Genomic DNA, 85,694 nt, shown 5'->3' with positions numbered 1-85,694 from the left:
ATGGATAACAATCAAATGCCGAATATGATGCCGATAATGGATAACAATCAACCACCGAATATGATGCCATATCAAATGCCGTATCAACAGCCCATGATGCCGCCGAATCCGTATTATCAACAACCAAATCCATATCAAATGCCATATCAGCAAGGAGCGCCGTTTGGACCACAATATACGTCTATGCCAAATCCGAATATGATGCCAATGGATAATAATATGCCGCCGCTTGTGCAGGGTGAGGAAGATTGTGGATGCGGAGGAGAAAGTAGACTATATAGTCCACAACCAGGTGGTCCGCAATATGCGAATCCTTTATATTATCAACCAACTCAGTCTGCATATGCACCACAGCCAGGAACGATGTATTATCAACCAGATCCACCAAATGTATTTGGAGAGCCCGTTTCAGAAGAAGAGGACGAAGAAGTTTAAAAAGGCGGGAGTATTCCCGCCTTTTTTGCATGCGTGTTAATTAAGAAAATGTAGTTTTTTTATGAGGTGCTAGAAAATTCCCAGTGAAATATTAACAGTGTAAAAACCTTCTCTGTTACTCATCATAAGAGGGAGCTTTTCAGTAGAGAAGCTCATTCTAACAGAGGGGGTTTTTGTATTGAATACGAAAGTAAAAGTGATTGCTGCTTCTTTGTTAGTTACCAGTGCATTAGCTGCATGTGGTACACCAAAAGATAACAATGCAATGGATGGACGTAACTACAATTACGAACGTACATCTTATAATGATACACACCAGTATCGTGATAATGTGACACGTAATGATCGTTATACAGATTATGTAACATATAGAAATGGTCGTAACGATACAGGATACAATTATTATCGAGATGTAAATTACAATGGACAAATTGCTAATCCGCATCCAACTCGTAATATTACAATGAACAATTCATACATTAACAATGATGGTAAAACAGCTGAAAGAATAACAAATCGTGTGAAACGTATGAATAACGTAGACCGTGTGTCTACAGTTGTATATGGAAACGATGTAGCGATTGCGGTAAAGCCACGTAACACAGTGACAAATGAAACGGCGATGGCGAACGAAATTCGTCAAGCGGTTTCAAATGAAGTTGGAAACAGAAACGTATATGTTTCTGTAAGAAATGATATGTTTACTCGTGTCGATGCAATGAGTACGCGTCTACGTAACGGTACAGTTACAAACGATTTTAATCGTGACATAGTGAATATGTTCCGAGACATTCGTTACGGTTTAACTGGTACAGTGCGATAACAAAACAAAAGAGGAAGGGTGAGCCCTTCCTCTTTATTCATCGTTGTCTTGTAAACGACGTTTTTTAATAAAATAACTAACGGAGTAAGAAACTAAAAAGCATATGAAAAGAATACTACCTGTTAAAATAGCTTCAAACAGTGGTCTTTCTGGACTGAAAATAATATAAATAATAGCCATAACGATTCCTACAATAAGGGAGCGGAAGACAAGTTTATAATAAGGAGTTAACTTTATTTCCTTTTCACTTTCTTCTACATCGATTGAAACACTTAACTGTAAATAACTAAGGACGATACTTGTAAGAATAAATAATAGCCATAATGGAGATTTCGTAATTTGATCCATTCCTTCAGTGAATCCGATATAGCCTAAAATGCCAATTATACCAAGCGATTGAAAAAGAAAGGCAATACGTATGTTTTTTAATGTTTTCAGAATGAGACGTTCATCCTTTATTTTTTTCACAATATCCATCTCCTGTTTATTATGATTTCGCTGTTATATTAATTGTAACATATATGTTACTTTTATCAATTTATAATTTGCATATTATTCAGTTGGATAAAAGAGGGAATAAAATATTTTTATAAACATGTTGCACTTATAATTTATTAATGTTATATTAACAAAGCGATGAGCTAATTTACGTAAGACGAGAGATATGCTTAAGTGCTAAACACGCGAATGTGGTCGCCTGGTCTCTCGCCGTAAACGCATCAAGACGCCTGCTTTGCAGGCGTCTTTCATTTTATATAAAAGTAAATGATACATGCAGATGAGGTAAACCCTTATCTGCATTTTTTATTTTTCGAAAGAAATGTAATATGGATAAAACCCCCATTTCCGGAAAAACTACTAATGAAAGTATGATCTTGCCTAAAAGAGGTGAACGGAAATGAAATGGATACTGATTGCGATGCAAGCTTTCGTTATGATGTTTTGTTTCGTTTATGAAACGAATGTGAAGGCGGAAGGGCCAGTACCAGAAGTAACGGAAAAAGAACCTGAGGTTACAATTTTATTAGAGCGTATGTATGTTGATGGAGAAGTAAGTGAGGAAATACTTACAGAAAAAGTAGCGGATTTAGAAAAGTTTTTACAGCAATATAAAGAATGGCAACTTGTTGATCGTGATGATGTACAAATCGTATTACAAAAGAAAGTTGATGATATTTCTCCGTTATTGAAAACGAGCGGATATTTTGGTGTTTCAGAGGAAGGGATATTACAAATTTTCAAAGGTGTGCCAAAAAGTGATAATGCGATCCATTCTTTCTTTCAAATTGATATGAAAAAGCTTGAGAGTTATGAGCGTGCGAAATTGAAGCGTGGTATTCGGATTAAATCAAAAGAAGGTTTTGTAAAGACGATTGAAAAAATGAAACAATACGCAGTGCAAAATAAGAAAAAAAGCAGCTCATGGTGAGCTGCTTTTTCTTACTTATTTTTAGCTAAAATTTCTTTTGCGATTTCATCAATTAGCATATCTTTTCCAATTGGATTGAATGCTTTCGTATTGAAGACTTCATTTGATACTTCATATACGTGATTATTTTTAACTGCTTTATTGTCTTTCCAAACGGCACTGTTTTTGTAGTCTTCGTACACTTTATCAGCTTCGCCGCCGAAGTTTACAATAAACATTTGATCAGGCTGGAATACAACTAGACCTTCTAGTGATACTTGCGCCATCGTTTGTTTTAAATCTGTACCTTTTGTTGCAGGAAGTTTTAAGTCGTTAAAGATGATGTCACCGTATCCGAAGCTGCCGTATACACGGAAGTTTTGAGGTGTAACTGCAACGAACATAAAGTTCTCATCTTTTGTTTTCTCTTTAATTTTTTTAGATAAAGAGTCTGCTTTCTTATCGTAGTCTGCAATCCATTTGTCTGCTTTCTTCTCTTCGTCAAATAGCTTACCTACTTCTTTAAACTTACCACGCCAGTCTTCTAAGTTTGTTTCTAGAACAACTGTAGGTGCAACCTTTTCTAGTTGATCATAAATTTTTAATTGACGGTTGTTTAAAATTATTAAGTCTGGTTTTAAAGCAGTAACAGCTTCTAAATCAACTTTAGGTGCCCAGTACCAACCAACTGCTTTTACTCCATCTAATTTGTCTGTTAAGTGATTTTGGATTTTATCTTTATATGTATTTGCTGTACCAACAGGTTTGTGTCCAAGAAGTAATAGTTCTTCTGTTGATCCAGATAAGTCAACAATTCTCTTTGGATTTACTGGAATTGTAGCTTCACCTTTAGCATGTTTTACAACTTTTGTTTTCGGTTGTTCTTTTGCTTTTGATTCTTCTTTTTGAGAAGAACAGCCAACGATAGAAAGAACAACAAGCATAATAGTAAATAAAATAAATAGCTTACGTTTCATCCTGATGTAACCCCTTTAATTAATATTGATAATCATTATCGACCTCTGTATATTAAGGTGCTTTAACCTTTCTGTCAATGGAAAATAACAGAAGTTTCAAGTGGAGAACATTTGTTGGGGCAGTCTCGCTTTTCTATCATTAAATATGTTAAAATGGAATACATGATTTAAGAGGGAGAGATCGTATTTTGTTTGAATATGTTACAGGTTACGTGGAGTATGTAGGGCCGGAATATGTCGTAATTGACCATAATGGAATTGGTTATCAAATTTTCACACCGAATCCGTATGTATTTCAAAGAAGTAAGCAAGAAATCCGTGTCTATACATATCATTATGTGAGAGAAGATATTATGGCACTTTACGGGTTTAAAACACGTGAAGAGCGTTTATTATTTACAAAGTTGTTAGGCGTGTCTGGCATTGGGCCAAAAGGCGCTCTTGCAATTTTAGCTTCTGGTCAAACAGGACAGGTCGTTCAAGCGATTGAGCATGAAGATGAGAAGTTTTTAGTGAAATTCCCAGGCGTCGGAAAGAAAACAGCACGCCAAATGATTTTAGATTTAAAAGGAAAACTAGCAGATGTCGTACCAGATGCATTTGTGGATTTATTCTCAGACACAGAACGTTTTGATGAGAAGAAAGGTTCATCAGCTGAGCTTGATGAGGCACTGGAAGCTCTGCGCGCACTTGGATACGCAGAACGCGAAGTTTCTCGCGTTGTACCAGAGTTATTAAAAGAATCATTAACGACGGATCAGTATATTAAAAAGGCACTTAGTCTTTTACTAAATGGTAAGAGGTGAGTATAATGGACGAACGTCTCCTTTCAGGGGAATCTGCATATGAAGATGCGGATTTAGAATATTCATTACGGCCACAGACGCTCCGTCAGTATATTGGCCAAGATAAAGCGAAACATAATTTAGAAGTATTTATTGAAGCAGCGAAAATGCGTGAAGAAACGTTAGATCACGTGCTTTTATATGGACCGCCAGGTCTTGGTAAAACGACGCTTGCGAATATTATTGCAAATGAAATGGGCGTTAATGTTAGAACAACTTCAGGTCCCGCGATTGAAAGACCAGGAGATTTAGCTGCTGTATTAACAGCGCTTCAGCCAGGGGATGTATTATTTATTGATGAAATTCATCGTTTGCATAGATCAATTGAAGAAGTATTGTATCCTGCGATGGAAGACTTTTGCCTTGATATCGTAATTGGAAAAGGGCCTTCAGCACGTTCTGTACGCCTAGATTTACCGCCATTTACATTAGTTGGAGCAACGACACGCGCCGGAGCATTATCGGCACCGCTTCGTGACCGCTTCGGTGTACTTTCAAGGTTAGAGTACTACACAGTAGATCAGCTTTCTGCGATTGTTGAACGTACAGCAGAAGTGTTTGAAGTTGAAATCGATTCGTTAGCTGCATTAGAAATTGCAAGACGTTCTCGTGGTACACCTCGTATTGCGAATCGTCTTTTAAGACGTGTACGTGATTTCGCGCAAGTTCGTGGTAACGGAACGGTTACGATGGAAATTACGCAAATGGCATTAGAGCTACTGCAAGTAGATAAATTAGGTCTAGATCATATTGATCATAAATTACTGCTTGGTATTATTGAGAAATTCCGTGGTGGTCCAGTTGGATTAGAAACGGTTTCAGCAACAATTGGAGAAGAATCTCATACGATTGAAGATGTGTATGAGCCGTATTTATTACAAATTGGCTTTTTACAACGAACGCCAAGGGGCCGAATTGTAACGCCGCTTGCGTATGAACATTTCGGAATGGAGATGCCAAAAGTATGATGGAGATGCCCAAAATGCTTATTACAGCGGGAATCTTACTCATCGTTGTTGGATTAGCTTGGAAGTTCATTGGCAGGCTTCCAGGCGATATTTTTGTGAAAAAAGGAAACGTTACCTTTTATTTTCCTATCATTACATGTATTGTGTTAAGTATTGTACTATCTTTTATTATGTATATAATAAATCGATTTAAATAAGAAATAGGTGGATATAGCTATGGATATAAATCTGTTTGATTTTCATTTACCAGAAGAACTTATTGCACAAGTCCCGTTAGAAGATCGTGAAACATCAAGATTAATGGTGTTAGACCGTGAAACAGGTGATATTGAGCATAAACATTTTACGGACATTCTTTCTTACTTACATGAGGGGGATTGCTTAGTTTTAAATGAAACGAAAGTTATGCCTGCTCGTTTGCACGGTGTGAAAGAAGATACAGGCGCGCACATTGAAGTACTTCTTTTAAAACAAGAAGAAGGCGATAAGTGGGAAACGCTTGTAAAGCCAGCGAAACGTGTAAAAGAAGGAACTGTTATCTCTTTTGGCGAAGGGAAATTAAAAGCAACTTGCACAGGAACTGCAGATCAAGGTGGACGTCAGCTTGAATTTTCATATGACGGCATCTTCTATGAAATTTTAGATGAACTTGGGGAAATGCCACTTCCTCCATATATTAAAGAGACGCTAGAAGATCGCGATCGCTATCAAACAGTATATGCGAAAGAAATCGGTTCAGCAGCAGCGCCGACTGCGGGACTTCACTTTACAGAAGAGTTACTTGAGAAGTTAAAGCAAAAAGGCGTTCAGTTGGCATTCATTACACTTCACGTAGGGCTTGGAACATTTAGACCAGTTTCTGCAGACACGATTGAAGAACACCATATGCACGCAGAATATTACCATATGTCTGAAGAGACAGCGGCATTATTAAATCGTGTGAAAGAGAATGGTGGACGTATTATTACTGTAGGTACGACATCAACTCGTACGTTAGAAACAATTGCAACAGATCATGACGGTAAGCTTTGCGCCGCTTCTGGATGGACAGATATTTTCATGTATCCGGGATATGAATTTAAAGCAATTGATGGTTTAATTACAAACTTCCACTTGCCGAAATCAACATTAATCATGCTTGTAAGTGCATTTGCAAATAGAGATAATGTACTTCATGCTTATAATGAAGCAGTAAAAGAAAAATATCGTTTCTTTAGCTTCGGTGATGCAATGTTCGTTGCATCTCACGCTAAAATGAGAAACAAATAAAAGGAGTAAGTTATGACAGCAATTCGTTATGAATTTATTAAGACATGTAAACAAACGGGTGCCCGTTTAGGTCGTGTGCATACACCGCACGGTTCATTTGATACACCAACATTTATGCCAGTTGGTACACTTGCGACAGTTAAGACAATGTCACCGGAAGAATTAAAAGCAATGGATTCTGGCATTATTTTAAGTAATACGTATCATTTATGGCTACGTCCAGGTCATGAAATTATTCGTGAAGCAGGCGGCTTGCATAAATTTATGAACTGGGATCGTGCAATCTTAACAGACTCTGGTGGTTTCCAAGTATTCAGTTTAAGTGACTTCCGTCGTATTGAAGAGGAAGGCGTTCACTTCCGTAATCACTTAAATGGAGATAAATTATTCTTATCACCAGAAAAAGCGATGGAAATCCAAAATGCATTAGGTTCGGATATTATGATGGCATTTGATGAGTGTCCGCCGTTCCCGGCTACTTTTGAATATATGAAGAAATCTGTAGAGCGTACGAGCCGCTGGGCAGAACGTTGCTTAAAAGCGCATGAACGTCCGCAAGATCAAGGTTTATTCGGTATTGTACAGGGCGGGGAGTACGAAGAGCTTCGTCGTCAAAGTGCGAAAGACCTTGTTTCAATGGACTTCCCTGGTTACGCTGTAGGTGGTTTATCTGTTGGTGAACCGAAAGATATTATGAACCGTGTACTTGAGTTTACAACACCACTTCTTCCAGATAATAAGCCTCGTTACTTAATGGGTGTAGGTTCTCCTGACTCATTAATCGATGGTGCAATTCGTGGTATTGATATGTTTGACTGCGTACTTCCAACTCGTATCGCTCGAAATGGTACATGTATGACAAGTGAAGGTCGACTCGTTGTAAAAAATGCGAAATTCGCAAGAGACTTCGGTCCGCTTGATCCAAACTGTGATTGCTACACATGTAAAAACTACTCACGTGCGTATATTCGTCACTTAATGAAATGTGATGAAACGTTCGGAATTCGTTTAACGTCTTATCACAACCTTCATTTTCTGTTAAACTTAATGGAGCAGGTGAGACAAGCTATTCGTGAAGACCGTCTTGGCGATTTCCGCGAAGAGTTCTTTGAACAGTATGGCTTTAATAAACCGAATGCTAAAAACTTCTAATACATAATTTAAAAGGAGGAACAAAAGATGAATGCAGGTATGATGAATATCGTTATGATCGTTGCGATGTTTGCGATTTTCTATTTCTTATTAATTCGCCCGCAACAAAAACGTCAAAAAGCAGTTGCTCAAATGCAAAGTGAGTTAGCAAAAGGTGATGCTATCGTAACAATCGGTGGTTTACACGGTACAATCGAATCAGTAGATGAGACGAAAATCGTTATTAAATCTGGTGGTTCACACTTAACTTTCGATCGCAATGCGATTCGTGAAGTTGTGAAAAACTAATGTGGAAGGCCCTGCATGAAATGTGCAGGGCCTTTTTTAGTTACTTTGCTTTGACATATTTACACCGAAAATACCACCGAGTGTACTCGCCCCCATTAATGCTAATTGATAAAGTAATTGTGAGTTCGATAAGGTTTGAGAAAAGCCTAAATAGTTAACTAAAAAGACGAGTATAGTGAATGTGAGCCCTGTTGTGAAACCTACTAGCCAACCTTTTCCTTGAGCCTTTTTGCCGGCAGTAAATCCAGACATAAGCATAGATAAAAGAGCGAGTATAAAAATAGTAACGGTTAATGTCCCTTCATTTATATTTGTAAACTTTAATAAAAGAGCCATAATCATACTAGTAATAGATGCGAGAATTAGTAGTGTAACAATACCGAAGCCAATTGCAGTTGATAATTTTTTCGTTCCATCCATTTATGCATTCCCCCTTTTTAATACAAGCATATTTTCCTTTTGCCCAAGTTAGACTAGTTTCTTTTTTATAGGGGAGTCTATACGTAAAAAAGGAGATGTAGAAATGGAATGGATATCAATAATTGGACGGACAATGCTTTTGTATATCATCATCTTAATTATTTTTCGTCTTATGGGTAAACGTGAGATAGGAGAGCTAAGTGTATTAGATTTAGTCGTATTTATTATGCTTGGAGAAATGGCTGTAGTGGCAATTGAAAATACCGATAAATCACTTTGGCATCAATTAGTTCCGATGACTTTTCTTATGTGCATCCAAATTATTTTGTCAGTCATTTCCCTAAAGTATCAACGCTTTCGGCATTTAATAGAAGGTGAGCCAGCTATTCTTGTAAACGCGGGGAAGATTGATGAAAAGAAGATGAGAAAGCAACGGTATAATATAGATGATTTAATGATGCAATTAAGGGAACAAGGAGTTGGAGATATTCGGGATGTAGAATATGCTATTTTGGAACCGTCTGGGAAGTTATCTGTCTTTCAAAAACAAAAAAATAAACAAGATACATTACAGTTTACGCTTCCTCTTATTATTGATGGAGAAATTCAATCTAGTCATTTACAAATGATTGAGCATACAGATGAATGGCTTATTGAGAAATTAAAAAACTTAGGTTATAACGATGTAACACAAATTTTATACTGTAGTTTTCAAAACGGACAATTTTTTGTTGATGTAAAAGAAAATTAGAGATTTATCCTTTGAAAGAGTAAGAATGATTGGTTTAACTAATAATCAGTGGAGATTACCCCACTGATTAAAGTTTCATCTTATTTCAAAAATGAAAGTTTACGAATGATAGGGAGACGACTTAACTCTTCTTTTCGAATGAGTTTGAAAGTGAAGAGAAGTACGATATAAACAATTGTTGTTAAAGTGATTTCCCATAATGTTTGTATGCCAAGGGAATGAGAGAAAATAATATATTTATGGAGATAAAAACCGAAGGCGCCTGCGATACCGATGGCAAGTCCGCCGAAAATATAGTCTTTTGCGTAAATGGTAAATGTAATCTTTTTTAAAACAGTAGCGTAGTGAAGAAATGTTACTGTTACAATATTTGCAGCGATAGCAAGTGCAACCCCCATCATTTGAAATTCTGGCCTTGATGCTAGTACAAAAATAACGATTAATTTCACGATGGCACCAATAAATGTATTCATCATTGCAGCCCTTGCTAAGTTTAAAGCTTGCAAAACAGAGGTAAGTGGACTTTGGAAATAATGAAATAAAAAGCAAGGCGCAAGAAGTTGAATGAATGCTGTTGCGCTGTCTGATCCATACATAAGAGTTAAAACAGGAGAAGCGAATACGTATAATATAACGACAGACCATCCGCCGGTAATTAATGAAATTCGAAGTGCTTGTTGTAAACGGTGCTCCACTAATTTATGTTGTCTTTTTGCCATTGCTTCACTAATAGAAGGGACGAGCGCTGTAGAAAGAGCGTATGTAATAAAGGCGGGTAGTGATAGAAGCGGGAATGCATAACCGTTTAATATACCGTATTGCTGGGTTGCAACAGAAGCAGCGACACCAGCGATTGCTAAGCTTTGCATAACGACAATAGGTTCAAAAAAATATGAAACGGAGCCGATTAAACGACTTCCTGTAGTTGGAAGGGCAATATCCATCAGAGAATAAAATGTCCCTTTGCTTTCCTTTACAGTAGTGAAAAATCCAGAGCGTATTGATAAATGTTTTTCTCGCTGAAATAACGTGAGTAAAAATAATAAGGATGCAACTTCACCGAGAACAGCTGATAACATAGCGCCTGCTGCAGCGTATTCTATGCCGTAAGGTAAAAATAATTGAATGCATATAGCGATAATGGTAATGCGGACGACTTGTTCTAGAACTTGCGCATAAGCGCTAGGTTTCATGTTTTGTGTCCCTTGAAAGTAACCACGCAAAACAGAAGAAACAGCAATAACCGGGACAACGGGCAAAATGGCCATTAATGGATAGTACGTTCTTTCGTCGGTTAATAATGTTTTTGCTAAAATAGGCGTGAGGAACATAATTCCGATTGTTAAAATGATACTAATAACGGATGTAACAGCTAGTGATACGGTTAATATTTTTTTAACTCTTTGTTTATCGTTTACAGGTTCCGCTTCTGCTACAAACTTTGCGATTGCGACAGGAAGACCAATTTGTGTCAATGTAATTGCTAAAATGAATGTAGGAACGGCCATCATATAAAGACCAACGCCTTCTTCTCCTAAAATACGTGCCATTACTATGCGGTTGATAAAGCCAAGTATTTTTGTAATAAAGCCGGCTATCATTAAAATAAATGCGCCTTTTAAAAAGCTTTGTCTCGTCATGTTCTTCTCCTACCTTCTCAAAATCAATGGAATGATTTACAATAATTTATATGCACGTACGAGACAAGAATGACAAGCATTTAAGAGAGTGAAGTATGATAGTGCTCTTGAAAGTAGTTATTGCTGTCCATTAGAGCGGGATTAAAGCGACTTTTTCGTGCTGAAATAAGAAGGAGATGTTATAAATGTTAGATAGAGAGGCTTTGGTAGAATCATACCGCGGACAGTTACAAGTCGTTTTAGAAAGTAAAGTAGAAGAGTTTCAAATGTTCGGTTACGACCGAGTAACAGATGATGACATTTGGAAGTTTCTCAAAGTGAAAAAGTGGAAGAAGATAGACAGCGATGTTAGATTGTATGAATTAGTTAATGATGTATTAACAGTAAGTACTAATGAATATATGACATATTTAACTGTTGAAGCTTACCAAGCACCGCTTTGGTCATTTGATGAGTACGAAAATAAATAACCGACTGCAATTGGTTTGTTCTTCCTTTTGCAGTATAATGATATGTATTGATAAAGAGGAAATAATTGTGTCTAAGATTATATATAAAGGAGGTAGTGAAGAGGAAAATAAATGATGAAAGTGTAGGGAGTGTAAAAGCTTACCTATACAGCTAGTGATGAGCTAGCAAAAATTATAGAAAGGAAGTCTACTAACTAGGCGTATGCACACGTATAGCAGTGAATCGTAAAAGATTTATTGAAAGTGTTAGTAGCAGAAAGAGGGTACATATGGCAAAGCGTGGTACGAGAATTGCCGCCTTTTTCCTCATCGTCTTATTAATCGGTGGAGTAATTGGTGCGGCAGGAAAAGACATAGCAAAAGGAATTAGTCTAGGACTAGACCTTCGCGGTGGTTTTGAAATTCTGTATGAAGTAAAACCAGCCAAAAAAGGTGATAAAATCGATCGAGACGTACTTGTAAGTACAGTAGGTGCTCTTGAAAATCGTGTCAATGTTCTCGGTGTAAGTGAGCCGAACATTCAAATCGAAGGGCAAGATCGAATTCGTGTACAGCTTGCTGGTGTACAAGATCAGCAAAAAGCACGTGAAATGTTATCAACACAAGCGAAATTAACATTCCGTGATGTGGATGATAACCTTCTTATGGATGGAACGGATTTAAAAGGCGGCGGAGCGAAGCAAACATTTGATGAGCAAGGCCGTGCGAGCGTAGGTCTTACACTAAAAAGCGCTGAAAAATTCCGTGAAGTAACTGAAAAAATTTCTAAAATGCCACCACCAACGAATTTAATGGTAATTTGGCTTGATTTTGAAGAAGGAAAAGATTCGTATAAAGCAGAATCTGCAAAACCGAATCCAAAGTTCTTATCAGCAGCAACAGTAAACCAAGTATTTAACCAAGCTGAAGTATCTATCGTAGGTGGAAACTTCACAGTTGAAAGTGCGAAACAACTTTCATCTTTATTAAATGCAGGTGCACTGCCTGTTGATTTAAAAGAAATGTATTCAACATCTGTTGGAGCGAAATTTGGTCAACAAGCATTAGACCAAACAATTTTCGCTAGTGCGATTGGTATCGCTCTTATTTTCTTATTTATGCTTGTGTATTACCGTTTACCAGGACTTGTAGCGGTTATTATGTTAGGTCTATACATTTTTGTTACATTACTTGTCTTTAACTGGATGCATGCGGTTCTGACATTACCAGGTATTGCCGCATTAGTGCTCGGGGTAGGTATCGCAGTTGATGCGAATATTATTACGTACGAGAGACTGAAAGAAGAGCTGAAAATTGGTAAGTCCATGATGTCAGCATTCCGAGCTGGTAACCATCGTTCATTAGCAACAATTTTAGATGCGAACGTTACGACTCTTGCAGCTGCAGGTGTGTTATTTGTATATGGTACAAGCTCAGTACAAGGGTTCGCAACAAGTTTAATCGTAAGTATTTTAGTCGGTTTCATTACGAACGTATTCGGTACTCGTTTCTTACTAGGTTTACTTGTAAAGAGCCGTTACTTCGATAAAAAACCATCATATTTTGGTGTGAAACAAAAGGATATTATTCCGTTAACAAAAGGTGTAGTACATCCACCAACGAAATTTGATCGTATTAACTTCGTGAATATCGGTCATAAATTCCTTATCTTCTCAATTGTAGTTGTAATTGCAGGTGCAATTATCCTGCCAATTTTCAAATTGAATCTTGGTATTGACTTTGCAAGTGGTACACGTATGGACTTGCAATCAAAACAAGCACTTACTGTAGCTGATGTTCATAAAGATTTTAAAGAGTTGAACATTGATGTGAAGGAAGAAAATATTGTACCGACTGGGGATGACAATAAAGGTTTCGCAGTTCGTACATTAGGTGTTTTATCAAAAGATGAAATTGCGAAAACAAAAACATTCTTCCATGATAAATATGGTACGGATCCAAACATAAGTACAGTTTCACCGACAATCGGTAAAGAAATTGCACGAAATGCATTTATCGCTGTACTGATTGCTTCTGCAGTTATCATTTTATACGTAAGTATTCGATTCCGATTTACGTATGCGTTATCTGCAGTACTTGCATTATTACATGACGCATTCGTTATGGTTGTTATGTTTAGTATTTTCCAATTAGAGGTAGACTTAACGTTTATCGCTGCAGTACTAACAATCATCGGTTATTCTATTAATGACTCGATTGTTACATTTGATAGAAACCGTGAATTATACAAACAGAAAAAACGAGTGCGCGATATAAAAGACCTAGAGGAAATTGTAAATGCAAGTATTCGCCAAACGCTTGGTCGTTCGATTAACACCGTATTAACAGTGTTACTCCCAGTAATTGCACTACTTATCTTTGGTAGTGAGTCACTACGTAACTTCTCGTTTGCGTTACTTGTTGGATTAATAGTAGGTACGTACTCTTCTGTTTTCGTTGCCTCTCAAATTTGGTTAATGCTTGAAAACCGTCGTTTGAAAAAGGGGAAAAACAAGAAGAAGGTTGAGAAAGTAGAATCTGAACCGCAAGTATAGAAAAGATGATGCCTTATTATGAGGCATCTCTTTTTTCGTTTGTGGATACAATAAGATAGCAACTTTTTGATGGGAAGAAGATGGAAGAAAGTGGTGGTGTTATCGCTGTTTTTGTTAAAATAAAAAGATAGGTTAAGAAAAGAAGGGATTTTAATTATGGAAAAAGATGAACGTTTTAAACAGGCCGAGTTTGGTGCTATTGTCGGGATCGTTGGTAATATTATATTAGCAATTGTAAAGGCGGTAATTGGTTATATTGGGAACAGTAAAGCACTGCTAGCAGATGCGGTGCATTCTGCATCAGATGTAATTGGTTCGCTAGCTGTACTTTTTGGATTGCGAGCGGCAAAGCAGCCACCTGATGAAGATCATCCGTATGGTCATGGTAAAGCGGAATCGATTTCAGCGATTATTGTTGCGGTATTATTATTTATTGTGGGACTTGAAATCGCGATTTCATCTATAAAAGCTTTTTCGCAAGAACTAGAACCGCCGAAAGGAATTACGATTTTTGCTGTTGTTCTTTCAATCGTCGTGAAAGAAGGAATGTTTCAATATAAATTCCGATTAGGGAAAAGGGTAAATAGTGATGCAATTATTGCAAATGCATATGAGCACCGTTCAGATGTATTTTCTTCAATTGCAGCTTTAATCGGTATTTGTGCAGCTATACTCGGTGGTAAGCTTGGTATAGACTGGCTTGTATATGCTGATCCGATTGCAGGATTAGTTGTTTCGCTTCTTGTTGTAAAAATGGCATGGAGCATTGGAGCGGAAGCAATTCATGCAACGCTTGACCATGTTCTTCATGAGGAGGATGTTATTCCGCTTAGAGAAGCAGTTCTTCAAGTAGATGGTGTGAAAAAAATTGGTTCTTTATATGCACGGGAGCATGGTCATTATGTTATTGTCGATATTAAAGTGTCTGTAGATCCATACATTACTGTAGAAGAAGGACACCGTATTGGAAAACATGTGAAAGAAATACTTATGAAACAAGATAATGTACAAAATGTATTCGTACATATAAATCCGTATTCTCCAAATTAAACATCATTAACATTTTAGTATATAGATATTGCATCGTAGTTTGCATTATATTGTCACCCCTTAATCTGTCTTGTATAATGAACAGGTTAAGGGGTGATTTCGTGTTACAACCGAAGACGCGTTGGAAAGAAAAAGAATATAATGACGAACGAGTGAGTGAATTAGCAAGTAAATTACAGTTATCGCCACTTGTCGTTTCATTATTCCTCGGTAGAGGACTAGATACAGAAGATAAGATTTTAGATTTTTTAAATACAGAAAATCAAGAATTTCATGATCCATTTTTATTAGAAGGAATGGATAGAACGGTAGAACGTGTAAATAAGGCGATTCAAAATGGAGAACAAATATTAATATTTGGTGATTACGATGCAGACGGAGTAAGTAGTACAACTGTGTTATATCTTGCTCTTCAAGAATTAGGTGCAGAAGTAGAATTTTATATTCCAAATCGTTTTACAGAAGGGTATGGGCCGAACGAAGAAGCGTTTCGTTGGGCGCATAGCGCAGGGTTCTCACTGATTATTACTGTCGACACTGGCATCGCAGCAGTACATGAAGCGAATGTAGCGAAAGAGCTTGGAATAGATCTAATTATTACAGATCACCATGAGCCACCGCCAGAATTGCCAGAAGCACTTGCGATTATACATCCGAAATTAGATGGCGGTGTATATCCGTTTCACTATTTAGCTGGTGTAGGTGTTGCGTTTAAAGTTGCACATGCACTATTAGGCCGTGTACCAGAACATTTATTAGAGATTGCAGTAATCGGTACAGTAGCCGATTTAGTGTCACTTCATGGTGAAAATAGGTTGCTAGTGAAACGCGGTTTAAAACATATGCGTATGACGAAAAATATTGGTTTAAAGGCATTGTTTAAAGTTGCTAACGTTTCGCAAAGTGAAATTACAGAAGAGAGTATTGGCTTCTCAATTGCACCGCGTATTAATGCGGTCGGGCGTTTAGAAGATGCAACGCCGGCTGTACACCTTTTATTATCAGATGATCCTGAGGAAGCAAAAGAGTTAGCCGAAGAAATTGATGAGCTGAACAAACTGCGAAAAGATATTGTAAAGCAAATTACAGAAGAGGCTATCGCTGAAGTTGAAAATAACTTCCCGCCAGAAGAAAACAAAGTGTTAGTACTTGCAAAAGAAGGTTGGAATCCGGGTGTAATTGGGATTGTCGCTTCTAAATTAGTTGAACGTTTTTATCGTCCGACTATTGTATTATGCATTGATCCTATAAAAGAAACAGCAAAAGGCTCAGCGCGTAGTATTGCAGGATTTGATTTGTTTGCAAATTTATCAGATTGTAGAGAGTTATTGCCACACTTCGGAGGGCATCCGATGGCAGCGGGAATGACGCTACATATGAATGATGTAGATGAATTACGTCGCCGCTTAAATGAACAAGCAGATGCAATTTTAACAGAAGAAGATTTTATTCCAATTACAGCAGTTGATGTTTTTTGCAAAGTAGAGGATGTAACACTAGCGGCAATTGAAGATATGCAGAAGTTAGCACCATTTGGTGTTGGAAATCCGAAACCACGTATTGCAGTGAAAGATGCAGAGTTAGAAAGTATTCGCGCAATCGGATCAGATGGCTCTCATTTAAAAATGGCTCTTCGTGATGGACAAGCAACACTGGATACAATTGGATTTGGTTTTGGTGCATATGCGAAAGAAATCTCTCCAGTTGCAAAAGTATCTGTAATAGGAGAAGCATCCATCAATGAATGGAATAATTTTAAGAAGCCACAATTAATGGTACAAGATATTGCTGTAGAGGCGTGGCAATTATTTGATTGGCGTAGTATGCGTAATGCAGAAGCAAATTTAGCAGAACTTCCGAAAGAAAAAATAACAATGGTGTATTTTTCTGAAGAGGTATTGAATAAATTTTCTTTAGAGAGCTATAAAGAGAAGCTCATGCATGCTTCAGAAGTAACGCATTTAGATGATCAATATATCGTGTTACTTGATTTACCAAAAGGAACAGATGAATTAAGTGAGCTATTTAAAGTAGGATTCCCAGCGCGAATTTATACGCTATTTTATCAAGAAAATAACCATCTATTTAGTACAGTTCCTACGAGAGAACACTTTAAATGGTACTATTCTTTCTTAAGCCAAAAAACACCATTTTCTTTAAGACAATATGGAGAACAACTATGTCGCCATAAAGGTTGGTCAAAAGATACAGTAAATTTCATGACACAGGTGTTTTTTGAGTTAGAATTTGTTACAATAAAAGATGGCGTCATTTTTATGGCAGACAAAAAACAAAAGCGTGATTTAATTGAATCGAACACATATCGTGAGAAAATGAACCACTTACAATTAGAAAAAGAATTGGTTTATAGCACATATCAGCAACTATATACATGGTTTGAAACGATTCGTAATCATAAAGAAGTAGAACAGTTAGGGTAAAGGATTTGTATTTACAAACCTTTTAGATCTGAGGAGGATTCAGAAATATGGATTTCAAGCAACATATCGCAATTGTACCGGATTATCCGAAAGAAGGTATTGTGTTTAAAGACATTACACCTTTAATGAATGACGGTAAAGCATACAAAGCAGCAACAGATGCAATCGTTGAGTACGCAAAAGAAAGAGATATCGATGTTGTAGTAGGACCAGAAGCTCGTGGTTTCATTATCGGTTGCCCAGTTTCTTATGCGTTAGAAGTAGGATTTGCGCCAGTTCGTAAATTAGGAAAATTACCACGTGAAGTAATTACAGTTGACTACGGTAAAGAATATGGTAAAGATGTTTTAACAATCCATAAAGATGCAATTAAGCCAGGTCAACGCGTATTAATTACAGATGATCTATTAGCTACAGGTGGAACAATCGAAGCGACAATTAAGTTAGTTGAAGAGCTAGGCGGAGTTGTAGCAGGGATTGCATTCTTAGTAGAGCTTACTTACTTAGATGGTCGTAAAATGTTAGATGGTTACGATGTATTAGTATTAGAAAAATACTAATCACTATATAGGTAAAACTACGGTGATAAAAAGTACCCGTGAATCTCTTGGAGAGGAGCGGGTACTTTTGTATAATTGAACAAAAAATCATGGTGAAATGTCAGTAAAATCTTTTCCTTTTCACAATTCACAATCATTGGGTTATAATGATAGAATATAATTTATTCTATTAAATAAAGATAAAGTCAATTTTCAATAAAAGGTGATTCGATGGCAAATGAGCAGGTACTAACAGCTGAACAGGTACTCGAGAAAGCAAGTCAATATTTAGCGGATGAAGATATTGAGCTAGTGGCACGTGCCTATGAATATGCACGAGATGCGCATAGCGAACAATATAGAAAATCGGGTGAACCGTATATTATTCATCCGATTCAAGTTGCAGGTATTTTAGTTGATTTACACATGGATCCAGCTACGGTATCAGCAGGTTTCTTACATGATGTAGTGGAAGATACAGAGATTACGTTAGAAGATATTGAACGGGAATTTAACAAAGAAATTGCTATGCTTGTTGATGGTGTTACAAAGCTTGGGAAGATCAAATATAAATCTCACGAACAACAACAAGCAGAAAACCATCGCAAAATGTTTATTGCAATGGCTCAAGACATTCGAGTTATTTTAATTAAATTAGCTGATCGTCTTCATAACATGCGTACATTGAAACATTTGCCTCAAGAGAAGCAGCGTCGCATAGCGAATGAAACGTTAGAAATCTTTGCACCTTTAGCACATAGACTCGGAATTAGTACTATTAAATGGGAGCTAGAGGATACGTCACTTCGCTATTTAAATCCCCAACAATATTATCGTATTGTAAATTTAATGAAGCGTAAACGTGCAGAACGTGAAGAATACTTAGACGAAGTAATGACTGGTATTCGTGAGAAATTAAAAGAAGTTGCAATTCAACCTGAGATTTCTGGAAGACCGAAACATATTTACAGTATTTATCGTAAAATGGCACTGCAAAATAAGCAGTTCAATGAAATTTACGATTTATTAGCTGTACGTGTCGTTGTAAATAGTATTAAAGATTGTTATGCGGTGCTTGGAATTATTCATACGTGCTGGAAGCCGATGCCAGGTCGTTTTAAAGATTATATTGCAATGCCAAAAGCAAATCTATATCAATCTCTTCATACGACTGTAATTGGACCAAAAGGTGATCCACTTGAAGTGCAAATTCGTACGAAAGAAATGCACGAAATTGCAGAATTCGGGATCGCGGCACACTGGGCGTACAAAGAAGGAAAAACAGCAGAAACAACAGGTACATTAGAGAAGAAACTCACATGGTTCCGTCAAATACTAGAATGGCAAAATGAAGCTTCTAATGCAGAAGAATTTATGGAGTCATTAAAAATTGATTTATTTTCTGACATGGTATTCGTCTTTACACCGAAAGGCGATGTAATGGAATTACCACTTGGATCGGTTCCGATTGATTTCGCGTATCGTGTCCATTCGGAAATTGGGAATAAAACAATTGGTGCAAAAGTAAACGGTAAAATGGTGACGTTGGATTATAAATTAAAAACAGGCGACATCATTGAAATTTTAACGTCGAAACATTCATATGGCCCAAGTCAAGATTGGGTAAAACTTGCTCAAACATCTCATGCGAAAAATAAAATTCGTCAATTCTTTAAGAAACAACGTAGAGACGAAAATATTGAAAAAGGCCGTGAACTTGTTGAAAAGGAAGTACGTGGTCTAGAGTATGAGATGAAAGAAGTATTAGCGCCTGATAATTTAAAACGCGTCGCTGAGAAATTTAACTTTGCAAATGAAGAAGATATGTTTGCAGCAGTTGGATATAGCGGAATTACAGCTTCGCAAATTGTTACGCGACTAACGGACAAGTTCCGCAAACAACGCGAAGAAGAAGAAATTGTTGAAGTTAAAGAAGTTCGTAAACCGATGAAAATTCGAAAATGGGATTCTGGTGTAAAGGTAAGCGGTGCTGATAATTTATTAATCCGTTTATCGAAATGCTGTAACCCAGTTCCAGGCGATGATATCGTTGGATATATTACGAAAGGCCGAGGTGTATCGATTCACCGCCGTGATTGTGTAAACGTTCATACAGAAGAAGCTGTAGAACGTTTATTAGAAGTAGAGTGGGAAGGTAGCCCTGAAAAAGAAATTGAGTATAACGTTGATATTGAAATTTCGGGTTACGATCGCCGTGGTTTATTAAATGAAGTACTGCAAGCTGTTACAGAGACGAAAACGTATATTTCAGCTGTTTCTGGTAGAAGTGACCGTAATAAAATGGCAACAATTAATATGTCAATCTCGATTCGTAACTTACAACACTTGAAAAAAGTAGTAGAACGCATTAAACGCGTTCCAGAAATTTATGCAGTACGACGCATGATGCATTAATAGGGAGTGTAGAAAGATGAGAGTTGTTTTACAACGATCAAAGAAAGCGTCTGTCACAGTAGACGGTGAGATCGTAGGACAAATTCCGTTCGGTTTAACATTACTAGTTGGCATTACGCATGAAGATACAGAAAAAGATGCAACTTATATTGCGGAAAAAATTGCAAACTTACGTATTTTTGAAGATGAGAGCGGAAAGATGAATCATTCTGTACTTGATGTAGAAGGACAAGTTCTATCTATTTCGCAATTTACATTATACGGAGATTGTCGCAAGGGAAGACGTCCAAACTTTATGGATGCTGCGAAACCTGACTACGCAGAGCGTTTATACGATTTCTTTAATGAAGAAGTTCGCAAACAAGGATTGCATGTGGAAACAGGGAAGTTCGGAGCAATGATGGACGTTTCTTTAATCAATGATGGTCCGGTGACCTTAATTGTAGAAAGTAAATAGTGTTGATAAAAAAGAGAGGGTTATATAATCCTCTCTTTTTTATACATTGTTGTATGTTTTGTTCATTTATTTGGAATCAATAGCAGTTTCGGTTATGTATAACTCTCTCATCAATATGGAACAATAAAAAGTAAAACATCCATATTGAATGTGAGGGATATACGTATGCGTATGAATGAAAAAGGGCATTCTGTTACAAATGGTGCAAATCAACTGTTTAACGTGAATTTTCATGATTTTATTTCAAAAGAGCAAAATAATACTTCAATGGAGCTTGCTTCCGAGTTTGGGATTTCTCTTCAAGATGTAAAGCGTTTAAAGAAGCAGATTGAACGTTCTTAGAGCACTTGACAATCCTACTTAACAAACGTATAGTAATTTTATATTTACATATGAATATAACCGTTGATAGAGAAGAGTAAATGAGATACACATGGAAAGAGAAGGAATGTCTTAGGCTGAAAACATTTCTGCATGATGACTGATTGAATGACACTCTAGAGGTTTCAACTTGAACGGCATATATGCTTAGTAGGGATGAACGCATATTTAAGCGTTATTAAAAAAGTGGAAGCATACGTGCTTCAATTAGGGTGGCACCACGGGTATAATACTCTCGTCCCTACTGTTTAAACAGTAGAGGCGGGAGTTTTTTTATTTTTATTAAGATTAAAACAATTTGAGGAGGAACTGAATATGTCTATTCAAATCCCACGCGGAACGCAAGATATTCTTCCAGGCACTGTTGAGTTATGGCAGTATATCGAAGGGCAAGCACGCGAAATTTGCCGTCGTTACAATTATAAAGAAATTCGTACACCAATTTTTGAGCACACTGAGCTATTTTTACGCGGTGTTGGTGATACGACAGATATCGTACAAAAAGAAATGTACTCATTCCAAGATCGTGGAGAGCGCAGCTTAACATTACGTCCAGAAGGTACTGCACCTGTTGTACGTTCTTACGTTGAAAATAAAATGTTTGGTGATGCAACACAACCAACGAAATTATACTATATCGGTCAAATGTTCCGTTATGAAAGACCACAAGCAGGTCGCTATCGTCAATTCGTACAATTCGGTATCGAAGCAATCGGCAGTAATGACCCTGCAATTGATGCAGAAGTAATTGCACTTGCTGTTGAATTTTACCGCGGCATGGGCTTAAAAAATATTAAAGTTGTATTAAACAGTTTAGGTGACGCAGCGAGTCGTCAAGCACACCGTGATGCATTAATCGCACACTTTGAGCCACGTATCGGCGAATTCTGCTCTGACTGTCAATCTCGCTTAGAAAAGAACCCACTTCGAATTTTAGACTGTAAGAAGGACCGTAACCATGAATTAATGGCAACAGCTCCATCTATTACAGAATACTTAAACGAAGATTCAGCAGTATACTACGACAAAGTACAAGAACTATTAACGATGATGGATGTTCCATTTGAAAAAGATCCGAACTTAGTGCGTGGTTTAGACTACTATCAACATACTGTTTTTGAAATTATGAGTGAGGCAGAAGGTTTCGGTGCGATCACTACATTAAGCGGTGGTGGCCGTTATAACGGACTTGTACAAGAAATCGGTGGACCAGAAATGCCAGGTATCGGTTTTGCAATGAGTCTTGAACGTTTAATTATGGCGCTAAAAGCTGAAAACATTGAATTACCACTTGAACATAGCATTGATTGTTACGTTGTAGCGCTTGGTGAAAAAGCGAAAGACCATGCTGCAAAAGTGGCATTCGATCTTCGTAAAGCTGGATTGTCGGTTGAAAAAGATTATTTAGATCGCAAAATGAAAGCACAATTTAAATCAGCAGATCGTCTAAAGGCGAAATTTGTAGCTGTATTAGGAGAAGATGAGCTAGATAAAGGCATCATTAACTTAAAAGATATGGCAACAGGTGAACAAGAAGAAGTAGCTTTAGATGTATTTGCTTCATACGTAGCAGAGAAATTAATATAGGGGGAACTTACAGTGGCTGAAAGAACACATGCATGTGGAAAAGTAACAGTAGAAGCTGTTGGACAAACAGTTCAATTAAAAGGTTGGGTACAAAAACGCCGTGACTTAGGTGGATTAATCTTTATCGATTTACGTGACCGTACAGGTATCGTACAAGTTGTATTTAACCCAGAAACATCAAAAGAAGCGTTAGAAGTAGCAGAAACAATTCGTAGCGAATACGTATTACACATAGAAGGTACAGTTGTTGAACGTGGTGAAGGCGCAATTAATGACAATATGGCAACTGGTCGTATTGAAGTACAAGCAACAAAAGTAAATGTACTAAATGCAGCGAAAACAACACCAATTATCATTGCTGATGATACAGATGCATCAGAAGATGTGCGTTTAAAATATCGTTATTTAGACTTACGTCGTCCTGTAATGTTCAACACATTCAAAATGCGTCACGACGTAACAAAAACAATTCGTAACTTCTTAGATACAGAAGAGTTCTTAGAAGTAGAAACACCAATTTTAACGAAAAGTACGCCAGAAGGAGCTCGTGACTATTTAGTACCAAGTCGTGTACATGACGGTGAATTCTATGCATTACCACAGTCACCACAGTTATTTAAACAGCTTCTTATGGTCGGCGGATTTGAGCGTTACTATCAAGTAGCACGTTGTTTCCGTGATGAAGATTTACGTGCAGATCGTCAACCGGAATTCACGCAAATCGATATCGAAGCTTCATTCTTAACACAAGATGAAATTTTAGAAATGATGGAGCGTATGATGACGAAAGTTATGAAGGATGCAAAAGGTGTAGAAGTTAGTGCACCATTCCCTCGTATGAAATATACTGATGCAATGGCTCGCTACGGTTCTGATAAGCCAGATACACGCTTTGAAATGGAACTAACAGACTTATCTGAGTTTGCAGCAGGTTGTGGCTTTAAAGTGTTTACAAGTGCTGTAGAAAGCGGCGGACAAGTAAAAGCAATCAATGCAAAAGGTGCTGCAAGTAAATATTCTCGTAAAGACATCGATGCATTAACTGAATTCGTGAAAGTATACGGTGCAAAAGGTCTAGCTTGGCTTAAAGTTGAAGAAGACGGCCTAAAAGGACCGATTGCGAAATTCTTCGGTGAAGAAGATGCAAATGTGTTAATGAGCACATTAGAAGCTACTGCTGGCGACTTATTACTATTCGTAGCAGATAAGAAGAGCGTTGTTGCAGATAGCTTAGGCGCACTTCGTTTACGTCTAGGTAAAGAGCTTGAGTTAATTGATGAAAGTAAATTTAACTTCCTATGGGTAACTGATTGGCCACTTCTTGAGTACGATGAAGATGCAGATCGTTATTTCGCAGCTCATCACCCATTCACAATGCCATTCCGTGAAGACGTTGAGCTACTAGAAACAGCACCAGAAAAAGCACGTGCACAAGCATATGACCTTGTATTAAACGGTTATGAGCTTGGTGGTGGATCACTTCGTATTTACGAGCGTGACGTACAAGAAAAAATGTTCAAAGCACTTGGATTCTCACAAGAAGAAGCGCAAGAGCAATTCGGATTCTTATTAGAAGCATTCGAATACGGTACACCACCACACGGCGGAATCGCATTAGGTTTAGATCGTCTTGTTATGTTACTTGCAGGCCGTACGAACCTTCGTGATACAATTGCATTCCCAAAAACAGCAAGCGCAAGCTGCTTATTAACAGAAGCTCCAAGCCCAGTTGCAGAAGCACAGCTTGAAGAGTTAAACTTAAAATTAAGCTTAAAAGAAGAGAAGTAAGAATAGGGTCTAGATGGTTATACTATAACCATCTAGACTTTTTTAATGGATAATTAAAAGAAGAAACAAAATCCCGGTTTACACTATGTTTTCATTATCGAAATATGTATTTTTAGGAATTCTATAACTTTTTCTATACAAATAGTCGGAAAAACGCTAGAATACATGGTAGACCATTTTTGTAATAGGAGTGTAGAGCTGAATGTTACATCAATTTTCACGTAATGAATTAGCCTTCGGTAAAGAAGGACTTGAAATATTAAAAAATAGTACAGTTGGTATTTTAGGAATTGGCGGCGTAGGTTCATTTTCAGCTGAAGCGTTAGCGCGTTCTGGAGTAGGACGTCTCGTATTAGTTGATAAAGACGTTGTAGATATTACAAACGTAAACCGTCAAATTCACGCTTTAGTATCTACTGTAGGACGTTCAAAAGTAGAATTAATGAAAGAGCGTATTGCAGACATTAATCCGGAATGTGAAGTAATTGGATTAGAAATGTTTTATACAGATGAAACATATGAAGAGTTCTTTAAACACGGTTTAGATTTCGTAGTGGATGCATCTGATACGATTACGTTCAAAATCCATTTAATTAAACAATGTTTACGTCGTAAAATTAAAATTATCTCATGTATGGGTGCAGCAAATAAAATGGACCCAACTCGTTTCCGTATTGCGGACATTTCTAAAACACATACAGATCCAATTGCGAAAGTAATTCGTACGAAGCTTCGTAAAGAGGGTATTAAAAAAGGTGTAAAAGTTGTCTTCTCTGACGAAAACCCAATCGTAATTCGTGAAGAAGTACGTAAAGAAATCGTACCAGACGAGAATGCAAAAATTCGTAAAGCGAAATTACCGCCTTCATCAAATGCATTTGTACCATCTGTGGCAGGCTTAATTATGGCAAGTCACGTTGTACGTGAACGTATTAAAAATGTAGAAGTGAAACGTGTAGGGCAAGAATAAAAGAAAAGCATATATCCATTTTGGATATATGCTTTTTTATATGTATTAAAGAAATATGGATATTTGCATCACTACTAGTTCAAATGTAAGTAAGGTTAGTAAGTAATAATCATATTTATCTGATTTATAGGCGGATGTCTTTTTTAGACTGTTAATGGTGAAAAGAGCTAAAGTCAGGACGAGAAGGCCAAGAGTTATTTTGAAGATTATTAATGAAATAGCAACCATCTCCCTTTAAAGGTATATGGTTATAATAACATTTTAGTAAAAATTATCCAATATGTTTTAGGAGTTTTCTTGTATGACAGGGAGTAATGTTATTGTAAATCTTTGTCATTAAATCGATCTCCTTTATTGAATCGTTGATATATTGCAAGTTGTGATAGATATATTTGAAAAATCGTTGATATATTGCAAATTGTGATAGATATATTCGAAAAACCGTTGATATATTGCAAGTTACGATAGATATATTCGAAAAATCGTTGATATAAATTCATTTACCGACATGTATATATATATGGTTTACCGAAAACAAACAAGGATGTCACTTAGTCAAAAAAGTGACATCCTTGTTTTTAATTCTCTGCAGAATATATAATATCTAAATTTCCATTTTGATCTGTCTTGAAAATGGGAGCAATCTGTTCTTCTTGTTCTTCAACCGAAACAAGTTTTCGAGCACGATCCATAATTCGAACAAGCATCGCGTAATCTTCTTCGATTGCTTGTTGTTTTTTTGTGAGTACCGCTAATTTCGTTTCAAGTTCATGATTCGTTTTTTGCAGAGAAGTGAGCTGAGCTTGTAATACATCATTTTCAGTTTGCAACTTTGCGAGTGAAGGGTTATTATGCTCCAAGTTTTGCAAAAATGAGATGACATTTTGCATCGTAAGTTCTTGTTTACTTGGCGTAATATCTTCAGAAAACTCAGCATCGATTACGAGTTGTTTCGTTTTCGTGAACTGATTTTTTTCTATTTTAGCTTCAGAGCGCTTTAATTCTTTACGTTGTTTCTTCGCAAGCTGCACAGCATCTTCGTAATTCGGCCTTACTTCAGCATTCCATCTAAAGCCGCAAGCTGCTGAAGTCCGGTTCAACGTATCGCCGACTTCATCAAACGCTTTTATTTGTGTACTTCCGCTGCGAATATGTCGCAAAACAGTTTCTGCTAAAAGGAGATCATCTTCTTTTGTCCATGCATCTTGACGTGTTTTCATAAGCGAAGCCTCCATAATGGTGACGTTTTCGTTTATGTTACCCTTTATTTTTCGTTTTATTCGAAGTTTGTAATCTTTCATAAACAGTAGAAAGTGCTTGCTCAAATTTCCCTGTCGTTTTCGGTTTATAATATTGCTTGTTTTTTATTTTATCAGGTAAGTATTGTTGCCTTACCCAGCCATTTGGATGGTCGTGTGGATATAAATATCCAATGCCTCTTCCGAGTGATTCTGCGCCTTTGTAATGACTATCTTTTAAATGGCTTGGAATGTCACCTGTTTGACCGTTGCGTAAATCGTGTAATGCAGCATCAAGTGCTTTATAAGCTGAATTTGATTTTGGTGATAAGCATAGCTCTATAACGGCATTTGCAAGTGGGATGCGTGCTTCTGGGAATCCAACTCGTTCAGCTGATTCAATTGCAGCTAGTGTACGCGGTCCAGCTTGTGGGCTAGCAAGTCCAATATCTTCATAAGCCATAATAAGAAGGCGTCTGCCAATACTTTGTAAATCACCTGCTTCAATAAGGCGTGCTAAATAATGGAGCGCTGCATTTACATCACTTCCGCGTACTGATTTTTGAAATGCTGATAATACGTCATAATGAGCATCGCCGCCTTTGTCGTGAACGAAGCTCTTCTTTTGTAAGCATTCTTCTGCAATCTCGAGTGTGATTTCAGCCGCTTGATCGTCTGTAGTAAAGCTAGATAATACAGCAAGTTCAAGTGCGTTATAAGCGGAACGCATATCACCACCAGAGGCATTTGCAAAATGATGTAGTGCTTCATCTGTTACCGTTACAGCATATTCTCCAAGGCCTTTTTCTTTATCTTCTAAAGCTCTTTTTAACCCAATTAAAATATCATCTTCTGTTAGTGCGTGTAATTCGAAAATTTGACACCTGCTTCGAATAGCGGAGTTTATTGCATGGAATGGATTACTTGTCGTTGCACCAATTAAAGTAAGAAGTCCGCTTTCTAAGTGAGGTAATAGAAAGTCTTGCTTTGCTTTATCTAGACGGTGAACTTCATCTAGAATTAAAACGAGGTGTCGATGCATCTTTGCTTCTTGTACGACAACTTCCATATCTTTTTTATTGTGAGTAACAGCGTTTAATAGACGAAACGGGGTACCGGTACTTCCTGCAATTGCACTGGCAATGGATGTTTTTCCTGTACCTGGAGGACCGTATAAAATCATAGATTGAAAATGATTTGCTTGGACCATTCGCCATAAAATCTTTCCTTCACCAACTAAATGCTGTTGCCCAATAATTTCTTGAATATTTGTAGGGCGCATTCGATGTGCGAGTGGTTGTTTCATTTAGACCGTCTCCCTTAATATATAATCTCGTTCTATCGTATCATTTTTTTCTACGAAATTTGAAATAGGATGCTGTTTTATGGGAAAAATGAAGAAGAATATTTTCATTTTTCTTTCAATTGTAATAATTTCCGAGTTTTTCAATGTGATTTTATGTTATCATTTTGATACACAAGTTGAAATTTCTTATAATACTATATTATGCTATAATTTCATAGGATTTTAAATTGTGTTCTTTTTATAAATAAGATATAACCAATAGAAGTGAAAATTTGAAAAGAGGTGCAAAATAGATGAAGATTTCAACGAAAGGCCGCTATGGCTTAACAATTATGATTGATCTTGCAAAAAAGTTTGGTGAAGGTCCGATTTCATTAAAATCAATTGCGCAGGCGCATGACTTATCCGAGCATTACTTAGAGCAATTAATTTCACCACTTCGTAACGCTCGTCTTGTAAAGAGTACGCGCGGGGCATATGGCGGATATGTATTATCTGATCAACCGGCTAACATTACAGCTGGGGATGTAATCCGTGTATTAGAGGGACCGATTAGTGTTGTAGAAATGATAGAAGAAGAAGAGCCAGCACAGCGCCAGTTATGGATGCGTGTTCGTGATGCGGTGCAAGAAGTGTTAGATAGTACAACGTTAGAAGATTTAGTACGTTATGAGGAAGAAAATCACGGGGGCTATATGTTTTACATTTAATTCCTTGTGAAACGATTTGGAAAGAAGGAGATTTAATGGAACGCATTTACTTAGATCATGCTGCGACATCTCCGACTCACCCAGAAGTGGTCGAAAAGATGATTCCATATATGACAGAAATATTCGGGAACCCGTCTAGTATTCACTTTTATGGACGTCAAACTCGTCACACAGTAGATGAGGCGAGACGAGTGTGTGCACGCAGCATTCATGCGAATCCGAATGAAATTATATTTACGAGCGGTGGTACAGAAGCTGATAATTTAGCGCTTATAGGTGTAGCACGTGCGAACCGTCATAAAGGTAACCACATAATAACGACGCAAATTGAACATCATGCGATTTTGCATACGTGCGAATTGTTAGAGCGTGAAGGGTTTGAAGTGACATATTTACCTGTCGATGAAACAGGACGCATTCAAGTTTCTGACATACAAAAGGCATTAACAGAAGAGACGATTCTTGTATCTATTATGTTTGGGAATAATGAAGTAGGGACAATGCAACCAATTGTGGAAATAGGAAAGCTGCTAAAAGAGCATCAAGCTTATTTCCATACAGATGCGGTACAAGCTTACGGTTTAGTAGAAATTAATGTGAAAGAGTTTGGTATTAATTTATTATCAATTTCAGCTCATAAAATTAATGGGCCAAAAGGTGTAGGGTTCTTATTCGCTGGTGCAAATGTGAAATTTGAGCCGTTATTAATAGGCGGAGAGCAAGAAAGAAAACGCCGTGCTGGTACGGAAAATGTGCCTAGTATTGCTGGGCTTCAGCATGCAATTCTTATAGCTGAAAAAACTCGTGAGCAAAAAAATGCCCAATATGAAGAGTTTAAAGATATAATGGTATCTGTCTTCAAAAATGAAGGCATTACTTTCGAGGTAAACGGAAACTTAGAACATCGCTTACCGCATGTACTTAATGTAAGTTTTACAGGAATGAACATTGAACCGTTTCTTGTGAACTTAGACCTAGCTGGCATTGCAGTATCAAGTGGTTCTGCTTGTACAGCTGGTTCGATTGATCCATCACATGTATTAGTAGCGATGTTTGGAAAAGACTCCGATCAAATACGTTCATCCGTACGCTTTAGTTTTGGACTTGGAAATACGAAAGAGCAAATTGAAAAAGCGGCGTACGAAACAGTGAAAATCGTGAAGCGATTAACACAAAATTAGCATGGGAGGTGACATGATGAACAAACTACCTCACGAAACACGCGTTGTCATCGGAATGTCCGGTGGCGTCGATTCATCTGTAGCAGCACTTTTATTAAAAGAGCAAGGTTATGATGTAATCGGAATTTTTATGAAAAACTGGGATGATACAGATGAGAATGGTGTCTGCACAGCAACAGAAGATTACAATGATGTAATTGAAGTGTGTAACCAAATTGGTATTCCGTATTATGCAGTAAACTTTGAAAAACAATACTGGGATAAAGTATTTACGTACTTCTTAGATGAGTACCGAGCTGGTCGTACACCAAACCCAGATGTAATGTGTAATAAAGAAATTAAATTTAAAGCATTTTTAGAGCATGCAATTGCGCTTGGTGCCGATTATGTAGCAACAGGTCATTATGCACGCGTTGCTTATATGGACGGCGAATATAAAATGCTTCGCGGCGTTGATGACAATAAAGATCAAACATACTTCTTAAATCAATTAAGCCAAGAGCAATTATCAAAAACAATGTTCCCGTTAGGTGAACTGAAGAAACCACAAATTCGTGAAATGGCGAAAGAAGCTGGCTTAGCGACAGCGGCGAAAAAAGATAGTACAGGTATTTGCTTCATTGGTGAGCGTAACTTTAAAGATTTCTTAAGTAACTACTTACCAGCACAACCAGGTGTAATGCAAACATTATCTGGTGAAGTGAAAGGGAAGCATGACGGTTTAATGTATTATACAATTGGACAACGTCATGGTCTTGGAATTGGTGGTAATGGTGATCCATGGTTTGCTGTTGGAAAAAATCTAAAAGAAAACATTTTATATGTTGATCAAGGATTCCATAACGAACTTCTATATGGTGATGAAGTTATTGCTACGAATGTAGGATGGGTAAGTAACAAAGAAAAAGAAACAGAATTTAAGTGCACGGCGAAATTCCGTTATCGTCAAGAAGACAATAAAGTAACGGTTCAAATCGTTGATGAAAATACAGTTCGTATTCTTTGTGATGAGCCAATTCGTGCAATTACACCAGGACAAGCAGTCGTTTTCTATGATGGAGATGAGTGCTTAGGCGGTGCTACAATTGATGAAGTATACCGTAGTGGTAAGAAATTGGATTATTTAGGATAAATGAGAAGCCTCTGCCGATTAGCGGTTAGAGGTTTCTTTTACATAAAGCGAATTTTCGTTCGCTTGGAAAATACATTCTTTGTTATAATTTGTTGTAGAGGTGAAGGACATGTCAAACAAACTTGAAACAGGTATTCAATATATGCAAGAAGGAAATTGGGAAGAAGCAGCTAAAAATTTTACAGAAGCAATTGAAGAAAATCCGAAAGATGCGCTTGGATACATTAATTTTGCAAATTTATTAGACGTATTAGGAGATAGTGAGCGAGCGATTTTATTTTATAAACGTGCATTAGAGTTAGATGATAAATCTGCAGCTGCTTATTATGGCTTAGGAAACGTATATTATGGCCAAGAGCAATTTACTGAGGCGAAAGTTGTATTCGAACAAGCAATGCAAGCTGGATTACAATCAGCTGATGTAACATTTATGTTAGGTATTACACATGTACAGCTTGGAAATGATCGTCTTGCACTACCATTCTTACAAAGAGCAACAGAATTAGATGAAAACGATGTAGAAGCTGTATTCCAGTGCGGACTTTGCTTTGCGCGACTAGAACATATTCAAGAGGCGAAACCTTATTTTGAAAAGGTATTAGAAATGGATGAAGAGCATGCAGATGCGTATTACAATTTAGGTGTTGCTTACGTATTTGAAGAAAATAACGAGAAAGCTCTCGCTTTATTTAAGAAAGCAACTGAAATTCAGCCAGATCACTTTTTAGCTGGTAATGGCGTTCGTTTATTAGAGCAAGAAGCTGAATAAGATAAAAATATAGTTTAATGGGTAGTTACCCCTCATCTAAAAAGGTGGGGGATGTACTGCTCATTAAAGTGAAAATATCGGAAAGGAGAGGAAAGATGGGAAATCAACATGCAATGGATTTGTTTGAGGAAGAGAAAAAATTTATAAAAGCGCAAGTTCTTCATACCATTTTCCACAACGAAGAAAACCTCTATTCCGTTGTCAGTATGAAAGTCATTGAAACGAATGAAACGTATGACGAAAAGAAAGTAATGATAAACGGTCATTTTCCCCGCATGCATGAAGATGAAGTGTTTACATTGACAGGTCACTTTAAGGACCATCCAAAGTATGGAAAACAATATATGGTTGAAACATTTAAAAAAGAATTGCCGCAAACAAAAGCAGGTATGGTGCAATATTTAGCGAGTGATTTATTTAAAGGGATAGGAAAGCGTACAGCGGAAAAAATTGTGGATCATCTCGGGGAACATGCTATTTCTAAAATTATGGATGACCCTGAGGCGTTAAATGGTGTTGTTAACAAACAAAAGGCTCAGGAAATATATGAGACAATTGTTGAACATCAAGGATTAGAGAAAGTAATGAGCTTTTTAAATGGTTACGGTTTTGGAACGAAACTTTCTATTAAGATTTACCAGCAATATAAAGAGATGACATTAGAAGTGATTCGTAATAATCCGTATCAACTTATTGAAGAAGTGGACGGGATTGGTTTTGGACGAGCGGATGATATAGGGCGTGCGTTAGGGATATCGGGTAATCACGACGACCGTGTACGAGCGGGATGTTTTTACACATTAGAGAATGTCTCATTGCAACTTGGTCACGTTTATATGAGGAAAGATCAACTTGTAAGAGAAACGATGTCACTTTTAAACAATCAAGAAGGAAGAGTGACTGAAGAAGATATTATAGGTTGTATTGAAACGATGCAAAGTGAAGGGAAAGTCATCATAGAAGAAGAACGAGTGTATTTAGCAACTTTATTCTACTCTGAAAAAGGTGTTGTAAAGTCTATTCGTCGATTGATGAATCAAGAGGAAACACCTTCATTTCCTGAAGCAGAAGTGTTAAAAACATTAGGTGAAATTGAAGAACAGTTGAATGTACAATATGCACCATTTCAGCAAGAAGCGATTCAAACGGCACTTCATAAACCGATGATGTTATTAACAGGTGGACCAGGAACAGGAAAAACAACCGTTATTAAAGGGATTGTTGAAATGTATGCGTCACTTCACGGATTATCGTTAAATCCGAATGAATACAGTGATGATAATCCATTTCCAATACTATTAACAGCTCCAACAGGAAGAGCAGCGAAGCGGATGAGTGAATCGACAGGACTTCCAGCTTGCACAATTCACCGTTTGCTTGGCTGGACGCCAGAAGGATCTTTCCAGCGTAATGAAACGGATCCTGTCCAAGGTAAGCTCCTTATTATCGATGAATTTTCAATGGTTGATATTTGGCTCGCAAATCAGCTATTTAAGTCGCTACCAACGAATATTCAAGTTATCGTTGTAGGTGATGAAGATCAGTTGCCATCTGTAGGACCTGGACAAGTATTAAAAGATTTATTAAATGCAGGTGCAGTTCCGACAGTGAAGCTTACTGAAATTTATCGTCAAGCAGAAGGCTCATCTGTTATTCAACTTGCCCATGCGATCAAAGACGGCACACTCCCGCCAGATTTAGCGCAAAATAAAAAAGATCGTTCGTTTATCAGCTGTACAGGGGCTCAAATTGTTGAGGTTGTGAAAAAAGTTTGCGAAAACGCTAAAACAAAAGGCTTTAGTGCAAGGGATGTTCAAGTATTAGCACCGATGTACCGCGGGCCTGCTGGTATTAATGTATTAAACGAAGCGCTGCAACAAGTATTTAACCCGAAAAGGGAAAAGAGTAAAGAAATCCAGTACGGTGATGTTGTATACCGAAGAGGCGATAAAGTACTGCAACTCGTTAATCAGCCGGAGAGCCAAGTGTTTAATGGGGATATCGGAGAAATTGTTTCGGTGTTTTATGCGAAAGAAAACGTTGAGCAACAAGATATGATTATCGTTTCATTTGATGGAATTGAGGTAACGTATACAAAGCCGGATTTAAATCAAATTACACATGCATATTGTTGTTCGATTCATAAATCACAAGGTAGTGAATTTCCGATTGTTATTATGCCGATTGTGAAAAGTTACAACCGTATGTTACGCCGTAATTTAATTTACACGGGCATTACAAGAAGTAAGAAGTTCCTTATTATTTGCGGGGAGGAAGTAGCTTTCCAATCTGGTGTAAATCGCCTTGATGATGCAATGCGTCAAACAACTTTAGCTAGTCGCTTGCAGGAATCACAAGGAGAAGTACAGATTGTCACAGTTAATGGCGAGGAAATGGACGTGGAAAACATTTCACCGTATGATTTCATGTAACAAGGTGAAATTATATAGTGAAACTTTCAAACGCATAGCGTTGAAAGGCTCCAGCAGTGTATAAATGAATGCGGTTTGGACATAATGGCGAATAGAATCTGGGAGACTGTAAGGAGATGAAAGCCATATGTTCATTTGTCCAAATTGCAAAGGGAAAGACATTGGGAAAATAGGTGTCAACCAATTTTATTGCTGGAATTGTTATATCGAATTATCGGTTTCAAAGGGGAAAATCCATACGCATCAAGTTGAGGAAGATGGTTCATTAAGCTCTCTTGATGATTTATTTGATGAGAATGAAAGAACGATCGGATAACGAAAAGGGGGATTTACTTTGAATCTACGCAATTCATTAATCGCATTAGGTGTTGGAGCTGCAGCATATCAATATGCTCGTAAGCAAGATGTATTTTCAAAACGCAATATGAAAAAAGCACGTAAGATGATTAAGTCTTACTTATAATCATTTCGATAAAGTGAAAACTCCCTTATAGACAAGGGAGTTTTTTTATGCACTCATATGCAAATAAAAAAGTCCAATTTCTGAGAAAAGATAAGATAGACCGTAACAGCCGACGCCAAGTATTCCATACTGCCATAATTGCTTCGCTTTTTCTTTACGTGAGGAACGAATAAAGAACCCCTTCCAAATACCAAAGCCGATACAAATCCATTCAAGAATCATAAAAAGTGCTGATAATCCAAGCATAAACAAAACCATAATTAGCCCTCCTGATTACATTATTTCATGCTGTATTCTCAGGGGTGGTTGTCCTTGTTATGTTATTTATATGTACGTCTTTAAAAAACAGTATGGTCCGTATGAAAAGATTTTAAAAGTTTCACACATAACCTAACCCATTTATTTTCAAAATAAAGGTGGAGGAGGTTTTTCATGTGAAGAATCTTAAAATCATTTGGATATATCGTTTAGGATTATTGTTACTTGTTTTTCTTTGTTTGCTCGTCTTTTTAAAAATTAAGCCACTATGGGCACCGATTATTTTTGTATTTAAAGTAGCGATTACGCCGTTTCTTATCGCCTGTTTTATTGCGTATTTATTGCACCCTTTAATTGAAAAAATTCATAAGGAAGGGATGCCCCGTACACTTGCCATTTTGCTCATTTATATCCTTTTCTTTGGCGGAATTGGTTATGGGATTTATAAAGGAACACCAGTCGTTATTAAACAGTTACAAGAGATTAATGAACAATTTCCGCAGTTTACAAAGATGTACGATTCGTGGATGGATGGCGTTACAGAACAAACAGCGAATTTCCCTTCGTTCATTCATGAAAAGGTGAAACAACTTTTTGTGGGTGTGGAAACGAAGATTCAAGCGCTTTTAAATAAAGTGATGAGTACAGCTCGTGGTGTACTCGATTCATTGCTCATTATTTTCTTAATACCGTTCATTGTATTTTACATATTAAAAGATTATGGTGAGTTTTATCATATCTTTTGGAAACTAGTCCCAAGTAAATGGCGAGGTACGGGGCAAATGCTTGCGAAAGAAATTGATAAGTCACTTGGAAGTTATATTCGAGGACAGTTATTTGTTTGTTTAGTATTAGGGGGAGTATCAGCTCTTTCTTTTTGGTTTATCGGTATGAAATATCCATTATTGCTTGGCATTATTATTGGGGTAACGGATATAATCCCGTACTTTGGTCCTATTTTAGGAGCGATCCCGACGTTAATGATTGCAGCAACAGTATCAACGAGTTTACTTATTAAGGCGGGGATTACGATTGCTATTTTGCAATTTGTGGAAAGTAACATTTTATCGCCTTACATTGTTGGTAAGTCACTTCGTATGCATCCTGTTATTATTATGCTTGCATTACTAGTTGGGGGGGAAGTAGCTGGTATTGTAGGATTACTAATATCGGTTCCGATTTTAGCAGTTATTCGTACTGTCATTGTTCATGTGAGACCTCTCTTGAAAAAAGAAAATGTGTAAGTATAGAAGCCCTCTATGTAAGAAATAGAGGGCTAATCATATATTTATTTAGAAAGCTGCTCGTGTATCTTTTGAACGAGGGAGCTCACATCATTTGTTTGAATATGTTTTATTTTTTTCCATTCATTATCATACATAAATACAATTTGATTGTTGAAAAGACGCTTTTGTTCTTTTAGATTAGAAATTTTTGCAAAAGAGTACTCTTCAAATATTGGATTCTTACTTACATCTGGCCCGTAAAAGAATAGCCTTTTGTTCGTTAAAATTAGCAATCCTGGCCTTGCGACGGAACGATAAATAAATATGTCTAATGAACATGCTGCGTAAAATAATATCGTTTCGTCAGTTGCTAATATGTTTTTAGCTTTGTTAAGTAAGGTTGTCATTGTGATCGCTCTTTTATTTTATTAACAATAATTTAATTATAGCAAAAAAAGTAATATTTAGAAATTTTTATAAATTATTATTGTAAGGAGATTCCAATTTATTAATAAACGCATAATATATGAAAAGGCTGTTAAGAATGAATAGTAGAATACCTATGATTAATAAGCGATTAATACAATATAAATGATTATCTACATTGACAAACTTAAGAGAATTCTATTATATTTAGTCATATAATACATTAAATCAATGACGGAACAAGTACGTTACAGTCCATTTATAGAGAGAAGCTTCCATATGGCTGAAAGAAGCTTTAAATGAAGGGTAACAGAAAGCTAATCCTGAGAGCAGCTAATCACTGCCGTCTTGCCACGTTACGGCACCATGAGGTGATGAATTGATTGTTATTGTAATCAATTCATAATTAGGGTGGTATCGCGAGTTAACTCTCGTCCCTTTTATAGGGACGGGAGTTTTTTATATTTAAGGAGGAAAATACAATGAAACAACTAACAGGCGCACAAATTCGTCAAATGTTTTTAGACTTTTTCCAAGAAAAAGGACATGCAGTAGAACCTAGTGCATCACTAGTTCCACATGAAGATCCATCTCTTCTATGGATTAATAGTGGTGTAGCAACATTAAAAAAATATTTTGATGGACGTGTAATCCCACAAAATCCACGTATTACAAATGCTCAAAAATCAATTCGTACAAATGATATTGAAAACGTAGGGAAAACAGCTCGTCACCATACATTCTTTGAAATGTTAGGAAACTTCTCAATCGGTGATTACTTCAAAGAAGAAGCAATTACATGGGCTTGGGAATTCTTAACGAGCGACAAATGGATCGGATTCGATAAAGAATTACTATCAGTTACAATCCATCCAGAAGATGAAGAAGCATTCACAATTTGGAATGAGAAAATGGGCGTTCCAAAAGAGCGTATTATCCGCTTAGAAGAAAACTTCTGGGATATCGGTGAAGGACCAAGTGGACCGAATACAGAGATCTTCTATGACCGCGGAGAAGCTTACGGTAATGACTTTAGTGACCCAGAATTATATCCAGGCGGAGAAAACGAGCGTTACTTAGAAGTATGGAACCTTGTATTCTCTCAATTTAATCATAATCCAGATGGTTCATATACACCACTTCCTAAGAAAAACATTGATACAGGGATGGGTCTAGAACGTATGACATCTATCGTTCAAGATGTGCCTACGAACTTTGATACAGATCTATTCATGCCGATGATTGGTGCAACAGAATCAATTTCTGGTGAGAAATATCGTAATGGCGATTTAGAAAAAGATATGGCGTTTAAAGTAATTGCTGACCATATCCGTACAGTAACATTTGCTGTTGGTGACGGTGCTCTTCCTTCTAACGAAGGCCGTGGTTATGTATTACGTCGTTTATTACGACGCGCTGTTCGTTATTCGAAGAAATTAAACATTAACCGTCCATTCATGTTTGAATTAGTACCGGTTGTTGGAGAAGTAATGAAAGACTTCTATCCAGAAGTACTTGAAAAGAAAGATTTCATTGCGAAAGTTGTGAAAAACGAAGAAGAGCGTTTCCATGAAACACTTCATGATGGTGAAGCAATTTTAGCTGAAGTTATTACAAAAGCAAAAGAAGAAAAAACAACTGTTATTTCTGGAGTAGATGCGTTCCGTCTATATGACACATATGGTTTCCCAATTGAATTAACAGAAGAATATGCAGAAGAAGCTGGCATGACAGTTGATCATGAAGGTTTTGAAAATGAAATGGAAAAACAACGTGAGCGTGCACGTGCTGCTCGTCAAGACGTTGACTCAATGCAAGTTCAAGGCGGTGTACTTGGAGAAGTTAAAGTAGCGAGTGAGTTCGTTGGTTACGGTACAGTTGCAACAGAAAGTAACGTTGTTGCACTTGTGAAAAACGGCGAATACACAGACAGCTTACAAGCTGGTGAAGAAGGACAATTAATGCTTGATGTAACACCATTCTATGCTGAGAGCGGTGGACAAATTGCAGACCGTGGTTACCTTCTTGCTGATGGCGTGAAAGTTCTTGTAAAAGACGTGCAAAAAGCACCAAATGGTCAAAACTTACACAAAGTTGTTGTTGAAGAAGGTACATTAACGAAAGATGCGGCTGTGAAAGCTATTATCGATACGAAAAACCGTAGTAGCGTTGTGAAAAATCATACAGCAACTCACTTACTACACCAAGCATTAAAAGATGTACTTGGAACACACGTTAACCAAGCAGGTTCTCTTGTAACTTCTGAACGTTTACGCTTTGACTTCTCTCACTTCGGTCAAGTACAAGCTGACGAATTAGAAAAAATTGAGCGTATGGTAAACGAGAAAATTTGGGAAAGTATTGATGTTGAGATTTCTCAAAAAGCAATCGAAGAAGCGAAAGAAATGGGCGCAATGGCATTATTCGGTGAAAAATACGGTGATGTTGTACGCGTTGTACAAGTTGGCGATTACAGTTTAGAGCTTTGTGGTGGTTGTCACGTTGATAATACAGCTTCTATCGGTATTTTCAAAATCGTTGCTGAGTCTGGTATCGGTGCAGGAACTCGTCGTATTGAAGCAGTAACTGGTAAGTCTGCATACGAATTAATGAACGATCAAGTAGGTTTATTAAAAGAAGCAGCAGGAAAAATGAAAACAAATCCGAAAGATATTTTAACAAGAGTTGATGGTCTATTTGCCGAAGTAAAACAACTGCAAAAAGAAAATGAATCTCTTGCTGCGAAATTAAGCAATATCGAAGTTGGAAACTTAACTGATTCTGTAATGACAGTTGATGGTGTGAATGTATTAGCAGCGAAAGTAAATGTTGCAGATATGAACAACTTACGTACGATGATGGATGATCTAAAAAATAAATTAGAGTCAGCAGTTGTTGTATTAGCGTCTGTTAATGACGATAAAGTAAACATCCTAGCAGGTGTAACGAAAGACTTAATTGGCCAAGGTTACCATGCTGGTAAACTTGTGAAAGAAGTAGCTTCTCGTTGCGGCGGTGGCGGTGGTGGCCGTCCTGATATGGCACAAGCAGGCGGTAAAAACCCAGCTCAAGTCGAAGAAGCTTTAGCATTTGTACAAGAGTACGTTAAATCTGTTTCAAAATAAAGAGATAGTAGTGTACAATGGTAGGGAGAGGAGAAGTTCTTCTCCCTATACTTACTATATAAGTGAGGTGCTTGAAATGGACGGTTTTGATAAAACAATGAAGTTTAGCATTCAAGATGAAAAACAGAGTGTCCATGTAAATGATGTACTTTTAACTGTGTATGATGCACTTCAAGAAAAAGGCTATAATCCGATTAACCAAATCGTCGGTTATTTATTAAGTGGAGACCCAGCATACATACCTCGCCATAAAGATGCACGTAGCATCGTTCGCAAGCTTGAACGTGATGAGATTATTGAAGAGCTTGTGAAGTCTTACTTGAAACATCATCGTGAGGAGTAGTTTATGCGGATATTAGGTTTAGATGTAGGTACAAAAACAGTCGGAGTTGCAATTAGCGACGAAATGGGCTGGACAGCACAAGGATTAGAAACAATTAAGATTAACGAAGAACGAGGTCACTTTGGTTTTGATCGTATTTCTGAGTTAGTAAAGCAGTACAATGTGGATAAAATAGTAGTAGGTTTACCTAAAAATATGAATGGTACAATTGGCCCACGTGGTGAAGCGTGCCAACAATTTGCAGAAAACCTACGAGAGCTGTTACAATTAGACGTTGTAATGTGGGACGAGCGTTTGTCAACGATGGCAGCGGAACGTCTACTCATTTCAGCTGATGTAAGTCGTAAGAAGCGAAAACAAGTAATCGATAAGATGGCTGCAGTCGTAATCTTACAAGGATTTTTAGATAGTAAATAAGAGGTGACCAAAATGGAAGAAAATCAAATTACAATTGTAGACGAAAAAGGTAACGAACATTTATGTGAAATTATTTTCACTTTTGATGCTGAAAAATTTGGTAAAAAATCATATGTAGTCTTCTCTCCAATCGGTGAAGTAGACGAAGATGGAGACCCAATTTATGATGCAATGGCTTATGAGCAAAATGAAGAAGAGGGCGGAAGCTTACTTCCAATCGAATCTGAAGAAGAGTGGGAAATGGTACAAGAAATGTTCAACACTCTTGCTGATGAGCAAGAAGCTGAATAATAGGTACTGAAAAGATGGACGACATACAGTCCATCTTTTTTTGTATTTATATGTAAAATGAAAGATTTTTTGTCGAAACTGTGTAAGTCTTTGTAGTATAATGAGACGGATTGTAGAAAAATAAAGTGTCTATTAAAAAAAGATAAGTGAATTTGTTGCGTTTTTACATCGTGCTGTATAGAAAGGTGTACATACGGTCTACAATTAAGTAAGGAGGAAATGTTTTGATAGAGAATCAAGTGAAAAAGAAGCGTAGACGCATCTTTTTATTTTCGATTATTGCACTGCTTTTAGTTTGTGGTTCAGTCTATGCGTATATTTCATCCGCATTAGGACCAGTTGATAGCGGGAATAAAAAAGAGATTGAAGTAGAAATTCCGAAAGGATCATCTACAAGTAAAATTGGAGAAATTTTAGAAGAAAAAGGCGCTGTAAAAAACGGTACAGTTTTTAGTTTTTATACAAAGGCTAAATCGAAAAGTTTACAAGCAGGTACATATTTATTAAACCCTTCAATGAATGCTGAAGATGTGATCGAACAAATGTCATCTGGCAACGTGCATCGTCCAGCTCTTTATAAAGTGACGATTAAAGAAGGGGCGCAAGTAACTGAAATTGCAGAAACGATTGCGACAGAACTAAAGTGGAATAAAGATGATGTTACGCGTCAATTAAACGATAAAGCATTTATTCAAAAAATGCAGCAAAAGTATCCGAAGTTATTAACGGATAAAATCTTTGATAGTAATATTAAATACCCATTAGAAGGTTATTTATATCCTGCAACGTATTCGTTTTATAAGAAAGATACAACGTTAGAAGAAATTGTAATTCCGATGCTTGAGAAAACAAATGCAATCATTGTTCAAAATGAGGCGAAAATGAAAGCGAAGAACTGGGATGTTCATCAGCTTTTAACATTATCTTCACTTATTGAAGAAGAGGCAACTGGTTTTACAGATCGTCAAAAGATCGCTAGTGTCTTTTATAATCGTTTAGCAAAAGGTATGCCGCTTCAAACGGATCCAACGGTATTATATGCACTTGGAAAACATAAACAACGTGTATTATACGAAGATTTAAAGGTCAACTCACCGTACAATACGTATGTTGTAAAAGGATTGCCGGTAGGGCCGATCGCAAACTCTGGTAAACATTCAGTGGAAGCTGCGTTAGAACCTGCGCAAACAGATTATTATTATTTCTTAGCTGCACCAAGTGGTGAAGTGTACTATGCGAAAACATTAGAAGAGCATAATGCATTAAAGCAAAAATACATTACGAAAAAACAGTGAAATGGGGAGGGATAGCGAAAAAAGTCGCACATCCCTCTTTTTTGTGGTAAAATATATCGGGTTAAAAACTGGCAGAAGAATCGTTTTTAATATCAAAACGGGACGTACAAGCTAAGGGTAAAGCTGGCTTGTATTTTTATTGCATTCTATGTGGGAAAAGACGTCATAGAGGCACTTCTCCATGTAAATAAGGAGGACCATTTATGGAGGATGCAGTTAACGAGTACCTATTATCATTTATTGATCCGAAAGATAAATTAATTCTTGAAATGGAAGAATATGCAACAGAAAATCATGTGCCGATTATGGATCGACTTGGAATGGAATTTATGCTGCAATTTTTACGTTTAATTGGACCGAAAAGCATTTTAGAACTTGGAACAGCAATCGGTTATTCTAGTATTCGTATGATGCAAGCTATTCCAAATTCACGTATTGTGACAGTTGAGCGCAATCGTGAGCGATATGAAAAAGCACTTGAATATATAGAACGTTCCCCAGTAACAGATCGTATTTCAGTTATTTACGGTGATGCGTTAGAGACAGGTGAACAAGTAAAAGAACACGGGACATTTGACGTTATTTTTATTGATGCAGCAAAAGGACAGTATCGTCGCTTTTTTGACTTATATGAACCGTTATTAAATCCTGGTGGCGTAATTATTTCAGATAATGTTATGTACCATGGTCTTGTAACGACAAAAGAGAAGATTGAAAACAGACGTACACGTGGTTTAATCCGTCGTATTAAGACGTACAATGAGTGGCTTATGAACCATGAAGGATATGATACAACGATTTTCCCAATTGGTGATGGAGTAGCTGTTAGTAAAAAGAGAGGGTGACCAAGGTATGAAGAAACCTGAATTGTTAGTAACACCAAGAGCGGTGGCGGATATCGAACTTCTTGCGAAAGCAGGAGCAGATGCGGTAATGATCGGTGAGCAAAAGTTTGGTTTACGTTTAGCAGGGGAGTTTTCACGTGAAGATGTAAAACAAACTGTGAAGATTGCGCATGAAAATGGTGTGAAAGTATACGTAGCAATGAACGCTATGTTCCACAACGATAAAGTAGAAGAATTAACAGATTACGTTTCATTTTTAAATGAAGTAAATGTAGATGCAATTGTTTTCGGAGATCCAGCAGTATTAATGGCTGTTCGCGAAGTAGCGCCAAATATGCAGTTGCACTGGAATACAGAAACGACAGCAACCAATTGGTTCACTTGTAATTACTGGGGCCAAAGAGGAGCGAAGCGTGCTGTATTAGCTCGTGAGCTGAGCTTAGATGAAATTGTTGATTTAAAAGAAAATGCTGAAGTGGAACTAGAAGTACAAATTCACGGTATGACTTGTATGTTCCAATCGAAGCGTTCATTAGTAGGAAACTACTTTGAGTATCAAGGACGTAATCTTGACATTGAAAAGAAAAAATATGAAGAGAATATGTTCTTATATGACCCAGAGCGTAATAATAAATATCCAATCTATGAAGATGAAAATGGTACTCATATTATGAGTCCGAACGATATTTGTTTCATCGATGAATTAGAGGAACTAATCGAAGCTGAAGTTGACAGCTTAAAAATCGATGGTGTACTAAAAAGTTCTGAATACATTATTGAAGTAACGAAGAAATATCGTCAAGCGATTGATTTATGCGTAGAAGATCGTGATGCGTATTATGACGTGAAAGATGCTCTATATAAAGAAATAGAAGAAATGCAACCAGTAAATCGTCCGTTAGACACAGGATTCTTCTTTAAAGAAACGGTTTACTAAACGAGGAGGGTGTAGGAAATGACTGTACAAGAAATTTCACGAGTGATCGATGGCAAGCGCGTTATTGTGAAGAAACCTGAACTGTTAATCCCTGCGGGTAACTTAGAAAAATTAAAAGTAGCTATCCATTATGGGGCAGATGCTGTATATTTAGGTGGACAAGAATTTGGTCTTCGTTCGAATGCAGGTAACTTTACGCTGGAAGATATGGCAGAAGGCGTTGAATTTGCAAAGAAATATGGAGCGAAAATATATGTAACAACAAATATTTTCGCACATAATGAAAATATGGACGGGCTAGAGGAATATTTAAAAGGGATTGAAAAAGCTGGCGTAACGGGAATTATCGTTGCTGATCCGCTTATCATTGAGACGTGTAAACGTGTAGCGCCTTCTGTTGAGGTGCATTTAAGCACACAGCAATCACTATCCAACTGGAAAGCAGCACAGTATTGGAAAGAAGAAGGTTTACATCGTCTTGTATTAGCTCGTGAAGCAAGCTATGAAGAAATGAAAGAAATTAAAGACAAAGTGGATATTGAAATTGAAGCATTCGTCCATGGTGCAATGTGTATCGCATATTCAGGAAGATGTACACTAAGTAACCATATGACAGCGCGTGACTCTAATCGTGGCGGTTGTTGCCAATCTTGCCGCTGGGATTATGATTTAGTTCAAACAGTATCACAACATAAAGATGCAAAAGAGCTTCCTCTATTCCAAGAAGAAGATGCTCACTTTGCGATGAGTCCAAAAGATTTAAATTTAATTTTATCAATTCCGAAAATGATTGAAATTGGAATCGATAGTTTAAAGGTAGAAGGACGTATGAAATCAATCCATTACGTAGCGACTGTAGCAACTGTATATCGTAAAGTAATTGATGCTTATTGTGCGGATCCGGATAACTTTGAGTTTAAACAAGAATGGTTAGATGAGCTTGATAAATGTGCAAATCGTGATACAGCTCCTGCATTCTTTGAAGGGGTTCCAGGACATCAAGAGCAAATGTTTGGAAATCATAGTAAGAAAACAACGTATGATTTTGCTGGTTTAGTGTTAGATTATAATGAAGAAACGGGCATCGTAACGCTTGAGCAACGTAATCATTTCAAACCAGGACATGAAGTGGAGTTCTTTGGACCAGAAATAGAAAACTTTACGCAGACGGTGGAGAAAATTTGGGATGAGGATGGAAACGAATTAGATGCAGCGAGACATCCGTTGCAAATCGTGAAATTCAAAGTGGATCAACCAGTGTATGTGAATAATATGATGCGCAAAAGCATACTTCAATAAGAAAGAGTGGTAGTCGAATGGGGACGAATAAGCCTGTTGTAATTGGAATCGCTGGTGGTTCAGGATCAGGAAAAACAAGTGTAACGAAAGCGATTTTTGACCATTTTAAAGGTCATTCCATTTTAATCTTGGAGCAAGATTATTATTACAAAGATCAAAGCCATTTACCAATGGAAGAGCGTTTAAAAACAAATTATGATCATCCGCTTGCGTTTGATAATGATCTGTTAATTGAACATTTGCAGCAGTTGCTTGCATATGAGCAAATTGATAAGCCTGTATATGACTATACATTGCATACGCGTTCAGAAGAAATTATTCCAGTTGAGCCGAAAGATGTAATTATTTTAGAAGGAATTCTTATTTTAGAAGACCCACGTCTTTGTGAGTTGATGGACATTAAGTTATTTGTTGATACAGATGCTGACCTTCGTATTCTGCGCCGCATGCAGCGTGATATTAAAGAGCGCGGTCGTACGATGGATTCAGTTATTGATCAGTACGTAACTGTTGTACGTCCAATGCACAATCAATTTATTGAGCCTTCTAAGAAGTTTGCGGATATTATTATCCCTGAAGGTGGACAAAACCATGTTGCAATTGATATTATGGTGACAAAAATTGCAACAATTCTTGAACAAAAAGTAAATTTGTAATAGCATAGTAAAAGATATACGGTAGGAAGGGATTTTTTCCCTTCCCATCGAATACAATGAAACATGCAACCTCATCTATATATAGGTGAGGGCATATTTATATCAACTTTCCATACATATCTTCTTTATATAAAGAAGAATTGGAAATACGGGGTTGTATGTGACAACTCCGCTAGTGCAAGGGTACTAGAAACCTCCGCTAACAATGGAAGCGGAGGAGTTTTCATATGGAACTCCTCTTTTTTTCGGGGGATTGGTATATAAAAGGAGTGGAAAATATGTCAACAGAAAAAACATACCCTATGACGCAAGAGGGTAAGCAAAAACTAGAGAACGAACTTGAGCAATTAAAAACAGTAAGACGTAAAGAAGTAGTGGAACGTATTAAAATCGCACGTAGCTTCGGGGACCTTTCTGAGAACTCTGAGTACGATGCAGCAAAAGATGAGCAAGCGTTCGTAGAAGGACGTATTACACAATTAGAAAATATGATTCGTAACGCAGTTATCATTAAAGATAATGGCGAAGTATCTACTGTTGTTACATTAGGTAAAACAGTAACATTTAAAGAATTACCAAATGGAGATGAAGAAGCGTACACAATCGTAGGTAGTGCGGAAGCTGATCCATTTGAAGGAAGAATTTCTAACGATTCTCCAATCGCAAAAAGCTTATTAGGTAAGCAAATTGGTGAGAAAGTAACAATCCAAACACCAGGCGGAGAAATGCAAGTAGAGATTGTCTCTGTAAAATAATAAAAAAATCACTCGTGTAAAAACGAGTGATTTTTTTATTTGTATAAAAGATGAAACACTCCGTCCAAACTATAATAGACGAGGTGTTTTTTTATGAAAATAAAACGGAGAATTACAATTGTTTTAATTTGTTTTATGGGCATTATGTTTTTATTGCTTTGTCGTTTAATTCAAATCCAAATTATAGATACAGAATCATTTACTGATCGCAAAATAAATTTAATTGAAAAAAGTGTTACGCAACGTACGCAATCCATTGCAGTAGACGATGGACGTGGGCAGTTTATAGATCGTAGTGGTAAAGAAATAGGTGAGGAAAAGTATCCTGTTTTAATTGTTTTTCCATTTTTACAAATAAAAAATGACATGTTAGAGAAAATCGCGCATATCATTGGTGTGTCGAGACAAGAGATCAGAAGACAAATGAAAAATAAAAAAAATGCATTTATACTGCAAGGGGAAACTGCTCCATTTCGAGTGACACGAGAGCAGATGGAGAAGGTGAATCAATTACATGTATTAGGTATTGTAGCAGCTGAAGTGCGATTAAAACAAACTGGGGAGATAAATCATTTAATTGGTGATGTAGGGGAGAACGAAAGAGAATTTCAAAAGCGATATGGAGAAGTGAAAAAAATTTCAAAACAAACGCCGATAGGTATTTCAGGATTACAGCAATCTTTTGATGAATTTTTATTGACTGATGGAGAGGCAAAAGTATTGTATCAAGTAGATCGGCAAGGAGAACCAATTTTCGGAAAGCAAGCGAAATATACTTCACCAGGAAATCCATTTTACCCAGTTAGGATTCAAACTACTTTACATAAAGGGTTGCAGCAAAAAGCAGAAGAAGTGATTGAAGCAAATGAAATAAAGAAGGGGGGATTAGTATTACTTGATGTAAAGACAAATGAAATATTAGCGATGGTCAGTAAGCCGTCTTTACAAGTAAGAGATAAGAATTTATATAAGACTACACTTGAAAATCAAATGTTAACGCCGCATTTTCCAGGCTCTGTTTTTAAAACAGTAGTTGCAGCTGCAGTCATTGATCAAAAAGTAAATTTGTTTAATCGGACATTTAATTGTAATAAAGATTTATATGGTGAAAACGACCCACAAGTTATGATGGGTACACTTAACTTCAAAGAGAGCTTTGCTAGGAGCTGTAACAGGACATTTTCCGAGTTAGGTAACGAGCTATTACAAAAGGATAGGACGGTGCTAGAAACATACGTAGCAGCTTTAGGAGCAAATGAAAAGGTCGGATGGAAAGGTTCTGTATTTCATACACCTCATTTCGAGCAAATGCCAGAAGAAAAAGGCACTACTATTTGGGGGAATGAAGAAAACAAAAATAGTAAAAAAGCGGTAGAGCAAACAGCGATTGGACAGAAAGATGTACGTATATCACCTCTAGCAATTGCTAATATGATGGCGACGATTGCGAGGAATGGAGAAAAGATGGAAGTGAAAGCTGTTGAAAAAATAGTATATAAAAATGGAGCGGATTTTTTTACATTTGAGAACCATACGTTACATGGAAAACAGCTTTCGTATGAAACAGTGAAAACATTACAAGAGTTATTAAGAGGCGTTGTAACAAGGGAGAAAGGAACAGGAACGGCATTCCGCTCGTTACCGCTCAGTGTCGCTGGAAAATCCGGGACAGCGCAAACAGGGAAAGGGACGAGGGTGAATCGCTGGTTTGCAGGTTATTTTCCGTATGAGAATCCAAGATATGCTTTAGTTGTTGTTGATCTAGAGACTGATAACAAAGTGAATAAAGTAACACCTATTTTTAAAGATATGGTAGGAGCAATCTATCAATTGGAGAATGAAAAGTAATCTTGCAATTTATAGTGAATTGTTTTCATTTCATGAAAATATCATTGTAAATGTTCAACCTTTCTAGATTTAATGTTACAATAGCAATTAGGAAAAACTGCATGGAGGTTTGGAGAATGGCAGGAGGATCAAGATTCCAACAGAAACAACAAAAACGTCGTCAAAACGGTGTTTTAAATATTGCAATCGCTATTGTATTACTATTAGTAGCTATTGTAGCATATCAATTGTTCGTTCCTAGTACGAAAGAGCAAGCATCTTCTACTGATAAGAAAGTCTCTCAACAAACAACAAAGAATGAGAAAGCTGGAAAATCAGAAGATAAAGAATCTGCTAAGAAAAAAGAAAAAGAAAAAGAGCAAGCAGAAGCTAAGCAAAAAGCTGAAGAAGAGAAGTTAAAGGCTGAGGAAGAAAAGAAAAAAGCTGAAGAAGAAGCGAAAGCTAACGAGAAAGTATCAGCTGAAAAAACTGTATCCAAGGCAAAAGAGGCTTATACAAAACCTTCTTGGAAAGCTGTAGGAACAGAACAAGGTTCATCACCAGCGATGACGTTTAAACAGGGGTCATCAGATTGGAATGAGATGCAAAGTGCAATTGCTGCAGGTATTGAAGTACCGAAGGAGCAATTAGTATTCCATTTTGTTGGAAGAGACAAAACTGGAAAGAGTAAAGCTTATGGTGACGTTCAAGATAAGCAAAGTGGAAAAAGATATTACGTAAATATTGATTGGGTAGACAATGAGGGCTGGAAACCAGTACTTGTTCAAACTCTAAACTAAAAAAGAGAAGCTCCTTAGGAGCTTCTCTTTTTTAGTTAACGCAATTTCTTTAATTTAAAATGAACAACCGCGCTATAATACGGTCTTTTGCTTTCAGGATCCATAACCATTTGATGTGAGATGTGATGAACTTCAAGCATAAGTGCTTTATTATTATCGATTTGTTCACTAATTTTTCGTTCTAAAGAAGCTAAGTCTCCCGCTTCAAAAAATTCTACTTTATCTTCTAACATTTCAAAGGTAAATGACATGAAGACGGCCCCTCTCCTATGTAATCAACTATAGTGTAACAAAGAAAAGAAGGAAATACCATGTACATTTCAATTGACATTTTTAGAAAGAGGGAATATCATACTGATAAAACCGATAAGAAAAAGGGGAATTTTTATGGGCACAGAATTTAATGGTTTATTTGATGAGTGGGCTCATACGTACGACTCATTCGTACAAGGCGAAGATATACAATATAAAGAAGTTTTCGCCCATTATGAGGATATTCTAGAGGATGTAGTTAACAAGTCATTTGGTAATGTATTAGAATTTGGTGTCGGTACAGGTAATTTAACAAATAAATTATTACTTGCTGGCCGCACAGTTTACGGTATAGAACCGTCGCGTGAAATGCGTATGATTGCAAAAGAGAAATTGCCAAAAGAATTTTCGATTACAGAAGGTGATTTTCTTTCGTTTGAAGTCCCAAATTCAATTGATACCATCGTAAGCACCTATGCATTTCATCATTTAACAGATGATGAAAAAAATGTAGCGGTTGCGAAGTATAGTCAATTGCTAAACAAAGGTGGTAAAATAGTGTTTGCTGATACGATATTTGCAGATCAAGATGCATATGATAAAACTGTTGAAACAGCAAAACAAAGAGGTTTTCACCAGTTAGCAAACGATTTGCAAACGGAATACTATACACGTATTCCAGTTATGCAGACTATTTTTGAAAACAATGGCTTCCATGTAACGTTTACGAGATTAAATCATTTCGTTTGGGTAATGGAGGCAACTAAGCAATAGAAAGAGGGATTAGATTGAGAATTGCTGTAATTGGAGCAATGGAAGAAGAAGTACGTATTTTACGTGACAAATTAGAACAAGCAGAAACAGAAACGGTTGCAGGTTGTGAATTTACGAAAGGGCTATTAGCAGGACATGAAGTAATCTTGTTAAAGTCTGGTATTGGTAAAGTAAATGCAGCGATGTCAACGACAATTTTATTAGAAAAATATAAGCCTGAAAAAGTAATTAATACTGGTTCAGCTGGTGGATTCCATCATTCTCTAAACGTTGGTGATGTAGTTATTTCCACTGAAGTTCGTCACCATGACGTAGATGTAACAGCATTTAACTATGAATATGGTCAAGTACCAGGAATGCCGCCTGGATTTAAAGCTGATGAGGCGTTAGTTGCATTAGCTGAGAAATGTATGCAAACTGAAGAAAATATTCAAGTTGTAAAAGGCATGATTGCAACAGGCGATTCATTTATGAGTGATCCGAACCGCGTTGCAGCCATCCGTGATAAATTTGAAAATCTTTATGCGGTAGAAATGGAAGCAGCAGCTGTCGCACAAGTATGCCACCAATATGAAGTTCCGTTTGTTATCATTCGCGCACTTTCTGATATTGCTGGTAAAGAATCAAATGTTTCATTTGATCAGTTTTTAGATCAAGCAGCTCTTCATTCTACAAACTTTATCGTAAAAGTGTTAGAAGAGTTAAAGTAATGTAACAAAAAGGCAACTGTCTCATATAAAGAAAATACATACAGTTGCCTTTTCTTTATTGGCAAACAAGGGGGAGAACACGATGAATGTATATCGTGGAGTTCATGAGTTAATTGGTCATACACCAATTGTAGAAATTACTCGTTTTTCACTTCCGAAAGGGGTCCGCTTATTTGCAAAGCTTGAATTTTATAACCCAGGCGGAAGCGTTAAGGATCGTTTAGGAAGAGAATTAATCGAAGATGCGCTAGAAAAAGGGCTTGTTACCCAAGGTGGAACAATTATTGAACCGACTGCTGGGAATACTGGTATTGGACTGGCACTTGCAGCATTAGAACATGATTTACGTGTTATCGTTTGTGTACCAGAGAAATTTAGTATTGAAAAACAAGAATTAATGAAAGCACTAGGTGCAACGGTCGTGCATACACCGACTGAGCAAGGAATGACCGGTGCAATTGCAAAAGCAAAAGAATTAGTAAATGAAATACCGAATTCATACTCTCCAAGTCAGTTTGCGAATGAAGCAAACCCGCGTGCTTATTTCAAAACACTAGGTCCTGAACTTTGGGATGCACTGAATGGAGAGATTAACATATTTGTTGCTGGAGCAGGAACTGGCGGTACGTTTATGGGGACTGCATCTTATTTGAAAGAAAAAAATATAGATATTAAAACAGTTATCGTAGAGCCAGAAGGATCTATTTTAAATGGTGGTAAGGCTGGTTCACATGAGACCGAAGGAATTGGACTGGAATTTATCCCGCCATTTTTGAAGACATCTTATTTTGATGAAATTCATACGATTTCTGATCGAAATGCATTTTTACGAGTGAAAGAATTAGCGCAAAAAGAAGGACTTCTCGTTGGGAGCTCTTCAGGAGCAGCATTTCATGCGAGCTTACTTGAGGCAGAGAAGGCAGCACCAGGTACAAATATTGTAACCATTTTTCCTGATAGTAGTGAGCGCTATTTAAGTAAAGACATATACAAAGGATGGGAATAAAAAATGAGAGCAAAGACAAAGTTAATTCATGGTATTCGCATAGGAGAACCTTCAACTGGATCTGTAAACGTACCGATCTATCAAACAAGTACGTACAAACAAGAAGCGGTTGGTAAGCATCAAGGATATGAATATTCACGTACAGGTAACCCAACACGTGCAGCTTTAGAAGAAATGATTGCTGTATTAGAAAATGGTCATGCTGGATTTGCATTCGGTTCTGGAATGGCTGCTATTACAGCGACAATTATGTTGTTCTCAAAAGGTGACCACGTTATTTTAACAGATGATGTTTATGGTGGAACGTATCGTGTTATTACGAAAGTATTAAACCGCTTCGGTATTGAACATACATTTGTAGACACAACAAACTTAGAGGAAGTTGTAGAAGCAATTCGTCCAAATACGAAAGCGATCTATGTGGAAACACCAACGAACCCATTACTAAAAATTACTGATATTAAGAAAATATCTACTCTTGCTAAAGAGAAAGATTTATTAACAATTATTGATAATACATTCATGACGCCATATTGGCAGTCGCCGATTTCTTTAGGAGCAGACATTGTACTTCATAGTGCAACGAAATATTTAGGAGGTCATAGTGACGTAGTTGCAGGTCTAGTAGTGGTAAATAGCCCACAACTAGCAGAAGACCTTCACTTTGTACAAAACTCAACAGGAGGTATTCTTGGACCACAAGATAGCTTCTTACTACTTCGCGGTTTAAAAACATTAGGAATTCGTATGGAAGAACATGAAACGAATTCACGCGCTATTGCTGAATTCTTAAATAATCATCCAAAAGTAAATAAAGTATATTACCCAGGTCTTGAATCACATCAAAACCACGAATTAGCAACAGAACAAGCAAATGGATTTGGTGCTATTATTTCGTTTGATGTAGATAGTGAGGAAACATTAAATAAAGTACTTGAGAAACTGCAATACTTTACACTTGCTGAAAGCTTAGGAGCAGTAGAAAGTTTAATTTCTATCCCATCTCAAATGACACATGCATCAATCCCAGCAGATCGCCGTAAAGAATTAGGAATTACAGATACATTAATTCGTATTTCTGTCGGTATTGAAGATGGTGAAGATTTAATTGAAGATTTAGCACAAGCGCTAGCGTAATAAAAAATGCACTGCTAATGTGGAGCAGTGCATTTTTATTATGTTAATTTGTGAAACATTTCACAAATTAGACATACACAAATGAAATGATTTCATGTATATTGAATTCATGAAATGTTATTCACGAGTAAACTTGTGAAATGTTTCACAAACAATGGGATTCATGTAGGACGGTAACTCTATTTTTTTTCGCTAATCGGGACTTATTATGACCTGTAGGGACTTATAAAGACCGTGATAACAGAATAGGAGGAAATTTACATGGTAGTCAAAGAGAAAGTTGTAAATGAAATGCAAGAGGTAAAAGAGATGATTGATACGTTAGTAAATAACGGTCAACAAGCTTTACAAGCATTAGAAAGTTTTACACAAGAGCAGATTGACAACATTGTTCATGAAATGGCATTAGCAGGTGTTGATCAACATATGCCACTTGCAAAATTGGCTGTTGAAGAAACAGGCCGTGGTGTCTATGAAGACAAATGCATTAAAAATATTTTTGCCACTGAATATATTTGGCATAGTATAAAGCAAGATAAAACGGTAGGAATTATTCACGAAGATCCTCATGAAGAAATAATAGAAATTGCAGAACCTGTCGGTGTAGTAGCTGGGGTAACACCAGTAACGAATCCAACGTCGACAACAATGTTTAAAGCTTTGATTGCGATAAAAACGAGAAATCCAATTATTTTCGCATTTCATCCTTCTGCACAAAATTGTTCGGTGGCAGCAGCGAAAACCGTATATGATGCAGCAATGAAAGCTGGTGCACCAAAACATTGTATTCAATGGATTGAAAGACCGTCTGTCGAAGCGACAAAACAATTAATGAACCATGAGGGTGTGGCACTCGTTCTAGCAACTGGAGGCGCTGGTATGGTGAAATCAGCTTACTCTACTGGAAAACCAGCACTAGGTGTAGGTCCTGGTAATGTACCGTGTTATATAGAAAAATCAGCACATGTAAAACGAGCTGTTAATGATTTAATTTTATCGAAAACATTTGATAACGGTATGATTTGTGCATCGGAACAAGCAATCATTGTCGATAAAGAAATCTATGATGATGTTAAAACAGAAATGATCGAAAACAATTGTTACTTTGTAACAGAAGAAGAAAGAAAAAAATTAGAAAAGCTCGTTATAAATGAAAATACATGTGCAGTAAATAGTGATATTGTAGGAAAATCAGCACAGTATATTGCCGAATTAGTTGGGATTACTGTTCCTGAACATACAAAAATGCTTGTAGCTGAAATTCAAGGTATCGGAGCAGCATACCCGTTATCTCGTGAGAAACTGAGCCCAGTATTAGCCTGTGTGAAGGCGAATTCATTAGAAAAAGGATTTACATATTGCGAAGAAATGTTGAACCTCGGTGGTTTAGGACATTCAGCAGTTATTCATTCTACAAATAAAGAAGTGCAAAAGCAATTTGGATTACGTATGAAAGCTTGCCGTCTCATTGTAAATGCACCTTCATCACAAGGTGGAATAGGGGATATATATAACGGATTTATTCCATCACTTACACTTGGTTGTGGTTCTTACGGAAAAAATTCAGTTTCCCAAAATGTAACAGCGACTCATTTATTAAATATAAAAAGGCTGGCAAATAGAAAAAAGAATATGCAGTGGTTCAAATTGCCGCCAAAAATTTATTTTGAAAAACATGCTACAGCGTATTTAGCAAATATGCCTAACATTTCACGTGCATTTATTGTAACGGATCCTGGAATGGTTGAACATGGCTATGTGGATACAGTCACGCACTATTTAAACAAGCATGCAAATGATGTGAAAATTGAAGTTTTCTTTGAGGTCGAACCAGATCCATCAGATGAAACTGTCTTTAAAGGTGCGGAAATGATGAGAAGCTTTAAGCCAGATGTAATTATCGCACTTGGTGGTGGTTCAGCTATGGATGCAGCAAAAGGAATGTGGTTATTCTATGAGCATCCAGAAACGACATTCTATGGCATTAAACAGAAGTTTTTAGATATAAGAAAACGTACATGTAAATATCCGGAATTAGGAAATAAGGCGCAGTTTGTTGCGATTCCAACAACATCAGGAACAGGATCAGAAGTGACACCATTTGCGGTTATTACAGATAAGAAAAATAATATAAAGTATCCGCTCGCAGATTATGAATTAACACCAGATGTAGCAATTGTTGATCCGCAATTTGTAATGACAGTACCACCACATGTAACAGCAGATACTGGTATGGATGTTTTAACACATGCAATTGAGGCGTATGTGTCTGTTATGGCAAATGACTATACAGATGGATTAGCATTAAAAGCTATTGATCTCGTATTCAAATATTTACCGAGAGCATATAAAGATGGAAATGATGAAGAAGCACGGGAAAAAATGCATAACGCTTCTGCAATTGCAGGGATGGCATTTGCAAATGCTTTTCTAGGTATTAATCACAGCTTAGCACATAAAATTGGTCCAGAATTCCATATTCCGCACGGACGTGCAAATGCAATTCTTATGCCGCATGTAGTCCGCTATAATGCTATTAAGCCAAGAAAACACGCATTGTTCCCAAAATATGAGCACTTTGTAGCAGATGAACGCTATGCACATATTGCGAGAATGCTCGGGCTTCCAGTAAGCTCAGTAGCAGAAGGTGTGGAATCACTCGTCAAAGCAATTATTGAGCTTGGAAAAAGCTTAAATATTAATATGAGTATTGCCGGACAAGGGGTAGATAAAGAGCAATTTGAAGAGGTTGTTGGAGTATTAGCAGAAAGAGCTTTTGAAGATCAATGTACAACTGCTAATCCAAAGTTACCGCTTATTTCAGAGCTGAAAGAAATTTATATGGAAGCATATAAAGGTGAATAATGATTAAAAAAGAGCCGCAGTAAAGCGGCTCTTTTTTTGTTGGAAAACATCTCCCAGAATGGCTGTATTTACTGGTCTTTCAGTTTCATAGAATATGATAAAGTGAAATGGAGGAGTGAGAATATAATGAAAGAATTACAAGGGAAAATAGAAGATTATACTAGGTTCGGACAAATTCTTCTCGCTGTAAGTACATTGTTACTGGTTGGCTTGTTGATTCCGGATGGAGCAAAAGAGACAATCCAATTTTTTGTTATGATGGGGAGCATCGTTATATTTTTAAGTTTATCGTTCTTTTTCTTTCAGCGTGTGAAAATGATGCGTGACCAGTTAGAGGAAAATGAATGTGAATAATATTGTTAACTAGAGCGCGGCGAAAAGAAAGAATCTTTTTGTCGCGCTTTTTGTTTTTTGTAGAAAAATGTATGCGTTTCATGTTGACAATGATAATCCTTATCAATTAAAGTAGAATAGTAGTTAATGATTATCATTATCAATTAGAGGTGAAGGAATGAAAAAATCTATTACGCTATTTACAGCGATTTTATCTATTTTTTTCTTGTTAATAGGTTGCAGTGCCAAAGGGGACGAAAAAGCGTCTGCAACCAAAATAGAAAAAGGAAAAGAAAAAATCGAAATTACCGACCTGTCAGGGAGAAAGGTAACATTCGATAAAGTACCAGAAAGTTTTGCAACATTAAGTATGGGAGACATGGATATTATTCATGCTTTAGGTGGAAAAGTAGTAGGTCGTCCGGATACGAAATTAACTCTTCCAGAGGAGTTAAAGAAAGCAAAAGTAATCGGGAATGCACATCAACCGAACTTTGAGCAAATTGCTAGTTTAAAGCCCGATGTACTTGTTGCTAACAATGGATTCCAAAAGAATGTGCCAACGGTTGAAGGACAGGGAACGAAAGTAATCATTTCTTCTGCGAATTCTGTACAAGATATTCAAAAGAATATTGAATTATATGGAACGGTAATGAAGAAAGAAGATAAAGCAAAAGAACTTAATCAAAAAATCAATGATCAAATGAAGAAATATGAGAAAAAGAGCGATGTGAAAGCATTGCTAGTGTATGGCGCACCAGGTACTTATTTAGCGGCATTACCAACATCTTTATCAGGTGATGTTTTAGAAAAAACAGGCGGGAAAAATATTGCTTCTGATTTTCCAGAAACGAAAGAATATCCGCAATATGCACAGCTAAGTGTAGAACGTATTATTGAGGCGAATCCAGATGTCATTTATTTAATTACACACGGAGATCCAAAAAGTGTGAAAAAAGCATTCGAAGGCGAAATGATGAAAAATGAAGCGTGGAAAAATTTAGATGCAGTAAAACAAAACCGCGTAGTTATTTTGCCACCTGATTTATTTGGATCTAATCCTGGGACAAAAGTTACAGAAGCAATGGACTTTATGTATAAAAGTATACAAGATGTAAGGAAATGATACGTATGGAAAGTAGTGAAGTAGTAAGAGAAAAGGAACATCCTTTTGCGAAAAAAAGATGGATAATAGCAGTTACTTTAGTTGTATTAACAATTCTAGGCCTCTTTTACGGACTTTTCGCAGGAAGTTTATCTTTTTCTGTACGAGACATTCTAACAGGTATACAAGATGAAGGTTCGACAGTTCATCGAATTGTATGGGATCTTCGCATACCGAGAGTTCTCGTTGGGTTTATAGTAGGAACATGTTTAGCTGCATCTGGTACACTGCTGCAAGGGGTTATGAGAAACCCTCTTGCAGATCCTGGTATTATCGGGGTTTCATCTGGAGCAGGCCTTGTAGCAATTGTCATCATGATTTTATTCCCACAGCATCTAGCTTTTTTACCACTAGGGGCGTTTTTAGGAGCTTTCATAACAGCGATGGTTATTTATGCTTTATCATGGCAAAAAGGGGCACCACCTTCAAGAATCGTCTTAGTAGGAGTGTCAATCAATGCATTAATTGGTGCAGCAACGTCAGCTTTAATGTTATTACATAGTGACAAAGTACAATCCGTGTTACCGTGGCTAGCGGGCGGCATTGGTGGTGTAAGTTGGGCACATTTAAACATGATTATTTATTATGCAATATTCGCCATTATATTAGCTTTCTTTGGTATTAAGCATATTCGAGTGTTAATGCTTGGAGATGAAATGGCAAAACTATTAGGACATAATGTGGAAAAAAGTCGGTTTTATTTAATCGTAGTAAGTACATTATTAGCTGGAATTGCGGTAAGTGTGTCTGGTCTTATTGGATTTGTCGGTCTTGTCGTACCACATATGCTACGTTTATTAGTTGGAAATGATTATAGATATTTGCTACCTTTATCATGCCTTGGCGGCGGGGTATTACTTGTTTTTGCAGATGCAATAGCTCGAAGTTGGTTTGACCCAATCGAATTGCCTGTTGGTATTTTACTGTCCTTCTTAGGTGGTCCTTTCTTCTTATATTTAATTCATAGAGGAGGAAAACAACGTGATTTCAGTTAACAAAGTGTTTTATGCACACTCTGAAAGATTTAAAATGCAAAATATGAATGTACATATTAAGGCTGGAGAAATCGTTAGTTTAATTGGTCCGAATGGATCGGGAAAATCTACTTTGCTTCGTTTAATAGCAAGGCTACTGAAACAAAGCGAAGGGGACATCATTTTAGATGGGAAAAATATTCATATAATGAAGAGTGCTGATGTAGCGAAGCAATTAGCGATGTTACCACAAATGCATGATCATCAATTAGATTTGACAGTGAAAGAACTAATTGAGTTCGGAAGAGGTCCACATAAATCATGGAGTAGCCGCTTAAATAAAGAAGATGAAGAAATTGTTGATTGGGCATTGTCTGTTACAAATCTTGAAGGGTATGAATATCGTCTTTTACATTCTTTATCAGGAGGGGAACGGCAACGTGCTTGGATTGCGATGACGCTAGCGCAACGTACAAATGTCTTATTATTGGATGAACCAACAACCTTTTTAGATATCGTTCACCAGTTGGAAGTAATGGAACTTGTGAAACGATTAAATGAGGAGTTTGGAATGACAATTATAATGGTTTTACATGACATTAACCAAGCTGCTCAATATAGCGATCGTTTACTCGTATTAAAGCGAGGAAAGATTCAGTATGATGGTATACCAGAAGAAGTACTATGCCATGAAATGTTTCAACATGTATTTGGCATAGATGTAGATATTTTTCAAGGAAATGACAAACCGTTTTTTACACCGAAACGAATTTCTAGAAGGGGAGAAGAGCGATGCAAACAGAAGAGCGTATTACCACTGAATTAGTAAGAGAATTTGTTATGGCAGCTCACGGGGATTTAGAGAAAGTACAAGAGCTATTAGCTGAATCGCCAAGCTTACTTCACGCCTCTTATAATTGGGGTGGATCAGATTGGGAAAGTGCGTTAGGCGCATCGGCACATGTAGGTCGTAAAGATATTACTCTTTATTTACTAGAAAAGGGTGCTCGGATGGATATTTTTGCAGCAGCTATGCTTGGTGAATTAGAAGTTGTACAAGCTATTTTAGTAGCTCAACCAGAAGCATTGCGTGCATCTGGCCCTCATGGTATTTCTCTTCTTCAACATGCACGAATGGGTGGAGAGAAATCTAAGCGTGTATATGATTATTTAGCAATACTATCTTAATGAACGAAGGAAGTTCTTATGTGCGGTAAACTTTTCACTTGAAACAATTGGAAAGTTTACCGCCCGTTAGAACGGGATAAGTATCTAGTATATTTGAAAATCCTACACCCCCCTCAATTGTAGTTTTCTTTATGCTAGTTATGATATGGATGCAGTGGACAATATTTGTCTACTGCTTTTTTTAGTTATTAAGAATGAATATTCTGTATTTTATTGTTGGTTCATTTATCCCGCTATTTTCCAGGCAGTAAGACTCCCGCCTAAAAATTCGGCTAAAGCAAAGAAGTTAGACGGGAGATACACTGCCCGTAAACGCCTGGTTGGTGAAGGCTAATAATCAGTGGGGATGAACAAAATTTCCCACTGATTAAAGTTTCACTTTATAATAAATAGTAACATTTCGTATACACACAAAACGTGATCGTGAAATGAAGAAAAAATTAGTGGAAAGGAGTGCCAGCATGTTTCATACAGAACGTTTACAAATTCGCAAATATACAATGGATGATTTACAGTTCTACGCTTCACTGTGGGGGAACGAGAAGGTAATGCGTTATATTGGAAATGGGACGTTAAAAACATATATGCAGTGTAAAAAAAGTCTGGAGGAATGGGTGATTCCTAGCTATAAAAACGGTCTCGGTTTATTTGTATTGATTGAAAAGGAAACGGGAACAAGAATTGGTCATGCAGGGCTGGTAAAGCAGAAGATAGATGGAAAAGAGGAAATTGAAATTGGTTATTGGTTACTTCCTCAGTATTGGGGAAAAGGGTATGCAAAAGAAGCGGCGGCAGCATTTCGTGACTATGGTTTCCAAGCATTACGAATGAATAAATTAATTTCTCTTATTAATCCGAATCATCCCGCCTCAATATTTATTGCTAGAAAAACCGGGCTCAGCTATGAGAAAACAACGTCATTTCATGGAATCGATGTTCTAGTTTATTCTATTAAGCGTGTTGGATGAAAAAATTACTTTTTTAAAGGTAAATTGCATTTTTTGAAGAATGGTATATGAAAATAAAGGGAGGGGTTACATGTACATTTATCATAATGGACTTATTATTCGTGAGGGAACGAGTAGCGTACCAGCATATGCAATTAAAGCTTTGTTTGAAGATGCTGGTTGGAGTAATGATAATATCCCTTCTTGGCAAATTGAAAAATTTACGATAGCATTCGAAAATTCAACATGGGCTTTCACAATTTGGGATGAGGAAGAGATGGTTGCGATGGTTAGAGTCATTTCTGATGGAATTATGATTGCGAACATAGTAAATTTAGTTGTGAAGTGTGAATATAGAGGGAAGGGATTAGGTAAGAAGCTTGTAGCTCTTTGCCTGCAAAAACTTCCCCACGGTGATTGGTTTGCGCATACATCAGCGAACAATTTTGATTTTTATAGAAGTTGTGGATTTGAAGTTAGAGAGCTATCGAGAAATGGAACATGTGCGTATTATGGATACCAAGTCGCGAAAAGAGATGGTCACCGATAAATGAATGGAAAGTAAAAAAGTATAGCGAGGTAATTTTGAGACTTTTGATAATAGAGAATGGATTGAGGCTCGTTTTATGATAAAATAAAAGAAAATTCTGTTTATTATTAGGGGGATAAAAATGAGTGTAAAAGCTGGGGATGTATTTAAATATGAAAGAAGATTTACTGAGGAAGAAGTTTTTGAATTTGCAAATATTACCGGTGATAAAGGTAGACACCATGTGGAATACGATGAAAATGGAAGATTAATGGTTCATGGTTTATTGACTGCTAGCATTGGGACGAAAGTGGGAGAAGAGTTACATTACATAGCAAGAGAATTAGTAAGTGAGTTTATTAGACCAGTTTTCACAGGAGATACGATCACTTGTGAACTAACTTTAACAAATGTTGAGCAAATGGAAGGCTATAAAAAAGTTTCAATCGAGTCAGTTTATCGCAATCAGCATGAAAAGACTGTACTAGTTGGGACAAGTTATGGAATTATAAGGGGATAAAAAAGAAGCCTGTTTAACAGGCTTCTTTTTTTTTATTATTTAATAAACACGTTTTCGATTTTCCGCATAACTAGAGATGAGTAATAATGCAGTTTCTTCTCCTATATTACGAACAATATGAGGAACGCATGCATTCCATGAGAAAGAATCACCTTCTTCTACAATTGCAATATCTTCACCGTGCTGAACTTCTAGTTTTCCGCGTAATACAAGGTGACATTCTTCCCCTTCATGGGCATTTGGTGAGTTTTCTTTCGGGAATCCAGTAGGGATTTCTACTAAAGATAGGCGAAGGCCCCCTTGCTCCGCAACATGTTCAATTCTTTGCTCATCTTTGCCGTATACACTGTATTTCCGTTCTTCTTTTTTGACAATTTTTAATCGATCTTTTTGCTCTAACAATAAATAGGGAAGGGGAACGTTTAAAAAATTGGAGATCGTTTCTAAAGTTGAGATAGATGGTGATGTTTTATTATTTTCAACCTGACTCATAAATCCTTTAGAAAGACCTGTTCCCTCGCAAATTTGTGCAATTGTTATGCCTCTACGTTGACGAATTTCACGTATTGCAGAACCAATATTCATAAAATCAAGCTCCTTTTTGTAAACAACTATTTGTATCATAGCAAAAAAAATATATTTTTTCCCAGTGAAAATGAATTGACGAATAAAAAAAATTAGTGTATGTTTTGTAATGTAAATAAAAGTTTTGTATAAGAAAACTATAAAGGAGAGAATGAAATGAATCAACATATTGGTAACTTAATTATTCGTATCGTGTTAGGGGTAACATTCTTCATGCACGGTTTAACAAAATTCCAATCAGGAATTGACAATATTGCAGGATGGTTTACAAGTATTGGTTTACCAGGAGGACTTGCATACGGTGTAGCAACGTTTGAATTAGTTGGAGGTCTATTATTAATTCTAGGTTTAGGTGTAAGATATATTGGATTATTATTTGCACTTGTTATGGTTGGAGCAATCGTAAAAGTGAAATGGTCAGCTGGTTTATTGGGAGATGGAAAAAATCCTGGTTTCGAATTAGAACTTGCATTATTAGCAATGGGTGCATACTTATTTGTTGCAAAAGCTGATGGTTTTGTAGATAATTTCTTAAAAGAAAAAATGTCAAAAAAGAACTAATTTAAATGGGGGGGCTAACAAGATGAGTTTTCAACTTCATCCCGATACAACACTTGATGTTGTTCATTTATACGTATCTAATGTAAAGAAATCACTAGAGTTTTATACGGAAGTACTAAGTATGAAGGTGCTAAGAGAAGAAGAAGCAGTCGTTACATTTGGGAATGAAAATGATGAACCACTTCTTATCATTGAAGAAAAGAAAGAAGCTTTTCCGAAGCAAAGAGGAAGAACAGGGTTATATCATTATGCAATTTTATTACCAAGTAGACAGGATTTAGCGAATGTTCTTCGTCATCTTGTAGAGATGGTATATCCACTACATGGCGGAGCCGATCATTACTTTAGTGAAGCTCTTTATTTAGCTGATCCAGATGGAAACGGGATTGAAATTTATCATGATCGACAAAAAGAAGTTTGGCGTGATGAGAATGGAGAACTCCCATTTGTTAGTAACCCGTTAGCTGGTGAAGAATTATTACAGCAAGGAAGTACATGGAATGGCTTTCCAGCTGGTACTGTGATGGGGCATATTCATTTTCATGTAGCTGATTTAGAGGAAGCGAAACGTTTCTATGTTGATGGTCTTGGTTTTGAAGTAACGATTCCAGCTCGTAATGGAGCATTGTTCGTATCTGCAGGTGGTTATCATCATCATATCGGTTTAAATACATGGCAAGGTGAAGGGGTACCACCGCAAATGCCAGGTTCTGTTGGTTTGAAATATTTCACAGTTGTACTAGCGAATGAAAAACAAAAAGAGCAAGTATGTGAAAGCTTAAAAAATATTGGCAAGATTGCTACGTACAAAGATGGAATATTACAAGTCGAGGATCCATTTGGACATTGTATCCATTTCAAAATAAAAGGAGAAGCCTAAAAAGGCTTCTCCTTTTATTTTCTTATAATTGCTTTTTCGTTTTGTAAAAATAGTTCATCAAATTGTTTTGCAAGCTCAAAATCTAGTTTCGTTAAACCTTTTGCATTCCAAGATGACAAAGTAATAATAACTGCTTTATACTGGATAAGGATAAATGGATGGTGATTATGTTCTTCTGATAGTTTGGCGGCTTCAGAGACAAATTCGACTCCTTTTAAGTAGTCGGAAAACATATATTTTCGTTCAATCCATTTCTCATCTTTTACCATCCATTTATCTACCTTCAATAATTCTTCGTGAACTTGTTCTTCAGTTAATCTTAGCATCATTTTTCACATCCTTTACTGGAAGTAACGCAAGACCATTGTTAATAAGGCGTGTTACAGCTTCGTCAGTTGTGAAAGTAGAAAGTTGATGTAGTAATGCTGCCGATGTTTCATGCCCTTTGTTATGCTCTAAAAGTAACTCTAATACTTCAAGGCGCAGCAACCATTCTTTCGCATAAAATTTATTTAATACTTCTTGAATTGCTACTAATTGATCGATATGCGCGTCGTGTAAAATCCCCTCACTTCGAATATCTCGAACTGTTTGATACATACGTTCAAGTTCATTCAGTACAAGTGGAGCAGGAATTTCGTGAACTTCTTCATCCATTGGGAAAAATGCTGCGGCATCTGCGGCACCTGGGAATACTGAAGTGATTTGTGAGCCAACAGCCATATCAAATGCGCCCCATGAAGCATCAAATAAAACGCGGGCGTTATAAGTAACTGTGCAATCGATAAAGGAAATAAGAGCAATTTTCTTATCGTTTTTTACAATATCTGTTACTGTTCCTTTTACATGAATACCACTTGCAAAAGTAAACTCAGCGATAGTTCCAATTGTAATTCCTAATGATTGTAGTTGTTCGTCTGTACAATTTTCTAATGCAATATTTTCAGTGAGTAATCCAATCGGTGTTCCAAATCCGTCACTGTGTACAGAAGTAGAATGATTTGCTAACTGTTTATTATGAAGCGCTAATGCCGTTGGCGAATTTGTTCGCATGTAAATTAATTCACCTGCATCGTTTTCAATTGTCTCGCTAAATGTACCTGTAATTTGTAATCCACTATTTAGCTCAGCTGTTGCATAGTTCTCAGAGCGAATTGCTTTTTCTAAACCTTCTTTTCCACCTGTTTTAAAGGCCATTGTTTTAGAAAATGTTTCAAGCGCATCTGTTAATTCTTCAAAGGATTCACAAACAAATAGTTGTGGTTGCATTTTTGTTACGTCATAAGTTGTCCCTATACATGCTTCGATAGAAAATGGAACCTTTTCTACAGCGTCTGTTAAGCAATGTTTGCTTTCGCCAACAGAAGAAAGGAGACCAGCACCATATATCTTTGGATCATCTATATTTCCGATCAATCCATATTCTACTGTCCACCAGAAAAGACGTGAAATTTGTTCAGCTTCTGATAAACCAGAAACTAAGTTTTGTTTTTCAATTACAGCATTTTCAGCAGCCTTAACTTCATCAGGAGTAGAAGTAGGGCTTTCTTTCACTATCGTTAATGTACGAACAGCTTCAAATGCATCATGTTCTTCTTTTGTAGAGAAAGCTTTTGCACCAATTTGCCCAAAACGTTTCACATATTTTGCATATGTAGGATCAAGTAAAATCGGTGCGTGTCCTGCGGCTTCGTGTACGATATCTGGAGCTGGTGTGTACTCGATATTTTCTACTTTCCGAATATCTGTTGCGATCGGTAGTAATCCGTGTCCTTGAAAATCGAAGAATGCTACGCCGGGAATAAGTCCGTCAATCGTTACAGCGCCCCAGCCACTTGGTGCCAAACACTCATTCATTTCTTCTACTTTTGGAATTGCATCTATATTAATACCAGATGATTGTAGTCCGTTCACATAGGCTGGATGAGCAGCGTCTTTTAAGAAGCTATGATTTTGTCTCATAATGTAACGCCACACAGCGTGATTCACCGGTGTGTATTGATCATAATGTTGTGTGGATACGAATGGTTTTAAATGCGATGGAATTTCTGTTTTCTTTGTCATTTAGACATCCTCCTTTTTTTCTATAAAATTGAATATCGATTTCGTATAGCTTGTATCACCTCCCTTCATTATTTGTAAGCGCTTATAAAATTTTATCATAAGATTCGGAATTATTTAACATCTGTTTCTGTGAGAAATAGAAAAAGCCCCTATCGGAAAATCCGATAGGGGCGAAAGAATCGCGGTACCACCCTATTTGTAAGTGAAAATATACTTACATCTCAATTAATGATAACGGAAAAATTCCGTCTTTTCCTTCATGCATAAAAGCACTACGAAAAAGAAGCTCCAGAATTGTAATTCATACTTATATATGTGCTAATTTCCACCGACCATTAGCTCTCTGTAACAGGGATATAAGATACTACTGCGATTCTTTCAACGCGTATATATGAAATTGTGTAAGAGGATGGACGCAAAAAAGTCCCTATCGGAAAATCCGATAGGGACGATAAAAATCGCGGTACCACCCTATTTGTAAACAACTAATTGTTTACCACTCACTTTACGATAACGGAAAGATCCGTCTTTCTCTTCATGCATAAAAAGCATTACGGGAAAGAAGCTCCAGAATTGTAATTCACGCTTGTATATGTACTGATTCGCACCAACCATCAGTTCTCTGAGACAGTGATATAAGTCGCTACTAGTATTCCTTCAAAGCCGATATATAATTCGTTCAACTAAACTATGTTTTGTATTATAAAACTATATTAAAAAAATTGTCAACAAAAATTTTTTATCCCGTGTTAATGAGCAGTAAAATTCCTACCTCAAAATTCGGTTGGAGCAAAGAAGTGAGATGGGAGATTAACTGCCCGTAACTCCCGATTGGTGAAGGGTAATAATCAGTGGGGATGAACGAAATCTCTACTGATTAAAGTTTCACTTTATTTCACTTCTAAATTAACAGTTAAATTAGAGGTATTGCCAGCTGCATCAGTTGCTACAATGTGAATAGTATTTTTCCCTTCTTGTAATTGAGTGCGATCGAAATAAATGCCATAGCTTTTCTCCCAAGGGTTCAGGAATGCCTGGTCCCATACACCATTTCCGTTAATTTCATATTGCATTCTCACTGGAATACCAGGTGCTATCCAACCAGATTCTGACATCCAATCTAGTAGAATATCATCAACTTTTCCTCTAATTACGAGATTTTCTTGGTCAACTTCGTATGTTAACTTAGGTGCAGTTCGATCAAGAAATACAGCAGCTGTTTGTTTTGTTTCTCCGCCAGAATTAGAAGCAACTGCTTCGATTTGATATAGCCCGTCAGCTAAAGGAGTTCCATCGGTTTTTGTACCATTCCATTTGAAAGGTTTGTATCCAGGAGTTGCATTTTTAGCTTGATGGATAATCCCTTGATACGTTACACGTTCTTTCGTAACTAAATTTGCATGCAATGTTACATCATCCACAGGCGCAACTAAATAGTAGTTGATGAGATTATCATCTAGTACGTGGTCGCCATTTGGGCTAAAAGTAGAATTAATAATTTCAAGTCCATCGATACGTTTATAATCTTTAGGATCGATACTAAATGTGAATGGAATTCGAATTTCTTCTTTTGCCCCTTGTTCTTTTACATATACATTTCCAGTATACACACCTTGTGGTAGTGAGCTATCTACAGTGATAGTAAATGGTTTTTCGGTACTACTATTCGGTTGAATGCTAATCGATGAAGGGATAGAAGCTTTTACTTTTGTGTTTGTGTTTGCATCTAGTAACTCCACACGAGTTGAAAAACTTTTCTTTTTACTAGAAAGGTTTTGTAATGTAACATTTTGCGTCAGTTTTACTTTTCCGCTATTTGGCTTAATAAGACCAAAGCTGACATTGTTAGGTTTTACTAATACATTTGTTTGAGCTGCTTTCGGAATGTTAATTAAACCTGATCCTTGTGCCATAACAGGGTATGTATTTTCATTGACATCATGTAATGTTTTTGCATTGTTAGCAAGAGCCGCTTTCAATTGTTCTGTCGTCCAATCAGGATGCATTTGACGCAAGAGGGCAACCGCTCCAGCTACTTGCGGAGCAGCCATACTTGTTCCGTTATGCGATTCATAGCCGCCTCGCGGTACTGTACTAGTAATTTGTACTCCAGGTGCAACAACATCAGGCTTTATTAGCCAACTTCCTTGTGATGGTCCTCTTGAACTAAAGTTACCGATAAGTTCTGTTTGCTTTGGTTGTCCAATTTTTATATTTTTCTTTCGTTTTGTAATTAAAGTTTTTAATTCTTCCCCATTTGTATTTGATAATTGCATTACTGGGACAGCTAGATGTTCACGTGAAAAATATTCCGGCATCATATTAATTTCTTTTTCGCTAGAGATTAATAACACACCAAGTGCCCCAGCTTGCTTCGCTTGTTCTGCTTTTACTAATGTACTAGAAGTACCTTGTAAAATAAGTGCGAATTTCCCTTTCACATCTTGTTTTGCATAATCACTTGGATTGCCATAACCAACGTATACAAGAGGGGAATCATTTCCTATTGGAAAATCGGATTTTGATAACGGTAACCCTTGATATGTTTTGCTGGAACCAGCTACTTGGAATGTTGGAAACGGGATAGAAACCGTAGATGCTCCAACAGAAATGACACTACTTGCGTTACCGGGAGCATCAACAGACCAAGGTTTTGGTCCGTCATTTCCATTTGAAACGACAGTAGTAACACCAAGTTTCGCTGCTCGTTCTAACGTTAATGTTACAGGCTGATCAGGTACATTTAAATCCTGCCCAAGGGAGAGATTTAACACATCTGCACCATCTTGAATCGCTCGCTCAATCCCTTGGATAATATCATCTGTTGTACCAGTTCCACCGTCATTCATTACACGATAGGCTAGAATAGAAGCGTTTGGAGCAATGCCTTTAATTTTTCCATTACCCGCAATAATTCCAGCTACATGAGTACCATGTACGTTACCATCCATTGGATCGCTATCTTCATCAACCGTGTCATATCCACCGATATAATTTGCCTTTAAGTCAGGGTGTGTATAGTCTACGCCAGAGTCGATAATGGCTACTTTCATGCCTTTTCCATCAAGCGGTTTGCCAGATTGATCTTTTAAATTCCACGCTTCAGGTGCACCAATTGTCGGTCCACCGATATTTGGTGCTTCTTCGTTAGTAGTACTTTTTGATGTTTCATGCAATTTATATGTTAAGTTCGGATAGACTGCTTTTACTTCAGGTAAAGAGGCAAGAGAGGTAATTTGATCTCCAGGAACTGAAATAGAGAATCCGGAAAATAACGTATTATACACTTCTTTAATTTTTGCACCAGGTGCTTTTTCTTTTATTTTCTTAGTCGTATCTTCTTGTGCTTTTTTTAGCTCAGCATGATAAGACTGCGCATTACTATTTTGTAAATCTGGAGCATGCTGAATATTACTTTGAGCAGCGAGAGGTGCATGTTGCAATTCTACAATTACTGATATTTCTTTTGTTGTTTTCGTTTCAACATTTTGAGCAATTTTATGTTCTCCCCACTGTTCAATCGTTGTTTTTAATTGTGGACTAAATTGCTTCTCCTTTTGTAGTGATTCAGCATGAGTGCTTAAAGCTCCAAAACTAGAAAAGACAAGCGCCATGCTTAATAGTGTAGATGTAGTTTTTTTCATTGATACTCCCCCTAATAAAAAGTGCTAATATTCAGAAATGGAATCTTACATTTTAGTTAGAACTTATAAATATAAATGTTGGCTAAACTATACTTTCGACATAATTCATACCAATCTTCTATGAATTGAAAATTTCTTGGGAAATTTTTTCTGATTATGTCGAATCGATATTTTTCACATATTGTAGGAAGAAAGTGAGGAATGCTATGAGGGAAATGGAGTGATGGTATGAAAAGGCTAATAGTAAGTGGTAGTGTAGTGTTGTTTATGTTTTTATGTTCTATCGCTATTACTAGCGCAGAAAATAATAGTGTGAAAGTTGCTTTTATTCGTCATCATAACCTTTGGATTAAAGTTGATGGGAAAGAAAAACAACTTACAAAAGGAGAGAACATAACAGGGCCAAAGTGGTCACATGATGGAGAATGGCTGGCATATGTAAAAGGGGAGAAACAAAATATTCTTGAGTTATATCGGCTGAAAGATGGAAAGAAAGTTACGCCGTTTCACTCAGAAGCATCGAATTATCAATGGTCACCAACAGAAAATATAATTGCATTTATATTTACAGGTACATTGAATACATTTGATGTAGAAAAAAAGAATGCAGATTTTGAAAATGTATCGGCTGGTGTGGGTGATTATGCATGGTATCCTGATGGAAAGAACTTTCTTGTATCCTCTGAAGCGCACTTACTTCCAACAGGATGGACAGGGGCTCAGCTATATGAAGTGCAAAAAGATGCACATATGAATCCTCACAAAATGAAGCATTTGTATGCATTGCCAAATGAACATGATGATTTTCTAGCGCTAGTAGCAAGTGGCTTTAAGTGGTCACCAGATCAAAAGTGGATTTCATTTTTAGCGGTACCGACAGCTTCATGGTCAGCTGATAGTAATACGCTTTGCTTAGTTCGAGCAGATGGTAGTCGGTTTGAAATAGTAGATCAAATGCTATTAAATACAGAATGGTTCAAATGGGCGCCATCAAAAAACATATTGGCTTATATTGAAGGAAGCGGGAGAGTTGCATTAGAGAATAAACATTTAAAAATAAAAGAACTGCCAGCACTCCAACAGCAAACATTTACGCCGAAAGGATATGTGGATTGGGATTTTACATGGAAGAACGATAATGTAATTATCGTTTCACGAGCAAAAGAGGGAGGGTTTGAAACTCTGCCAGAAAAAAGGCCATTTCCATCTTTATATGAGATAAATAGCACAAGCGATAAACAATATCAAATTACAAAGTCATCTAATAAGCAAGGCGATTATCATCCAATTTTCATGAAGAAGAGCAATCAATTAATATGGATACGTTCAGATCGTAAGAAAGCTAATATATGGATAGCTCATAGTGATGGAAAACATGAAAAAAAGTGGATTGAAAATGTAGATATACCAGAGTGGTATTATGAGAAATGGAATTGGGAAAATGTTATCTCGGTGAAAGAAGAATAAAAAACTGCCTAAAAGATTGTTTTAGGCAGTCTTTTACTGTTATTTATGTGTTTTATTTGGCTTTTTTTTCGCTGGGTTTCCGTTCCCTTGGCGCTTTCTATTTTGTTCATCTTTTGCTTGTTTTTCATGTAGTGTATCTAAAAATTCATTCGAGTTACTCATGTTTATATCTCTCCTTTCATTTTGTCATGATTACTATAACCATTTAGGAGGATAATCATGAGTTAGAAGTTAGGCACTTAATTTTCTTCGATAATGTAAGTAAAATATTCCATACATAACAAATAGCATGAGTAAAACTTGTAACTCTACATTTGCCTTTAAAATAGCTGCGATAGGGTCTGGTAAGTACGGTGATTTATCATTTGTGCTTAAACCTAACCATTTATTTAAGAGGCTAATGGTACAAAACATAAAAACACCGGACCAGCTTGCCGTAATTGCTTTTTGTTTCACGTTCATCATCTGTAATCCAAGGATTAGCAGTTTTATCACTACTAAAGAAGCCGTTTATATATCCCCATATAATCATTCCAATAAAGACAATTATCCATTTCATATATGTAATTCTCCTTCCGGTGTAAAAAGTATTTTACATGTAATATTGTAATATTTTACAAACCTTCGTGTCAAACATTTTTTACATATCGGTTTTTATACAGCAGGAATAAAGAATGCAATAGGGAAGAAATATGTGTGAGGATTTTATAGTAAGAGGAGACTGAATATGAAAATCGTTTTTGTTCGGCATGGTGAAGGTGAACATACAACGGATTTAACAGAAAGTTTACAAGTGTTTGACCCACCATTGACGAGAGTAGGAAAGGCTCAAGCTAAATTACTTCAACGTGATGTATCATTACAAGAAACGGATATATTAATTGTTAGTCCTACACTTAGAACTTTACAAACGGCGACAATATGGAGTGCGAAAGTAGCTTGTCAAAAAATAGTCCATCCATATGTATCTCCGCGTATTTTTCCTTATCGAGAAGGAGCGAAAACATTACCGTGCGATTATATAGTAGATCAGGAAATGATAACAAAGTTATTTCCGCATTTTTCGATAGAGAAAAGCTCAAATAATCAGTTATGGAAGGAAGGTATAAACACTATTTCAGAGAATAGTTTTCAGCAAATAGTAGATGAATTTCTTCTTTGGTGTTATGAACTGGGTGCGGAAAGAATTTGCATTGTATCTCACGATGGAACAATTACAGCATATAGGCAATATTTACAGAAAGTCGTTTTAACTAGATCAGATTTTTTGAAAGAAACAGGTATATATGAAATGGATTTATCCCATAAAAGTCTGATTGATAAGGGCTGATTATAGGATGGAGGTTGTTTGTTGAATATTGCATTAGTAGTTGGTTTTAATTCGGATTTAGAGGCGCAATCAATACGAGCATCTCTTGAGTATTTTGGTGCAAGAGTTGTGACATATTGGATTGGTAGACCGAAAGATTTTGTGGAAGTTCTTTCTGGAAAGAACTTATTTAACGATATTAATTATATTATTTTTTGCTTTCATGGTGAAGAAGGGAAGTTTGTCATGGAAGAGTTAGGCGAAGAAGTATATGAACAAGATGAACCGAGAGGGTATTTTGGTAAAGCAGAAATTTATAAATATGCAAAATTGCATAATACACATATTGTAAATAGCGGGTGCACATTAGGGGAGCAAAAACTTGCAAAATCTTTTTTACATAGTGGTGCGAAATCATATATTGGATCGATTGATTATGTAGATGGAAATGCAGCACTTATGTTTACTATACGCTTATTTTATGGGGTTATTAACCATGGGAAAACGTTAGAAGAAGCGTTTCAAGAAGCGAGTTTAATTGATGAGGAGACACATACATTTCGATTCTATAATTAGTGTGAAACACGTTTATTCTATATTCGAATAAACGTGTTTCACATTTAACTCACATTTTTTTTACGTTTTTTTCAATGAAAATGGTTATCACTTGTGGTATGATATGTTCAAGTTTTTACAGGTAATAAAAGTTACTATATAAACGTTAGTTTTTAATGTTTCATACGCATGTCACAGATTATTCATAATTAACGTTTGAAAAATAAGTAACTAATGTTATTATATTATCTGTAACTAACTTAATTACAACTTTAGGAGGAAGATATGGTTATTCAATTTTTAAGAGAAAACAAAGCAGTTTCTTTTGTATTAGCAGTAATTCGAGTATATCTTGGTTACACATGGTTAATGGCTGGAATCGGTAAACTACAAGGAAAAGGATTCGATGCAACAGGTTATTTGCAAGGCGCAATTGAAAAATCTAAAGGTGCACAACCGGCTGTTCAATCTTGGTGGGCATCATTCTTACAAGAATTTGCAATTCCAAATGTAGATTTGTTTAATACACTTGTAACATGGGGAGAAATTTTAGTAGGAATTGGTTTAATTGTAGGCTGTTTAACAAAAACAGCGGTCTTTTTTGGTCTTGTAATGAACTTTTCCTATATGTTTAGTGGGTCAATTGGTGTGAACCCTGAGATGGTTATCTTATCTATGTTTGTTCTTGTTGCCGGTATGAACGCTGGGAAATTTGGAATGGATGGCTTTGTTATCCCGAAAGTATTAGGATCAAAAACTCAAAAACGCCAAAAGCAAGCTGCTTAATATATGAAAACGGGTATCTCAAAATGAGATACCCGTTTATGTTATTTTTCAACTTTGATCGGATTGTTCTTAAAGAAGTCTTGTACATACCCGACAAATTCTTGTGGTTCTTGGCGAAATGGTGCATGATAACCTTTTTCAATAATATGTAAAGTGCTATTTTTTAAGAATTGATGATACGTTTCTCCTTCTTTCCAAGAAACGCTACTATCATTTCTGCCCCATATAATTAAAGTCGGCTGTTTCATTTCATTCGCATTAATTTTAAGACGTCTAGGCCATAGTTTCATTTTGTTATAATGCTCTTCATCGTTACGTTTGAATTTCACTTTGCTCTCATCATAATCAGTAATAGAAGAAACGGCATTTAAATCAGTCGGCAATTGTGGTTTTGGTGAGCCTTGTTTAGTAACGAATGTATGAGGACCACCTGTAGCATCAGTTAAAATAAGGTGAGTAACTGCTTCAGGATATAAATATGTTAAATTTAGAGAAATTTCTCCCCCCATGGAATGCCCCAGTATTGCGAATGAATCATACCCTAGTTTTTTCATTAATTTATAATACAAATTTGCATGAGTTGGAAAAGAATAATAAAAATCCATTGGCTTAGATGAGCGCCCGAATCCTAAAGCATCTACAGAAATAATTGTATGATCTTTTGCTAAATCGGAGTAAATCTTTTGAAAACCATCTGATGACCCTCCAAAGCCATGAATCATAAGTAAAGGTGGTTTTTCATTACCAATCTTTTTAAAGTAAATGGTTTGACCATCTATTTCTACCATTTTTTCCTCGGTAGCTAGTTTAGCTGTAATTGTATTTTTCACTTGCTTTACTTGTTCTACTGGCTTTTCTGCTGCACTACATCCTACTAATAGTGTAAGAGTAAGACAACCTACCATGAAATAGCTAAATCGCTTCAATTAGGTGTCTCCTTTCTAACATAACGCTGTATCTATCATAGCAAATAGCATATTACGATTTCCAGGAAGTTGGCTACCATTTTTTATCATAAGAGGTGAAAGGAGCGTTTCTTGGAAATTTTCTGTTTGAAGAAATTTACGAAATATAAATTGTGAATGTGGGACATCAATTCGTACTATACCATTCCAACATTCACATATCTTTTTTAATAATTGAATAGCATCTTCTTCTTGCTTGGCGATAAGTGGATGGATACATAATATATTGCCCTTTTGTATGCATAATGAAAAAGCTTCTATACGGTTATTTCTTTCAATTTTAAAAGCGTGTATGGCCCTTGGTAATAGCAAAGAGTAAAGTAGAGAACGATTCACACCAGTTGCAATTTGATCAAGAGAAGTAAGAGATATAAGGTCTTCTTCTCGTACTTGTTGTAAGTGAGAAGGATACGTCTTAGTAGTTTGCTTTTCAAAACGATGAATTGTTGTTGCTGTTTGAAATCCACATGATGTGTATAGAGGTTCGCCAGCTTTTGTCGCAATAAGTGCAATTGGTTGTTTTGGATGAATTTGTTCCAAGCAATGATTTAGCAACATGCGCCCTATTCCTCGTCCTTGAAAATTAGGGTGAACGATTAACATACCAATGGAAGTGAAGTTACTTGTAAAAGGAAATACTCCTCCAGTCGCAATGAGTTTATTTTCATGAATATAACCTACAAGTGTGCCGATAGAAAGATACATTTCGAATTGCTTTTTCATAAAAATTTCATCGTGTAACCATCCAACAGATTTGCAAAGATTAAGTAATTCAAAAATAAAAGACTCATTTAGCTTTACTATTTTCATAAAGGCTCACCGCATTTCTATTTAATTTCATAAAAATAGAGTCAAAATGTAAAAAAAAGAGATTTACGTTAAATGAAATCCAACCTGTTTATATTTAAATTGTAAAGGGCAGGATGGCTGATACGAAGAGACAAAGTTATACAAATTATAACTGATATTTACATAAGTTAACAAAAAATTTACATACAGCTAATTTTCTCTTAATAGTCTTCCATTAAATTTGATAGTGGGAAATGAATAACCTAATTAGGGGGACAAGACAGTGAAAAAGTTTGTGAAAAAAGCATGGCCATTTGCAGTTGTGGCATCATTAGCAGTTACTTCGGTAGCAACATGGAATTTTACTCGTTCTAGTGAGGTTAATGCAGATGAGAACGGAAGCAATGCAAAGATTAAAAATGTTATCGTATTAATTGGGGATGGTATGGGCCCTTCATATATGACGGCTCACCGTTATATGAAAGATAATCCAAAAACCTTTGAAATGGAATCTACAGAATTTGATAAGCATCTTGTAGGAACACAAAAAACATACCCAGAAGATGAGCATGAAAATATTACAGACTCTGCATCAGCAGCAACAGCTATGTCAGCAGGGATTAAAACATATAATGCTGCAATTGCAGTTGATAATGATAAAGCGGAAGTGAAAACGGTTCTTGAGCAAGCGAAAGAAAAAGGGAAATCAACGGGACTTGTTGCAACTTCTGAAATTACACATGCAACACCAGCTGCTTTCGGTGCGCATGACATTAGCCGTAAAAATATGGACGCAATTGCAAATGATTATTTTGATGAGAAAATTAAAGGGAAGCATAAAGTAGATGTTATGCTTGGCGGCGGCGTAAAGAACTTTGTTAGAAAAGATCGTAATCTTACAGAAGAGTTTAAGAAATCTGGTTATAGCTATGTAACGGATCGAGATCAATTGTTAAATGATAAAAATGATCAAATTCTTGGTTTATTTGCACCAGGTGGATTAGATAAAATGATTGACCGTAATGATAAAACACCTTCATTAGAAGAAATGACTAATGCAGCAATTGAGCGTTTGAACAAAAATAAAAATGGTTTCTTCTTAATGGTGGAAGGAAGTCAAATCGACTGGGCTGGACATGATAATGATATCGTTGGTGCAATGAGTGAAATGGAAGACTTCGAAAAAGCTTTCAAAGCAGCGATTGAGTTTGCGAAAAAAGATAAAAATACGTTAGTTGTTGCAACGGCAGACCACGCTACAGGTGGATTATCTTTAGGGGCCAATGGCGAGTATAACTTTAAAGTAGATCCAATTAAAGCTGCAAAACGCACACCAGACTTTATGGCAAATGAGATTGCAAAAGGTGCAAATGTAGAAGAAACATTGAAAAAGTATATTGATTTACAATTAACTCCAGAAGAAATTCAATCTGTAAATGATATAGCTCCGTCAAAAGATGTAACAAAGATTGATAATGCAATTGAAGATATTTTCAATAAGCGCTCGGTTACAGGCTGGACAACTGGTGGACATACAGGGGAAGATGTGAACGTGTATGCATTTGGTCCAGGTAAATACTTATTCTCAGGCGTTCAAGAGAATACAAATATAGCGAAACGTGTCTTTGATATTGTTGGCGGTGGCGATCCGAATAAAGGAAGACGTTAATTAAGAGCGAAAGTGAGGCGAAATGCCTCACTTTTCTTTTTAGGAGTTGGGAATATGGAAAAAATATTTAGGAAATTAAGATTCCTTCTAGTGTTTGTAGTATTACTAGTTGGATGTCAACAAGAAGAGAATAACGTAGAACAAAAATCTACTACTAAAAAATCTGAGGAAAAGGTACAAATAACAAAAGAAGAAGAGAGATCTATTCAAGATGTTATTACTACATTTGTGCGAACGACGAATGAAAAAAATCTTGCAGAACATATGGAGTTATTTTCAAAGAAGATGCCTAGTGCTGAAGACTTAAAAACACAAAAAGAAGCCGCATTTCAAAAGGGAAATAAGAAGATTGAATTGGAACATATAGATATGAAAGCTAGTAAAGTAGGGTATGTTATTGTTGAAACGAAAGAAAAGGAAGTAGACGATAGTGTCACTCTTCAAAAGAAAGTACAGTACGCTCTTGGAAAAGAAGATGAGAAATGGAAGATTGAAGAGGTTCGCACGATAGAGAAAAAATAACGTGAAACTTTAATAAGCGTGGGAGTCACACCTCCAAAAAAATGGTATAAAAAAGGTTCTCATTGGCGAGAACCTTTTTTTATAGTGGTAGCATAATTTGATTTGAGCATGCCTCAATATCATCAATATCTTGACGAATTGTGGCCATTTTATTATCAAGATCTTCAGCTTTCATTGCTGCATCATGTAGTTCATCTTTTAAATACTCCGGTATTTTCCCTTCATATTTATAATAAAGTTTGTGTTCTAAACTTGCCCAAAAGTCCATTGCCAGTGTACGTAACTGAATTTCTGCAAATACATCTTTTGTACCAGAATTCAGTGATAAAGGATATTTAATAATCATGTGTAAACTTTTATAACCGTTTCGTTTTGGGTTAGCGATATAATCTTTTACCTCTATGATTTCCATATCTTCACGCTTTTGAATGACTTCTTTTAAATGATAAATATCTTCTACGAAGCAACATGTAATACGAATACCAATAATATCTTGTAAATGCGTTTGGGCATTTTCAACTGTCGGTAATAAATTTTTACGTTCAAGCTTTTTAATAATACTTTCAGGTTGTTTTAGTCTTGTTTTTATATGTTCAAACGGGTTGTAATCCTCTAAAAATTGAGCTTCCCGGTTCATAATTTCAAATTTAGTTTTTAACTCTTCTAAAGCAAATGTATATGGTAATACAAAAGCTTTCCAGTAGTTAACTGTTGATTGATTATATTCCATTTATATACACACCTTTTCCTATTTACAAGTGAGGTTGTTATTATACTAAATACCAAATCATATAAGCACAAGCAGCAAATGATGAGATCATAAAGCGATATTTAGTTTTCATACTTTCAACTCCTTTCGAGTAAGATTCTATATAAATAAACGTGATTGTTAATAAGTTCACTATGTACAATTTCTATAGTAATAGATTCGTGTGAATTTCGTATGAACTAATTGTTTCAGCTTTTTGTCTTTTTTGCTGTTAATCATAATTATTATTCGGATTTAAAGTGTTTTTATTTTATTTATCCATTTGTATAAATTAATGTATATTTAAATTTATAGTTATTAAGGAGGATATACGGTGAACTTTGAAGAATTAGCAATTGCTAGACGTTCTGCAATGAAATTTATACAAGGTATAGAAATCCCTGATGAGGATTTTAAAAAAATATTTGAGTTAACTAAGCTTTCTCCATCTTGCTATAATTTGCAGCACACACATTATGTTGTAATTCGTGATCAAGAGCGAAAAGAAAGATTAAAAGAATTAGCGTTCGGTCAATATAAAGTATCGAGTGCATCAGCGGTAGTGCTCGTTTGTGGTGATAAAAGAGCATACCAAAATGTTGAAAATATTTACTTCGGTATGAAAGTTTTAAAAATGATTGATGAATGCGAATATGAAGATACAATTAGGCAAACGAAAGGTTTATATGAAGGAAAAGGAGAGCGTTTCATGGAGGATGAAGCGATTAGAAATGCTTCGTTAAGCGCGATGACTTTTATGTACGCAGCTAAATATTATGGCTATGATACATGTCCAATGATTGGTTTCGATGAAAAAGCAGTACAAAGTGAATTAAATATGCCAGAGCATGTAATACCTGTTTTAATGATTACGATAGGGAAAAGTGATACGACTAAAGTTCGTCCAAGAGGATATCGAAAGCCAATTAGTGAGTTTGTTACATACGAATCGTTTTAATAAAATTTATTTAACTATAAAAACAAGGGGATTCTAAATGGAATCTTCTTGTTTTTGCAATTGACAAATAGAATGAAGTTTTATAATATATAAATCGTAATCATTACGTTTTAGTTTGCGATCTTTGAAAGAAAGGAGAATTACCTATGCGTGTAAATATTACATTAGCTTGTACGGAGTGCGGTGATCGTAATTATATTTCTAAAAAAAATAAACGAAACAATCCAGAACGTATCGAACTAAAAAAATATTGTCCACGATTAAAGCGAGTAACGTTACACCGTGAGACGAAGTAGAAGACTAGAGATATCTCTAGTCTTTTTTTTGTTAATAAGTTTTGGTTTTCTTTGTTATAATTACCTTAAATTGTAACAAAGGAGAGGGCATGGTGAATCAAAAAGATAAAGAAAGAAAAGAGCACGTAGCTCATATTATTGAAATTCCAGATGAATATAGGCTTGTTGTAGATGATCAAGAAGGGGTTGATGACCCGTATCATCTATTATGGTGGGGACATAAAGATGATGAGGAGAAACAGATACAAATTACATTAAATAGACATACTGGTAATTTAATTGAATTTAGGATAGATGATGGAAATTCTTTTTCGAGTGATAAGGGAGCGATAGAGGAGAATAAAGCAAGAGAGGTTGCAAATACATTCTTAAAAAAATATACAAAAGAAGGATATGAATTCTATACATATGTAACGGTTAAGGACGACAGGCGCGGTTGGAAAGAAGTAAATTATATGCAAGAAGTGAATAGCTATCCATTGCCGAATACTGGGTGTGTTGTGCGAGTGCACCCTTCAGATAATGTTGTGCATTTTCATTATAATGGACAAAAAGCCATAGAGAAAAAACCGTTATGGCCAAGTGAAATTGTTGGGGAGAATATCGTTTTAGAAAATTTGAAAGCTAGACAAGATATGAGACTTGTATTTGTAGATTTAACATACTCTTCATGTGAGTATGAAAACGAGGAAGAAGTAAAAGGGTACCATCTTGTATATGAACCAGAGCCTAGTCATGCGTTTATTGATGCAAGTACAGGTAAAGATTTATATGGGCCAGAACACTATAAATTACCTTCTACAGTACTTGTTGATAAACCGCTAAAGAGTAGTCAAAAAAAAGATGTGTTTGATTTATTTGATTGGGACAAGGAGAAGTTTGTCAAAATAGATGAAAAAGTAGATGAGGATGAAGTCCGGATAAAATTTGTATTAAAAGAAGAATTACAAAAAGAAATAGAAGAGAAGGATTCATATTCAATGGATGAGTTTTATAAAAAACATTTTCCAATGTTGAAACATGATGAATTCGTTGTAATTACTCTAGATAAAGAAACAAATCAATTGCTTTCTTTTTTTATGTGGAAGGATGAGAAAAAAAGGAAAACAATCTTATCGAGAGAGCAATGTTTAAGCAAGGCACTTCAATTTTTAGAGCATATTATCCCAGATGCGACAAAGTATGTTCAACTTTGGGATAATTATGAGGAGGAAGAGGGGATAGAGAGGTTTTCCTTTTCAATCTATGTAAATGACATTCATGTAGAGCGGAAATATATTATGATCAACATCAATGCAGAAAATGGTGCTGTGATGCACTACTCTGGAGAGTCTGGCAACTTTATAAAAGAATTACTTGCATATGAAACAACACCAAAAGTAACAAAAGAAAAAGCGTTAGAAATATACAGAGAGGCTATCCGAGTTAAATTAGAATGGTTTGTAGATCATGATGCAGAGGAAACGAAATACAAACTACTGTACAAACAAACGACAGATGAAAAACATAAAGAACCTTTTGATTGTAGTCGGGAAATTCGTTATATTGATGCCCAAACTGGGAGAAAGATTTGGAGTAAGTAAAGTAAAAAGAGTTATTTTTCAAAGAAAATAACTCTTTTTATTTTTATAATTTGCCTGTTCGTTTTTCAAAATTAAATGTGATAGGAAGATTGGAAGAAGAATTATCACTTTTAAATGTTACTTTCCATTCTTTAGTATGGGCTTTAATTTCAAAATTAAGAAGATTCATCGCTCTACGTTTATCTATTTCTAAAAACATATTATGAATTTCTGGTTCTTGCTGTAAATTAAGAGCCTTTAGTGTGACTGTTAATGTGAAAAAATTTTGCCCTTCATATACTATTTTTGATATTTTTGTTTTTTGTGTATTTAACAGTATATAAAAACGGTCTGATGGAGTTAATTGTACAGAGTCATCAGTAATTTCATTCTCGCTATTATAAAGTTCAACTAAGAAAGATGTACTATGGGAAGAATGTTTTTTGCTTGTAATCTGTAATTCAGTAGGAATCATCGGTATTTCATAAAAATCATTCCTTATTATGTTATTGTAATCCTCTGAAAATTTACGGACTTCTTTTGGAAAAGAGTCTTCTTGTGTACTTAAAAAAGTTTTATGTTGCTTTGGAGTTTTTTTACTAAAATTTAATGTTTCTTTAAAGTAATAATTGGATCCAGTTAAAAATAAAAAACTACAAATTAATAAAAAAATTCGATACGGATTTTGAAAGTTAAAGAACAGTAGTATACATGTAATAAATCCAATTACATAGAAAATAAAGATAAGTAGTTCTAGTTTTGAGTGAAAGGAGAAACCATAATTATGAAAAAATTTCATTCCAATTATAATTTGAGCTCCAAAAAACAAAGAAATTCCAAATTGAAAAAATAATAAATCAGGCCCTCTCTTAATAACAAAAGTAATGAACGAAATGAAAAGTAAAAATACCCCTAAATAAATTGTTACATTTAATAATCGATCTAATGTAAGCATGAATAGTTTCCCCTTTAATAGCATATTCATATATAAATAACAATTTTATATAATTATAATATAACAATAAAATATTTTAAATGTTGGAAGTGTTGAGTTTTATAAATAAACTGTACAGACACAAACAACCTCAAGCCCACATACACATAATAAAGACCACTATTTTGGCGGAGGTGAAAGGTTTGAGTCTATTCGCCGCAATTGGATATATGGTTCGAGAAGTGTTTGTCTTTGTTTCTTATGTGAAAAATAATGCGTTTCCGCAGCCGTTATCATCAGATGATGAGAGAAAGTACTTAGAGTTAATGGAGCAAGGTGATGCTCAAGCGAGAAATCTTTTAATTGAACATAATTTACGGCTTGTAGCTCATATCGTTAAAAAATTTGAGAACACAGGAGAAGATGCAGAAGATTTAATTTCAATTGGTACGATCGGGCTCATTAAAGCGATCGAGAGCTATTCTGCAGGAAAGGGAACGAAGCTTGCGACGTATGCAGCACGCTGTATTGAAAATGAAATTTTGATGCATTTACGTGTACTAAAGAAAACGAAAAAAGATGTTTCACTTCATGATCCGATCGGGCAAGATAAAGAGGGCAATGAAATATCGCTTATTGATATATTAAAATCAGAGTCTGAAGATGTAATTGATATGATTCAGCTTAGTATGGAGTTAGAAAAAATTAAAGAGTATATCGATATTTTAGACGAAAGAGAAAAAGAAGTGATTGTGAAACGTTTTGGACTCGGGCTAGATAAGGAGAAAACACAGCGGGAAATCGCTAAGGCACTTGGCATTTCTAGAAGTTACGTATCACGGATCGAAAAGCGTGCTTTAATGAAAATGTTCCACGAGTTTGTAAGGGCAGAGAAAGAGAAAAAAGCGAAAGAGTAAAGTGTATTAGAAGCAGCCATATTTTAAAATAGGCTGCTTTTCTTATTGTAAATAAGAAAAGAAAACGAGTTATGCTAAGAAGAAATACATGTTCACTGTTGAAAATGACGGATTCTATCTGTAATATTAGAAGGTGCTAAATAATTTAAGAATAATACCATACTTAGTTTTCTGTATGTATAATAAGGCTGCTTTATATGATATGTGGGAATAAGAACCAATTTTACGTATGATATAGAAAGAAAATAAGGGAAAACTAAAGTTATAGACTGATTAGGGGGTTTCGCAATTTGCGACGTACATTATATCGACTTATGATAGAACTTACAAATGGTCGCTTTACTTCTTATATATTACGTAAATTTGCACAATCTCGTTTGAGCTCTATCATTATTCCATCGTATGCGAAAGTTTTTCAAATTAATCAAGATGAGATGGAAAAGGGTTTGAAGGAATATAGAACATTGCATGAATTATTTACGCGTAAGCTAAAAGAAGGAAAGCGTAGTATTGATACAGATGCATCGAGTATCGTTAGTCCTGTTGATGGTGTTTTTGCAGATCATGGTCCTATTGAGGATACAAAAACATTTGATATTAAAGGAAAGCGCTATTCAATCGTGGATATGCTAGGTAATGAAGAACGTGCAACGCGATATGCAGGCGGTACATATATGGTAATTTATTTGAGTCCAAGTCATTATCATCGCATTCATAGTCCGCTTTCTGGTTCTGTGACTGAAAGATTTGTACTCGGTAGAAAATCATATCCGGTAAATGCAGCTGGTATGGAATACGGGAAAGAACCACTGTCAAAAAATTATCGTTCTGTTACAGAAGTAAGCAGTGATGGCGAGCATATGGCTCTTATAAAAGTAGGTGCTATGTTTGTTAATAGTATTGAGCTTTTGCATGAGAGAGACACTGTTCAAAAAGGTGAAGAAATGGCATACTTTACATTTGGTTCAACAGTTGTGTTATTGTTTGAAAAAGATATGATAGAAGTAGTGCAGGAATTAAAGAGTGGACAAGAGCTTCGTCTTGGTGAAAAAATAGCTACTCGCTTAGCTCATAAATAAAGAAAAGCTTTTATAACCGTAAGTAAGAGTTATGGGCAAAGATACTTAATGATGAAATCCCCTAGATGGGAGTACTTGTTTATTCGAGAGCCATCGTAGGATGGCTCTTTTTACAGGGCATCTAATAATTTATCCTTTAACTGTTTGATTGGTAAGGGCTGATTAAACTTTCACTTTATATGTAATCAAGATGATTTGACAAGCTTGTCCTCTAATGAGCGTCTAATGATTTCTTGTTTTATAAGTAAAATGAAGTCGGGATTTAATTTTAGTTCTTTTGCTTTATAATAAGACTCAGTGAGTAACTCAGTGGATAACTGTTCCATATGTTTTGTTTTCAAGGTGAGTCACCTCCTAATAATATAAGGATTGATTCGTTGATGCATTTAATGTACCAAAAAAATATGACAGTCACAAACGAGTGGTTATCCACATACCTAGGTGGATAAAGTGTGTATAGTTTGTTAGTAAATTCCAAATTAACTGCAAAATTAATGTGGAAAATGTGTACAATTTTATCCACAGGTTATATATCGAAAAATGTTGTCGAAAAATTTTATGAAAAATCCTCAAAGAGGTGAAAGAAATTGAAACTATTTTTACCAAATGAATATGTGAAAAATGTATATCATGTTCAACCAGAAGATTTAAAAAAACGTGGGATTAAAGGCGTTATTACTGACTTAGATAACACTTTAATTGAATGGGATCGTCCCAATGCAACGCCGCAACTTGAAAAATGGTTCTTGGAAATGAAAGAGCAAGGCATTCAAGTAACGGTCGTTTCAAATAATAATGAGCAACGTGTGAAAGATTTTGCTGATCCATTAGGTATTCCATTTATTCATAGTGCACGTAAACCATTTGTTCGCGCATTTAAGCGTGCGATACAAGAGATGCGTTTGCAGCCAGATGAAGTTGTAGTAATTGGAGATCAGTTACTGACTGACGTGCTTGGTGGAAACCGAGTAGGCCTTCATACAATTTTAGTTGTACCGGTAGCACAAACGGACGGATTAGTAACGCGCTTTAATCGAAAAATTGAACGAAGAATTATGAAAAATATGAAGAAAAAAGGTTTAATTAACTGGGAGGAATAAAGTTTGACTGAAACAATTAAATGTATTGGTTGCGGTGTAGAAATTCAAACAGAAAATAAAAATGAAGTGGGGTATGCTCCTGCCTCATCTTTAGAAAAAGAACAAGTCATTTGTCAACGTTGTTTTCGCTTGAAGCATTACAATGAAATTCAAGATGTATCGTTAACAGATGATGACTTCCTACGCATTTTAAATGGAATTGGAAAATCAGATGCATTAGTAGTCAAAATTGTAGATATTTTTGATTTTAATGGTAGCTGGTTACCTGGCTTACATCGTTTCGTAGGGAATAATAAAGTATTACTTGTTGGAAATAAAGCTGATTTAATTCCAAAGTCAGTAAAACATGATAAAGTAAAGCATTGGATGCGCTATAGTGCAAAGCAGCTAGGATTAAAACCAGAAGATGTCTTTTTAATTAGTGCAGCGAAGGGACAAGGAATTGCTGAACTAGCAGATGCTATTGAGTATTATCGCGGCGGCAAAGATGTTTACGTTGTTGGATGTACGAATGTAGGGAAATCGACATTTATTAATCGTATGATTAAAGAATTTAGTGATGAGA

The 85,694-nt window shown here is 36.2% G+C and carries 87 protein-coding genes, 2 pseudogenes and 4 other annotated features (1 of these 93 running past the window's edge); of the genes and pseudogenes, 69 read left to right on the top strand and 20 right to left on the bottom strand.

Annotated features, from left to right (window positions below; all coding sequences use genetic code 11):
* Both ATL10_RS15300 and ATL10_RS15295 read left to right on the top strand, forming a co-directional pair.
* A pseudogene (locus ATL10_RS15300) lies at positions 1-435 on the top strand (peptigoglycan-binding protein LysM); the annotation flags it as partial.
* A gap of 178 nt (positions 436-613) precedes the next feature.
* Positions 614-1,258, top strand: coding sequence for a YhcN/YlaJ family sporulation lipoprotein (locus ATL10_RS15295; protein ID WP_001093537.1), 645 nt, complete (start codon positions 614-616; stop codon positions 1,256-1,258).
* A gap of 33 nt (positions 1,259-1,291) precedes the next feature.
* Here the strand turns inward: ATL10_RS15295 and ATL10_RS15290 are convergent, their stop codons facing one another.
* Positions 1,292-1,726: a hypothetical protein gene (locus ATL10_RS15290; RefSeq protein WP_023523099.1), complete on the bottom strand. Its 435-nt coding sequence runs from the start codon at positions 1,724-1,726 to the stop codon at positions 1,292-1,294.
* Positions 1,727-2,156: 430 nt separating this feature from the next.
* Here ATL10_RS15290 and ATL10_RS15285 point away from each other — a divergent pair, with 430 nt between their 5' ends.
* Positions 2,157-2,687 carry a BofC C-terminal domain-containing protein gene (locus ATL10_RS15285; protein WP_000871172.1) on the top strand — a complete coding sequence of 177 codons (531 nt, stop codon included), beginning with the start codon at positions 2,157-2,159 and terminating at the stop codon, positions 2,685-2,687.
* An 11-nt stretch (positions 2,688-2,698) separates the two neighbouring features.
* On the opposite strand, the gene ATL10_RS15280 is transcribed toward ATL10_RS15285, so the two are convergent.
* Entirely contained in the window at positions 2,699-3,643 is a 945-nt protein-coding gene (locus ATL10_RS15280) for an iron-hydroxamate ABC transporter substrate-binding protein (RefSeq protein ID WP_110497105.1), read from the bottom strand.
* A gap of 188 nt (positions 3,644-3,831) precedes the next feature.
* On the opposite strand from ATL10_RS15280, the gene ruvA reads away from it, so the two are divergent.
* The 6 genes from ruvA to yajC are packed head-to-tail and all read left to right on the top strand — an operon-like array spanning position 3,832 to position 8,165.
* The gene (ruvA, locus tag ATL10_RS15275; RefSeq protein ID WP_000464511.1) at positions 3,832-4,449 is read left to right on the top strand and encodes a Holliday junction DNA helicase RuvA; all 618 of its coding nucleotides are present in this window, start codon (positions 3,832-3,834) and stop codon (positions 4,447-4,449) included.
* Positions 4,450-4,454: 5 nt separating this feature from the next.
* On the top strand, positions 4,455-5,456 hold the full coding sequence (gene ruvB, locus ATL10_RS15270; RefSeq protein ID WP_098250905.1) for a Holliday junction branch migration DNA helicase RuvB: 1,002 nt from the start codon (positions 4,455-4,457) through the stop codon (positions 5,454-5,456).
* A complete protein-coding gene (locus tag ATL10_RS15265) occupies positions 5,453-5,653 on the top strand; it encodes a DUF2905 domain-containing protein (protein ID WP_000970410.1) in 201 nt (66 codons plus the stop codon). Before ruvB ends, ATL10_RS15265 begins: the two co-directional genes overlap by 4 nt.
* 19 nt (positions 5,654-5,672) lie before the next feature.
* Positions 5,673-6,725, top strand: a complete 1,053-nt coding sequence (queA, locus tag ATL10_RS15260) for a tRNA preQ1(34) S-adenosylmethionine ribosyltransferase-isomerase QueA (RefSeq protein ID WP_000354014.1) — start codon at positions 5,673-5,675, stop codon at positions 6,723-6,725.
* Positions 6,726-6,737: 12 nt separating this feature from the next.
* Positions 6,738-7,877: a tRNA guanosine(34) transglycosylase Tgt gene (tgt, locus tag ATL10_RS15255; protein ID WP_000125365.1), complete on the top strand. Its 1,140-nt coding sequence runs from the start codon at positions 6,738-6,740 to the stop codon at positions 7,875-7,877.
* A gap of 27 nt (positions 7,878-7,904) precedes the next feature.
* Positions 7,905-8,165, top strand: a complete 261-nt coding sequence (gene yajC / locus ATL10_RS15250; protein WP_000991115.1) for a preprotein translocase subunit YajC — start codon at positions 7,905-7,907, stop codon at positions 8,163-8,165.
* Positions 8,166-8,201: 36 nt separating this feature from the next.
* Here the strand turns inward: yajC and ATL10_RS15245 are convergent, their stop codons facing one another.
* Entirely contained in the window at positions 8,202-8,585 is a 384-nt protein-coding gene (locus ATL10_RS15245; RefSeq protein ID WP_000349148.1) for a TIGR04086 family membrane protein, read from the bottom strand.
* Between the two features lie 103 nt (positions 8,586-8,688).
* Here ATL10_RS15245 and ATL10_RS15240 point away from each other — a divergent pair, with 103 nt between their 5' ends.
* Positions 8,689-9,336, top strand: coding sequence for a DUF421 domain-containing protein (locus ATL10_RS15240; protein ID WP_000454821.1), 648 nt, complete (start codon positions 8,689-8,691; stop codon positions 9,334-9,336).
* Positions 9,337-9,416: 80 nt separating this feature from the next.
* On the opposite strand, the gene spoVB is transcribed toward ATL10_RS15240, so the two are convergent.
* Positions 9,417-10,976: a stage V sporulation protein B gene (gene spoVB / locus ATL10_RS15235; RefSeq protein WP_110497103.1), complete on the bottom strand. Its 1,560-nt coding sequence runs from the start codon at positions 10,974-10,976 to the stop codon at positions 9,417-9,419.
* Between the two features lie 185 nt (positions 10,977-11,161).
* On the opposite strand from spoVB, the gene ATL10_RS15230 reads away from it, so the two are divergent.
* The 11 genes from ATL10_RS15230 (at position 11,162) to ATL10_RS15180 (ending at position 25,608) form a co-directional block, all read left to right on the top strand.
* Positions 11,162-11,446 carry a post-transcriptional regulator gene (locus tag ATL10_RS15230; RefSeq protein WP_000886979.1) on the top strand — a complete coding sequence of 95 codons (285 nt, stop codon included), beginning with the start codon at positions 11,162-11,164 and terminating at the stop codon, positions 11,444-11,446.
* Between the two features lie 269 nt (positions 11,447-11,715).
* The gene (secDF, locus tag ATL10_RS15225) at positions 11,716-13,980 is read left to right on the top strand and encodes a protein translocase subunit SecDF (RefSeq protein ID WP_097821491.1); all 2,265 of its coding nucleotides are present in this window, start codon (positions 11,716-11,718) and stop codon (positions 13,978-13,980) included.
* Positions 13,981-14,136: 156 nt separating this feature from the next.
* Positions 14,137-15,030, top strand: a complete 894-nt coding sequence (locus ATL10_RS15220; RefSeq protein ID WP_000409746.1) for a cation diffusion facilitator family transporter — start codon at positions 14,137-14,139, stop codon at positions 15,028-15,030.
* A 101-nt stretch (positions 15,031-15,131) separates the two neighbouring features.
* On the top strand, positions 15,132-17,471 hold the full coding sequence (recJ, locus tag ATL10_RS15215; RefSeq protein ID WP_000941225.1) for a single-stranded-DNA-specific exonuclease RecJ: 2,340 nt from the start codon (positions 15,132-15,134) through the stop codon (positions 17,469-17,471).
* A 47-nt stretch (positions 17,472-17,518) separates the two neighbouring features.
* Complete coding sequence (locus tag ATL10_RS15210; protein ID WP_000346215.1) at positions 17,519-18,031, top strand: adenine phosphoribosyltransferase; 513 nt, start codon at positions 17,519-17,521, stop codon at positions 18,029-18,031.
* 210 nt (positions 18,032-18,241) lie between these two features.
* Entirely contained in the window at positions 18,242-20,425 is a 2,184-nt protein-coding gene (gene relA / locus ATL10_RS15205; RefSeq protein ID WP_001262795.1) for a GTP diphosphokinase, read from the top strand.
* 16 nt (positions 20,426-20,441) lie between these two features.
* Complete coding sequence (locus ATL10_RS15200) at positions 20,442-20,882, top strand: D-tyrosyl-tRNA(Tyr) deacylase (protein WP_001266965.1); 441 nt, start codon at positions 20,442-20,444, stop codon at positions 20,880-20,882.
* Between the two features lie 165 nt (positions 20,883-21,047).
* Complete coding sequence (locus tag ATL10_RS31290; protein ID WP_001242605.1) at positions 21,048-21,224, top strand: hypothetical protein; 177 nt, start codon at positions 21,048-21,050, stop codon at positions 21,222-21,224.
* A 54-nt stretch (positions 21,225-21,278) separates the two neighbouring features.
* Positions 21,279-21,509, top strand: a binding site (T-box leader).
* A 69-nt stretch (positions 21,510-21,578) separates the two neighbouring features.
* Positions 21,579-22,850, top strand: coding sequence for a histidine--tRNA ligase (gene hisS, locus ATL10_RS15190; RefSeq protein ID WP_069356224.1), 1,272 nt, complete (start codon positions 21,579-21,581; stop codon positions 22,848-22,850).
* Between the two features lie 12 nt (positions 22,851-22,862).
* Positions 22,863-24,638, top strand: coding sequence for an aspartate--tRNA ligase (aspS, locus tag ATL10_RS15185; protein ID WP_110497101.1), 1,776 nt, complete (start codon positions 22,863-22,865; stop codon positions 24,636-24,638).
* A 202-nt stretch (positions 24,639-24,840) separates the two neighbouring features.
* On the top strand, positions 24,841-25,608 hold the full coding sequence (locus tag ATL10_RS15180) for a tRNA threonylcarbamoyladenosine dehydratase (protein ID WP_000903182.1): 768 nt from the start codon (positions 24,841-24,843) through the stop codon (positions 25,606-25,608).
* Between the two features lie 578 nt (positions 25,609-26,186).
* On the opposite strand, the gene ATL10_RS15165 is transcribed toward ATL10_RS15180, so the two are convergent.
* Both ATL10_RS15165 and ATL10_RS15160 read right to left on the bottom strand, forming a co-directional pair.
* Positions 26,187-26,828 (bottom strand): RsfA family transcriptional regulator, encoded by a 642-nt coding sequence (locus tag ATL10_RS15165; RefSeq protein ID WP_000857722.1) that lies wholly within the window; start codon positions 26,826-26,828, stop codon positions 26,187-26,189.
* Positions 26,829-26,865: 37 nt separating this feature from the next.
* Entirely contained in the window at positions 26,866-28,152 is a 1,287-nt protein-coding gene (locus ATL10_RS15160) for a replication-associated recombination protein A (RefSeq protein WP_000812919.1), read from the bottom strand.
* Positions 28,153-28,445: 293 nt separating this feature from the next.
* Here ATL10_RS15160 and cymR point away from each other — a divergent pair, with 293 nt between their 5' ends.
* From cymR to ATL10_RS15125, 7 genes are all read left to right on the top strand, one after another.
* Positions 28,446-28,862, top strand: coding sequence for a cysteine metabolism transcriptional regulator CymR (gene cymR / locus ATL10_RS15155; protein WP_000704116.1), 417 nt, complete (start codon positions 28,446-28,448; stop codon positions 28,860-28,862).
* Between the two features lie 35 nt (positions 28,863-28,897).
* The gene (locus ATL10_RS15150) at positions 28,898-30,043 is read left to right on the top strand and encodes a cysteine desulfurase family protein (protein ID WP_110497096.1); all 1,146 of its coding nucleotides are present in this window, start codon (positions 28,898-28,900) and stop codon (positions 30,041-30,043) included.
* A 16-nt stretch (positions 30,044-30,059) separates the two neighbouring features.
* On the top strand, positions 30,060-31,175 hold the full coding sequence (gene mnmA / locus ATL10_RS15145) for a tRNA 2-thiouridine(34) synthase MnmA (RefSeq protein ID WP_001038010.1): 1,116 nt from the start codon (positions 30,060-30,062) through the stop codon (positions 31,173-31,175).
* 109 nt (positions 31,176-31,284) lie between these two features.
* Positions 31,285-31,944, top strand: a complete 660-nt coding sequence (locus ATL10_RS15140) for a tetratricopeptide repeat protein (RefSeq protein ID WP_000066411.1) — start codon at positions 31,285-31,287, stop codon at positions 31,942-31,944.
* A gap of 95 nt (positions 31,945-32,039) precedes the next feature.
* Positions 32,040-34,376 carry an SF1B family DNA helicase RecD2 gene (recD2, locus tag ATL10_RS15135; protein ID WP_110497094.1) on the top strand — a complete coding sequence of 779 codons (2,337 nt, stop codon included), beginning with the start codon at positions 32,040-32,042 and terminating at the stop codon, positions 34,374-34,376.
* 127 nt (positions 34,377-34,503) lie between these two features.
* Complete coding sequence (locus tag ATL10_RS15130; RefSeq protein WP_000469281.1) at positions 34,504-34,692, top strand: hypothetical protein; 189 nt, start codon at positions 34,504-34,506, stop codon at positions 34,690-34,692.
* 18 nt (positions 34,693-34,710) lie between these two features.
* Positions 34,711-34,839, top strand: a complete 129-nt coding sequence (locus ATL10_RS15125) for a YrzQ family protein (RefSeq protein ID WP_001053553.1) — start codon at positions 34,711-34,713, stop codon at positions 34,837-34,839.
* A 45-nt stretch (positions 34,840-34,884) separates the two neighbouring features.
* On the opposite strand, the gene ATL10_RS15120 is transcribed toward ATL10_RS15125, so the two are convergent.
* The gene (locus ATL10_RS15120) at positions 34,885-35,097 is read right to left on the bottom strand and encodes a hypothetical protein (protein ID WP_000242539.1); all 213 of its coding nucleotides are present in this window, start codon (positions 35,095-35,097) and stop codon (positions 34,885-34,887) included.
* A gap of 176 nt (positions 35,098-35,273) precedes the next feature.
* Between ATL10_RS15120 and ATL10_RS15115 the strand changes: the two genes are divergently transcribed.
* Entirely contained in the window at positions 35,274-36,341 is a 1,068-nt protein-coding gene (locus tag ATL10_RS15115; RefSeq protein ID WP_000793129.1) for an AI-2E family transporter, read from the top strand.
* Positions 36,342-36,385: 44 nt separating this feature from the next.
* On the opposite strand, the gene ATL10_RS15110 is transcribed toward ATL10_RS15115, so the two are convergent.
* Positions 36,386-36,730 (bottom strand): PH domain-containing protein, encoded by a 345-nt coding sequence (locus ATL10_RS15110; RefSeq protein ID WP_000209466.1) that lies wholly within the window; start codon positions 36,728-36,730, stop codon positions 36,386-36,388.
* A gap of 241 nt (positions 36,731-36,971) precedes the next feature.
* Positions 36,972-37,191: a binding site (T-box leader), on the top strand.
* A 40-nt stretch (positions 37,192-37,231) separates the two neighbouring features.
* Here ATL10_RS15110 and alaS point away from each other — a divergent pair.
* From alaS to ATL10_RS15050, 12 genes are all read left to right on the top strand, one after another.
* Positions 37,232-39,874, top strand: a complete 2,643-nt coding sequence (gene alaS / locus ATL10_RS15105) for an alanine--tRNA ligase (protein WP_110497092.1) — start codon at positions 37,232-37,234, stop codon at positions 39,872-39,874.
* Positions 39,875-39,950: 76 nt separating this feature from the next.
* Complete coding sequence (locus ATL10_RS15100) at positions 39,951-40,217, top strand: IreB family regulatory phosphoprotein (protein WP_000348591.1); 267 nt, start codon at positions 39,951-39,953, stop codon at positions 40,215-40,217.
* 3 nt (positions 40,218-40,220) lie between these two features.
* The gene (ruvX, locus tag ATL10_RS15095) at positions 40,221-40,634 is read left to right on the top strand and encodes a Holliday junction resolvase RuvX (protein WP_001221193.1); all 414 of its coding nucleotides are present in this window, start codon (positions 40,221-40,223) and stop codon (positions 40,632-40,634) included.
* Between the two features lie 12 nt (positions 40,635-40,646).
* On the top strand, positions 40,647-40,925 hold the full coding sequence (locus ATL10_RS15090; protein ID WP_000392245.1) for a DUF1292 domain-containing protein: 279 nt from the start codon (positions 40,647-40,649) through the stop codon (positions 40,923-40,925).
* 224 nt (positions 40,926-41,149) lie between these two features.
* Positions 41,150-42,220, top strand: a complete 1,071-nt coding sequence (gene mltG / locus ATL10_RS15085) for an endolytic transglycosylase MltG (protein WP_000572135.1) — start codon at positions 41,150-41,152, stop codon at positions 42,218-42,220.
* A gap of 203 nt (positions 42,221-42,423) precedes the next feature.
* The gene (locus tag ATL10_RS15080) at positions 42,424-43,065 is read left to right on the top strand and encodes an O-methyltransferase (protein ID WP_000389102.1); all 642 of its coding nucleotides are present in this window, start codon (positions 42,424-42,426) and stop codon (positions 43,063-43,065) included.
* Between the two features lie 7 nt (positions 43,066-43,072).
* Entirely contained in the window at positions 43,073-44,002 is a 930-nt protein-coding gene (locus ATL10_RS15075) for a peptidase U32 family protein (RefSeq protein WP_000742793.1), read from the top strand.
* An 18-nt stretch (positions 44,003-44,020) separates the two neighbouring features.
* On the top strand, positions 44,021-45,301 hold the full coding sequence (locus ATL10_RS15070) for a peptidase U32 family protein (RefSeq protein WP_000217961.1): 1,281 nt from the start codon (positions 44,021-44,023) through the stop codon (positions 45,299-45,301).
* Positions 45,302-45,318: 17 nt separating this feature from the next.
* Entirely contained in the window at positions 45,319-45,957 is a 639-nt protein-coding gene (gene udk / locus ATL10_RS15065) for a uridine kinase (protein ID WP_000537080.1), read from the top strand.
* A 278-nt stretch (positions 45,958-46,235) separates the two neighbouring features.
* Complete coding sequence (greA, locus tag ATL10_RS15060) at positions 46,236-46,712, top strand: transcription elongation factor GreA (protein WP_014894880.1); 477 nt, start codon at positions 46,236-46,238, stop codon at positions 46,710-46,712.
* A gap of 93 nt (positions 46,713-46,805) precedes the next feature.
* Positions 46,806-48,560, top strand: coding sequence for a peptidoglycan D,D-transpeptidase FtsI family protein (locus tag ATL10_RS15055; protein WP_000695142.1), 1,755 nt, complete (start codon positions 46,806-46,808; stop codon positions 48,558-48,560).
* 116 nt (positions 48,561-48,676) lie between these two features.
* Positions 48,677-49,339 carry a YrrS family protein gene (locus ATL10_RS15050; RefSeq protein WP_000897094.1) on the top strand — a complete coding sequence of 221 codons (663 nt, stop codon included), beginning with the start codon at positions 48,677-48,679 and terminating at the stop codon, positions 49,337-49,339.
* A gap of 35 nt (positions 49,340-49,374) precedes the next feature.
* Here ATL10_RS15050 and ATL10_RS15045 read toward each other — a convergent pair whose 3' ends face one another.
* The gene (locus ATL10_RS15045) at positions 49,375-49,590 is read right to left on the bottom strand and encodes a YrzA family protein (RefSeq protein ID WP_000010984.1); all 216 of its coding nucleotides are present in this window, start codon (positions 49,588-49,590) and stop codon (positions 49,375-49,377) included.
* Positions 49,591-49,726: 136 nt separating this feature from the next.
* On the opposite strand from ATL10_RS15045, the gene ATL10_RS15040 reads away from it, so the two are divergent.
* The 13 genes from ATL10_RS15040 to ATL10_RS14970 all read left to right on the top strand — a co-directional run bounded on the left by ATL10_RS15040 (position 49,727) and on the right by ATL10_RS14970 (position 61,739).
* The gene (locus tag ATL10_RS15040; protein ID WP_000536323.1) at positions 49,727-50,365 is read left to right on the top strand and encodes a class I SAM-dependent DNA methyltransferase; all 639 of its coding nucleotides are present in this window, start codon (positions 49,727-49,729) and stop codon (positions 50,363-50,365) included.
* A 14-nt stretch (positions 50,366-50,379) separates the two neighbouring features.
* Complete coding sequence (mtnN, locus tag ATL10_RS15035; protein WP_001217027.1) at positions 50,380-51,075, top strand: 5'-methylthioadenosine/S-adenosylhomocysteine nucleosidase; 696 nt, start codon at positions 50,380-50,382, stop codon at positions 51,073-51,075.
* A gap of 82 nt (positions 51,076-51,157) precedes the next feature.
* Entirely contained in the window at positions 51,158-52,081 is a 924-nt protein-coding gene (locus ATL10_RS15030) for an O-acetylserine dependent cystathionine beta-synthase (protein WP_001103877.1), read from the top strand.
* Between the two features lie 3 nt (positions 52,082-52,084).
* Positions 52,085-53,218 carry a bifunctional cystathionine gamma-lyase/homocysteine desulfhydrase gene (locus ATL10_RS15025; protein ID WP_001201921.1) on the top strand — a complete coding sequence of 378 codons (1,134 nt, stop codon included), beginning with the start codon at positions 52,085-52,087 and terminating at the stop codon, positions 53,216-53,218.
* A gap of 261 nt (positions 53,219-53,479) precedes the next feature.
* Entirely contained in the window at positions 53,480-56,083 is a 2,604-nt protein-coding gene (adhE, locus tag ATL10_RS15020; protein ID WP_098235748.1) for a bifunctional acetaldehyde-CoA/alcohol dehydrogenase, read from the top strand.
* Between the two features lie 126 nt (positions 56,084-56,209).
* A complete protein-coding gene (locus ATL10_RS15015; RefSeq protein ID WP_098235749.1) occupies positions 56,210-56,437 on the top strand; it encodes a YrhC family protein in 228 nt (75 codons plus the stop codon).
* 157 nt (positions 56,438-56,594) lie between these two features.
* Positions 56,595-57,542, top strand: a complete 948-nt coding sequence (locus ATL10_RS15005) for an ABC transporter substrate-binding protein (protein WP_048558750.1) — start codon at positions 56,595-56,597, stop codon at positions 57,540-57,542.
* 5 nt (positions 57,543-57,547) lie between these two features.
* Positions 57,548-58,576 carry a FecCD family ABC transporter permease gene (locus tag ATL10_RS15000; protein ID WP_141541663.1) on the top strand — a complete coding sequence of 343 codons (1,029 nt, stop codon included), beginning with the start codon at positions 57,548-57,550 and terminating at the stop codon, positions 58,574-58,576.
* Positions 58,563-59,381 carry an ABC transporter ATP-binding protein gene (locus tag ATL10_RS14995; protein ID WP_098235751.1) on the top strand — a complete coding sequence of 273 codons (819 nt, stop codon included), beginning with the start codon at positions 58,563-58,565 and terminating at the stop codon, positions 59,379-59,381. Before ATL10_RS15000 ends, ATL10_RS14995 begins: the two co-directional genes overlap by 14 nt.
* A complete protein-coding gene (locus ATL10_RS14990; RefSeq protein WP_098235830.1) occupies positions 59,348-59,743 on the top strand; it encodes an ankyrin repeat domain-containing protein in 396 nt (131 codons plus the stop codon). Before ATL10_RS14995 ends, ATL10_RS14990 begins: the two co-directional genes overlap by 34 nt.
* Before the next feature lie 428 nt (positions 59,744-60,171).
* The gene (locus tag ATL10_RS14980; protein WP_141541664.1) at positions 60,172-60,711 is read left to right on the top strand and encodes a GNAT family N-acetyltransferase; all 540 of its coding nucleotides are present in this window, start codon (positions 60,172-60,174) and stop codon (positions 60,709-60,711) included.
* A gap of 70 nt (positions 60,712-60,781) precedes the next feature.
* On the top strand, positions 60,782-61,240 hold the full coding sequence (locus tag ATL10_RS14975; protein WP_000276127.1) for a GNAT family N-acetyltransferase: 459 nt from the start codon (positions 60,782-60,784) through the stop codon (positions 61,238-61,240).
* Between the two features lie 121 nt (positions 61,241-61,361).
* Entirely contained in the window at positions 61,362-61,739 is a 378-nt protein-coding gene (locus ATL10_RS14970; RefSeq protein WP_000111564.1) for a hotdog family protein, read from the top strand.
* A gap of 39 nt (positions 61,740-61,778) precedes the next feature.
* Here the strand turns inward: ATL10_RS14970 and ATL10_RS14965 are convergent, their stop codons facing one another.
* Positions 61,779-62,324: a helix-turn-helix domain-containing protein gene (locus ATL10_RS14965; protein ID WP_001020693.1), complete on the bottom strand. Its 546-nt coding sequence runs from the start codon at positions 62,322-62,324 to the stop codon at positions 61,779-61,781.
* 156 nt (positions 62,325-62,480) lie between these two features.
* Between ATL10_RS14965 and ATL10_RS14960 the strand changes: the two genes are divergently transcribed.
* Complete coding sequence (locus ATL10_RS14960) at positions 62,481-62,885, top strand: DoxX family protein (protein ID WP_001071553.1); 405 nt, start codon at positions 62,481-62,483, stop codon at positions 62,883-62,885.
* 22 nt (positions 62,886-62,907) lie between these two features.
* Complete coding sequence (locus ATL10_RS14955) at positions 62,908-63,765, top strand: VOC family protein (RefSeq protein ID WP_000009848.1); 858 nt, start codon at positions 62,908-62,910, stop codon at positions 63,763-63,765.
* 14 nt (positions 63,766-63,779) lie between these two features.
* On the opposite strand, the gene ATL10_RS14950 is transcribed toward ATL10_RS14955, so the two are convergent.
* From ATL10_RS14950 to ATL10_RS14940, 3 genes are all read right to left on the bottom strand, one after another.
* Positions 63,780-64,094 (bottom strand): 4a-hydroxytetrahydrobiopterin dehydratase, encoded by a 315-nt coding sequence (locus ATL10_RS14950; RefSeq protein ID WP_000979553.1) that lies wholly within the window; start codon positions 64,092-64,094, stop codon positions 63,780-63,782.
* The gene (locus ATL10_RS14945) at positions 64,075-65,829 is read right to left on the bottom strand and encodes an aromatic amino acid hydroxylase (RefSeq protein WP_110497090.1); all 1,755 of its coding nucleotides are present in this window, start codon (positions 65,827-65,829) and stop codon (positions 64,075-64,077) included. Before ATL10_RS14945 ends, ATL10_RS14950 begins: the two co-directional genes overlap by 20 nt.
* A gap of 163 nt (positions 65,830-65,992) precedes the next feature.
* Positions 65,993-66,220: a binding site (T-box leader), on the bottom strand.
* Between the two features lie 50 nt (positions 66,221-66,270).
* Positions 66,271-66,499 (bottom strand) — a binding site (T-box leader).
* A 220-nt stretch (positions 66,500-66,719) separates the two neighbouring features.
* A complete protein-coding gene (locus ATL10_RS14940) occupies positions 66,720-69,473 on the bottom strand; it encodes a S8 family peptidase (protein WP_098566540.1) in 2,754 nt (917 codons plus the stop codon).
* A gap of 228 nt (positions 69,474-69,701) precedes the next feature.
* Here ATL10_RS14940 and ATL10_RS14935 point away from each other — a divergent pair, with 228 nt between their 5' ends.
* Entirely contained in the window at positions 69,702-70,940 is a 1,239-nt protein-coding gene (locus tag ATL10_RS14935) for a TolB family protein (RefSeq protein ID WP_025118464.1), read from the top strand.
* A gap of 39 nt (positions 70,941-70,979) precedes the next feature.
* Here ATL10_RS14935 and ATL10_RS14930 read toward each other — a convergent pair whose 3' ends face one another.
* Together ATL10_RS14930 and ATL10_RS14925 are read right to left on the bottom strand one after the other, a co-directional pair.
* Complete coding sequence (locus tag ATL10_RS14930; RefSeq protein ID WP_000071866.1) at positions 70,980-71,102, bottom strand: DUF4023 domain-containing protein; 123 nt, start codon at positions 71,100-71,102, stop codon at positions 70,980-70,982.
* 69 nt (positions 71,103-71,171) lie between these two features.
* A pseudogene (locus tag ATL10_RS14925) lies at positions 71,172-71,499 on the bottom strand (phosphoglycerate mutase).
* Positions 71,500-71,667: 168 nt separating this feature from the next.
* Between ATL10_RS14925 and ATL10_RS14920 the strand changes: the two are divergent.
* From ATL10_RS14920 to ATL10_RS14910, 3 genes are all read left to right on the top strand, one after another.
* Positions 71,668-72,270, top strand: coding sequence for a phosphoglycerate mutase family protein (locus ATL10_RS14920; protein ID WP_053563628.1), 603 nt, complete (start codon positions 71,668-71,670; stop codon positions 72,268-72,270).
* Positions 72,271-72,288: 18 nt separating this feature from the next.
* Positions 72,289-72,825 carry a hypothetical protein gene (locus tag ATL10_RS14915; protein WP_025118463.1) on the top strand — a complete coding sequence of 179 codons (537 nt, stop codon included), beginning with the start codon at positions 72,289-72,291 and terminating at the stop codon, positions 72,823-72,825.
* 264 nt (positions 72,826-73,089) lie between these two features.
* Positions 73,090-73,590, top strand: a complete 501-nt coding sequence (locus tag ATL10_RS14910; protein WP_000236608.1) for a DoxX family protein — start codon at positions 73,090-73,092, stop codon at positions 73,588-73,590.
* Between the two features lie 41 nt (positions 73,591-73,631).
* Here the strand turns inward: ATL10_RS14910 and ATL10_RS14905 are convergent, their stop codons facing one another.
* Positions 73,632-74,516 (bottom strand): alpha/beta fold hydrolase, encoded by an 885-nt coding sequence (locus tag ATL10_RS14905; protein ID WP_000819813.1) that lies wholly within the window; start codon positions 74,514-74,516, stop codon positions 73,632-73,634.
* Positions 74,517-74,531: 15 nt separating this feature from the next.
* On the bottom strand, positions 74,532-75,365 hold the full coding sequence (locus ATL10_RS14900) for a GNAT family N-acetyltransferase (RefSeq protein WP_000706702.1): 834 nt from the start codon (positions 75,363-75,365) through the stop codon (positions 74,532-74,534).
* A 262-nt stretch (positions 75,366-75,627) separates the two neighbouring features.
* On the opposite strand from ATL10_RS14900, the gene ATL10_RS14895 reads away from it, so the two are divergent.
* Together ATL10_RS14895 and ATL10_RS14890 are read left to right on the top strand one after the other, a co-directional pair.
* Positions 75,628-77,013 (top strand): alkaline phosphatase, encoded by a 1,386-nt coding sequence (locus ATL10_RS14895; protein ID WP_110497088.1) that lies wholly within the window; start codon positions 75,628-75,630, stop codon positions 77,011-77,013.
* A gap of 54 nt (positions 77,014-77,067) precedes the next feature.
* Positions 77,068-77,535 (top strand): hypothetical protein, encoded by a 468-nt coding sequence (locus ATL10_RS14890; RefSeq protein WP_090977040.1) that lies wholly within the window; start codon positions 77,068-77,070, stop codon positions 77,533-77,535.
* 79 nt (positions 77,536-77,614) lie between these two features.
* Here ATL10_RS14890 and ATL10_RS14885 read toward each other — a convergent pair whose 3' ends face one another.
* Complete coding sequence (locus tag ATL10_RS14885; protein WP_000456218.1) at positions 77,615-78,265, bottom strand: GTP pyrophosphokinase; 651 nt, start codon at positions 78,263-78,265, stop codon at positions 77,615-77,617.
* A 352-nt stretch (positions 78,266-78,617) separates the two neighbouring features.
* On the opposite strand from ATL10_RS14885, the gene ATL10_RS14880 reads away from it, so the two are divergent.
* The 3 genes from ATL10_RS14880 to ATL10_RS14870 all read left to right on the top strand — a co-directional run bounded on the left by ATL10_RS14880 (position 78,618) and on the right by ATL10_RS14870 (position 81,120).
* Positions 78,618-79,241: a nitroreductase family protein gene (locus ATL10_RS14880; protein WP_001008498.1), complete on the top strand. Its 624-nt coding sequence runs from the start codon at positions 78,618-78,620 to the stop codon at positions 79,239-79,241.
* Between the two features lie 146 nt (positions 79,242-79,387).
* On the top strand, positions 79,388-79,537 hold the full coding sequence (rpmG, locus tag ATL10_RS14875) for a 50S ribosomal protein L33 (protein ID WP_001265617.1): 150 nt from the start codon (positions 79,388-79,390) through the stop codon (positions 79,535-79,537).
* A gap of 89 nt (positions 79,538-79,626) precedes the next feature.
* Positions 79,627-81,120, top strand: coding sequence for a YcdB/YcdC domain-containing protein (locus tag ATL10_RS14870; protein WP_097925243.1), 1,494 nt, complete (start codon positions 79,627-79,629; stop codon positions 81,118-81,120).
* A 43-nt stretch (positions 81,121-81,163) separates the two neighbouring features.
* Here the strand turns inward: ATL10_RS14870 and ATL10_RS14865 are convergent, their stop codons facing one another.
* The gene (locus tag ATL10_RS14865) at positions 81,164-82,084 is read right to left on the bottom strand and encodes a hypothetical protein (protein WP_088022816.1); all 921 of its coding nucleotides are present in this window, start codon (positions 82,082-82,084) and stop codon (positions 81,164-81,166) included.
* Positions 82,085-82,236: 152 nt separating this feature from the next.
* On the opposite strand from ATL10_RS14865, the gene sigK reads away from it, so the two are divergent.
* A complete protein-coding gene (gene sigK / locus ATL10_RS14860; protein ID WP_000051382.1) occupies positions 82,237-82,950 on the top strand; it encodes an RNA polymerase sporulation sigma factor SigK in 714 nt (237 codons plus the stop codon).
* 290 nt (positions 82,951-83,240) lie between these two features.
* Positions 83,241-84,029, top strand: coding sequence for a phosphatidylserine decarboxylase (locus tag ATL10_RS14855; RefSeq protein ID WP_090977044.1), 789 nt, complete (start codon positions 83,241-83,243; stop codon positions 84,027-84,029).
* A 185-nt stretch (positions 84,030-84,214) separates the two neighbouring features.
* Here the strand turns inward: ATL10_RS14855 and sda are convergent, their stop codons facing one another.
* Positions 84,215-84,370 carry a sporulation histidine kinase inhibitor Sda gene (gene sda, locus ATL10_RS14850; protein ID WP_000850094.1) on the bottom strand — a complete coding sequence of 52 codons (156 nt, stop codon included), beginning with the start codon at positions 84,368-84,370 and terminating at the stop codon, positions 84,215-84,217.
* A 246-nt stretch (positions 84,371-84,616) separates the two neighbouring features.
* Here sda and ATL10_RS14845 point away from each other — a divergent pair, with 246 nt between their 5' ends.
* Positions 84,617-85,129, top strand: coding sequence for a YqeG family HAD IIIA-type phosphatase (locus ATL10_RS14845; protein WP_000765314.1), 513 nt, complete (start codon positions 84,617-84,619; stop codon positions 85,127-85,129).
* A gap of 3 nt (positions 85,130-85,132) precedes the next feature.
* On the top strand, positions 85,133-85,694 hold the 5' portion of the coding sequence (gene yqeH, locus ATL10_RS14840) for a ribosome biogenesis GTPase YqeH (RefSeq protein ID WP_090977046.1). Its footprint extends 545 nt past the window's final position; only the first 562 of its 1,107 coding nucleotides appear in the window; its start codon is at positions 85,133-85,135; the stop codon falls past the right edge of the window.

This window comes from Bacillus sp. 196mf (genome assembly GCF_003217275.1).
Taxonomy (GTDB): Bacteria; Bacillota; Bacilli; order Bacillales; family Bacillaceae_G; genus Bacillus_A; species Bacillus_A thuringiensis_S.
Note: the sequence above shows the minus strand (reverse complement) of the source record. Positions and strands in the feature narration are given on the sequence as shown.

Coding starts and splice junctions, on each gene's coding strand:
- ATL10_RS15285 (WP_000871172.1), top strand. CDS start 2,157: ATGAAATGGATACTGATTGCGATGCAAGCTTTCGTTATGATGTTTTGT.
- ATL10_RS15280 (WP_110497105.1), bottom strand. CDS start 3,643: ATGAAACGTAAGCTATTTATTTTATTTACTATTATGCTTGTTGTTCTT.
- ruvB (WP_098250905.1), top strand. CDS start 4,455: ATGGACGAACGTCTCCTTTCAGGGGAATCTGCATATGAAGATGCGGAT.
- ATL10_RS15265 (WP_000970410.1), top strand. CDS start 5,453: ATGATGGAGATGCCCAAAATGCTTATTACAGCGGGAATCTTACTCATC.
- queA (WP_000354014.1), top strand. CDS start 5,673: ATGGATATAAATCTGTTTGATTTTCATTTACCAGAAGAACTTATTGCA.
- tgt (WP_000125365.1), top strand. CDS start 6,738: ATGACAGCAATTCGTTATGAATTTATTAAGACATGTAAACAAACGGGT.
- yajC (WP_000991115.1), top strand. CDS start 7,905: ATGAATGCAGGTATGATGAATATCGTTATGATCGTTGCGATGTTTGCG.
- ATL10_RS15245 (WP_000349148.1), bottom strand. CDS start 8,585: ATGGATGGAACGAAAAAATTATCAACTGCAATTGGCTTCGGTATTGTT.
- ATL10_RS15240 (WP_000454821.1), top strand. CDS start 8,689: ATGGAATGGATATCAATAATTGGACGGACAATGCTTTTGTATATCATC.
- spoVB (WP_110497103.1), bottom strand. CDS start 10,976: ATGACGAGACAAAGCTTTTTAAAAGGCGCATTTATTTTAATGATAGCC.
- ATL10_RS15230 (WP_000886979.1), top strand. CDS start 11,162: ATGTTAGATAGAGAGGCTTTGGTAGAATCATACCGCGGACAGTTACAA.
- secDF (WP_097821491.1), top strand. CDS start 11,716: ATGGCAAAGCGTGGTACGAGAATTGCCGCCTTTTTCCTCATCGTCTTA.
- ATL10_RS15220 (WP_000409746.1), top strand. CDS start 14,137: ATGGAAAAAGATGAACGTTTTAAACAGGCCGAGTTTGGTGCTATTGTC.
- ATL10_RS15210 (WP_000346215.1), top strand. CDS start 17,519: ATGGATTTCAAGCAACATATCGCAATTGTACCGGATTATCCGAAAGAA.
- relA (WP_001262795.1), top strand. CDS start 18,242: ATGGCAAATGAGCAGGTACTAACAGCTGAACAGGTACTCGAGAAAGCA.
- ATL10_RS15200 (WP_001266965.1), top strand. CDS start 20,442: ATGAGAGTTGTTTTACAACGATCAAAGAAAGCGTCTGTCACAGTAGAC.
- ATL10_RS31290 (WP_001242605.1), top strand. CDS start 21,048: ATGCGTATGAATGAAAAAGGGCATTCTGTTACAAATGGTGCAAATCAA.
- hisS (WP_069356224.1), top strand. CDS start 21,579: ATGTCTATTCAAATCCCACGCGGAACGCAAGATATTCTTCCAGGCACT.
- ATL10_RS15180 (WP_000903182.1), top strand. CDS start 24,841: ATGTTACATCAATTTTCACGTAATGAATTAGCCTTCGGTAAAGAAGGA.
- ATL10_RS15165 (WP_000857722.1), bottom strand. CDS start 26,828: ATGAAAACACGTCAAGATGCATGGACAAAAGAAGATGATCTCCTTTTA.
- ATL10_RS15160 (WP_000812919.1), bottom strand. CDS start 28,152: ATGAAACAACCACTCGCACATCGAATGCGCCCTACAAATATTCAAGAA.
- cymR (WP_000704116.1), top strand. CDS start 28,446: ATGAAGATTTCAACGAAAGGCCGCTATGGCTTAACAATTATGATTGAT.
- ATL10_RS15150 (WP_110497096.1), top strand. CDS start 28,898: ATGGAACGCATTTACTTAGATCATGCTGCGACATCTCCGACTCACCCA.
- mnmA (WP_001038010.1), top strand. CDS start 30,060: ATGAACAAACTACCTCACGAAACACGCGTTGTCATCGGAATGTCCGGT.
- ATL10_RS15140 (WP_000066411.1), top strand. CDS start 31,285: ATGTCAAACAAACTTGAAACAGGTATTCAATATATGCAAGAAGGAAAT.
- recD2 (WP_110497094.1), top strand. CDS start 32,040: ATGGGAAATCAACATGCAATGGATTTGTTTGAGGAAGAGAAAAAATTT.
- ATL10_RS15130 (WP_000469281.1), top strand. CDS start 34,504: ATGTTCATTTGTCCAAATTGCAAAGGGAAAGACATTGGGAAAATAGGT.
- ATL10_RS15120 (WP_000242539.1), bottom strand. CDS start 35,097: ATGGTTTTGTTTATGCTTGGATTATCAGCACTTTTTATGATTCTTGAA.
- ATL10_RS15110 (WP_000209466.1), bottom strand. CDS start 36,730: ATGACAACCTTACTTAACAAAGCTAAAAACATATTAGCAACTGACGAA.
- alaS (WP_110497092.1), top strand. CDS start 37,232: ATGAAACAACTAACAGGCGCACAAATTCGTCAAATGTTTTTAGACTTT.
- ATL10_RS15100 (WP_000348591.1), top strand. CDS start 39,951: ATGGACGGTTTTGATAAAACAATGAAGTTTAGCATTCAAGATGAAAAA.
- ruvX (WP_001221193.1), top strand. CDS start 40,221: ATGCGGATATTAGGTTTAGATGTAGGTACAAAAACAGTCGGAGTTGCA.
- ATL10_RS15090 (WP_000392245.1), top strand. CDS start 40,647: ATGGAAGAAAATCAAATTACAATTGTAGACGAAAAAGGTAACGAACAT.
- ATL10_RS15080 (WP_000389102.1), top strand. CDS start 42,424: ATGGAGGATGCAGTTAACGAGTACCTATTATCATTTATTGATCCGAAA.
- ATL10_RS15075 (WP_000742793.1), top strand. CDS start 43,073: ATGAAGAAACCTGAATTGTTAGTAACACCAAGAGCGGTGGCGGATATC.
- ATL10_RS15070 (WP_000217961.1), top strand. CDS start 44,021: ATGACTGTACAAGAAATTTCACGAGTGATCGATGGCAAGCGCGTTATT.
- udk (WP_000537080.1), top strand. CDS start 45,319: ATGGGGACGAATAAGCCTGTTGTAATTGGAATCGCTGGTGGTTCAGGA.
- greA (WP_014894880.1), top strand. CDS start 46,236: ATGTCAACAGAAAAAACATACCCTATGACGCAAGAGGGTAAGCAAAAA.
- ATL10_RS15055 (WP_000695142.1), top strand. CDS start 46,806: ATGAAAATAAAACGGAGAATTACAATTGTTTTAATTTGTTTTATGGGC.
- ATL10_RS15050 (WP_000897094.1), top strand. CDS start 48,677: ATGGCAGGAGGATCAAGATTCCAACAGAAACAACAAAAACGTCGTCAA.
- ATL10_RS15045 (WP_000010984.1), bottom strand. CDS start 49,590: ATGTCATTTACCTTTGAAATGTTAGAAGATAAAGTAGAATTTTTTGAA.
- ATL10_RS15040 (WP_000536323.1), top strand. CDS start 49,727: ATGGGCACAGAATTTAATGGTTTATTTGATGAGTGGGCTCATACGTAC.
- ATL10_RS15030 (WP_001103877.1), top strand. CDS start 51,158: ATGAATGTATATCGTGGAGTTCATGAGTTAATTGGTCATACACCAATT.
- ATL10_RS15025 (WP_001201921.1), top strand. CDS start 52,085: ATGAGAGCAAAGACAAAGTTAATTCATGGTATTCGCATAGGAGAACCT.
- adhE (WP_098235748.1), top strand. CDS start 53,480: ATGGTAGTCAAAGAGAAAGTTGTAAATGAAATGCAAGAGGTAAAAGAG.
- ATL10_RS15015 (WP_098235749.1), top strand. CDS start 56,210: ATGAAAGAATTACAAGGGAAAATAGAAGATTATACTAGGTTCGGACAA.
- ATL10_RS15005 (WP_048558750.1), top strand. CDS start 56,595: ATGAAAAAATCTATTACGCTATTTACAGCGATTTTATCTATTTTTTTC.
- ATL10_RS15000 (WP_141541663.1), top strand. CDS start 57,548: ATGGAAAGTAGTGAAGTAGTAAGAGAAAAGGAACATCCTTTTGCGAAA.
- ATL10_RS14990 (WP_098235830.1), top strand. CDS start 59,348: ATGCAAACAGAAGAGCGTATTACCACTGAATTAGTAAGAGAATTTGTT.
- ATL10_RS14980 (WP_141541664.1), top strand. CDS start 60,172: ATGAAGAAAAAATTAGTGGAAAGGAGTGCCAGCATGTTTCATACAGAA.
- ATL10_RS14975 (WP_000276127.1), top strand. CDS start 60,782: ATGTACATTTATCATAATGGACTTATTATTCGTGAGGGAACGAGTAGC.
- ATL10_RS14970 (WP_000111564.1), top strand. CDS start 61,362: ATGAGTGTAAAAGCTGGGGATGTATTTAAATATGAAAGAAGATTTACT.
- ATL10_RS14965 (WP_001020693.1), bottom strand. CDS start 62,324: ATGAATATTGGTTCTGCAATACGTGAAATTCGTCAACGTAGAGGCATA.
- ATL10_RS14960 (WP_001071553.1), top strand. CDS start 62,481: ATGAATCAACATATTGGTAACTTAATTATTCGTATCGTGTTAGGGGTA.
- ATL10_RS14955 (WP_000009848.1), top strand. CDS start 62,908: ATGAGTTTTCAACTTCATCCCGATACAACACTTGATGTTGTTCATTTA.
- ATL10_RS14950 (WP_000979553.1), bottom strand. CDS start 64,094: ATGATGCTAAGATTAACTGAAGAACAAGTTCACGAAGAATTATTGAAG.
- ATL10_RS14945 (WP_110497090.1), bottom strand. CDS start 65,829: ATGACAAAGAAAACAGAAATTCCATCGCATTTAAAACCATTCGTATCC.
- ATL10_RS14940 (WP_098566540.1), bottom strand. CDS start 69,473: ATGAAAAAAACTACATCTACACTATTAAGCATGGCGCTTGTCTTTTCT.
- ATL10_RS14935 (WP_025118464.1), top strand. CDS start 69,702: ATGAAAAGGCTAATAGTAAGTGGTAGTGTAGTGTTGTTTATGTTTTTA.
- ATL10_RS14930 (WP_000071866.1), bottom strand. CDS start 71,102: ATGAGTAACTCGAATGAATTTTTAGATACACTACATGAAAAACAAGCA.
- ATL10_RS14920 (WP_053563628.1), top strand. CDS start 71,668: ATGAAAATCGTTTTTGTTCGGCATGGTGAAGGTGAACATACAACGGAT.
- ATL10_RS14910 (WP_000236608.1), top strand. CDS start 73,090: ATGGTTATTCAATTTTTAAGAGAAAACAAAGCAGTTTCTTTTGTATTA.
- ATL10_RS14900 (WP_000706702.1), bottom strand. CDS start 75,365: ATGAAAATAGTAAAGCTAAATGAGTCTTTTATTTTTGAATTACTTAAT.
- ATL10_RS14890 (WP_090977040.1), top strand. CDS start 77,068: ATGGAAAAAATATTTAGGAAATTAAGATTCCTTCTAGTGTTTGTAGTA.
- ATL10_RS14885 (WP_000456218.1), bottom strand. CDS start 78,265: ATGGAATATAATCAATCAACAGTTAACTACTGGAAAGCTTTTGTATTA.
- rpmG (WP_001265617.1), top strand. CDS start 79,388: ATGCGTGTAAATATTACATTAGCTTGTACGGAGTGCGGTGATCGTAAT.
- ATL10_RS14870 (WP_097925243.1), top strand. CDS start 79,627: ATGGTGAATCAAAAAGATAAAGAAAGAAAAGAGCACGTAGCTCATATT.
- ATL10_RS14865 (WP_088022816.1), bottom strand. CDS start 82,084: ATGAATATGCTATTAAAGGGGAAACTATTCATGCTTACATTAGATCGA.